Origin of the sequence: Ktedonobacter sp. SOSP1-85 (assembly GCF_016587415.1) — a bacterium.
GTDB lineage: Bacteria > Chloroflexota > Ktedonobacteria > Ktedonobacterales > Ktedonobacteraceae > Ktedonobacter.
Genome location: NZ_BNJI01000001.1, coordinates 3964087 through 4079429, shown reverse-complemented (window position 1 = coordinate 4079429; position 115343 = coordinate 3964087). Strand labels below are relative to the sequence as shown.

The window sequence follows — 115343 nt, the reverse complement described above, 5'->3', positions numbered from 1 at the left end:
GATATGTTGAAAATCAACGGGCACACCATGCTTACGCATCCGTTCAGCAATGCCACGCCTCAGGCTCTGTAAACCTTCGACCGGACAATACCCGAGCGCGTTCTGCCGCGCGGTGAGTAAATCATCCCGCACTATTTCGCGTAACAATTCAGCCGGAAGCAAACCCTCAGCAGGCGTGGCTGCCGCCAGAGAGATGACCTCTTGCTGATCTCCCAATGAGGTAATCTCGCTCATCAGGCGCGCATCATGTCCCAGAGCCAGTTCCTCTTCGGCGGAGAGACTAAACAACCAGGAGGGCATATGCTGTTCAAATGGCTCATCATCCAATTCTCGTGCCAAATAGGTGCGCTTCACCAGCGTTCCCCGACCAACATGCCCCTCGATCAAGCCCTCGCTCGCCAGTTCATTGTAGGCATTCATGACCGTTGTGCGATTGACATGCAGCTCTCGTGCCAGTGCGCGTTCGGTAGGGAGGCGCGTGCCCTCGGGAAGCTCACCACCCAGGATCGCATTGCGCAAGCGTTCGTAAATCTGGCGATAGAGTGGGACACCATTCGAGCGCTCAAGCTGAATCATTGCCGATACCGAAGCGGTAAACAGAGGCAACGGTGAATACTCCTGTGGTTGCTCAAATTTATGGGCCATACGTCTTTTCCCTTCATTGGTTGACACCAATCTCCCCTGTAAACAGACTATACACACCTGCTTTCTTTTAACTATACCAGCCAATCAGGAACAATGCATAGGCCAATATATCAAAAATAGAAGAGCCAATCTTTGGTGTAAGCAATACACAAAGGGAGCAGCAGTACTGCCGCTCCCTTTGTGTATCATAGTCATCTGGCTAAGACGATAGGAACCTTGTCTAGCCTTTAGAGATAACGCTACCTAATAGCTGGGCTGAGCGAATCTCACGTAGTTGCCAGAAGGTGGACGCTGCCCAAAGAGCAGGTAGAGGAACTGACCCACAAAGGGCAGCAGCCAGACGATTAGCAACCACACCAACTTTCCAGTTGGAGAGTGCTCATCTTCCAGAATCATCACGGTCTCGATAACATGTCCTAGCAGGGGCAACATTACCCTACTTTGACCATAGAGATAACCTTCGTGAAACGCTCCTCATTTTGCGCTCAATCAACCAGATTTCGGAAGGAGTCGCATAATGAGCAATCCACATCAGGCAACCATCGCCCAGCAGTTACAAGAGCTTGACGAACTCTATTATACCGCACCGCTCGCACTTTATGAAGCCACGCTACGCTTAGCAGTTGCTCAGCTTGAGCACATCTTACCCGGCTTTACCATCGCCTTCGCTGAAATCTACACCATCGGAAGCGAGCGCCAGGCACACGGCGGGATGTGCCATGTTTTCTTGCCGGTAGAAAGGAATGCCGAATGAGCGCTCAGGGTCAAGCCCCCATCAAAACCTTTGCTTCCCTGCACTGGTATGACGAAACAATCAAATTCATCTTTAACTTTGTGGCAAAGACCAGCGAGCTTTTATTAGCCGCAGGCGTCGTTGTCAGTTCCGCGAACTTTCTAACAGACGGCGATATCATGCAAGATCATACCCCGCTGTCAGTTGCGTGGGCCTGGGCGCAAGCGCTCGCCATTGATAGCAGCTTAGGGATCGTCTTTGTCAACGGTTTCCAGGCCGCACGCGAACGAGACAAGATCAAAGCGGGAATCTACTTTGCCTTAACCGCGATGCTTGCCTCTGTGGCCGGACTGCTGACCCACTTTGATGCGCTCGCTCACGCGACTGGCTTACCCGTTACCTCTCAAAGCATCTCAGGGATTATTCCTCTCTGGATGTTGACCGGATTACGCGCCGTGGCTGTTATCGGTTTCCTGCTTGTGAGTAGGCTCAAGAATGTTTCCTTCGGCATGCACCAGAATGAGATCCACGATCAGCAGCCTCAAGAGTCAAAGCCAACACTCGTGATTACGCCAGAATTACTGAACGAATTGCGGGCGCTCCTGTACCAGGCCGCCGTTTCCGAGGAACAGACAGGAACACCAGGAACACCGCAACTCACCGAAGTAGCCACGGCGAGCGACCAGCAGCAGAACCAGCCTGTATCCTTGCTCCCCACTATTACCCCTATTTCCGAGGAGGAGAGGAGCAAGGTCATTGACGCCTATCTTCAGGGCATTCCCAGGCGGGAGATCTGCTCATATCTTCGCTGGGGCAACGCGAAATACACCACTATTGTCAAACCTGTTCTCGACGCCTACAGGGAACAGGAACACCAAACGGGGAACGTTGAGGCACAAGCATAATGTTTCCGAGGAGCAAAGACATGCGAGTGGATACAAGTCCAGCCTGTATCCACTTCTTCTTGGGGCAACATCGACCACGAAAGACTATCTGCAACGTCCTGCTTTCTCTATCCGTATTCTCTATAGGCAAGAAAAAATTGCACATCGAAGCATACACAATGCTTAGAATACAAAATTGTTAGTAGCTGTATCAGCAACCTGCTATACGCTTAAAATGCCTTATAGTATGGAGGAGATAGAAAAAATGTCAGGCAACCGCGGATGTTTGTTCAATAGCTTATTGTTCCTCATTATAGTCTTTATACCTCTCGTCGGCCACGTAATAGAAACGGTCATGGTGCTGCAAGACGACCATTCGGCCCTTGGTATGCTGGGCTGGCTGCTCCTCATTTGGCTGATTCCTTTCGTTGGCCCGTTACTCTACCTGCTGTTTGGTCAACGACGTTCACGCGTCTACTTCGGCCAACCGAGCTACGTGCAGACCCCCTACCAACAGCAGAGATAGACCTACGAACACACACAAAAAGAGGAGATACCGCTTCGCCCTGTATCTCCTCTTTTTCTTTTTGTTGGCTCAGTGTAAATCAAGGCACCTGCTGGCTTCTTGATGCACACTGAGCCAATAAACCACACCCCAACGGTTTGGCCCACTTTGTGGGTAAGCAAGATAAAGTTCCTCAATATCTGGTGAGGAAGCTCTAGAAAACGTTACTGGCAAATCATGCATTGCTTTCATACCAAAAAGCAAAAAATGTAGCGAACAGGAAAAAGGCTCGACTCCAGCAAATCGCTTACGTATGCGACGGCAAGGATGTATTCTGTCCCTTCTTGCCATTGCCAAGCACGAACCATCTTTTTTGAAGCAGACTGGATGAAAAATTGGTAGCAAATATGAGTATCCATGCATATTTTCCTTATGCTATAGACTTCCAGCAAGGGATTCGTGAGTACCCTTGTCGTGCTGGCGCAGTTCGGCCTGGAGGTCTTCATCTCATAGGGAAAGCGTTAAGGGTGCAATTATTTGTTCTTTCCACTTTTGAGAACATTCCTCTGCTGCTCACGTTTGGTTTGCTCATATGCTTTGATAGATGCTTGAAGGTCCTTGTTTACCTCAGGAAGAGGAGCAGAGGGATTTTCTTGATAATCCAGCTGGTTGAGTTGCTGGGAGAATCGTTTGGCAAAGGTGAGCAAGTCGCATTCTATTTGCAAAACCGTCTCCCCTTGCTCATCGGAGCGACTCAGATACTCTTTAAACCAAAGAACGTGGATGAAGAGCTTGTCATCCTGGCGTAAAAAGAGCCAGCGATATTCTCCAGGATCTCCCCTCCAGGAACATCTGGACTCATTGGCTCCCCACAACAATATGCGCACTGGAAAGATCAAAGTCCAGAGGTCACCTTCAAAAGAAGCGGGGATGGTTGCTTCCTGAATCCCATCTGAAAGCGTGGCTACCCCCAGGAGGTCGTCGATTCCAAACGTGAATTTGAACTTCTTGGCAGACATGGGATAGCACCTCATATGAGAGCGTTTGAGAAGGCTACAGCGACGTTGTTCTTCTTGGAGGTTGTTAAGAACAGAAAAGAGAATAACTCATCCTATTTTTCATAACAACCTCTATGCTCAACAAGCAAGCCTATTTACAGCCATGGTCTCAATAAAGTGACTGCGCGCATAAGATTAACTCTATCTCTCTGAGTCTGTCAAGTATTTTATGTATGTGTTTTCGTCTATTGAGGGAAACGCTCCCCGAATTCGATGGCAAAACAGTTGAGCGCAGGCACCCAATGCGCGAATGGGCATGGTCCATTTCTTGGCAATGTTGTGCATGGCCAGGTAGACCACTTTGTAGACGGCCTCATCCGAAGGGAAAATGCGATGGTTGCGTGTCACTTTGCGTAAGGACATGTTGACGGACTCGATAGCATTGGTGGTGTAAATGACCTTGCGGATGTCTTCGGGAAAGGCAAACAAGGGGATCACATGGCTCCAGTGCCTCGCCCACAGCTTACTGATGCTTGGGTACTGCCGATCCCACTTCTCGGCAAAGAGGTCGAGATAGACCTGCGCTTCGCTTTCGGTCGCTGCTGAATAGATCAACTTCAGGTCGGCTGCCACCTCCTTGCGATGTTTGTACGAGACATATTTGAGCGAGTTGCGCACCATGTGGACCATACAGAGCTGGACGCGAGTGTGGGGGAGAGCGTTTCGATGGCTTCAGGTAAGCCTGTGAGCCCATCCACACAGGCAATAAAGATGTCTTTGAGTCCTCGATTGTGCAGTTCAGTGAAGACCGACAGCCAGAATTTGGCGCCTTCATTGTGTCCCAGCCACATCCCAAGCAATTCTTTTTGTCCTTCCATATCCACACCCAAGGCCGGGTAAAGAGCCCGATTGATGATACGCTGGTTCTCACGGACCTTGACCACCAGACAATCCACATAGACGATGGGATAGACGGCTTCCAGCGGGCGATGTTGCCACTGACGAACCTCTTCGAGGACAGCTTCGGTCACATTGGAAATGAAGGTGGGCGAGACCTCAACACCATAGAGGTCGTGAACCTGAGCCTGGATATCACGGGTCGTCATGCCACGTGCATAGAGGGCAAGAATCTTGTCTTCGAAGCCATCAAGCCGAGTCTGGTGCTTGGGAATGAGGGTAGGCTCGAAGTTGGCTTCACGCTCACGTGGCACGGCAATGCTGATCTCGCCTTGGGATCCCTTGAGGGTCTTGCGGCTGCTTCCATTGCGGGCGTTGCGCGTGGTGTCACTGCGTTTGGCATGCTTGGGATAGCCCAGGTGCTCCTCCATCTCCGTTTCCAAGCAGCGCTCTATCAGGGCCTTGGTCAGCTCTTTGAGCAAGCCTCCTTCGGCGAGAAGTTCTTTGGGATCGGTGCATTCTTTGAGCAGTTCATCAATCAATTCGCGTCGAATGGTCATCTGTTGTACTTCTTCCTCTCTTCATCCACTACGTTTTTTGTCGTCACATACACAAAACATTCTACACCCTCAATTTAGGAGGATCGTGTATAGTGCGCAGAAATATTCTTGGATATGCCTATTTCGTCGGCTTGGACAGTGCAGCCACCAGGAAAGGCAGAAATACTTCCCCTGGTGGCTATACTTCTTGTTTATGCTGCCCAGATCTTGCTGAGATGCTCCATTTGCTCAATAAGGGTGCTGATTTCCCTGGCTTGAGAATCGAGTGGATAGCCATGTTGGCGTAACAGGCGTTTAATGATGGTGCGCATCTTAGCGCGAGCACTCTCGCGAATGTTCCAGTCGATGGTAATATTCTGTCGAACAACTCGCACGAGCTCCTGCGCTATGGCACAGAGCTTTTCGTTGCTGAGGATCTGCTGTGCGTTCTCATTCGTCAGCAAGGCGTCATAAAATGCCAGTTCTTCATCATTGAGGCCAAGCTGCTCTCCACGGTTGCGTGCAGCTCATATATCCTTGGCAAGCTTGATGGCTTCAGCAATAACCTGTGCCGCCTCCAGGGATTGATTCTGATAGCGGCTGACGGTCTGCTCTAGGCGCTCCTCGAAGGAGCGGGCCTCTACAACATTACAGAGAACGTGGCGAGAAAGCCCTGGTCATTGATGCCAGGGATGAATCGCCACATCCGCTCTCGTGCGCGAATAGAACAGAGTATTTTTAAAAATAGAACTTGTGTTCTTCTGCTTGTTCTGGTAGAATAGGCATATCAGCACGATTCATCAATAGGAATGGAGAAAAGGAGCCGACATGCCTGGACAACGCCAGAGACAGCAGAAGCCAAAACATCCCAAGGAGAAGCGACCGGCAACGCCTACCTTTCTGCTCGAGCTGCCCCTCGTCGTCGACCCAGGACAAGCCACTCGCCTGCGCGCTCACCTGGAAGCCGCTCGCCAACTCTACAACGCCATCCTCTCCCAGGGACAGAAATGCCTGCGCCGCATGCGAGCTGACGCTGCCTGGCAAGCGGCTCGCGATCTTCCTCGCACGCAAAAGACCCAACGAGCAGTCACCTTCTCCGCCTTGCGCAAGCAGTACGGGTTCACCGAGGCAGCATTGCATGAAGCCGTCAAAGGCTTGCGCGTGGGATGGATTGCCGAGCACATCGATGCCGTGCTCGCCCAAACCCTGGCGACCCGTGCCTACCGCGCCCTCAACCGCGTCTGCCTGGGCCAGGCCACACGCGTGCGCTTCAAGAGCCGAGGGCGTGGTTTCTCCAGCATCGAGAACAAGCGCAATGATACCGGCCTGCGCTTTGTCCTGCAGCCACCCGAGAAGGGAAACGCAGGGTTCCTGCTCTGGAACGGAGATCAGCTTCCTGCCTTCATCGATTGGAAGGACGAGGTGGTGACCCATGGGCTCAGGCACCGCATCAAGTACGCCCGCCTCGTCCAACGTCCCGCGAGCAGCCCCAAAGCGGCCGGAGCCGATGCAGAGGGCTATCGCTACGTGGTGCAACTGGCCCTGGAGGGCAAGCCTCACCATAAGCCCAAACACAAAGTGGGGCAAGGGATCGTTGGGGGCGACCTGGGTCCCTCGACCCTGGCGCTCGTTCCCCAGGAAGGGGAGGCGCGTCTGGAGGTTTTCTGTGCGGAACTGGCGCCCGAGGCCCGTGCCATTCGCCGTTTGCAACGGCAGATGGATCGGCAGCGGCGAGCAGGCAATCCGGAGAACTACGACGAGAAGGGGCGCATCAAAAAGCAGGACCGGAAGAAGTTGCGGTGGAAGCAGAGCAAGCGCTACCAGGCCACCCGACGGCGCAAGGCGACCAAAGAGCGCAAGCTGGCGGCGCACCGCAAGAGCCTGCAGGGGCGCAAGGTGCACGAGATCGTCGCGCTGGGCAACACCATCATCATTGAAAAGATCTCCTACAAGGCATGGCAGAAGCAATTCGGCAAGAGTGTGGGACTGCGAGCACCAGGGATGTTTGTTGAACTGTTGAGACGCACCGTTGCAAGCACGGGCGGCACCCTGGTGGAAGTTCCCACACGAACGACGGCGCTGAGCCAATGGTGCCACGGCTGTGGCAAGAAGGTCAAGAAGCCGCTCTCCCAGCGCTGGCATCAGTGCGCCTGTGGCATAGGTCCCGTCCAACGCGACCTGTATTCGGCGTTTCTCGCCGCTTATCTCGATCCAGCACATCCCATTCCCTCGTGTGCCCGATACCAGCCGTATTGGGAAGGTGCGGAGGCGCGCCTGCGGGCAGCACACGAGCGTACCACACAACGTGCGAGAGAGGGGCAGGCGCTGCCCCGAAGCTTGGGTATGACTCGAGCCAGAGCGCGTCTGCCCGAAAGTCCAGGGGAACCACCACTAGAGCCTGCTCTTCTCCTTTGGCGTGAAGAACGGGAAGCGTGGGCCGAACTTCTGGAACCCCCGTTGCTTTAGCACGGGGAGCTCTCAGTATACGGACTACTCAACACCTTCGTTGCAGGGAGAAGCGGTAAACGCCAGGAGTTCATCATCGCAAAAAACGCTCCTGGCCATCCTTCTCTCTTCCTCTCGTTCTGGATTAGCCCCTGCATCCTCCCAAAGCCTTCCCCTTACGTTGAAGCGGTGCGCAATATGCAATGGAAGATCGACCCTCTGCCTTGCGCGCTCTCCACCCAGACCTTGCCGCCATGGAGCAGGATGATCTCGCGCACAATAGAAAGCCCCAGGCCATGCCCCTCAACGGTTGCCGGACCAGAGGGAAGACGCTTGTAGCGCTCAAAGACATGCTCAAGTTCCTCAGGAGGAATGCCAACGCCTTGATCACTCACGCTGATATGCACAAAGAGATCCTCCAGCTCGCTCACGACCGTAATGGCGCCTCCATCAGGCGAGTATTTGATCGCGTTATCCAATAAGTTGATCAGGGCGATCATGAGCTTCTCGCGATCCCCCCAGAGAATCGGGAGCGCCCTGGCAAGCTGGAGCCGGAAGGTATGCTTCTGCGTATGGTGACGCATTCGCGCAACCGCCTCATTAATAAGCGCGTTAAGATCAAGCCAGTTAAGGTGGAGCTGTATATGGTCCATCTCGAGGCGATCCAGGTCGAGCATATCATTGATGAGGCTTACCAGGCGTTGCGCGTCCTCGCGAATATCGGTCGCGTATTCTCTGACCTCAGAGAGATTTAGCTCATTATGCTGCAATATCTCACTAAATCCTTGGATGTCTGTTAAAGAGGTACGAAATTCGTGGCTCACAATAGAGACGAGATTGCTCTTCATGCGATTGGTCAACTCTAACCTGGCGTTGCTCTTTTGTAATTCGGCGACCGCGTGATCGCGCTCATACTGCGCCTGCTCACGTTCGACAAGGAGCGCCGCCAGCCGCGCGATACCCAGAATCAGCGCGTCATCTTCACCAGAGAGGAGCGGCTCTTGAGCGCCATAATCAATAAGTAGCACGCCCTTTAGCTTCTGATAGCGAGAGATGGGCGCGACCAATTTATAGGATGGCTGATCATAAAAGAGCGTTGTGGCTGGTTCAAGAGGTATGCCCTGGTAAAAACGCCGTATTTGCTCTTCGCCTCCCAGGAGGGCATGTAGCGACGCCCCCTCGAGCCGGTTACGCCAGAGTAGCTCCAGGTCAGGGGCGGGACTCAAGACGATGGCAGGGGATAACAGTTGCGTCTCCTCATTGAAGAGCAAGATAGCAACGCAGGAGCAATCCAACAAGCCAAGCGGGAGTTGCGCCAGGCCACGCTCAACCTCGGTTAAACGTTCCAGAGGCCGCGCCACGTTTGTGGTCTGGGCGATGAGCGTCCCCGTATCTTGCGGCTCTGTGACCATCGCCTCGGCCATGGTGAGCAAGGCTTGCAAGGCGCGTTGTGAGCAACGTTCAGCCCCCCGTTGATCCGTCACGTCAATACAAATCATGATCCCGCCCACAATGGCTCCCTGAATGTCGTGGATGGGTAAGCCAGACATGGTCACATGCATAGGATGCTGCTCGGGTTGATCCTTGGGGCGGATGCTAACCACGCGATTCTTTTGTATCTCGCCTCGCAACATACACATCATGGGCCACTGCTCCAGCGCAAGGACATGCCCCTCCTCATCCTCAAACTGAAACTGCTCACTTAAGGCCTGTAGCGTCTGCTGGCTCGCCTCCTCAGCCGAGAGCTGGAAGGCACGTTGGAGCGGAAAACTCAAGCGCTTAATATGTCCCTGCGGATCGTAAATGGAGATACAGCGGAAAACGGTTTCAAAAATAACCTCAAACTCTTGCAGGCGCTCTTTACTATCACCTTCGGTCAGACCAACCTGCCGCAACAGGGTATCGAACACGTAAGCATAGGGAGTAAAATCACTAAACATGGTAAAAATACGAGAGGGTGTCTGCGCACCGGGACGAATTTGTGGGATAGCACTCATCAAGAGCCAGCGATAGCTCTGCTCATACTCATTGAAGCAGCCAAGCATCATATCGCGCACAGGCTTGCCCTGTTGAAGTGCCAGTGCCGCTGGTTGTGCCTCCACAGGACAGGGGGTTCCATCCTCACGCAGCGCCTTACCCAACGGGTCAATCGTTGTCTGCCCTAACAGTTGCTCGCGCGTCATGCCTAACATGGTGAGGGCTGCCTCATTTACCATCAAGATACGTCCCTGCTCATCGGAGCAGAGCGCCCCTTGCTCCATGGTCTCAACGAGGAAGCGAGAGGCCTCATCTGTAAATGTAGGATGCTCTACAGCGGTAGTCAAAGAAGGCGCGACAGCGCTTTTCTTCTGGCTGCGGTTTCCACGCTCCCATTTTCTGCTTTGTGCCATCTGTCTCCCTTTCTGCATGCCTGCCCAGGCATAGGCTCATCCTATCGAGTAGTATCTATATTTCTAGTGTAAGCCCAACACAAATAAGGGAGAACAATGACCAGTATGAAGGGAGAGCGAATTTTTCATTAGCGGGGAGAGAGGCGACAGTGGTGTGTAAGTCACCACTACCGCCAGAAAGGGAAGGTATAGCCACGCCTCTGGAGCACATCGCGAAACCAGGTCACGGGATCCTGGTTCTTGGACTCGGTATGGCTATCGGCGAGAAAGAAGCGAGCATACAGGGGCAATGAGGAGCCAATGCGCTCCAATAGGAGATCGATCCGCTCCTCAGCGTGCTGCCACCGGCCTTTACGGGCGCCCAGGCGCCAGCTATTATACGCCTCATCGTGTAGTTCGATAATATCTAGCAAGGCAGGATCATGGATATAGCGCTCTGAGAACTTGCGCGCGATATAGGCATGATGATTGGTACCGATTTTAGGGCGTGATTCATCCACGCGATATTTAAAGGCATCATGGATCAATGCAATCAGACGAAGTGCACACCGCTCCCGCGAGGTTGGTGGAGGTTGTTGCCGCTCGATATTCGCAAGCACATCGGTGATATGAAATTTAACGGGTCCCTCAAGATGACCGGTTCGCGGTATCCCCCATTCCACACCAGTCTGCCACTCGGGGTCTTCAGCAATTTGGCGTTCCAGGGCAGTTTCCAGGGCAAAAGGTAGTGAAATCATGGCCCTCCCAGACTCATTGATGGGTACAAAATACATCAGAATTATCAGATAAATTGGCTGGCAAGCTTCATGGCCAGAGGATGATAATTATATTGGTAGCCTCCCACAAATTGTACAACACGTCCACCCCAACCGCGCTTGAAACGGTATACACCCGCCATTGTCTCTTCTTCATTGTCTGTGTCAGGAATACCCCAGAAATCATAGCTTACGGCTCCATGGGCCCTGGCCCAGCGAATCGCCTCCCACTGCAAGAGATAATTGGGCATGAGCTGACGCTTTTCATTGCTTGAAGCACCATACATGTAGATCCCTTCGCGCGCATACAGCGAGACAAAGATGCCTGCCAGGAGTTGCCCCTCATGCTCGGCCAGGAAGAGGCGCAGGTGCTCATCTGGATGAAAGCATTGCCAGGCTCGCTGGTAGTACCGCAACGTATGGATCCCAAAGCTGTCACGTTCACTGGTCGTCTGCATTAAGGCATACCAGGCATCTACATCTTCCAGTGTTTGCGCGACGCGCACCATCACGCCGCGCTTACGCGCCAGGCGTACATTATACCGCCACTTCTCCTTCATTTGCGCCAACAGCGTATCTTCTGAGGGCGTCACGTCCAGGGTAATCGTGCGCAAAGGCTGTACAGCGGGAACAGGCTCCATTCCGGTACGCGCAAAATAGCTCTGAGCCCAGGAACCTGCTGGCGAATCAGCCTCCAGGTTACACTCCACACGTAGCGCCATGGCCCCCTGTTGGCGCAGGAAGGCATGCAAATGTGTAAAAAAGGTCTCGCATAGTTCTGGCTGCGACCAATCGAGCACTGGACCGCGAGGGACATATGCCAGATGTCCCAGGCGTGCAGGCACATGCGAAACCGTGCGTTGCAGGACCTGCGCGGCCGCGACGATCCGCTGCTGCTCATCAAAAAGCGCCAGGCGCAGAGGGTGCCAGTTCGGAGACTTTTTCAACTCTCCCCAGTTCCAACTTTGCAGGAGATGACCATAGGTATGTTCGGCCACAAAGCGTTCCCATTGCCAACCTTCAGCGGACGCAAGGGGGCGCAAGGTATACCTTTGAACAAGAGATGACATGTTAAGCGTACCAACTTTCCAAACACAAAAACTCCAACTGTATTACCTATCATATCATGTTGAGCGAGGGAGTAGGCTTGTTATAGCAGGGCGCCCAGAGCTAAAGTTACTGTTCCTAATTCATGAGTCAAACCGGCCCAAGCGCATCAGTATCACGAGAAGTGAGCAGAAGCAGGCGGCAGTGGAAGCGGGGAGGCATTAAGTTCCCCTTCTTCTTTTTTCTTCTCAGGCATGAGCGTGCTCGTCCTCATGCCCGAAATGCTTTTTATCTCAGAAAGGCCCATACCATGGTTGAAAGGCGAGGAGATTTGTTTAGCGCGTTGACGCGCAAGAGAAGCGGGTGTACACTACACTACAGGGGAACGGGGAAGAGGATGGTCCTCTTTTCGCATGTTCAGCAGAGAAGGAGCCCGACATGCCAGAAAGTAAGGAACAGATCCAGCAAGAAGCCTATGTGCAAGGCCAACAGATGAAGCAATGGCACAACCAACAACAGCGCGTCCTCACGGAGGAGGCCCTTGCGATTCTGGCTGCTGATTTTGCCCAGATCTCTCTCTTTAAATCCAACCAACAGGTGAGCGTAGCCGCGACTCATGAACGCGCAGGGGTCTGCATAAGAGCGTTTCTGGAGGGCTACAGCTCTGGGCTTGCGTGAGCTCTCCCCAGAGAAAGAGCTGGCATCCTCTTCAAGGATGACGAAAAACAAGACAATAAAAGAAAGGTGGAAAGCATGGAACCAATCAGAGAACCCGAAGGAGCAGAACTGGAAACAGAGGACCTCACTATAGTGCAGATTATGCCTGCGCTGCCAGGCTGGGGTGCCGCCTGGGGCACGATAGAAGAGCCAGAACAAGGCGAACCAGGATACTTTACGGAGCCGGTCGTGTGCTGGGCTTTGGTGGAAGCAAGCGATGGGCACCGCTTTGTGGCGGCGATGGCACCAGATCTGGAAACCAGCAAGTTAAAACTCATGCTCGATAGCGGCAACTTTCTTGGGTATTCCACCCCTACCTATGCCCTCGATTGGATGAAACTTGCCTCTACCAAGCGAACGGAGAACCAGACATCCCCCCCCTAAGAGCTGACACTTACACACAAGTTTTGGCGTGCTGAAAAGAAAAGCGTGAAAAAGCCAAGGAGGAAGGCTCATGGAACAAGAACCTTTGCAGCATGCCGACGAATGGGCCGCCCAGACCTTCGGAGCAGCAGAATTGGGGGATCCACGACGCACAGATCGTTTGCTCAAGGTCTCCAGCGCGTTGGCAACAACCCCATCGGGTTCCTTGCCTCATGCGTTGCAGACCTGGGGCGAAACGCAGGGGGCCTATCGCCTGCTGAATCTGGACGCCATCACCTATCAGGATATCCTGGCTCCCCACTGGAGCCAGGTCTACGGCGAGGCAACCCAACACTTTTGCACCCTGCTGCTGGCAGACACGACCGAGTTTGACTTTTCGACCCATCATGCACTCAAAGGACGAGGGCCGATGGGCAACAGCAAAAAAGATATTGGCTTCAGTTTACACACCGTGCTTGCAATGAATCCGCACAACCAGCAGATCTTAGGATGTATGACGCTCTCACCCTTCATTCGTCAGCTTGCTCCCGTTGGGGAAACCAAGGCGGAGCGCAAAAAGAGAGAGCGAGAATCCCACGTCTGGGAAGAGAGCGTGCGGCAGATCGGGCGAGTGCCTGAGCATCATCAATGGGTCTATGTAAGCGATAGCGGCAGCGATGTCTACACGTTTTGGCAGACGTGTGAGGATCTAGAGTATGATTTTGTGTTGCGAGTGGCCCAGGATCGTAACGTGGAGATTTCCCAAGGGGATGCGCAAGCAAGGCTCGACGAAGGGCATCTCAAGGCCCTGGCTCGTGCCCTCCCTGGCGTAGATGCCCATCTGGTGCACATTCCTGCCCAGCATGCTCAGCCCAAGCGAGAAGCACTCTTACAGATGAATTTTCAAAAGGTGCGAGTCCAGCCACCTGTGAACGGAGCCTGTTTGCGCAAAACGGAGATTGTCGCCTGGGTCGTCCGGGTTTGGGAACCGTCCCCACCCGAAGGGCAAGAACCGTTAGAATGGATCGTGTTGACCACGCTGCCGATCACTTGCCCAAGCGAGGCATGGGAGGTGGTGCAATGGTATGGCTGGCGTTGGCTACTGGAGGACTTCCACAAGGCACTCAAAACTGGCTGTCGGATGGAGCAGCACAATCTGCAAAGCATGCAGGCCCAATGGAACCTGTTAGCCATCCTCACTCCCATTGCCTTGCGCCTGTTGCTGATACGACAAGCGGCACAGCAAGCCACCGAGATCCCTGCGGGGAATGTGGTTTCTCAAGAGGCTATCCAGGCCGTGATCTTGTTGGATCACCGTCACCGCAACATTGTGACGGCCGAGCACTTGTGGCGCGCAATTGCCCGTCTGGGAGGTTACCTCGACCGGAAGAGTGATGGACCACCAGGATGGCAGACCTTATGGAAAGGATGGATGCGGGTCATGGACGTCTTGGAGGGCGTTCATCTCGCCGCTCGTCTCCATCCTTCATGATTTGTGTGTAAGTGTCAGCCCTAAGAGCAGGGGACGCAAAAGGCGGGTATCCCATGGGCATACCCGCCTTCTTCTCACCCCTTCGCAAGGGAGACGTGGCTACGCTCTCTACTTTTTCCGTTCGTGCCGGGGGCCTCTCTGCCTCTTTCGTCTCTCTACCTGTCCTTCTTCCAGCAGGCCCATCCTCTTTTCAGGAGTGCATTTCTCACTAGCCGACGATTTGTAACTGAGTCACAATATGGGGAAAGCCATCATGGCAATTCACCAGATATCTTGCAACGCTTTCACTAGGGTACGCTTTGCCTGACATGTTTGGAGATCCCTTTGATACATACTTACGAAGCAGAGGATTTTTACCAGGAGAAAGGATGTAGCGGATTTCTCCGGTATATTGGCGTTCCCGCACCTGAATGGTGACCTTCTCCCCAAGCGGGTGCGTTCCTTCACCCATCGGCCCAAAAAGCTGGATGAGTTGTTCATCACTTCCGTCAAGCGTATAGAGTTCATAGACGCGACGCCCATTTTTAAGAGACTCAATGATGGAGACGCGCTCATCCGTTTCCATTGTCACAATCCAGAAACTGAAAAAGGTCTGTGGCTGTACAACCTCAACAGGGGTCCACATCAAGGCTTTCAGGTTTGGGTGTGCGTGAATAGCTTTGAGCGCTGCATGTTCAAAAAGCTTGATTTGGATTTGACGAAGAAGATTATCACTTGTACGCCGGCTAAGGGTCAAGAGCGAAGCAATCTCAATGCTATCCACTTTTACTGAAGCCTGCATGCCAAACTGTTGCCAGTCAATAGCATCGAGCGTGATATGAAATTGCTCGCAGATGGCTGTCATCTGCTCGGCTTTGTGGCAGGCTTCTTGGTGTTCCGTGCTCCTGTTTTGAGGTAAGTAGGTCATCGGCTATGGCTCCTCTCAAGGCAGATAGGAAACCTGCCTCTTCTGGGAAGAACATTCCACGATAAAAATGAGGGGAATGCGGCTCATGGATGTCTTGATTGGAATGATCACTCCTTGGATGACCACACGCTATCGGCTACGTGTATCATGCTCTCTACGAGAAGGCTTGCGGATGGTATGGGGATCGTCAAAGCACGTCATCACCAGCAATGAGTGAGCGCAGATGGGAAGTGAAGAAAATTCGCACGATGTTCTTCCCTTCCTAAGTAAGTCATCTTTGGCAAGCGATTGTAGTAAGTCATCTTTGGCAAGCGATTGTCAATGATAGTATACCCGAAACGGGTATTTTTTCAAAAATTGAGCGGAGCCGTCAAAGAAAAAAATAGAGTGCAAAAGGGCAAAACATCATTTTTGTCATTTTCCATTGTTTCCTTTTCGTCTGTGCTATACTAGAGCGGGAAATGGGGAGATCTACCCCCAGCAATTGACCATGAGGAGACACAACGGCTCTTATCCAACGCCCTCATAAAAGGCACCGTGCTGTTTTTGATGCGCACGATCGTGCCAGCGTGCTCTGGACCTCAACAGAGCATTCCCTACTCGTTGTGCTCACCTCATAGCTCGCCCTTCTGCTCTACACCCCACAAGATAAGGGATGCGGATGCGGTAAGAGGAGGCAAAGGCAGGCTCTGCCTCTTCCTTCTTCTCTATGAGAGCATGCCTATGCTCAAAGAAAGGAGCTCTCTTGTAACAGATGCGGAACATTGCTCAGAATCACGATAATGTTTCTTCTTTACCCCATGACCATCCTCGTGCTACGGACGCCTCTTTTGACAACTTTCTTCAACTTCAGGCACAGTTGCTCGAACGTGCCCATGATGCAATTCTCGTTCGTGATCCTCATGATGTGATTCTCTCCTGGAATCGAGGAGCACAAGAACTCTACGGCTGGAGTGCAGAGGATGCGGTGGGGAAAACGGCCCATATCCTGCTCAAGACACGCTTTCCTCATTCACTGGAAGAAGTAACGACTCTGCTCAGCCAGGAAGGCCAATGGGAGGGCACACTGATCCATACGTGTCGTGATGGACAAGAGGTGATCGTGGAAAGTCGTCAGGGACTGATTCAACATCCATCCTCAGGACGCATAACCGCTATTGTAGAGATAAACCATGATATTACCCAACGTGAGCGTCTTGCAGAAGAGCAGGCCATCTCTCACGCAACGGAACTGGTGCTCCGTGAAACGGTTCGGCGCATGGACGAGTTTATTGGCATTACCGGACATGAATTACAGACCCCCATGACCACCATTAAAGGGAATCTTCAGCTTGTGAGTCGACGCCTCGCGCAATTGAGCGAGAATGCCGCGCAGTATCCTGAGCTCCACACCACGATCAGTTCGATGCAAACCGCCCTTGAGCGAGTGGAGCGGCAGGTACGGGTGCAGGGTCGGCTGGTGAATGATCTTCTTGATATCTCACGTCTTCAAGTCAATGGCTTAGAACTTCATCTTGCTCCCTGCAACGTGATCACGATTGTACGCGAAGCAGTTGATGACCAACGTACCATTGCTCCAATGCGCACCATTTCCTTACAGACCAGAGAAGAAGATCTGCCAATCCATGCGGATGCGGATCGCATAGGGCAAGTCATTGCCAATTATCTCTCGAATGCACTCAAATATTCGATTGCCAGCCAACCTGTGGTGATTGCGGTCACGAAAGAAGGGCATCGGGTGCGCGTCGCTGTAACTGATAGGGGACAGGGGCTTACACCACAACAACAAAAACAGATCTGGGAACGCTTCTATCGTGCTGAAGGAATTACAGTCCAAAGTGGAACAGGTGTCAATCTTGGCCTGGGATTGTATATTTGCGGACAGCTTATTCAACGACAGGGAGGTGAAGTGGGGGTAGAGAGTTCCCCTGGACAAGGCTCCACGTTCTGGTTCACCCTTCCCCTAGTTGAGAGAGCGAACTCCTGACGTGATCCGATAGCATAGCTCTTCCCAGAGGAAAGGGAACGCTTCTCCCCTGGCGGCGGCTGAGACATGAGTTGGACTTTCAGCCGCTAGCCCCTTTCTCTCCCGCTCGAAGAAGCCCATTCGCCCTCGCCCTGCAACGACTTTCTTGCATCTGCATCCTCACCCATCTTCGCGGAAGTCAGGTAGAGCTGTATGCGTCGCAGAGATGAGCCAAAAAAGGGACGGGACCGAACGTTGACAGCAATCGTGCAGAAATGCTACACTTGCTCTATCCCTGCAGAGTATCAGTGCATGGGCTCTCTGTTTGGGATGCAAGACCTTGCTGCCGACAGACAATGGAGGTATTTCCTTGCTGCTCCTGAGAGAGAAGCACACAAGAAACACTTCCAGGCACGCAAGCAATTGCCAAAATCCATCTCTACGGAGGAAGGCAACACACGTGATGCAGAGATGGAAACGTGTGTGATGAACACAACAAAAGAACATCGGGCGCAAAACGCCTATTGTTTTTGGGTGGAGTGTTGCGTGTTTCCCAACAAAGCAACACTGCTGATAGGTCTCACTCGCATCTCTCGTTACTTGTATGCACAAAAGCGTTTGGTATGAATAACGACAGACACTCATCCCAATTCACACAGATCTCTCTGGTTTCCCACCCCTCGCTTTCCGCGCAGGACGACGTTCTCCTCATCAACGCTAGTCAACACCGCAATCAGGAGGCATTTGCACTCCTTGTGCGCAAATATCAACGCCCTATCTTCACGCTCGCTTTACATATCCTGCAAAACGATGAGGAAGCCGATAGCATCACGCAGGAAATGTTCCTGGCCGCATGGAAGGCGCTCCCCTCGTTCCCAAAAGACGCTCCATTTTCTCTCTGGCTCTCGCGTCTGACCTATCAACGGTGCATGCAACAGCGGAAACAGCAAACATCAGAAAAGAGGGGGCACGCAACGCTGCACGCTGTACCTCGACGGGAAAGACAGCATCAGCAGACCATGGTCGCAGGAGGAGATCTGTCCAAACTGCCGACCATTGCTCGCGTGGTTTTGATCCTGCGCTATCTTCAAGAATTGACCTATGAAGAAATGGCCCTGGTTCTCACCCTTCCAGTCCACACCATTAAGGGCCACCTATTTGGGGCGAGAAATCTCCTGAAAGAACAAGGTCAGGCTCGTCAACAAGGAGAGGATTGAAGCGGAGTCGAGAGCGATCAGAGCATCGAGCGTTACCACTCTAAGCAACGCATTGATGACGAATCCAGCGGACGGGGCATTGTCAAATGAGTGATTGAGTGAGAGCATAGGGCTGAGAAAAAGCTTGTCAGGTGAACAATTGCAGGTGAGAACTGAGGAAAGAGGCCCTGTTATGCAACCTTCTGTCCAATGGTGATCTCGCTGCAGATTTCAAATTGTCTCGCATGAGGGCGCGATAGTTCGAGGCCTTGAGACGATGCTTTTTGGATCGAAAATGATCCGAGATGGGTCCAAAGGCCGAGAAGAATCATTGCGCTACCAGGTAATGTGAATCGGCGCGTGGTTTGTTCGCGTTGTCGGGTGGGTTGATGCGAAGCTTCTGCTCTATTGTTGAGGTCTTTGTGTTGGCAATGCTCGACGCTGGGCATGATGTCTTTCTTGGCGGCAGCATAGCTGGCCAGTTTACTGGTGATGAGCACGTGTGAAACATGCTCCAGACCTTTGAGGAAAAGGGTGATGGCGACTTGCAACACCCCTGGATCTGAGAGGTAGAGAGGTAGCTACTCTCGCAGAAACGGAGAAAATGTGCTATACTAAACAGATACTGTATAGTGCTTTGTTGCTCCAAGTAAACTGACTGAGGTGATGGTGCGCAATACAGAAGTTTACCTATTCACTCCGCATAGCGGAGAATGAGAAAGAGAGTTCCTTTTGACTGACCAGATACTGTATTGTCGCGATTGCAACCAGGAGTTTACCTTCACCATAGGCGAGCAAGAATTTTATGCGAGCCGTGGACTGACGAATACCCCAAGCCGTTGCCCTGAGTGCCGGGCAGCCCGCAAACAAGCAAACGGAGGCTCACGTGGTGGCTTCCAGCAGCGCGAAGCACGCCAAATGTACACCGCTACCTGCGCGAGTTGTGGAAACGAAGCCACTGTTCCTTTCCAGCCACGAGATGACCGTCCCGTCTATTGCCGGGATTGTTATCAGCCCCGTGAAACGTCACATGCCACCAACAACCGATCGAGCTGGTAACGCCGATGTGCCAGATTATTGTCAACCCGGATAGACCATTTGAAGTTGCGGTGAAACAATTTAGCCGCAGCGTACAAAATGCGGGCATTCTGGCTGAGGCTCGCCGTCGTCGTCACTATGAGACACCCCAGGCTCGACGGAAGCGAAAAGCAGAGGCACAACGCCGAAGACAAAAACGATCTCGCTTCTAGCCACAAGTCGGTTGAACCCATAAAAACATCCTCAAAGATGGCGTGCTTCTCCATGTAAGCACACCATCTTTTCGAGAACAGGCGGGTGAGAATAGGCATATGAGGGTGGGATAGGCGTACTCAGTCTACTGTACTTTCTCCCTCGTTTTCTTCAGGAGAGGCTATGTGCCTATGAACAGAATACCAACAGGCCAACTCGTTTGGAGCCTCAGGCGATGTACCACCACCACTGGTGGAGAAGACTGGGATCGCGTCTGTGAGCAATGCAAACAGGTCATCCCTGTCTTCGAGCATGAACACCGGGATGAGCAAGGACGCCCTTCTTTCAGTTACCTTTGTGAGGGATGTGCGCAGAAAAAGCTGGCGGAATGGTTGCAATGTCAGCACAGCCCTGATTATGTAAGTTTCAGCACGGTGACGGACTTTGATCTGGCAACCGTCTATTACGAGCCAAAGAATGAAGGCGAGACCTTCACCCTGACTCGCTGGAGTCCAGAGCAACGCCGCAGAAGGTTACAATGAGAGGCATAACGTATCCTCTCCCTCTCTCTGGCGTTCATTGGAGTGGCCCCATTCGGTGGAAACCGAGAACAGAAGAGAGCCATGAGTGGAAAAACGATCTCTCTCGAACAGGGAAATATGCAGTTGTTCATCATACGATCTCTCTCAATGAGAGCGTGCATAGCCAGATACCACAAAAGAGGCTGAAGTAATGTAGTTTCGCTTCAGCCTCTTCCTCTTTGCTTTCCAGAATATGATTACAGGGTGGCCGCTATGCCCTTTTTCTCCAACAACCCATGGATGTCACTCAGTATGTCCTCTTACTCTATTAAGTTAGAGAGGCAAAAAGAAGAAGCCCTACAACTTACATCTTCCTCATTTCGCTCTAGAGGCCGATGAAATCTAAACCGTTTCTCCAAACTTATCAGTGCGGATGAGCCCATCAAAAGTGCGGATAAGCCCTATTTTCCAAAATTGAATACCCCTATAGACCAGCCCTAAAAGCGGGTCTATAGGGGTATATCATGACATTGATTGAAAGAATATTTGACAGCATCATTGACAACATAACCGGCGAATTATCACGAATTCAGGCGGGTAATTCGGACGTACCTGAACGGCTTTGCTAACTCAATGCTATCCTGCAAGCAGGTATGCTACAATACAAACTGGTTATCACCTACATCCCAAAAGCGGTCTCTGACCGACAGGAGGCATTCCGTGAAAATTGTCATCCTTGGCTGTGGACGCGTTGGCGCGACATTAGCCACGCAGCTTGACAAAGCAGGACACCATGTCGTAGTTATCGACAACAATAGCGACTCATTTCATCGTCTCAACAGCGACTTTCATGGCGAGACTATCATCGGAAGTGGTGTAGATGAAGATGTATTGCGCCGAGCTGGCCTGGCTGAGGCTGATGCCTTTGCAGCTGTTACCAACGGCGACAATCGCAACATCATGGCTAGCCAGATAGCCAAAGAGATTTTCCACGTACGTAAAGTGGTATGCCGTATTTATGATCCCATTCGCCAGAGCACATACAACGAACTGGGCATAGAGGCCATCTGCCCAACCATTGTTGGCGCAGATCTGATGTTCCACGCGCTCATGAATACCAAGTAAGCTCGTTTTCCAGGTATACCAACCGTCATAGGGCGAAATGCCTGTGGCATAAACAGAAGAAAAAGATAGAGGCTGAAGGACTATGTATATCATCGTTGGAGGTGGTGGCGATGTTGGCTACTACCTGACCCGAAACCTACTTAGCAGAGGGCACGAGGTGCTGCTCCTTGAGAAATCGTCGAACCGGGTGCAAACCCTTAGCGAGGAGTTAGGGCAATCCGTCATAAAAGGTGACGCCTGCGAGGCACGCATAATGGAGGAGGCCGGGGCCCAACGCGCGGATGTCGTCATCGCCGTCACTGGTGAGGATGAAGACAACCTGGTCATCTGTCAGATGGCGAAGAAACGCTTCAACGTCACCCGCACCATCGCCCGCCTCAACAACCCCAAGCACGAGGAGCTATTCCAGAAGTTGGGCATCGATGTCACTATCAGCCCAACCAAGGCCATTCTCTCACTTATCGAGAGCGAGCTTCCCGGACCACACTTCATTCCGCTGATGACACTGAAGAAAGCAGGACTGGAGATCGTGGCGCTTAACGTTCCCCCGCTCTCGCCAGTTTCCGGAAAAAAGCTCAGCCAGGTACATCTGCCGCGCAAAAGCACACTAGCCCTGATCATGCGCGGGAATGAGCCCCTCTTCCCCACCGCAGACACTGAGCTGCAAGAAAATGATGAAGTCTATGCCCTGCTCAGCAGCGAGGGTGAAGAAGAGCTACGCAAGATCTTTGGCAATTCGTAATCGCCCGGCTCTGGTCCTCTTTGGTCCTCTAAAAGGGGCCTTTCTGGATAGAAGCGTGATGGACCCTGGTTGCCTGCGGCAGCCAGGGTCCATCACGCTTCTATCCAGGCGGGCGCCGCAAGCGCCAAGAGTCAAACCTGGAATGTGTAAATGCGGTTAACGAGAGGAGGGCGGCGTCGTCTCTGGCCCTCTCTCAGGTGTCTTCTTCTTCTCCTCCTCCTGCTCAACCTCGTAGAGCAATTCCGAGTAGGAGATCTCACCTGAAGGCGACTCAGAGGTGACCTCCGGTCTTTCTCCACTACCACCGGGAGAACGCGTCTGCTGGGCAGACCGTTTGTGTAATAACTGCCCATTTGGGCGACGTATCGTCCAGGGGGCACGTTTGCGAGCCAGAATCTGGTCCGCGCTCTCGCCTCTGGCTGAGCGGTAAATGCTCGCCACTACCACCCAGAGCGCCGCAACGACAGGCGTTGCCAACAAGGCTCCAAAGACCCCAAAGAGCTGAGCACCAACCAGCAGCGAGAGAATAGCCGCCACTGGATGCAGGCCCACTGCATGACCCACAATACGCGGTCCCAGGATATTACTCTCAATGACCTGGAGCGCGATAAAGCACCCGGCAACAATTAATGTACGCGGGAAAGGATCTGGCAGCAGCAACGAGAGCAGCAGCGGCGTAATCGACGCCAGAGCAGGCCCCACCATGGGAATGGTCTCAAAGAGAAAGGCCAGCACACCACAGATCAGGGCATACTTCCCCAGCGGAGGATTGACGGCACAAATGACGCCAACCAGGATCCCAACGATAACGGCCAGCGTTAACTGTCCACGAATATAGTTGCCCACGACCCGCGAGAGTGCATCTTCAAAGAGCAACACATTAGGCAGAAAACGCTTAGGCGAGAGACTCACCAGGCTATCGCGAATGCGTTTCCCGTCAACCGTGAGATAGAAGCTCAAGACCACAATCAGAAAGATATTGATAAGTGCATTCACAAGCACAGTCACAAAACTCAGCGCGTTATTTGTCAGCGTAAACGCAAACTCGTTCGCCTTACTCTGTATGCTTGTGATGGTATCGTCAATATTTTTCTGCGGAATCTTGATATCATGGAGGTAATTAATGAAATTCTTATAATTCTCAGGTAGCGCGTTGGCATAATTCTTAATGGTATCTGAAAATGCCAACGATTGCACAATCAAATTAGCTGCGAGGAGATAGGTCAGGTAGCCCAAAGCCCCAAGTACAACTACATAGACAAGCAGCGTCGCCACCGCTCGTGGAACATGATACTTCACCAGGAAATTTACCAGCGGCGTTAATAAGAAGGCCACTGCCATTGAAAGTAAAAGAATAATAATCGCATCGACAAACTGGCCTAAGAGTGCCCAGGTCGTGCTAAAGATAAGGCCAACGCAGATAATACAGATGAGAATATCACGTGTGCGTTGCCAGTTAATTTGACCCATAGCCTTTTGTCTCCTCTAGTGCATATACATTCTCTATTAGTACGCAGGCACGCAGGTGTATTGTGACATGTTTCCTACCAGACAACAAGAGTTTGCCTATTAAATGCAGAAACAAGCAAAAGTAGCTTCTGTTTTCAGATTACCATGTTCTGGAGACGCAGAAAAGGGGGAAGGGAGGCTTTTTTTGTCTCCAGAATGAACAAATAGCCATTCTTTACCGATAAAGGCTAGGGAAAGAGTTCTATATGATTAGACGAAGCGGCATGTATGGCTTAGAATACAGGAGTGTTGTGTAAAATAAAAATAGGAACCATAACAGCACAGCTTGAAACTTTTGGCGCTTCCGTTTCGTCATACCCTTGAAGCAGTCCAGGAGAACCATCCCAAAGCCACAAGGGGATGCGAAGACCTAAAGCACAAAGTTTCAGCCATGTTCAGCTCGCTCATATATATCGGTTATCACAATAACAAGAGTTCGCTGCTGTTTTTCCCACAAAACAGCCTGGAGAAGGGGACGGATTAGTGGACGCAACAACCGCCATCACATCGATGAACGACACGACGCATATGTTGATGACCTGGACGCTTGTTGGGCTACTCTTAGCCTGGATGATCGTTTTTGCCTGCCTGGCTCTTCGTAGAGGTGCAAAGCAGGTCGAACATGCACCCATGCCTTCAACGACTATAACTCCCACACCAGTCTCCGTTGCACCAAAGAAGTTGCATGTTATAGCGGTCCAACCCGTGACCCCCAGGCCTGCCTACCAGGCCAGGGAGCAGAAAATAGCGCACACGCAAGCGGTGCTTTTTGAGCATACGAGTGCTGTACGCTAAGCGTCCAGGGTTCTCTATCAAGAACAATCGAGAAAAACTGTACAAGGCAGGCTATGGCAGCCTGCCTTTACTTTTACTGGCTATTTGGCTTGTAGGTTTTCATTGGGTCTTTGAGGGCGGAAAGCATCGTTCTCGTTAATAAAAATAATCTGCGTATCCTGAATATGGACAATCATATCGGGCTTGCCATCGCCATTCTCGTCCACAAAAGACAATGTGGCAGGGGTGAGATCCTGGTTAGGGCCAATTAAATCAGGGCCAATATAAATCTTTGCCTTCGAACAATCGCCCGCCGGACACTCAATAATCTCTATCTTACGGTTTATATTTAAGGCCATGAAATGACTGGGTTGTGCGCTTGAGTCATTATTATGTCCAACGACATAATCTATCTGAGACGTACGAGGGCGTCCATAATGCCAATCATCCTGCGTCACCTGCCACCAGTTGGATAAAAACGTTAAGGCAAACCACCCCAGAACCATAACAACCAGAAGAAGACCAATATATACAAGCAAATGGGGATGATGCCCTGATAGATGCTTTCCTCGGAGAAGAGGACCTTTCCCTGGTCCCAACACATCCTCTGTATCAACCACGTGCCGATGCCCAGTCGATACCGCTGGCGTACGCCCCTGGGTCACCGCCGTACGGCGCGGAGGAACCTTGCCCGTTGACGCAAGGCGCACGCTCTGGCTTGAGGCCTGTACATCTGCGGGGGCACGACCAGTCTCCGACTTGACATCGCTATGATAGCGGCGCACGCTCTTAGGCATACGACCGGGCAATTCATCATCATACTCATCATCAAAAAAATCGCGGCTTGCTACCTGCTGCTCACGAATATGCTGGGAACCTTTCGCTGACATGCGTCCACCACGCGCTGTGTAACTCTGTTCCACATTGGTACCGTCCTCTCCTAATGCTAGCGAAACGAACTTTTGTTCCAAAGCCTTATGGTCCACATAGTACACTAGAACAAAGGTACTTGTCAACTGACTTTCCTGCCCTTTTTTGCCACTTTCGCTATTTTATGTTTTTTTTAATGACTTCGCGTCGGCAATGCTTCAGAGAAGGGGTCCATAGGAAATAGGGTGGTGGCAATGCCGCATGCATTGCCACCACCCTATTTCCTATACAAGCAAGCTATGTTGTAGCAAGAAATTCTGAGTAATCATACCTGGTCTAGTCGTGACATTGGGCAAGGTAACACGCTAACAGAGGTGGACAAAACTCATAGTGAATAGCACCTCCCATACCATCTTCGGCCAGTAAGCCTGCCTGGAGTGATTCTTCCAGTATATCCAGGATCGCGTCCTCATCATACTCTGCCCCAAGCTGAAGCACCTGTTGCAAGGTAAAAGCACTTCCCAGGCGAGCGCACTTGCGCAAGAGCCGCTGGCTGCATAGGCTCAAGCGACAGAAACGCTGCTCAAGGATCGCTGCGATAGAGCGAGGCAAGATCACCTGGCTGTCTCCTGCACTTCTCTGTGACAGGTTCCTTACTTTCCTGCCTAGAGCAGCGGCAAGCTCCCAGGCCAGAAAAGGATTGCCGCCCACCTGCTTCTTAATGTCGGCAACCAGCGAGGATGGTACATGAGCCAGCAGATCTTCAATCTGTCCATCCCCGAGGGCTTGTAATGGCACAGGTTGTACTAATTGATCGCGACGCAAGTCCGCAATGAGTGTTTGCAATACTTGATTCCGCATTAACTCAGCAGTCAGACAGGTTACCATAACCGCGATAGGACGCTTACACAAACGTCGTACAAGGTAACACAACAACTCAATACTTTCACGATCAAACCAGTGAGCATCATCAAACACAATAAGTAAAGGTTTTTGACCACAACTAGCATCGAGCCATCTCAACAGGTCATCACGCAGAGAGAAACGCTCCTGCTCATGCAAGAGCGGCTCAACGGAGGCCAGGGTTACATACTCCCGTTGCCACCTGGACAACACTCGTGTCTGCGAATTTTTGTTTACTGTGTGCGTCTCGCTATGCTGGGGGAGAAGTTCGCTCTCGCGCAAGAGACGAAGCACATCTAGCCAGGCATGATAGGGAGTGGCACATTGCTCCTCCAATACTTTATTCCACAAAACCACCCAACCTAGTTCTTGCGCATACTGGCTCACCTCTTCGGCGAGATGTGTCTTGCCCATGCCCGCCTCGCCCGTTAACAGGAACATATGGGGAGTAAGAGACGGAGCTTGCTGAAGAGAATGGAGCGTACGACACAACTCCTCATACTCCTGCTCACGCCCCACCAGTTCTGGCCTGGATACACGATCTTTCAGGTTCCACGTTGTCCTGGCCGAAGATGGGGTCAGAGCAAGAAAAACATCCTCAGAAAAGACATGAGGAGCCGTACCAGAGTGCAGCGATGAGATAGGTTGAGCCAGCGTAGATAAGGGCGAAGAGAACGTAGTTGGGGCCTGCATCTTCTTGCAGACAAAGGCATAGAGTTGCCGCGTCTCGGCAAGTGGTTCGGTTCTGTAGAGTTTCGCCAACTTGGTGACCAGGCATTGATAAACATGCGCGGCCTCTGCGGGCCGTTCCAGGCGTACCAGAGTGTGCATAAGACGGCGCACGGCAGCCTCATGAGCAGGATCGACAGCAATCAAGCGTTCCAAGATCTTGATTTCTTCAGGCCATGCATTCCGTGCCTCGTAGACATCAGCGAGCATAAGCAAAAGACCAATCCATTTGCGCTGCAAGGTGCTACGCCGTGCCTGTGCCCACGAGAGAGTTCGCTCCTCCGCTAAAAATTCGCCCTTGTAGAGCTGTGCCGCCTGTAAGAGAAGATGCTCTCTGGACTGAGCGTCCTGCGCTGCGTATGCCAGGCGCAGCCACTCCTCAAACGCATCCGCGTCTACCCACACCTGGCGTTGCTGAGCAAGCATAAAAATATCATGTTCCAGGCGCAACAATTGTGAATTTGCGGGTCGCTCCAGTTCAGGTTCCAACACCTGGCGCAATCCATGCACGGCGGTGTTAAGGCGATTAGCAGAGATATCCACACTCTGTTCCGGCCAGAGCGCCTCCATCAGCTGCTCGCGCCCCATCATACGCGAGGTTTGACTTACCATACAAGCAAAGAGTGAGCGCACGCGTCTCTGTTGCCATCCCATCTCACTGACCGTTTCCCATCCCTGACTACGCCATCTTTCCAGGCGGCATGACCCAAGCAGATATATACGCACAAGTGGAACGTTCCTGTTAGCTGCATCCTTCATCACCTCTCACTGCCTTTCCAAACATAGGCACGGGGGAGATAGCGCGCCTATCCCTGCATGCAAAATACAGCACGATACGTCTACAGTACATGACAACCTGTCCTGCTAAAAGCCCAGCCTTTCTTCCGCTGTCAAAGATAAACTCAAGCTTGATATACTCTCGTATGTATCGTATTCAGAGGAGGGCTTTCTCATCTTTAAAAGTATAAATACATCCAAATAAATTCGCAAGGTGAAGTATGGCAGGTGTTTAATCTGCATAGTAAATGATGAAGTACCTATATGTCGCAGAAAAAGTGTTGAGAAGAAAGAATCTGGGGCGTGGCTGCTAAGCCTCGCCCCACAAATCACTCTGCACAGCTGGAGACGCGACACGTTTCCGACCAGCCTTCGCCCGAGTGGTATCAAGCTTGCGGCCGCTGCTCGTCTTCTTTCCACTAACAGGCACGCTCTCTGGCTCGGTAAGAGGCATAGCAGGCATCTCTATGTCCTCTCCAGATGCATGATTGGTATCGACCATGGGAGACTCTTGTGACAGGCTCTCAGTGGCTAGCTCGACCTGCGCCTCGAAGATTGAGTCCCGGCGAATATATATTTCCGGCCAGAGGGTAATGAGGGCTTCTATCGCGCTTTCATCACATGCCTGCAAGACGGGAGCAAGCTGCCTGGCACGCGCGGCAAAGGCGCCAAGCGTGAACGCGTTTTCAGCGCGCAGTGCTGCCAGCATCTCACGTCGCAGTTGCTCTTCCGCTTCGACACTATAGAGACCCAGGCCTGCGACATAGCGCGTTCGCTCATCAACCACCAGTTGCGTCGCCTGCCCCAGCTCTGAACGACGGTAGCACTTCAGCAGGGCATAACACTCTTGCTCCAGGAGGAACCCGCGCACCTGCACATGCGCACGTATTGACGCACTATCTAGCTGAGCCAGGCGCAAGGCAAAATCATCAAAATGCTGGCGTAACAGGTGTAAGACCTCGCTGGCCGAGAGTTGGCCTCGGTAGTAGACAATGGGGAAGGACGAGGCAATCGGGGCAAAGGCCTCCTTCGCGTCGAGAGGGATGGCCAGGATAAGATCCTTGCGCTGCGTCATTTGCAGCAATTTCTGTATCTTGCGTTCCCGATAGGCCGGGGTCCAGAAACCAAGGATCTCCATATAAATACGCTCGCGACCTCGTGAGAGCGCAAAATCGGGTATAAAAATACTCTGTGCCAGCAGTAACGGCTCTGGTTCGCGTTCCAGGTGCCACCCATCAGCACCCTGGCTGGCGGCTAAAGCAGTAAAGGCCTCGGCAAAGCCCTGCTCAATACTACTATCAAAGAGCGAGGTTGTAGGAACATAAGCTGTGTTCTCCTCCGCCACTTCGCTCCTGGCAGGCTGTGGCAACAATTGGAGTAGTTTGGCGTCCATCTGAAACTGGTAGCGGCGCTGCAAGAAATGCACGGTTGCCTCCGCTTCTACTAACGCAGCGGAAAAAGACTGCGAACGCCCTGGTTGCTTTTGATACCCCAACAACACCCGGCAGAGACGCGCCAGGCGCATCCCATATTGCTGTGGCGCACCGGTCACCTCTTGTGGACCATACAACAAGAGTTCGAGCGTGGTTGGACGCCCCGACAGTTCACTCACAAGGTCGGCCTCATAGGAAAGATCATAGTACACACCAAAGCGCCGCGCGAGAAAGCATAAACGCTTGATCACCGCGCCCAATCCCGGTTCAGTGCTGGGCATGGGAAAAAGCTCATCGGCAGATAATTCGTCGGATAAAGCCTGGCAGTCGAGTGAAAAATGGACATCGGAGGCGTTAAAAAGCGCGGCCTCAAACGCCCACTGATTATAGGTGGCGGCAACCTCAGGCGCTGTAGGAGGTTGTTCGCCAGTGCGTACCAGTACCGCCTCGTCCTCGCTATCTAACACCAACAGATAGGCTAGCTGGTCAGGCGTCAAGCGATAGGTGAGAGCAAACGCCTGTAAAGCCTCCTGGCGCTGATCATTAGCCAGAAATCCCTGGTAGTGTTCGTTGACAAAGTCGAAAAGAGCCAGGCGTAGCCGGGTCGGTGACGTTACGTCCTCCAAGGCCTCGCTCGCCTGCATCTCTTGCAGGACCTCGCTCCACTCCCGCGTACGCCATTGATACCAGTTACTCAAAGTCGCCAGCAAACAATTGGCCAGGCGATAATCGCCAATATAGGAACGGGCCTCGTCTTCAAGGAAAGCACGCTGTGGACGGTCAAGCATACTTTCATAATAGGCCACGAGTTGCTCTATTTCCTGGTACAGGACGCCAGGGCGTAAAAAATGCAGGGAGAGCCCGAGATCAGCCGCCTTCCCTGACCTGCCAGCACGCCGATGAACAGTCTTTTTGACATCTTGTAAGCTAAAACGCACGGATACCACCTTCCCAGGAAACCATAAGAGGCATACCTTGCCCCCATTATAGCAAAGATCTAGCGCAAAGATCTGGCGCCTTTTTCAGACCTTCGCACGCTCCTCTATTCTTATCGCGCTGGCACGAAACGGAGCAATAGGAGGCATATCCTATTGCAATTGAACATTTGTATACCCTATGCTATGGTTGGCATTGGGCTGTAAAGTTGTTATGCCGATTATTTAGAGCATCTACAACCAAGGCACCGTTTCAGCCACTGGAGGCGGCAATGAGCACAACCCCACGACGCCTGAGCAAATATGAGCTACACACTAAAATAGGTCGAGGCAGCATTGGCGAGGTATGGAAAGGACGGGATCTGCAACTCCAGCGCGACGTTGCTATCAAGCTCCTGCATACCGATTTGCAGCAGGCCAATCCTCACTTCTTCAATGACTTCACGACCGCGGGGACGGCCCTGAGTGCGCTTCACCAGGATCATCTCGTGCCTTTACGCGAAGTCAATGTCTATCGCGCCCCCGATGGAAATGAAACCGTTGCCTACATTGTGATGGATTACATTGAGGGACTAACATGTAATGATTACCTGAAAGTCACCTCGCATCGCGGTCAATTTCCCTCAATGCATAACATTATCTATCTCTACTCTTGCCTGGGAGATGCCTTAGATTATACTCACAGCAAGGGGATCATTCACGGAGATATTAAGCCCAAGAATATCCTGCTCCAGGCAAAAAATCGCGCCAATTTTGATGCTGGTGAGCCCTTACTCGTTGATGCCGGCTTCTGCCCTATGCTGGGTATCACGCCCAACGCCGACATGCCCTTTTATATTTCACCGGAACAAGCAGGTGGTGGCCACCCCAATACACGTAGCGATATTTATGCCCTCGGAGCCCTGCTCTATGAGATCTGCACCGGCGTTCCCCCCTTTCGTGGAGAAAGCCCCATCTCAATTATGATGCAGCATGTGAATGCGCTTCCAACGCCGCCTAATTTGATCAATCCGAATATTCCCGCGGCCCTCTCCGAGGTCATCCTACGCGCACTTGCGAAAGACCCTGTTGCCCGCTTTGCCAGTGCCTCACTCCTGGCAACTGCCATTGCAGAGGCCTGCTCCATGCGTCCAAGCCTGAAGTTACGTGCCATCCCGGCGCTCCCAGAGCCAGGCCATTCGGCCGCGCAAAGGGGACCGACCATTAACATTCTCGGGGTTCCACAGCCGTTTTCACCACAAACAGTGCAGCCACCACTCAATGCGTCTATTTCCCGGCCCTTGCCTGCGCTCCCTCCTGCCTCACAACCTTTGTCGTCAAATTCACGTCCCTTGCCAATTCCTCCCAAGGCCTCACAATCGTTACCAGGCATTGACCAGGCTCGACCGTCAAATTCACGTCCCTTGCCAACTCCTCCCGCGACTTCACAATCGTTACCAGGAATCTCACAGTCACCTATAGCACCGTCACAGCGCTCTTCGGGTCTCCTTTCTGGCTATCAAGTCCGTGATGCACACCCTGCCTCACCCCAGCCCATGCCAGTTGTAGGGCCTGTAAGGCCTCCAGAAATGCCTGCACGCGAACCGCAACAGGCAACTCATGTATACTCATCAGTAGCGACGCCACAATCTGCAATGGCGCCACAAACGCCACCTCTGGCGTTACCTCCGCGCCGCCAACGCCTTACCGATAAGCCTGCGTATATTTTCCTGATCGCGGTCGTGTTGCTACTCGTGCTCGGAGGTGCATTCCTGGGAACCTTCTGGCTCCAGCCCCATAACACTCAGCCCACGGCAACCATCACAAATACCGCACGCGTCTTCTTCCAGGATGATGCGCTTGGGCATAACGATGTGCTCCACCTACAGATAGACCACATAGACGCTCCCGCTCAAGGCAGGGCCTATTTTGCCTGGCTGGAAACTGAAACAAAGCCACTGCCCCTGGGCATACTACCGCTCCAGAATAATGCTATCATCTACACCTATCCTGGCGATACGCAACATACAGACCTACTAAACATCGCGACAGGGGTACTTATCACGTTAGAGCAAGCGAATACACAGCCCCAGGCTCCTGGTCAGCAACACATCTACCATGGAGTGCTCGATCCCAAAGTCGCGACCGCAGTCAAAAATATTCTCTCCTCGACTCCTGGCCTGGAGAATAACCAGAGCGTGATCGTGACGCTCTTTGAAACCATCAAATCGATGAACGATAAAACAGGCAGTATTGCTGATACCCTCCAAAACCATGTAAAAGATAAGGCCCTGGCTATGCGCCAGGCTATACGCGTGATCGAGATGCTCGATGGCAGCAGCAACGCCCGCCAGTCAGGAGATCTGCCACAAAATCTTCCCTCTCAGCTGAGTATAGCTCGAGGACTGCTCTCCTCACCCAGCCAGAAAGGCTATCTCGATATTCTGGATGAACAGGTGCAGCAGGTCAAGCAGGTCGCTGGCGGGAACAAAGAGCTGTTACAGCGCGTCCAAAATACCGAATATGCCATTCAAGATCTGCGAGACTGGCTCCAAAAAGTACGTGCTAACGACGTTCTTCTATTGAAGGCTGCTGACCTGGCTGATCCAGCGAACCTCAGTATAGCTCTCCAACTCAAACAGGCAGCAGCCGACTCTTACACCGGGCGCACGATTCCTCCGAATCAGAGTCCACAACCACTACCAAACTCCGCAGGCGCAAACCAGGCCTATATCGAATGCCAATACATGGCGGCCATTGACCTCCAAAAGCTCTGATTTGTAGGGTCCAAGCTGGCTTGGACTCCAAGGCTCGCAGGCCGACACCCTCCGTGTGGGAAGGTCGCTACGCTCAGAGTCCAAACCAGCTTGGACCCTACAACATGGTTAGCGACGCCGCTTCGCCACCGACTCCTCAGTGGTATCGGAGGTGACCAGTTCATAGAGCAGGGCCTCGCCCTCCTTGGGACGAAGCACGCGCCCCAGGCGCTGGATATACTCGCGTTTAGTGCTATTGCCACTCACGATAACCGCCACACGGCAGTCTGGCACATCGACGCCCTCGTTTAATACGCGCCCGGTAACCAGTTTTGTATACTGACCAGAGCGAAAACGTTCGAGGATGGTGCGCCGCTCCTCGGCAGGCGTTTTATAGGTGATGCTGGGGATACACAGGCGGCGACTGATCTCATCCACGACATAGTTGTACTCTGAGAAGAGGATGGCCTGGTCCTGGGCATGCTCGCGCAAGATACGCTCGATTTCAGCGTACTTGGCGGGCGCGTTCATGGCGATGTTGCGCGCCTCACGCCAGGCCAGCATAGCTTCGCGCGCCTCTGGATCGCGCGCGCTCATATAGATCACCTTCTGCTGAAAATCCTCGGGCGAGCGAATAATAATGCGCCGTCGCTGCAAAAATGCACGGTAGATCTGGCGCTGCTCGTTGTAGCGTGCTGCATCCTCCTCCGCCAGGGCAATAGGCACGACCACTTCACGATACTGGGCCAGGTAGCGACCCTCAGTTAACTCGGAGGGAGAGCGGCGATAGACCTCGGGTCCAATCAGCTCATCAAGCTCTGTATGCGCCATGTCGCTACGCTCGGGGGTCGCGCTCAGACCTAGGCGTAAGGGGGTAAAGGCCGACTCCGCGATCAGGCGATAGGTTGGTGCGGGGAGATGATGGCACTCGTCGAAGACTAGCAAGCCAAACTGGGCCAACTCGCGTGGATAGAGCGCCGCCGAGTCATAGGTAATCACAGTGATCGGCTTCAGGGTTTTCTCGCCGCCACCAAAGAGACCAATCTCACTACTCTCCAGGGAGAGATCGGTGGCCAGCGCATCCCGCCATTGCTGCAACAGGTCAATCGTGGGTACCACGATGAGGGTCCAGAGCCCCAACTGGTGCAGAGCTATGGCGGCGGTAAAGGTCTTACCAGCCCCGGTTGGCAGGACCACGACACCCGCGCTCCCCACCTCCAACCAGGCCTGTAGGGCCTCATGCTGATATGGGCGAGGTTCCTTCACCAGGTGCGTCGCGAAAGGGAGGGTGGGACGTTCCTCGAACGCGATCCGGAGAGGGATGTGCTGCTCCTGGAGCGCCACCTTCACAGCAGTAAAATAGTAAGGCTTGGTGCGCCAGAAGGCATGACGCTTATCCTGGGTCAGAGTCTCCGCCACAAAAGGCGAGAGGCGCTTCCCAAACAGCGCCGTGAGCTGCTCTTCAGGTGTCAAGTGACTATATTCTGCGGAAGGCGTGATTACCAAGTCACGTCCCCGCATTTCTAATACCGTTTCGGATGTCGCTTTTTTACTCACGCTTCTCTCGTTTCCGCGCCAACACTTTCTGCTCAGATACAAAATTGCTTTGATCCACTTACCTGTGCCTATTCTTGCGCGCCCTCACACAAACGGAACCGGCCTTTCACCGGAACATAAGCATAAAAAGCAGGCATCACACCTCTTTTCAGCGGGGATGTTGCCTGCTTTAATTATGTTCCGGGCCCCCAATCAGGGAGAATTATGCGCCGTTGAGGCCCACGCGGGCCTCTAACTCGCGTGCGACGGAGTAGGGATCGCGCTCACGCTTCGTGATATCGTCGATCAACTCATGCCATTCTTCCTCGCTGACGGCCTCGCGGAGCGATTTTGTGACAGCCTGGAGAATGAGAGCCTGGAGTTCGCTACGCACCTGGCGCTGGGCACGGCTCTGCATCATTCCGCTCTCCTGGAGGTAGGTGCGATGCTTCTGCGCGGCGTCAGCCAGTTCGGCAATACCCTGCTCTTTTACGGCCGAGGTCTTGATAATGGGGATACGCCACTCCGCCTGCTTGCGATTGGAGTCAAGGCTGAGCAGCATCGCCAGTTCGGCGACCGTCTGGTCGGCACCTGGCTTATCCATCTTACTTACTACGAAGATATCAGCGATCTCTAAGATACCTGCCTTGATGGCCTGGATGTCATCGCCCATGCCGGGCGCAACCACCACGAAGACCGTCTGGGCCGTGCGCATAACCTCGACCTCGGCCTGGCCTGTGCCCACGGTCTCAATAATGATCGGGTCATAGCCCGCGGCATCCATGGCACGCACGGCGTCGCGCGTCGAGGCGGAGAGACCGCCCAGGTTCCCTCGACTGGCCATGCTGCGAATGAAGATATTGGGATCGCCTGCCAGCTCCATCATGCGAATGCGATCACCTAAGATAGCCCCACCACTGAAGGGACTGGTCGGGTCCACCGCGATCACACCAACCTTGCACTCTCGCCTGCGATACTCACGCACCAGGCGCGCCACCAGCGTGCTCTTGCCCGCGCCGGGCGAGCCGGTCACGCCAATGATATGCGCGTTGCCAGAGTGGCGATGGAGTTCAGCCAGATACCGAGAAGCTGCCGGGGCCTCGTTTTCAATCAACGTGACCATCCGGGCCAGGGCACGCCGATCTCCTTGTAGTAAGCGTTCAATGATATTTTGCAAGGCTTATACCTCGGTCAGCAGGCGCTCAGACCGCACATTCTCCCGGACGAACTTGATGATCTCATCGGTCGAGGTCCCCGGTCCGAAACAGCCCTGGATACCCATGGCTTTGATTGTGGGAATGTCTTCGTCGGGCAAGATGCCGCCTGCCGCCACCAGCACATCATCAACTTCGTTCTGCTTGAGTAGTTCCATGACTTTGGGAAAGAGGGCCATATGTGCACCGGAGAGAATGCTCATCAAAATCGCGTCCACGTCCTCCTGGACCGCGGCTTCAACGATCATCTCCGGGGTTTGACGAATGCCAGTGTAGATTACTTCCATGCCCGCGTCGCGCAAGGCACGCGCAATCACTTTCGCGCCCCTGTCATGCCCATCCAGGCCAGGTTTGGCAACCAGGACGCGAATTTTACGTGTATCAGCCATAGGTGACTCCTTTGTCGGCGCTTCTTCGATCTAAGGGCGAACTGCTTGCTCGCCGTCCCTGGAGAGCTGATTCGTAGAGCGCGCAGATCGCTTGCTCTAGCTCCTCGTACATCTCCTTCTCCTTCAATTCTACTACGGGAGGTTTCGCGCTGCAAGCAGACTGTAGCTCTCTGGCCCGCTGAATGATGAAACGGTGCTCGGGGCCAGCCAGGGTGGGGACAGGCAGGTGCGCCAGGACATGCTGCTCGATCTGCGGCTGCACCCATTTATACGCGGTATGCAATACATAGGTATAGGCGCGCAGGAGACGCGAGTTGAGTAGAGCCAGCAGGAAAAACAGCTCGTCTTCCTGCTCCTGGGAGGTGCATAGGTCCTCACGCGTAAGGTTGAGTATATAGAGCGTCTGTAAGACAATGTGCCCCTCAAGGTCGAGCGAGGCCTGAAGCTGGCCTGTACTCTTGATGACCAGAATTTTGGGGGCGTGATAACGCGCCAGGGGCTTGTGAATATGCTCGCGTTGCATCCAGCGTATAGCTTGAGGGAAGCGATAGGGGTGAATATCGACGCCTCCCCGTAAGACGGGATACCACTCACCCTCATCCGGGCGCCAGGGTGAGAGGAGCGCGTGATCCTTACTCAGCTCCTCACCGCGCCGAACGGTAACCCAGTGCGAAAGCGGGGCCAGCAGGGACTTCCTACCCGCGTGGGCCTGGCTATGCAGATAGAGGCGTTCAATTAAGGTCCCCTGCATGCGCCCCCATAAGTAGCGTAACTCCGCTTCAGGTTGGCGTGCCAGGACCTCCTGCCTGATCATACTGGTATGCGCGTGTGCCTGTTCGGGCTTCTCGCGCCCTAGAATTGGCGTATGCAAAATCAACGATTCACTGCCGATGGAGATGGGCACCACCGTTCCACTAGGCAGGTGCCAGTGTCCACGTGTCCAGGTAACCTGGTGCGAACGCTTAGGCAAGCGCTTCTGTGCCACAATGACGACCGCGCCCACAAAGGCCGAGAAAACACCGGAGAGATGCCAGAGCTGGTGAATCGTCGTCTCTCGCAACAGTACCTGGCGCTCGCTTGCGGCATTGGTACGCGCGAGCACTGGATCTGGCAGCACCAGGCCAATCCAGCCGCCAGGGCGTACCAGGCGCAACGCCAGGTCGAGAAATAGCAGGTAGCTATCGCTCTGCCCCTGATGGCCACGTGCCTGGCGATAGGCGCTAAGATCCGTATTTTTGGCCGCCAGGTAAGGGGGATTCGCCAGAAAGAGATCGATATCGGCATGACGCTTTTCCGCCAGCGCCTGCCCCCAGGGAAATGTGAGCGCGTCGGCCTGATGGATATGGAGTGGCAGAGAACTGCGATACTGGGAAGATTGCAGGGTGTATGCAGCAAGTGCTTCGCGGAGGTGCATCTCAGCCATAAAACAGGCGACGGGATCGGGATCAAAACCCCAGATATTCTGCTGGATGCGGCTCAAGGTCTGACGCTGGCTCAAACCATTGGCCTCCGCCGAGAGGACCAGGCGATGTAAGACAGCCGTCAGGAAGTTGCCGCCACCACAGGCGGGATCGAGGACACGGAGCTGAGTGAGATTGCGCTCGGGCGAGAAACCACAGGCATCGAGAATCTGCTCCACCAAGCGTGGTGGTGTTGAGAAATGTCCCCGCGTCTTCCGCTCAGTCGGAGCGAGACTGGATTCGTACCAGTTGACGAGATCGTGAGCTGCCATCTCTCCCCTTCCAGCTTTCTTTTAAAGAACCAGAAGCATCTATTTGGTTACATTGCTTCATGCTTATCAAAGCTGAGGCTGCGATTCATCCTCTATATCAATGATTGGAGCTTTCCCGCGCTGTTTCTGTAGAGCCTCTAGCGCCTCGCGAGCCGCGAGCCGTCCGGCCTCTTTGATGCTGGAGGCCTTGCCCAGGCCTAGAAGCGTCTCCTGATCATAGACGCCGACCAGGAAGACACGATCATTATTATGCCCACTCTGCTCCAGGACGCGATAGCGTGGGAGACTTCCCGTGCGCTGCAAGATAATCTTTTGCAAACGCCCTTTAGGATTGGTGTCCGCCTGCACACTGACCTGCTCAACCATAGGCAGAATCGCTCGCGCCACAAAGTCGCGTGCGACCTCTGCCCCCTGATCGATATGGATCGCCCCCACCAGCGCCTCCAACACATCCGCACATAATGAGTCACGCGACCGCTCATTAAAGGTGCGCAGGTTCGCGATATCTACGCGAATAAAAGGGAACAGCCCAAGCTGCTGCCCAATAAGCGCAAAGACACGACGGCTTACCACCTCGGACTTGAGGGCCGTCATATCCCCTTCACTCGCGTTTGGGAAGCTGCGATAAATATACTCCACAACATGAGCGCTAATAATCGCATCGCCCAGGAATTCCAGGGTGTCATATGAGTCGCGTAGCGCCGTTTCGCTACAACACGAGTGGTGCGTAATCGCTCGTAGCAGCAGAGAACGGTCATGAAACGTCACCTGAAGCAATGCTTCTAATGCGAGCAGATTATCGATATTTTCTATGTCTCCCATGATACCATTATTATATAGCAGTATTCTATAGCACGTCGATGTTACCCATCGTTTATATCATGATATCATATCTACTGCGAGATAGGAGAAGCCTGTTTCAACAACGCTGCCAGGTATGCTACACTGTGGTCTGGCATCCCTCCACCGGGACATCACGTACAAAAGGTCGTTATCCGTATGCAAGCACAAAGATTTTTTCGGGCTACACCCCATATACATATATTTCTAACTATAGCTGCGTCTCTCGCCCTGCTCCTGCTGGTGATGACTCCCCTGCCAGGGCAGGCGTCTTCCATCCTCCTGCGCTCAGATCCCCCGGCAGATAAGCTCCTGCTCACCGCGCCATCCGAGGTCCATCTCTGGTTTAGCGAGGATCTCAATTCGGCGGCCAGTACGGTCATGGTCCAGAACGCCGAACACAGGCGAGTCGATTTACGCACCTATGCCAGCGGTCATGAGCTTGTCGTCCCATTGCAAAGTCCCTTGCCGCCAGGAGTCTATACCGTCTCCTGGCGCACACTGGCGAGCTACGATGGGCAGACGCTGACAGGGGCCTTTAGCTTCGGCATAACTGGACCAGATGGAGCCTTACCTCAAGGCGCAAACCTGGCGGGAGTAGATAATGCCTTTGGCGCCACGCCTCTTGCCTCCGGCCAACTCGATCTCGCCAGCGTGCTCTATGGGCTGATGCAAGCCCTTCTAGCGCTGGGTGCGACCTTCTGGGTTGGGACCTTATTCTCGCGCGCATTCATTACACGCAAACAGGCAAGCACCGAGCATCAAGCTATACGTGAGCGCGAAGAGCGGCTCTTTGAGCAGAAACTGGCGCAGCCGCTCTTGATCCTGCTCCTGTGCGCCAATGTTGGCTTGCTGTTCAGCAATAGCCTGGCACTGGCTCAGGTAGAGGGCACGCAGGTTATACCCAGCGCCATACAACTCCTTACCACGGGAGGATTTGGGACCTACTGGCTTTTGCAGCAGTTCCTGCTTATCGTCGCGCTCCTGCTGCCTGCACAGACTACGCCTGACGCCAACGATGCGCAATATTCGCGGTCATCGCTCCTGACCTGGGGAAGGCTGGCGCTGGGCTGCGTCCTCCTGCTCCTCTTCGCCCTGAGCGGACATGGCGCATCCACCACTATCAATGGCTCACCACTCCTGGGCCTTGGTAGCGACTGGCTTCACTGGCTGGGTACCGCTATGTGGGTCGGCGGCATGTTCTACGTCGCCTGGGTCTACCTGCCCGCCCTACGCGATCAGCCCCCGCTCACTCAGGGTAAGGCTCTGCTGAACACACTAGGCACTTTTTCTCCCCTGGCCCTGACCGGGTTGCTTCTCCTCCTGGTCACAGGACCCTTCAACTCCAGCCTGCACCTGCAATCCTGGGAGCAGTTGTTAAGCACCCCTTATGGCCGTACCCTCATTGTGAAATGCCTCCTGCTGGGAATACTGCTCTGCGTGGGAGCCGTACAAGATCTGCTCATTCGCCCGCGCCTTAACCGCGACTACAAGAAAATTGAGCGGATCCAGGTTGAGGCTGGCGAGGAGACAAAAGAACGCTTCGCCGCTGATGTCAGCAAGAAAATCGAGCGCCAGGTCGAACACGCTACACGCACGCTCCACACGCTTCTGCGCTGGGAGGCGCTGCTGGGTGTCACACTCCTGCTCGCAAGCAGCCTCATGAGCGTCTACGCGCCTACCACTGCGCCTGCTCAGCCTGCTAGTAGTACAGGCACCGCGACCAAAACAAATAAGCTTTTCCAGGGAAGCATGCGAACCGAGGATCAACAGTTCAACGTTCAACTTACCATCTCACCCAATCGCATTGGCCCTAACACCTTCACCGTCCATGTCCTGGATAAGCAGGGGCAGAACGCGAAAAACATTCAGGTTGGGCTGGCTGCGGATATGGTCGAGATGCGCATGGGCGCCACGCTACTCACCCTACAGCCTGACAACAAAGGAAATTTCAGCGGTACCGCCATTCTCCCCATGAGTGGACTATGGCAGATTGATGTCCACATCCGCACTACGGATACGACACAACATACCGCCAGTTTCCGCATTCAGACATCTTAAAAATGTTTATGTAGGAAAAATATTTTGAGGAGCAGATTATGAGCTGGGGCAACAGGCGTTTTCGACGCTGGCTACCATTGAGCTTATGTATACTTATGGCCCTGGTGCTCGCGAGTTGTAGCGGCACCGGGAACGATACCACAACAAGCAATGCCCAGACCGCTCAAAAGGTCAATGTCTTTGGCACAGCCGCAAACCACCCTCACTCCTTGCTGGCCTTTGCCAACCATACGCTCTTGCTCGCGACCCACTATGGCCTCTTCCGCACCACAGATGATGGCACAAGCTGGAAGATGGTCGCAGGAGGAGCAGGGCAGGCCATGGAGGGCTTAATGAGCTACTCCATGGTGAGCAGCCCCGTAGATCCTCAACGCGTCTACGTCCTGGCACAGCCCACCGACAAGTCATCGAAGGGTACGCCTGGCCTCTACACCAGTAGCGACCAGGGGCAGACCTGGCAGCTCAGCATCTCCGCCAAAAAGCTTACACCCAGCACGCTTTTCCTGGCCCAGGCTGGCACTACCTCTGCCAACGAGGTCTATGTCTATATCAACACCCTGGGCAGTCATGGGTTACTCGTGAGCCAGGACGGCGGAAAGAACTTTCAGGCCGCTGGCGAGCTTCCCTTTGGTAGCCTGAGCAGTCTGCTCGCCCTCCCAGGCGAGAAACATGTGCTCCTGGCCGGGAGCAGCGATGGCCTGGCGCGCAGCGAGGATGGCGGTCAACACTGGACAAAGCTACAGAACACAGGCGGTGTTTATGAAATGGCCACAGGCGGGAACGACGGCCCTATCTATGCCAGCGGCGATGATGGCGTGTATGCCTCTCAGGATCATGGCAAGACCTTTCAACAGGTCTATTCAGCCGCGGCCATTAACTCGCTGAGCGTCTCCTCACAACAACCTCTCACACTTTACGGGAAGACTGGCACGTCTCTCTATCGCAGCACCGATGGCGGCAAAAGCTGGAGCAAACTACCTCCCCTGCAAGGGAACTACTTCAATGTGGTTGCCCACCCGGGTAACGCAGGAGAGGTCTATATCTCGCTCTCCTACCCGGTTGCCATCTATCGCTTTGACCAGTCCAGCCAGCACTGGACCTCGCTGACACCGAAAAACTAGAAAAGGAGAAGTGACATCATGGTGCACAGTAGACGTCGCTTGCTCTATCCCGCCTTACTCTTGACACTTACTCTGATGGGCCTCCTACTCATGGGGAGCAGTCCTCGCCTGGCCTATGCCGATGGCGGCGCGCCCAACCTGGCCTATGTGGCAGGCGCCAGTCAGGGCCTGAGCATCATCGACATCGCCACGCAAAAGGTCACAAAAAACGTGGCACTGAAAGGCGACCCGCACACCGTCCTGCTCAGCGTCGATGGCGCGAACCTTTTTGTGACACTACCTCAGAGCAACCAGGTCGCGGTTCTCGATACACATGATGGGCACACGCTCTGTACGGCGAGCGTTCCCGGACAGCCCACACTTTTAGCCTACGACCTGAATACCAAGCTTATCTACAGTGGCGGCAATGGGACCAGTGGCGTACGTGAGATTGATCCCAAAAACTGCCAGGTCATACGCACGCTGGCAACAAATGGTCCCATCTACGGACTGGCCATGGCCTATGTCTCAGATCCCCAGTCAGATACGGTTGGCAATCAGCTCTGGATCTCTAGCGAACACGACGTCATTGTCTATGACCTGAAACAGCATAAGCGGCTTGCCAGCATTCCCGTTGACGGAGGCCCTCAATATCTCTCTAACCCACCTGGGACAACGGCCTATGTCACTACGCGTGCCGGGGACATTATGACTATTGACCTTGTCTCACACAAGGTCACAAAAATTCTCTCTGGCGGCTCTTATGGTCCCATGGACTTTGATGAAACTACAGGTGAGATGTATATTCCCGACCGAGGCAACAACCGACTGCTGGTGCTCAACCCGGTACATGGAGGCTTCGCCCTGCCCAAAGAGCCTAACCGGGTCATCTCCCTGGAGGATCATCCCCAATCAGTAGCTATTACCAGCGATGGGCAATTTGCTTTTATCGCGCTCGCAAGCGGCAAAGTCGTCATGTACGATGTTCCTGGACGCCAGCTCATCAATACCCTCACCGTAGGCGGAAACCCGCAATTTATCATCACAGGCCTCTATCCACCCGCCCTGGCCCAGGGCGCGAACGCATCGCCTGATAGCCTGCTCACAATTGTCAACATCGTCGCCTATGTGCTGATTGTGTGCCTGCTGCTTGGCCTCCTGTTCATCTTCCTGCGCTCACGCAAGAAGGCTGAGCCACACAAGAAGGGCTAAAGATAGCCAATACTGATACAACTGATGTGTAGAGCGCCCTGGTAGCCGCAGGCTACCAGGGCGCTCTACACATCCTACTCAAAGGCACAAAGGCAAGCTAGGCGCGTGTCACCACTGAGAGGATCTCTGGGCTGCGATTCAGCAGGCGAGGAGTCACAAGCGACGTTATACCGATATAGACAAGGACACCATAGACCAGCGAAAGCGGGACCGTCAGCGACCAGAGCCAGGTCATACCAAAGAAGAGCGGCGTGCCCAATGCCACCAGGACTGGCACCATCACCACGACCAGGACCGCGAGCGTCACCAGTGACATCACGGCCCGCATACAACCGGCCTCAGAGCTTGAACCCATCGACGTCTGGAAGCCACGCTGAATCTGCCGCCACTGCTGAGGGAAGAAGACCGAGGTCAGGTTACCCAGGCCCACGACCACAAAGATAGCAGAGAAGCCACCCGCCAGGACGGGAACGAGCAGATTCAAGCTATGCGAGAGGAACATCGCCACTGGCACCAGGATCACCAATTCCACAATCCCGATCGTGAAGGTGACCAGGTTCTTGCCCCATAGGATATGCCAGGGCTTGATCGGAAAGAGGAAGAGCGTACCCAGGCTCTGGCGCTCAAAGCCCAGGATATTATACGAGAAGCGATAGAGCGAGAGACAGACCATCAATGGCACCAGCAAGAGCGGGGACCAGCTAGAAAAGCCACTTGTGTGCGTACCACCGCCAGGTGTAGCATTAAACAGCGTTACAGCGACCACAAAGACGGGCGCAAGCACCGATTGCAGCAAGGCCCCGGTAATCTGCGGATCGCGCCGCATATATTTCAGGTCCTTGCCCAGCAGCGAAAGCGCTGGAGTTGGGAAGAGGCGCTCCAGAAGAGCAGGCCTGGCTCCGGATGCTGCTACAGGGGCTGCTGCCGCTGTGGAAGGTACCACAGCCTCACTTGTGGAGCGACGACGCACACGCCTGGCCGAGTTGTCGACCTCGGGACGTACCACCGCCCGCTCTACAACCATTTGCCAGAGGAAAAGCGCCACCACGCCGACCACCAGCAAGGCCAGCAGCCAGAGGAGCGCCTGGCCCCAGTTCCCCAACGAGGCCTGCTCAATGGCCCGCGCCGCCATACCGGGCGGGAGCCACTGGAGATAAGGCGAATACGGATGATTGCTCAGATTATTAATGAAGTTTTCGGTAAAGATTCCGCGCGAGACAAACTGGCAGAGATAGCCAGAAAAGGAGATAAGCACGATCAGGAAGACACCCAGGTCACGGAAGCGACGGCTCTGCAAGAAACTCATCAAGAGTGAGAGGATGAGCTGGCCGATACCAATCACCTGCACATAAAACACCAATACCGTTACAATGCTAAAGAGCACCAGGGGCAGCGAGAAGGCCCAACCTGCAATCAGGCCCGCGAAGACCAGTAACAGGCCCAGCGTCATCGTGTCCAGCAGGGTCGAGAGCACGAGACTAAGCATCTTCTCGCCCCGCGTAAGTGGGAAAAGCGCCAGCTTGGTCAGGTCCAGGCCTTCATTGGTATTAAATTCAAGCAGCGGCAGGACCAGCCAGAGCACATTCAGCGCCGTCAGGAGTAGCAGGGTCGCCTCAAAATTGGCAGGAGCAGGCAGAAAGCGGCCCGCCGCGAAGAAGAGAAAGGCCGCCCAGAAGCCTGCCCAGAGCAGCACCAGGATCAATACAATACGGCTAATGATGCGGCCAACCTTGCCCTTACCGGGACGGGTAAAGGCGCGCAGAAATGTCTTCCAGCGCAGCCAGAGCAGCCAGCGGATTTTATCGCGATGGATAAGCACACCGAACTCCTATTACTTCTGATCCGAAAACCTGAGCGCGCTTGTCCCCGAATGGGGGAAGCGCTCGTCACGTGAGTGACGTTGGGTTTCGGAATAACAATTCAGTCAAGCCAGCTCAGATTATGGTTCTCATTGCGCACACCAATGACATTGAGGAAGACATCCTCTAGCGAGGCATCTTTATCGTCGCCACTGGCCCGCTCACGCAGCTCTTGCAGCGTCCCCTCGGCCACAAGCACACCCTGATTGATAATGCCGACGCGCGTACACAAGCGCTCCACCACCTCCATGATATGCGAGGAGAAGAAGATCGTCGTTCCACGCTGGGTCAGTTCATGCAGAATGTCGCGAATCACACGTGAACTCACGGGATCGATCCCCTCAAACGGCTCATCCAGGAACAGCACCTGGGGGCGATGCAAGATGGCCGCGGCCAGCGCGACTTTCTTGCGCATACCTACTGAATAATCAACTATCATCTTATCCGCATCGTTTGCCAGGTCAAGGACACGTAGCAAATCCTCGGTGCGGCGCGTCACATCGGCATCGGGCACGCCATACATATGGCCCGCGAAGAGAATAAACTCACGCCCCGTCAGGCGCTCATAGAGATTCAGGTGCTCAGGAAGTACGCCCATCAGGGCACGCGCGCTGAGTGGATCTTTCCAGACATCCACGCCTCCCACCCAGACCGAGCCAGAGGTCGGGCGCAAGAGTCCCACCATCATTTTGATCGTTGTCGATTTGCCAGCGCCGTTGGGACCCAGAAAGCCAAAGAACTCACCCGGACGTACAGCAAGGTTCAGATGGTTTACAGCGACCTTCTGGCCGAAGGTTTGCAACAGGTCCTGCGTCAGAACTGCATATTGCTCAGCACTCTGCCCCGTTTGAGTAGATGAATATGCTTGTGGATAAGCCTGAGCTGCAGCTGGTTGAGGAAAAGGTGTATCTTGAGTCTGTGGAGGATTCTGCTCAGGAAAGGTATTCATTCAAAACATCCTTTTTTATTACTACGGTGTCTACCAATGATAGAAGTATAAGCGAGAGCGCCCAATCTCGCACCTATGGCACTCGCCCTGGTTAGGGATGTGGTAGCGGTTGACAGCCACTACCACATCCCTAACCAGAAATAACTTGCACATGGTGTCAGTAAGATAGACGTAGAAAGGGAGCGAAGATCTAAGGGGGCATAATCTCAGCCCCTCGCTAAAAACCCATACATATACCTGTACGCACGGTCACTGCGAAAGTTCCTACCATAACACACAAAAGGTGCCCCTTTGGAAAGGGGCACCTTAAGAAAGAGAGGCATGCACATGAGTACATAGATAAATACAGAGCATTACTTTTGGGTATGCGAGCAGGTATTGGGCGTCATACTCGACGTACCTGCAAGCGGCTCATTCTGCGATATGGTTCTCTGCGCCACTTGTTGTGCCGAAATAGTACAGGCGCGCTGATGAGGATATACAAGCGTATCAATATTATTAGCTGCGCTACTTACTGGTTGCATAACATGGGAACTGGCAGCAACGGCACTGACAAGCGCCTGGGAACTACAACCAATACTCAGGACCAGAAATGCCAGCGTCACAATGCGTATCTGCCAGGAGCTACAAGAGCGCACAAACTCAACGAACGCACTAAGGAATCGTCGTAACATTACTGGATCACCATCAATTTTCTACAGTATTTAATTCATCCACTCCCCAGGAGCCTTGCTCACCGTCCCCTTACCGCTCTTCATAGCCTTGCCATCTTCCCCAATCCGCTTGGGAAGATCAGAGAGGTTGACGCGATGCCAGAAGGCCGCCGGGAAGAGGCCGATACCAAAGGCCAGCGCCGCGCCAATTTCCAGGCGGTCAACGGGCAGGCCTGGTGGCAGATGGAACGGAACCTGAGAGATAACCCCGACTCGCAAGAGCAGGGCAAAGACAAAAATCGCCAGTTCGAGGACACAGATAGCCCAATAGGAGAATACCTCTCGCTTCGAACGACTTCGATACACGACCGCTAAGATGATATTCAGGATACACAGGAATGCACTGATCCACAGAGCAATGGAGATAACCTTCATCTGGCCATCGCTCACGCCAGCAAGGGCCATCCCCATCACAGAATGCAGAGATGTCTGTACGAACAACGTGTTCAAGCGTTACCTCGTTTCAATCCTCAGCAATTTATAGGAAATTGCCGCGACGTTTGCCTATGACCAGACGGACTGGCATCCGGATACAATACAGCGTGTCGTGGCACAACCAACGCCGCCCCTACATTTGTAGGGTCCAAGCTTGCTTGGGCTCCAAGCGCTGGAGAGTGCGGTTCTCCTCGGGTGGCCAGACCATGCCAGCACGGCCCCTACAACGCGACGGATGTACCCAACGATACATTATTAATTGCGGGTCAACGCCAGGTTGGAAAAGGCTACTTCAGTATCTTTGAGATACACCAGCATGCCTACCTGCCCACCCTTTAGCGAGTTATCGCTCTTGTTGCCGACCTGCTTGCCATTGACATAGAACGTAAATTTATCGTTCTGCACATCAATCTTGATGACATTTTGCTGGTTATGACCGCCCTTGTACTCACTCTTGATGTCGCCTTCCCAGAGCGGCTGCTTCCACGCTGCGCCATCATTTGTTCCACGGCTATCACTATACTTCCAGAACTGGTACTTGCGCCCATCCTTGGAGTTGCGCACATCAAAGAGGTAGAAGCTGCGCTTGCCCTTGCTATCCTTCTGATAGCGCAATATGATGCCATACTCATTGTAGGCCTTCAACTCACCGTTATCATTGTCTTTGATCACATTCATCGTGATCGTGCTGACAAAGGAATCGGGCAGCGAAAAATCCTGCAAAATGGCAGTACTGACATTATTCGACGTATTCTTGATATGATACGCCCCATCTTTAAAGGTATAACCATTACCAACAGGCCAGCTATGCGTATTACTATCGAGGGGATCCTCGAAATAGATGTTAGCCGCCTGGGCTGTTGCGGTCACACCCGCCTGGGCGGTGCTGGTCGCCTGGGCTTTCAGAAGCATTGTATCATGAGGGTTAGACTGTTGAGGGGTAGTATGCGAATTGACTAGCCAGAAGAGACTACCGCCAAAGATGATCAATGCAGCTGTAACAATCAAGATAGCCGATTTCAGGCGATTGCTCAACTTCTTCTGCTTTAGATTCTCCTCCTCTGCCTTCAGATCATCCTGCATCTCGGCGGGCAGTTGTGGCAGCATACCCGTCACGTACTGACCAGGCTTGCCCGCGACCGGAATCTTAAAGACCCGGGCAGGCTGGACCAGGCGCATCATGCTGGTTGTGTTTGAAGCGCCCGGCGTGCTCACCTCGCCAATTGGCGCCAGGAGACCCGTTTTTCCCTGCTCAGGATATTGGGCACCAAAATCAGCAAGCGTGCCAGTCTTGCCCTGACCAGGCTGTGGCCAGTTGGGCGCGAAGCCCTGTTGCTGTCCCCATCCATCCTGCTGAGGCTGCTGCATCATCCCCTGCTGCTCATTATTTATGCCGGTCTGTGCTGGCTCAACAGGCTGCTCAGCAGCGGGTTGTGCCGTCGCGGCATAATTTAGCAGGCCCGTAGGCTTAGACCCGTAGGAAAAGAGTGATGAAGAAGCGGGCTGGGCGTTCTGCTCTGCCTCTGGCGAGGAAGGCTGCGCCAGGTTGAATGAGGAGCCTCCGGGCTGAGGCGTCGCCTGGGGCTTCTCAGATGAGAACTGGCTTAATAGCCCGCCTGCACGAGGAGTGGACGGTGCGCCCCCTCCAAATGAGGACGGCGCCTGCGGAAAATCCTCCTGCGGGATCGCGGGCGATTGTTCCTGCCCCCAGGGTGGCGTGTACTGGTTAGGCACTTGGTTCTGGTTCTGCGCCAGAAATGTATTAGGCAGCCCAAAGGAGGCATCGCCAAAATTGGTATTTCCTGAAGAGAGGGCCGGGGCCACGGGCGTCGGACGAACCGGAGCAGCCTGCATCTCTGGAGGAAGGATGCCTGTAAAAGAGGGCATCGTCATACTCGTCCTGGCGATAAAATCATTGCGCACGGGCGGCTGTGCGGGTTGAGATGCCTGGGCGTTAGCGCCAGGAGCTGCCTGGCCTATGGGAGCAGGCATAGGTGGAAATGGTTGCTGCTGTTCAGAAGGCTCCTGAGGCGAGTTCTCGTCTTGTGAAAAATGATTTTGTTGCCACATAGGATCAAACAGACCTCGCTTGGTAAAAGAAGCATCACCCTGAGCGGCAGGCACTTTAAGGGTCTCGCCAATGGAGACACCAGCCGAGATCAGCGCCTCGCGAAAAGCGCCCGCGATCTCACTGGCATTGGCATAGCGATCCTCAGGCCGTTTCGCCAGGGTGCGCAGTATCACCTGCTCAGCCGCCACCGGAAGATCCGGACGCAGCAAGCGTGGTGAGGACGGCGGATTATTTAAATGCTGCATGGCCACCTGCATAGGGAGTGCCCCTTTAAAGGGCAGACTCCCTGTGACCATGTGATAGAGCACGCAGCCAAGCGAGTAAAGATCAGCACGTATATCGACTGGAGTGCCGATGACTTGCTCAGGCGACATATAGTCGGGCGTGCCCAGAGGGGCTCCAGCCCCGTCAAGCGCACTTGCGCGGATTGCCCATCAGAGAGGATTTTCACCAGACCAAAGTCGGTCAGGACCAGACGGCCCTCCTGTGTGAGCATCACATTCGCCGGCTTCAAATCGCGGTGAATGACACCTCTCCCATGAGCCACCTCTAGAGCGGCCGCGAGCTGTTCAAGATAGTTACTGGTTTGTGCCAGGGGCAGGCGTCCCTCGCGCTCAAGTACATCGCGGAGCGTGCCTCCGCTCAAGTAAGGCATAACCAGATAGGCCAGCCCATCCTGCTCGCCATATTCATGCACAGGCATGATATTTGGATGGACCAGGGAGGCCGCGGCATCCGTCTCGCGCCGGAAGCGTTCCAGGAACGCAGCCTTTTGACCGGGATTGAGCGGCGTAAAAGGGAAGAGCACCTTGACCGCAACCTGACGGCGTGGGCGAGACTGCTGAGCCAGAAAGACGGCTCCCATCCCACCCTGACCGATAAGTTGCTGCAAGGTGCACGTCCCAAGCGCCTTACCAATCAAATCCTCTGCGTTCATACGACGACCTGCCTCTTACATGTAGATGAATAGGAATGGACCAGTGATGCCCCAAAACTAGTGCGTAGGATTGTTTACCCCGCGCGTTACTAAAAGGTTTCTAAAGGCGACTTCCGAGTTTTTCAGGTTCACAATCATACCCACCACGCCGGTGGCATAGGAGTTATCAGTGGCATCCATCACCTTCTTCCCATTGACCCAGAAGGTAAATTTGTTGCCATCCATCGTCGCGGTGAGCGTGTTCGTCGCGTTCGCGTCCCGCCCAACCTTAAACTCATTCCCAAGATTGACGTTCTTCCCAATCTGCTGCCAAAACTTATTCTTATCGCCCGAGCTATCATCATACTTCCAGAAGCGGTAGTAGCCACCTTTTTTATTTAAGACCTCGAAGGTGTAAAAGTGGGTAACCTGCTTCTTGTTTTGCATAGACTGCGAGAAGCGGAAGATCAGGCCAAAGGTATTGACCTCTGAGTTATCGTCGCCAGCGATCTGGCGCATCGAGACTGCATACGTGATAGGGCCATTAAAGGGTGAGGTCTCCAGGAGACTGATACCGCTGGCATCGGTATGGTTCGTGATATGATAAGCCCCATCTTTAAAGGCATACATATCTGCTGGCGTTTCAGGCCAATCATGCGCGTTATGGTCCAGGGGATCTTGAATCAGGATATTGGAATCGGTTGGTGCCCCCGAGGTCTTCTGCGTACTCGTCACACTGCTATTGTTAGTATTATTTTGCGGAGCCTGGCTCGAACGATTATGCATAAACCAGAACATACCGGCCCCAACCAGTAGAATCAGCACAGTCGCCACCGAGATGGAGATAATTTTTACCCCTAACGAGACCCCCGAGCGCTCATTGGAGAGCCGATCATCAGCGGGAATCACAGGCAGAATGCCGGTAACATAGCGACCAGGCTGGCCCGCAACAGGCACCTTCACGACTTTTACCGGCCCGGTAAGCTTGACTGTTTCGTTATTGCCATTGGTAAGCGTCAGCGCGCCCGTGCCCTGCTGCTTGTTGATCGACATCAGCGAGCCTGTGTTTGTGCGCAGAGCGCCTGTGTTCTGTTGGCCCGAAGGCGCGATCAATGTACCCGTGTTGCGCTTTACCATACCCGCTGACTCAGGTTGAGGAGCCAGGGGCGTCGAGGGCAGCAGAGAAGCGGCGAACTGCGTACTAAAATCCTGCTGCGGCGCCTGTGTCATAGTAGAGAATTGCTCAGGCATCTGCTGCGCCATTTCGTCCTTTGGCGTACCATTCACCAGGGGAAATTTTCCCGTACGCGAGAGCAGGCCACCAGCAGGACGCGCGGTCTCTATCGGCAGAGGAGAGAGCGGATCAGCGGGCGCCACAGCCGGCGCGTCGGCAATACCCGGCGCACGTGCCAGCAGGCCGCCACCAACGGGGCTGACCTGGCCAAGCTTCTTCGAGGGCAGGACGCCGGGTCTAAACTGGCCCCTGGCGGCAGGAGCAGCCGGCTCAGCCTGTGGAGCAGGAGCGGTCGGTCCGGGGACTGTCTGGATACGCGCGCTATGCCGTGCAGGCTCAAGCATGCCTTTGGGAATAAAAATGCGCCCTGTATTGGAGGTAACACCATTCAGCAGTGGACTCACACCAAGCTGGACGCCTGAGCTCTGCAAGGCATTACGGAAAGAGATAGCGAAATCGACCGCAGTCATATAGCGATCAACCGGCTTTTTAGCCAGGGCCTTCAACAAGACCTGGGCTGCGGCCAGGGGCAAGTCTGGACGCAAAGCCTGGGGCGAGGGTGGTGGAACCTGCAACTGCTGCGCGGCAATCTGCATAGGCGTCTCTCCCTGGAAGGGAGTTGTTCCCGTGAGCATCTGAAATAGAATCACACCCAGGGAGTAGAGATCGGCGCGTTGATCAACATCGCTACCAATGACCTGCTCGGGTGCCATATAATCGGGCGTGCCAACTGGCACCCCTTCGCCAGTCAGGCGAACCTGGGGGGCATAGCCCTCGCCCACAATCTTCACCAGGCCAAAATCGGTCAATAAGAGACGCCCCTCGGGGGTCTGCAGAATATTGGCTGGCTTAATATCGCGGTGAATAACCCCGTGATCATGCGCGTGATCAAGAGCCGCGGCCAGTTGTTCGAGATAGTGCGTAGCTTTATCAAGCGGCAGGGGCCCAAAGCGCTCCAATTCGTCGCGGAGCGTACCACCACTGATGTAGGGCATAACCAGGTAGGCGATCCCATCCTGCTCACCATATTCATGGACGGGCGTAATGTTAGGGTGATCCAACGAGGCCGCGGCATCCGTCTCGCGGCGAAAACGCTCCAGGAACGCCGCTAGCTGATTAGGATTCAAGGGCGACATCGGCATCAGCACTTTTACGGCAACCTGGCGGCGCGGGCGTGACTGCTGCGCCTGGTAGACAGCGCCCATGCCTCCCTGACCGATGAGCCTCTGGAGCGTACAGGTCCCCAGCACTCTTCCTATCAAAGCTTCTGCGTTCATTCTAAAACCTACCCCTTTTCCTGCTCACAAATACAATCGCTAGCTAGTCTTCGTCCTTCGATCTATTGCGATCTGCGTGGGCAACGTGATCCATCACACCTGCATCCTCTACCCACCGCATCTCTATCAGCCACTAGAGATATTTGTACCTTTGTACATATTATTCAACTTGGCTGGTTCTGACAACTTCTAGGCCCTGTAGGCATGACCAAAGTAATGTTTCTTTTGGCGCTCAACCGACAAGAAACACTTTACGCTAAAGCTCACTCAAGGATGTATCTCGGTAGCGTATGTTATAACAGCGTTTGTTATGACATCCCAAAGCTCTCCGGTAGCGCGCACTATTATACTAAACGGGCGAGTAAGCAAAATGGTAGGAAATAGGGAAAAGAGGGCTAGTGACTGAATATGCATGAGACCCCCTTCACCACAAAATGGCGGAGGGGGTCTCATGCATATTCAGTCTACATTTCTTCGGCGAAGGTTTGGGAGTCGTGCAGTCCGGTTGAGTCACGATCCTCTTCCGCGTCGAGCGGAAGCACACTATCCTCGATCTGCACAGACATCGAGGGTACCATGCGACTCTGTATGATAATACCACGTAGCAGGGAAGAGGCAGCCTGCGCGAAGAGGGGGCGCAGGGCAGCCAGGCGCTCGCGTTGCTGTTGTAGTTCGGTCAATTGCGCTTGCGTATGTGAGGCCACATTCCGCTCGTTCATCACGCCATCCGTCATCAGCGGCACCACTTTGTCCCAGGCTTCTTTCATATCGGCCACCTGGCCAACTGCCGCCTGGACTTGCTGGAGCAGGTCAATGGTCTGATTGAGCAGCATCAGGATATCGCCCTCTGCCAGTTCGATCCGGTTGAGAAGCGCATTCAAGGACATGCCACGCGACCAGGCAAAGGCCACGCCGTGGAACTCTGGCTGGATACTCGGTGAAAAGTTAATCCCGGCCCGCTCCTCGATGCCATGGACATGTTGCAGTACCTGGTAGAGATCGCGCCGCACGCGCGCGAGGCGCGACGCCAGGACATTCCGATTATGTAGGCGCTTATCATTGCTGAAAGTGAACCAGCTACAGATCTCGGCGACCTCGTTGGGCGACATGTCATCAAAGATACCACGCATTATCATCTCGACCAGCATGATACCCGCAGGGTGGAAGATGCCGCGCAGGAGACGCCCCTTCAGCGTCAACTCATCGTTCTGGCCGATATGGCCAAGTGCCCGCAGGGCGAAGATCGTGCCATCCAGTTCGGCGGCGCCCGCCCGGCTGAGTGGGTAGGAGCCGATGCGCTGGCGACGCTTTTCTAGCGCCTCAAACGCGCCCTCAGAGGCCGCCCCTTTCTTCTTGCCCGACTTGCGCGCCTTCTGATAGCGCTTTTCCAGACGATGATACTCGTTCAGCTCCCATATGAGGTAGCGCTGGTACTCGCGCAGGCTGGAGGCGCAGATGCGACGCAGATGCTGCACATCTCCTGGCCGCCAGAGGTTGAGTACCGAGTTATAGCGAATGACAAATGAGCTAGTGACGGGTAGCATCTCGCCCGTGATGCGCTGAAATGCATCCTCGAAAGGCTCCCAGGGTGAGTAGGGGATAACTGCCGAGCCGCGCACATCCATGCCGCGACGTCCAGCACGCCCAGTCAACTGACGGTATTCATTGGGCGTGAGCAGGCGCATCTCCTGACCATCGAACTTGCTGAGGCTACCCACCACAACGGTACGCGCAGGCATGTTCACGCCCAGGGCCAGGGTATCGGTCGCGAAAACGGCGCGCAGGTGGCCCTGAGCAAAGAGCGTCTCCACCAGCACCTTCAGTCCTGGCAGCAGACCGGCATGATGGAAGGCGATTCCACGCGGAAGCATATTCGTCAGGGAGAGTACCTGTTGCAGGTTGCGGTCCTCGGGTGGTAGGCGATCAAGCCAGATCCCGATCTCTTCGCGGATAAAGGTCTCTTCCTCGGGGGTCGTAAAGCTATGGAGGGAGGCGCTCGTGGCGGCCTCTTCCACCACACGACGACCAGGCAAGAAGTAGAGACAGGGCAGCATATCGGCGTTGCGAAGCGCGGTCAATGTCTCACCTGGCTCGGGAGCCTTGAAGAACTGGCGCTGGCGTGGCCGTACGGGGCGCTCTTCCGTCTCACTGCCCTCTTCAGTACTGGGAGCAGCATGCGCCGGCGCTGTAGAGGAAGCAGACGAGTGCTGCTGCGCGCGCGAGGTGCCTGGTTTGCCACGGCGCTCGGCCCGGCGTCGCTGCTCGCGGTTGGGCACGCGACCCTTACGCCGATTCTCCTGCTTATCCCAAAACTCCTCGGTGACGGCCTCCTCGTCAACCTCGCCCTCTTCATCGTCATCATACACGTAGGTACGTCGGCGATTCATCATCTGCGCGATCTTGGCCTCGCCACCAACTCTGGGGAAATGATTGACGCGGTTCCCCTCGGCATCCTGCACCAGGTGAATCTTATCGCCATAGTAATAATAGTGCTCCAGCGGGACCGCGCGCTGCTCGTGAAAGACCAGCGAGATGGGGCGATGCACACGACTGATCCAGCTTGCCAGGTCTTCAGCGTTGCTAACCGTGGCGGAGAGACCCACCAGTTGCACATGTTTAGGCGAACAGATGATCGCCTCCTCCCAGACGGGGCCGCGATCAAAATCACTCAAGTAATGCAGTTCGTCAAAGACCACAAAGCCGACATCACGCAGCTCGCTGGCATCAAGACGCTCACCGTTGGCGAAGCGCTCGCCTCCATCTTCCAGCAGCATATTGCGATAGACCTCGGTCGTCATAATCACAATCGAGGCATGGCTATGCTCCACAATATCGCCAGTCACCAAGCCGACATTGTCATAGCCGTATAGCTCGCGCATATCACGATACTTCTGGTTCGAGAGGGCCTTAAGAGGGGTTGTATAAATGATACGTTGCCCACGCTTCTGTGCTAACCAGACAGCGAACTCAGCGACCAGGGTCTTACCAGTTCCGGTAGGAGCAGCCACCATAACAGAGCGCCCATCCAGCAGATGAGCCACAGCCTCTAGCTGAAAATCATCGATGGGAAAGGGATAGCGAGCAGCAAAATCTTCAATTGCGGCCTGGTTCACACGCCCGGCCTCCACGTATTCGTCCATGCGCCTTTTTCTTTACAGTTTCAAACGTTCGCAATATTGATCTCCATTGTAACATGCAGCGGGGGTCTGAACAAGCAGGACGATTGCCGAGGCAAGCTGGGCAAATATCCCACGAATGTGTAGGGCAAACACCCAGCATGGTTATCACCTTATGGAAGCGCCCATCGTATTGTGTATAGTAAGAGTTTTCTTGCCGGGTGGCTGGTGGTTTCGACGCAGAGATATTATTCGCTAGACAGCAGACAAGTATGTAGGAGGTACCGCATGGAGAAGCCTGAGAAGAAAGGTCCAGTAGGCAAAACCCTGGCTGTAGTTTATGGAGCGGTCGCGGCCTTCACAGCCATCTCGATCATCGTCCCCATCTGGATGGAGAAACTAGAGCAGCGCGCCAGTCGTCGCAAGAGGTAGGCGACCGCTTACCTCTTGCGACTAGCGGCACTTCTCACCACTACGTGGCTCGCCGGTGTGGGTGGGTGCGTGTTGTCGTAGACAACACGCACCCACCCACACCCTCACACCGGCCTATTTTTAACCAAAGGTGGGGGAGGGATTGAATCTTGGAGTCTGGGTGTTTATACTATAGGAAGACAATTAAGAGAAATACGCGCCAGCGTTGATAAAGAAGAGTAACTTGCGCGAGATACCAGCGAGCCGACGGAGGGTGCGAGGTCGGCAATCAACAGCAGGTGAAGGGCGCTTTGGAGCTGGCTTTGGATTCCATAAAGAGTGGCTTCACTGATTTGTGGTGAAGAAGCAGGGTGGAACCGCGCATGTCGCCAGAGCGTTGTAGTGGCCCCAGGCCCACACTGGCAACATTCGTCCCTGGGCGGAGAGAAGACGCCTGGGGATTTTTTTATGTGGAGGTTCACCACTCATGACACAAATCGAAGAGATGCAAGAAGAGATTCAGGGAACACCCCTGGTTCCCATCGACAAGATCGTCTCCCTGAGCAAACGGCGCGGGTTTGTCTATCCCAACTCCGAGATCTATGGCGGTATCGCGGGCTTCTATGACTTTGGCCCCCTCGGCGTCGAGCTGCGCAACAATATTCGCCGCTTCTGGTGGTGGTCCATGGTGCAGATGCACGACAACGTCGTGGGTATCGAGGGCGCGAACATCACCCATCCACGCGTCTGGGAGGCCAGTGGACATGTCGAGAACTTCGTCGATGTCCTGGTCGATTGTAAGAAGTGTAAGCGCCGCTTCCGCATCGACCACCTGGACCCCAAAAATGTTGAGCAGAACAAGTGCCCGGCCTGTGGCGGCGAATTCACCGAGCCGCGCCGGTTTAACCTGCTTATGGAGACCTACCTGGGCGTGGTTGAGGGCGACCGCATGAAGACCTACCTGCGCGGTGAGGCCTGCCAGAACATCTACCTGGACTATGATAACGTTGTGAAGTCCTCGCGCGTACAGATCCCCTTCGGTATCTGTCAGATTGGTAAGGCCTATCGCAACGAGGTCACGCCGGGTAACTTCCTCTTCCGCCAGCGCGAGTTCGAGCAGTGGGACCTGCAATTCTTCGTGCATCCCAGCGAGATGGACAAGTGGTTTGATTACTGGAAAGAGTATCGCTTCAAGTGGTACCAGACCATCATCAACCACAAGGATCGCCTGCGCTTCCATGAGCATGGCAAGGACGAGCTGGCACACTACGCAAAGAAGGCGTATGACATTGAGTACCGCACGATTCTGGGCTGGCAGGAGTGGGAAGGCATCCACTGGCGCCAGGATTGGGACCTCTCGCGCCATAGCCAGTATAGCGGCCAGGACCTGAGCTACACCGATCTCAACACCAAGGAACGTTATATTCCCTGGATCGTCGAGACCTCGGGCGGCGTGGATCGCACCTTCCTCAATCTGCTGCTCGACGCCTACGAGGAGCAGCCAGATCCCATGGGCAAGGGCAATGATCGCACAGTGCTGCACCTGCACCCCTGGCTGGCCCCAGTCAAGTGCGCGGTTCTTCCTTTGCAGAAAAATAAGGAAGAGCTGGTCGGCGTTGCCAAGGATATCCATAAGAACCTGCAACGCTTCATGGTCACCCAGTACGACGATATCCAGAATATTGGACGTCGCTATCGCCGCCAGGACGAGATTGGTACGCCCTACTGCGTCACCATCGACTTCCAGACCCTGGACGATCAGACCGTCACGCTGCGCGAGCGCGACAGCATGGAGCAGATCCGTATTCCGATCGCGGAACTGACCATGTACTTGCTCGACCGCGTCACCTGGAAATAAAAAATACTAAAAAAAGGAGGAGTGAGGCTCTGTGCAGCCGATGGTTGCACAGAGCCTCACTCCTCCTTTTTCGTATCGATAAACTTATAAATTGCTCCATTCGGGCGAAGATAAAGAGTGAGCGTAGCTTTGGTAGGGGTTACTTCGTTTTAATTGATGTATGCCATGATGACTCATATTGCTAAGATCTTATTCCGAAACCCAACCCCATTCGGGGGCAAGCGATGGCACCCCCATTCGGGGGCACAGCGGCCGCGCGCTCAGGGTTTTCGGATATGAAGTAAGAATATGAAGAAAGCTAGAGATAGATAAGAATATGACTCGTATTGTTTCGTTTAATATCCTGGCTGGCGGCTATAATGTGCGTGAGCAGGGCAGCAAGCGCACGCGAGAAATTTGTAGTATTCTGCAATCTGTTAAGCCAGATATTGTTGGCGTGGTAGAGGCGACGCATCCGCAGATCCAGGAGCAGCCACGCGTCATTGATGAAATTGCCAGAGAGATGGGAATGCAGTTGGTTATGGGCGGAGAACCAGCCTATCCCGGCGACTACCAGCTCGCCCTCCTGACACGCCTGCCCATCCTTGAGACAAAAATTCACCCACGCCCAGGGATTTTGAATAAGCCCCTGCTGGAAGTCAGCGTTGAGGAGGAGAGTGGGGAGCGCCTGACGGTCTTTGTGACGCACCTATGGGCCTCGTTCTTCAAGGGCCGGGGAGGTGGCTCGCTCAGGAAGCGCGAGGTGCGCGAGATCCTGCGCATCCTGGCTCCCATCCAAGAGGAGGGCAGATCCCATATCTTGATGGGTGACTTCAACTCCCTGGCACCCGGCGACACCTTTCAGGCTAGCGAACTGCTCCGCGCCCTCGTCTCCTTAGAACAGGAGAAACGGGGCAAGCATAAGTTCAAGAACTACGCGGACGGTGTACCCACGCTAAACTATGTTGTGCCACCGCCCCTCCGCTTCCTGATCCCCGTGCTGCGTATTATTCCGCGCAGCCAGGTGCTAAGCGGGCTGTTTAACCTGGCGGCATCGCTCTACGCACCACGCGCGAGTATCGGCCTCCTGCTGAAAGCAGGCTATGTCGATTGCTTCCGCAAGAAGGCCCCGCGCGATCCCGGCTTTACCTGCCCGTCCATAGCGCCAGCCGGGCGCATTGACTACATCTTCGCCGCCCCTGAACTGGCCCAACGCTTAGAGCAGTGTCAGCCCATCCTGATGGGCAATGGCGTCCTCGGTAGCGCCGCCAGCGACCACCTGGCGATGACGGCCAGCTTTACAGCCAAACCGGCCATAACTCCGAAAGCGCCCAGCGTTGAAGAATCTATTGTAGGCTAAAGAAGCAGCAAAAAAGAGAGGCTCAGTAGCCCGCTACTTGCGTACGCGGCTACTGAGCCTCTCTTTTTGTTCTAGCCTATTGGAAGACGTCTTTGGTTTTCTCGAAGAGGTCGCGGAAGATGTTCTTACCGTTCTGCTCATTCTGCTCACGCTCGATGCGGGCAAACTCTTCCAGCAGGGTTTTCTGCTCAGGCGTCAGGTTGGTTGGCGTCACGACCTTGACGATGACATGCTCGTCGCCACGGGCGCTGCTGTGGACCACGGGAATGCCCATGCCCTTGAGGCGGAAGGAGCGATTGCTCTGCGTGCCAGCGGGAATCTTGAGCATCGTGGTCTTCCCATCAACGGTGGGAACCTCGACCTCGTCGCCAAGGGCGGCCTGTGTGAAGCTAATGGGCAGTTCATAGAGCACGTCGTTGCCCTGGCGCTTGAAGAAGGGGTGTGGTTTGACAGTCAGGACGACATACAGGTTACCAGGCGTCCCTCCACGGGAGCTAACCTCGCCCTCGCCCGTCACACGCACGTTGATGCCGTCATCGACGCCGGCGGGAATGTTAACCACGACGCGGCGGTTATTGCGCACACGGCCCTGGCCACGGCACTTCTCGCAGGGAGTTGTAATGACGCGGCCCTCGCCACGACAGCGCTCGCACATCATGACATTGACAAACTGGCCAAAGATTGACTGCTGCACGCGGCGGATCTCGCCCGTCCCCTGACAGGCGGAACAGCGCGAGGTAGAGGTGCCAGGCTGGGCGCCGTTACCGTGACAGTTGCCACAGGTCTCCCAACGGGGCAGCTCAATTTCTTTCTGACAGCCAAATACCGCCTCTTCAAAGGTAATAGTTAATTCATAGCGGATGTCCGCGCCACGTTGCGTACCCGTACGGCGGGTTGTTCCCCCTGTAGACCCAGCGAAGAAGGTTTCGAAGAGATCATTAATGCTACCGAAGCCTTCAAATCCATTGAATCCGGCACCTGCGGCATTGGCACCAACACCAGCATGGCCGTAACGATCATAGGCGGCACGCTTCTGTGAATCGCTCAAGACCTCGTAGGCCTCGTTGATCTCGATAAAACGGGCTTCCGCTCCCTGCTCTTTATTAGCGTCGGGGTGATACTGTTTAGCGAGGCGGCGGAAGGCCTTTTTGACCTCGTCATCCGTCGCTGTGCGGGCCACCCCTAGAACTTCATAATAATCTCGTTTATTTGCGGCCATCTACCGGTCCTTTATCGTCAGAAACAGGGCGCGTTCTTTTCCGCGCTACTGGGTAACATCTATCAATAGAAGAAAGGCGAGTCAAGAAGAGATTGTACCAATTAACAAGCTTACACCATAGCCAGGAGATACGCAATGCTTGTAGTACCGGACAGGGTTTTGAAAAGGAATGCCTTTCCCTGCTTCTCGGCTCGCGAGCTTGCCTGTGGGTAGGAGGGATGGGCGTGTGGGGCGGACGTTTGCCCACCCCACACGCCCATCCCTCCTACCTCTAAGCGTCTGCGGCGCTGGCTGCTCACACGTTTGTTACATCTTACTATATGTATCGGTTAATGGGAAAGAAACTCAATGCAATTCCTAAGTTTGTAGCTTTGTGTGGGATGTGGTGGTGGGCTGGAAGGAAAGAGGGCAAGGGTACTACACGTGGTAGTACCCTTGCGTCATTATTACATTTCCTTGTATTCGCCCTCAATGGTGTCGTCACCAGTGTTGCCACCCTGTGACGCGCCCGGGTCAGCGGTCGCACCAGCACCTGCGCCAGCCTCGGCACCAGTGCGGTAGATCGATTCACTAATCTTGTAGAAGGACTGCTCAAGGGCCTCGCGCGCGGACTTCATGCGCTCGACGTCGTCGGTTGCCAAAGCGGCACGCACATCAGCGATCTTGGTCTCCAGCTCGCTCTTCTGCTCACCAGAGATGCGGTCGCCAAGCTCGGAGAGAGCCTTCTCGGAGCGATAGGCCGCACTATCGGCCTGGTTGCGCTCCTCAACCTCTTCCTTGCGGCGCTTGTCCTCGGCAGCATGAGCCTCAGCATCGTGAACCATGTTGTTGATTTGTTCCTTGCTCAGGCCGCTGGAGGGGTGAATGGTGATCTTCTGCTCACGATTGGTGCCCTTATCGCGCGCGGACACGTTCACGATACCATTGGCATCGATATCGAAGGTGACCTCGATCTGTGGCACACCGCGAGGAGCGGGTGGAATACCATCCAGGATGAAGCTACCAAGCGAGCGGTTATCCTTGGCGAACTCACGCTCACCCTGCAAGACGTTGACTTCCACGCTAGGCTGGTTGTCGCTAGCGGTGGAGAAGATCTGGCTCTTCTGCGTCGGGATAGTGGTGTTGCGCTCGATCAGGCGGGTGAAGACGCCACCATAGGTCTCGATACCCAGAGAGAGCGGCGTGACGTCGAGCAGGAGCACATCCTTCACGTCGCCGGTCAGCACACCAGCCTGAATGGCGGCGCCGATGGCCACGACCTCGTCGGGGTTCACACCACGGTTAGGCTCACGGTCGAAGATACGGCGGACCATGGTCTGTACGGCAGGCATACGAGTCTGACCGCCAACCAGAACGACCTCGTTGACATCACCAGGGCGCATTCCAGCATCGGAGAGTGACTGCATCACCGGCTTGCGGGACTTCTCGACCAGGTCCTCGGTCAACTGCTCCAGTTTGGAGCGGGAGAGGGTCATGGTCAAGTGCTTTGGCCCGCTGGCGTCGGCGGTAATGAAGGGCAGGTTCACTTCTGTCTGCATCGAGCTGGAGAGCTCTTTCTTGGCTTTCTCAGCGGCCTCTTTCAGGCGCTGGAGGGCCATGCGGTCCTGGCGCAGATCGATGCCCTGCTCCTTGCGGAACTCGTCGGCCAGCCAGTTGATGACGCGCTGGTCGAAGTCATCACCACCCAGGTGTGTATCACCATTGGTGCTCTTGACCTCGAAGACACCATCGCCCAGTTCCAGGATGGAGATATCGAAGGTACCGCCACCCAGGTCATAGACCGCGATGCGCTCATCTTTCTTCTTATCGAGACCATAGGACAGCGATGCAGCGGTTGGCTCGTTGATGATACGCAGGACCTCGAGGCCAGCGATGCGGCCGGAGTCGCGTGTCGCCTGGCGCTGAGCGTCGTTAAAGTAGGCGGGAACGGTGATGACAGCCTGAGTCACGCGCTCGCCCAGGTAGGCCTCGGCGTCGGTCTTCAACTTCTGTAGAATCATGGCCGAGATTTCTGGGGGGCTGTACTGTTTGCCCTGAACCTCAACCCAGGCATCGCCATTGCTGGCGCGCACGACCTTGAAGGGCACAATGCGCTTGTCGCGGTCGACTTCGGGATCTTCAAATTTGCGACCCATGAAGCGCTTGATGGAATACACCGTATTCTCGGGGTTGGTAATGGCCTGGCGCTTAGCAACCTCGCCAACAAGACGCTCGCCATTTTTATTGATAGCGACAATCGAAGGAGTGGTACGAGCGCCCTCAGCATTAGGAATAACGACAGGCTCGCCGCCTTCCATAACAGCAACACAAGAATTGGTGGTTCCCAGATCGATACCGATTACCTTTGGCACAGTTGCCTCCTAAAAAAAGAATCAAATCTATAAGCATTTGAATTTCTGCGAAACAGAAATTCCTGGTTGACGTTTTGTTGATGTTCTTTCTGCCGCCTGCGGCGGCAGGAAAAATGGGGGAAGGTGGGGGCACCCCACACCCCGCAAGGGGCGCTGCCCCTTGACCCCGTTCATGAGAGCCTACACAATGGGTTAATTAGCTGCCGCCGCTGCCGCCGTAAAGTTCGGAGAGGAGCTCGTTCATGACGTTTGCCATATAGCGAACAACGGCTATGGCGCGATCATACTGCATGCGTGTCGGACCGATCACGCCGAGCAGGCCACCAACACCACCCTCCTGACCATAGCGCGCGATTACCAGGCTCACATCCTTCATCTCTTCCCACTCATTCTCGCCCCCAATAATCACCTGCACACCATCGGATGGTTGATCTCGCAGGTGCGAGGCAAGCGCGGGAAGGAGACGATTCTGTTCAAGCACCTCAAGCACATTACGCACACGCTCGTTGCGAGCGGTTTCAGGACCGAGACGGCTATACTCTGGCTGCTCCAGAATATTGATCACGCCCTCGCGGTAGAACACATCGCCAAAGAGATCGCCATGCTGCTGCAAGATGCGACTAATGGTATGTGCGACAAGCTGTTCAACTGGAGATAAATCAACCTGTGAGGCGATCACATCGATCTCAGTGGCGGTTCTCTCCGCGAACAGCGAGTTCAGACGCGCCGACAGTGCACTAAGCTCATCCTGTCGAATAGGCCGATCCAGCAGCAGGCGTTGCTGCTTCACCGAGCCATCGGTGAGCACCAGCACCAAATGGGCAGACAGTTCAGTCACCGCCAGGATCTCAAAGTGCTTCAGACAGCCCTCGTTGGAGCGAGGAGGTGTCATGATCGCAGCGCTGTGTAGCAGGCGAGCCATAACCGAAGCCGTGAGGCGAACCCACTGATCCAGTTGGTCCTGCACCTGGTAAAATTGGTGACGAATAAGACGCTGCTCATCGAGTGACAGTGCTGACTCTCGCATGAGATGCTCAACAAAATAGCGATAGCCCAGGTCTGTTGGCATACGTCCAGCAGAGGTATGGGGCTGAAAGATGAGGTTCGACTCCTCCAGGCCAGCCAGTTCATGGCGAACGGTGGCGGAGCTATATTTCAGACCATACTTGCGCACAAGAGTCTCAGACGCAACAGGGGTCGCGGTATGGATATATTCTTCAACCAGAACCCGCAGGATCTGTTGCTTACGTTGACTCAATGGTGTCATCAAGACTGCCCTCGATTGTTGACGCACCAATCTGCAATATCACACACCCGTGACATGTACGATGATACAATGCTTGTCAACTCTGATTGCTAGCAGTCTCGACTTGAGACTGCAAATAAAGAATAGCACTCGACCGGGGGCATTGTCAAGAGGTGCGATGCTTTTGGTCATGAAACATGCTCAGGGGCCACGCTGGGGCGCCTGTGTGCTAGCTGCACGATGCTGCTGAAACACGCGTCTACATATGAGGTACGCCTGTTGCGGGGGCGCCGCGCTGCTGAAGCACGCGCTTACATATTATGCCGCCAGGTGCTACGGAGCAAGTTATCTTTTTTTAAAAGAGCATTGTCGTGATAGATTATGCGACGTGTTCATTTGGGACATTTTTGGCTTGCGCCGAACTGCCATAAATGGCGTTCGGACGCGCTAAAGCCCCCATTCGGGGACAGGCTGGTCCCTACCGACATTTCGTGCCTTTCGCAGATGCCTGTTCGGACAACCTACTAAAATGTGTCAGCGGAAGCGTAAACGGGGCGTCTATGGGTTCCAGATTGGGATCGGAAGTTCCATTTTGAGATTACATGGCATTGGGTTGGTTGGAATGGGGATTTCCGCTTTTGGGAGTTAGCAGTGTATAAGAATGAGGGGTGAGATTGTGAGTGATCCTGGTTTGGGATTCGAGGGTGGTAGGGGTTTGAGCGGAATTGGCAGAGTCGTTGGGAGAGAATTCAGCAGCATTGGAGGATTCGGGGGTAAGGGTATCTTCAGAGTCGGGGGAGAGGAGAATGTGAGCGATCTCGAATTTGGGTTGGCAGGGATGCTGGGCCAGGAGTTCGGGAACGAGAGGCTTGATGAAGGAATGGAGGGTGTAGTAGCCGTGGGAGATGGTGGTGAGCAGGTTGGCTTTGACCATTTTGCTGAGGAGCTGGCGCACGCAGGTATAGTCGAGGCCAAGCGCGGCTGTGATCTGGGCGGGTGAGAGGGGGTGTTCACAGGTATGGATAAGATGGAGGATCGCGAGGCGTTCGGGAGTGAGCGCTTTATGGGCGCTAAGTGTGCTCAGGGCAAGGCTCTCTGCGAGGGAGGCGTGACGAAAATGAATGTGAGAGGTTGGGCAATGCAGGGTGAGTGAGAAGGGAGCGAGCGAAGATCCAAGGACATCGAGATGATAGTAGTTGGAGACGGGGAGGCGTTTGAGATGGAGGTGATGATCGACAGAGGCAGTCAGGGATGAGGAGCGCTTGCAGGTGTGGAGAACAAGAATGCTGATATTATATTGCTCGGCGAGGCGGCGCAGGAGGGCGAGCAATTCGCGATCATTGCCCTTGAAGAGGGGACGCAGCGAGGCCAGATTATCAATCACGAGGAGGCGCGTATCGGGAGAGTTGGTAAGCCAGCTTTGAAGCTCATGCAGGCCCTCGGTGGGCGTGAGAGGGGTCCAGGTGTTAGAAAAGAAGAGATTGTTGGGTGGGGGAGTGCCGGGCTGGGCCGCTAGCAGGCGCGAACGGAGTTCGTGAAGGCGGAGCAGGGAGTGATCGAGGCCCAGGTAGAAGGCGCGACCACGAGCGGATGTGAAGGGTTGGGAGTCGTTGGAATCGGTGCTGGCAAAGGAACACATGCCCTGTGCGACATTGAGCATGAGTTGGAGGGCGAGAGAGGTTTTGCCGGAGCGTGATTCGCCGCTGAGGAGCGTCAGGCCAGTGGGAAGCAGGTTCTGAATGGGCCAGATGTTTGTGATGGGCGAGGTTGGAATGAGGTCATTCAGGCTGGTGAAGGGCATAAAGGGGCGAGCAAAGAGGTTAGCGTAGGCTTGCTGATCGAATTTTGTCATGTAAGCCTCCATAGGAAAAGTAGAGAGACGTTTTCGAGAGGTATACATATGGAAGGTGCAGAATGAGACATATTATGCGATATACATTTATAGTATGCCCAAGAGGCGGGGGTTTGTCAAGAAAAAGAGGAAATATTGAAGAAATTGAGTGAGTAGAGAGGTGAAGAGGAAGAGCAACGGAGACGACGTGGCGGGCGGAAGATATGTATGCCTACCCGTGCAGAGGGGACAAGATGACCGTGTACGCAAATGGCGGCACGCACGCCCGGCAGGAGGGGCAAGGTAGTGCCCCTCCTGCCGGGCGTGCTGCTGTTTGCATGTAACGTGTGAGAATCAAGAGATTGTTGTTCTAAGCCCCTCAGATAATCTCTATCATAGTGCCACGGTTGCTGCATAACGTTCTCTAAGAAGAGCATAGAAAGAAAGCAGGCTGGATAAAACCAGCCTGCTTTTGGATCTTACTTATGGCTTCGGGGTCGGAGTGGGTATCACATCCGGCAAGGAGGGAGGAGCCTCCGTAGGTGATGTTGGCCCCGCGTTTAGCCACGACGTTTCTTGCCGCCAGTTCCACCACCATTACCACCATTGCCTCCATTGGTCACAGTCGTCTTCCCAGCAAGGGTAGGCGCCTGTCCATCGATGACCCAGTCACATTTACCACCCGAACCCAGCAAGCCATCAACTGCTGACAAATTGCAATTAAGCGAGACTCCATCAGGCTTCGAGAACGTGGTAGGCCCGTTCAAACCATCAGAAGCTGGATTGAAACGTGCGACAGGGCAGGAGATCTTCACATTCATATCCGCATTGATATCGGCACAGGGGCGACCGGAGGCAAATTCCATCACCGCGTGCCAGATGGGGGCGGCACCTGTAATACCAACCACGCCATCTCTCATAGGCTCGCTATTAGCATTACCAGCCCAGACCGCGCCTACGACATTAGGCGTATAACCAACAGCCCAGTTATCGACAAAATTGTCGGTTGTGCCTGTTTTAGCGGCCACTTGATGAGTAGTACAGCTAGGATACGGGCGTCGGTCTGCACAATATCCACCCGGTTCCCAATCATAGAACGAGAGATCATGATCGTTTAAGAACTCTCCATAGCGTGAAGGCTCATCAGTTAGAACCGAGGTGGTCAGGTAATTCACCTGCGGAGAGAAGACTCGTGTTCCCTTCACCTGTGTGGGATCAAGGTGGAAGAGGTGGTTACCATAGCTATCCCAGATATCGAGGATATTCTGGTAAGGCACATGCACACCACCATTGGCAAAGGTCTGGTAAGCACTGGCCATCTCTAAAGGAGAAACTGGCGCAGTACCCAATACGACACTAACACCCGTGCATGAATTCCAATCGTGACAACTTTTCTGTTTCTCGATTGCCTTTAAATCAGCGTCGAGGGTGGTGATTCCCATGAGATGGGCGTTATTGATAACATTATCTAACCCGGTAAAGGTCAAAGCCTTAACAGCGGGAATATTAAAGGAGTCTGCAAGCGCGGTACGAATGGTTGTCGTTGGCAGCTTATTTGGCTTTCCACCGTAGTCATTTGGATGGTAAGTACTATCATTAAGTTGCCCGGCGGGATTCAAATTAGGAAAGTAGGTTGCGACATCAGGCAAGACAATGCCAGGATTCCAACCCATCTGGAAAGCGGTTGTATAGACGAAAGGCTTAAAAGTCGAACCCGGCTGACGATACTTAGAGAGCGCAATGTTGCTGTTGCCACCAACACGCTTGTCTCCGCTGTGATTATAATAATCGACACTCCCATTCATAGCCAGGACTTCGCCTGTCTTTGCGCTAACGATTACTACAGCGGCATCATTAACATTCAAATCTTTGTTCAAACGCAGATAGGTTCCCGCGCCCAGGCCAAATTTCTGCAATGTTGGTTGTGTAATGAAGTACCTTGAGGCGTCCTCTACATATTTCTGTAGGGTCATATCAATTGTAGTCTTAATATTAAAACCACCAGAGAGAAAGGCCTGGATGCCTGCCTGTCCTGTAGGATCACCATTGTTCAGCAATTGCTCTACTTGAAGTGTAATCCAATCGGTGAAGTGAGGCGCCTTGTGGACGGCGCTATAGGACTTAAACTGCCAGGAAGCTGTCAGTTTCTCGGCCTGCTGGATCATATCGGCATCGATGGGTTTGCCATCGAGAAGTTTGCCATCAGTCTGCATATTTTGCAACACAAGCTTCTGGCGATCAAGCGCAGCCTGGCGCGTGGTATCGCTGATGCTTGGATCGTAATAGTTTGGGTTATTGGGGATCCCTGCCAACAGCGAGGCACGAGCCAGGGCCACAATCGGATTGTGCTTGCCTGTCTTGGGATCAATATCCAGCTTTGTGATCGCAGGCTTACAAACAAAGTTCTTGTCACAATCAGGCTGTAAACCAAACAGGTCGCGAGCCGCAGATTCGACGCCGAGGTCCTGGATACCATAGGGAACGCTATTGAAGTACATCTCCAAGATCTTCCACTTGGGATACTGCTGCGTCATGCCCAGGGCTAGAGTGGCTTCTGCAAGCTTACGGTTAAGGTTGGCCTGATCGTTATGGGAGAGATTTTTAATCACCTGTTGGGTAATAGTACTACCACCACCATTGCCGGAAGAGGCGGCACGCAGGATACCCTGTGGGTCGATACCGGCATTGTCCCAGAAGGTGCGATCCTCAATAGACGTCTGTGCATCCTTTAAGACATCGGGAATATCTTTATATGAGATAGGCGTGGATCGGCCAGCACTTCCTTCGCCCTGATCATAGCGCTCATTGATTAGTTGATTGTTGCGGTCATAAATACGCGTCGTCTGCGCACTGGATTTGTTGGCGATGCTGGCGACCTGGGTGGACTCCTGCTGGTAGTAGTTATAGGCAAAGGCACCACCAGTCGCAGAGGCAATCACGGCGATGACCGCGAAGATGATGGCCGCGATACCGAGGATCTTACCAATGCCAAATTGTTGGCTCTGCCAGCGGTCACGACGGCGGCGCATCTTGTAGGCCACGCGTGTGCTCAGCGAGCGCTTCCAGGGCGTGACCTCCTCCAGGCGTGGTTGCTCCACAGGAACTGGCATCGCCTGGGGACGAGACCCATGGTAGCGCTCCATATAGGGCGCGGGCTGTCCGTAGCTGTTGCGTCCTATAGCTGTCACCTTGCCGGAGACCTGGCGCATAAAGTTCATGGCATTGGACATCCAGCCTTGTTGCTGAGGCTGGGCCGGCATTGGGCGCTGCTGCTGAGGCTGAGCAGGCATCATCTGACGCTGCTGCTGGGGCATCTGCGGTTGCGGTGCCTGCTGCGTCCTCCCGGGAAGGAACTGGGAGGAGGGATTGCGCCCATTTGTAGGCGAGAATTGTGTTGGTTGAGCGGGCTGAGGTGGCATTTGTCTGCCCATGGGAGCGCCCGCAGGCAACGCGGGCGACTGTTGCTCGGCAGGAGGCTGCTGTTGACGATAGCCACTTAACAGGCCCCCCGTTTTCTTGGGCAAGCCATCGCGCGACGCATCAGTCGGCATACCTGGCTGATTCCAGTTATTACTCATAGGTCCCCTTTCTCAGTCAGCAGCGCTTTGTTGCGGATGGTGCACACGGCATAAGCTAGATCTTTTGGCGTTTTTGTTAGATAGTGTTGGTAAAGGCTACACATTTCTCCACCTTTATAGGGTATGTATGTGCTGCGACTGTCTGTCTGCTTCGTGCATTTTCATAGCGATCACAAGAAAAAACGTCATCAACAAAGAGATTGCAGGAGAACCCACGATTTCCACTTCCAACCAATACCTCCTTATACGAAAACCAACGCCGCTCTCGCGGCTAGCGCTCACGCGCTCAGGTTTTCGGAGAGGCACTGCAATGTCCCGCATAGAGTAACATAAACATCCACATATCCGCCAATTAAATACTAAAACGGATCAATAACAAGCAAGTTAACACTCTAGCCCACTCGGGTACATGCAAAAGCAGCATTTCAAATATTGATCATGCTTAATATGATATATCGAAACGTGTGTATCAAGGTGTGTCGTAGGAGGATGGTACTAATCATGTAGGTATCAGCAAACCAAATACCCGTATTGTCTTCTATACACCAAAGTGGTAGAACGGTACTAAATGGCTATATTCCTAGCCCGTCTCCACCAGCTAAACCACTTGTAGCTGGCATTGTCGCGAAAGATGCCCGCCGCCCATACTGGAGGTGCCTGCCATCATCCAGCAAGCACGCCGCCCAGCATGGGGACGGAGGTAGGTGCTTCTAAAGGGCGCACCTACCTCCGTCCCCATGCTGGGCGGCTGCATTTCGCTGGTACGCCCCACACCCGGCAGGTGCAAAAGGTAGGTGCGCCCTTTAGAAGCACTGCCTTTTGCACCTGCATGGGCGTGGGGATCGTGCAATCACTCTTCACTGCATGCGTATGGAGTCCATGCCAGCATGGACCCTACACATTTTTTGTGGTAGGTGGTGGGAGGGGCATCAAATGATACATCTTGGAATAGCAAGAAAAGGGGAGAGAGTATACAGCAGCGGGGAGAATCGGGTACAATGCGGAATGATATATTTCCATTGTTGAGTCTATAGATCTTGAGAGGAGCCAGCAGGTTTATGCATCCTACGCCTCGTATGCATATATATAAGAACCGCTATGCTTTCGCTAAATTCTTTCTCTCTCTCGCCCTGAGCTTTACTTTATTATTAAGTATGACTTCGCTTATGCTGGCCAGGAGCGGGGTGGCACGAGATGCCATCACCATCACCTCTCAGACACAGCAGGTCCATTTCCCTGATAGCATCGATTTCTCGCTCACAGCAAATGACGCGGGTGGCAAGATTACGCAGGCTATTCTCTACATCCAGTCCCCTTCTCTTAATGGAGACGAGGTTCACGTAGTGACAGCCGCAAAGCCTGGCACGAGCGTCCATCTCTCCTGGCATGAAGATATGCAAAAAGCGGATGACTTCTTCTCTCCGGGCACACCCATCTCCTATCACTGGGAGATAGAGGACAACGCGGGCGCCGACCATACCGGTACTACACAGAAATTTGACGTCAACGACCAGCGTTTCGCCTGGCAGGAGACCGATGTCCAGCAGTTCCAGATCAAGTATTATAATAGCGATGACGCCGAGGTTCAGTCGTTGCGCGCCGGCGTGGATAAAGCCGTCAAACGTCTGACTAGCAATCTAGGGGGCGCACCGACCAAACCAATCACGCTCTGGATATACAAAGATACAAATGCATTTAAGAGCGCGCTTCCACCTGATACGTATGAATGGGTGGGTGGCATCGCCTTCCCCGATATTCGCCAGGGGATGTTCGTCGTCGAAGACGCTCAGGATAACACGCTTATCCGCGATATGCCACATGAGATGTCGCACCTGGTATTACATGAGCTGACAGATGGCGGCATCGATATTCCCCGCTGGCTCGACGAGGGGCTCGCGGTCTATAACCAGGAGTATCACGAGGGCGAGTTGTCCTATCAGCTACGCCAGGGTCTTAAAAACCACCAGATTCTACGCCTGAGCGAGATCGAGGACAACTTTCCCTCCGATAGCAATCAGGCCTACCTGGCCTATGCTCAGAGCTGGGACCTGGTCACCTATATGTACAACACCTTTGGGCAGGCAAAAATGCATACGCTTATCAAAGATATGGGCAATAGTAGCTATCCGAACTTTGATGAGGACTTGAAGGCAAGCCTGGGCATGGATGAGGCCCATCTCGAAAATGCCTGGCGTCTCTCTCAGCATCAATCGTCCATCCTCACTCCAGACCAGGAGAAACAAGATCCACAACCGACTAAGCAAGTTGTTACCCCCAACAGTAACAACCCGGTGCCCTATAGCACACTGCTCCTGGCCCTGGGCATATTCCTCCTGGCTTCGCCTGGCTTCGCCTTCGCAGGCTACTTCATCTACCGTAGACAGGTACGCATCCAGCAGGAACGAAAGCTGGCCATCGCCCAGGCACAACGTATTCTTGACGAGGCCCACTGGGGGCCTGGTCCGCAATCGTTCACGCCCATCGATCCTTACGCCCACTATACCAATCCTGGGCGTTATACACAGCCAGGCCCCCCGCCACCGGTCCAGCCGGGACAGGCAGGGAATGTGATGCCACCGCGTCCACGGCCCGGGGCGAGCGAGCAATTTACCTCTTTCATAGAGGAGGAGTGACAAAGCACGCTTTTTGGGTAGTACTCGGCGAGCCCGCCACCCATGCGGGGAAACGAAGGTAGTGCTTCTAAACCCCCATTCGGGGGCGCAGGGGCACAACCTACCTTCGTTTCCCCGCTGGGCGGCTGCATGCTGAGGATCAGGACGCACCACGACTGGCCGGAGGAACCCCATTCGGGAGCGCACAGCCAGCCTACTATGTGTGCCTGCTAGGCACGGGACGCTCCTCAGGTGAACACACAGCCCTAATGGACTAACCACTTAAAATAAGAAGAAGAAGAAGAAGAAGATAGAGGAAGAAGACGATGGAAGTGCATGAAGAAGTTCCACAGACGGCTAAGCATTATTACCCTCGGAGACGCTCCCATTGCAACAATTGATGCATTGGATTGCTTTTAGTCGCGTGATGGGTATTGGCGCGGTCCGCTTTCGCCTCCTTGAAGACTATTTTCAGGGCGATATGCAGGCTGCATGGCAAGCCGGGCTCGCGGAGCTATGCAGCGCAGGGCTGGATGAGAAAACCGCGGAGAAGTTCCTGCATCAGCGAACCAGCATCGTGCCAGAGCAGGAATTGGAGCGCCTGGAGAAACGCCGGATGCGCGTCATCACCTGGAGAGATGATGAGTATCCGCCGCTCCTGAGTAAATTTGAGTATGCCCCTCCTGTGCTCTATATCTATGGGCACTTGAACGAGGATGATCAGGAGTACGCCCTTGGTATCGTGGGCACGCGGCGCATGACCAGCTATGGCAGACAAGTCACAGAGAAATTGACCACTGAGCTCACCGGAGGACGCGTCACCATTGTGAGCGGGCTGGCCCTGGGCGTGGATACTGTCGCCCATACCACGGCTCTCGACGCCGGAGGAAGGACCATCGCCGTCCTCGCCAGTGGCCTGGACACCATCTACCCGCCAAGCAATCGCGCCCTGGCCAGGCGCATTGTTGAATCGGGGCAGGGCGCGCTAATCAGTGCTTTCCCGCTTGGGGTGCGCCCGGATGCAGGAAACTTTCCAGCGCGTAACCACCTCATCGCGGGTCTCTCCCTGGGCGTCCTTGTCACAGAAGCTCCAGCGCGAAGTGGGGCATTGATCACAGCTAGCTCAGCGCTGCAACAGGGGCGCGAGGTCTTTGGCGTGCCACATAGCATCTTCTCTCCCGGTGGCGAGGGCGTCAACAAGCTTATTCAGGATGGCGCACACCTGGTCACACGCGTCGAAGACATCATTGAGCGCCTCAACATCTACATGCTTCCCCAACATATCGAGGCCAAGAGAGAGCTGCCCGCCAACGCCGAGGAAGAGAGCCTGCTCGCACTCCTCAACCATGAATCCAAACATATCGACGAAATCACCCGCGAATCGGGGCTGCCTGCGTCGAGCGTTACTGCGACGCTGACAATGCTCCAATTAAAAGGTATGGTGAAGGATATGGGTGCCATGCATTATATTAAGGAGATGTAGGGGCATCTATGTTGAAAAAATAGCAGGCAGGGGGCGGGTAGAATAAAATAGGGGCGGGGCGAGGATGTAAAAAAGGAGGCGGGGGCGTTCCCCTTTGCGATGTTTCCACCAGTATTGGTGAAGAATAGATAGGTACTAGCAACGGAGGGTAGATGTGATACAGCTGGCATATTTATTGGCCGCCACACAAGGCAGACTTCAGAGTCCGGAGAAGCAGACGCGTTTTCAGGGCTTTAGTCATGATACTCGACAGATCCTGCCTGGGGAGATGTTTGTCGCGGTACGTGGAGAGCGTGGGGATGGTCATGACCATCTCTTTGATGCTATCGAGCGAGGGGCGACTGGCCTATTGGTGGAGGCACGCCACATCGAAAGTATGCCAGAGGCAGAGCAGGAGCGACTCAAACAAATCACGACCGTCATGGTTGAAAATACACGCCAGGCGCTACAGGCCTATGCCAGCGAGATTTTACAACGCTGGCAGCCAACCATTATCGCGGTCGCGGGCGGCGTAGGCAAAACAAGCACGAAGGAGGCCATCGCCAGCGTGCTCTCGCGTAACTATGCCACCTTTCGCAGTTGGAAGAACTACAATGACCTGCTGGGCATTCCCCTCTCGCTGGGGCGGCTGGAGCCACAACATGAGTACGCGGTCCTGGAGTTAGGTTGCGATCACCCCGGCGAGCTCCATGAGCTATGCCAGATGGTAAAGCCCCATATCGGCATCCTTACCAATGTAGCTCCCGTCCAGCTCCAATACTTTGGCTCACTTGAACACCTGGCGAAAGAGCTCAGCGAGCTGCTCTATAGCCTGCCAGCCGAGGGTTGCTTCTGGCTCAATGACGCGGATGAGAGATTGGTCAAGATCGTAGAACGCTACCAGCAGCAACGCGGTTCATCCACGCCAGATATTCGTCCACTCGGAATACGCGAGATCGATGAGACACAAATCCGAGTCGGCTGGGAAGGTCTCTCATTTCCCCTGGAGCAAGAGGGTGAGGCGGGAACGCTTACCCTGGCCTCGTGCCTGCTGGGACGTCAGCATATCGGCACCATGCTCGCAGCCTATAGAATTGGGCGCGCATGTGGCATGAGCGCGGAGGAGGTCAGTGAGGCTCTGGAGCAGCTCAGCCCCATTGAAGGCAGGCTCAATCCGCTTCCAGGCGTCTATGAGTCCAGGCTCCTGGATGACACACATAACGCCTCACCGGGTTCCGTCCTGGCGGGACTCGATGCCCTCGACGAGTTGACCAACGAAGGCGGCAAACGCGTCGCCATCCTGGGCGAGATGCTTAATCTCGGCTACTACCAGGATGACTGGTATGAGCAGATAGGCGAGCAGGCCGCTAGCAAGGTCGATTATCTTATCCTGCGCGGCGAGCGAATCGCTCTGATCGCAGAGGGCGCCAGGCGGGCCGGGCTGACGAGCGAGCAGATAAAGCTGGTCTCCACCCACGAGGACGCCGCGCAACTGGCACGGACTTATCTGGAACGTACCTGCCTGGAGCGCGAGGGCGAGGCAGGACGCAACGTCGTCCTGCTCAAGGGATCAGAGGCCACGCGTATGGAGCGCGTCACCGAGATGCTGATGGCCCAACCCGAGGAGGCACAGGAGAAGCTAGTACGCCAGACACCCGGTTGGAAGCAGATCCTGATCTTACAGACTGAGCGCCCAACCTGGGTGGAGATCGACCTGAGCGCCATCGGCAATAATGTGCGCAAAATACGCGAGATCGTGGGGCCAGGGGTCCAGATCCTGATCAGCTTAAAGGCCGATGCGTACGGGCATGGCGCGCTCAAGGTGGCGCGCACCGTCCTGCACAACGGCGCGAGCATGCTCGGGGTCGCCACGCTTAGCGAGGCCGCCGCCCTGCGTGAGGCTGGCATTGACGCGCCCATCCTGATCTTCGGCTACGTTCCCTACTGGCAGATGCGCGAGGCCGTGCGCCTGGACGTCACCATCACCCTCTATAGCAGCGAATCGGCCCAGGCCCTCGCCCGCGCGGCCCAGGCGCTACGCCAGTCTGTACGTGTCCATATAAAGGTCGATACTGGAATGGGTAGGCTCGGCATCCGTAGCGAGCAGGCAGAAGAGATTCTAGCCCTCGTACGCGAAGCAGGTGAGCTAAAGGGACTGGAAGTAGAGGGCATCTATACCCATTTTGCCAGCGCGGATGCCGATGATAAGACATACGCCCACACTCAGCTCGCGCGCTTCCAGCACATTCTGGAACTGCTTGAGCGGGAGGAAATATGCCCCCCAGTGGTACACGCGGCCAATAGCGCGGCAACGCTCAGCCTTCCCGAGGCGCACTTTACGATGGTGCGCCCCGGCATCGCGATTTATGGCCTGGACCCCTCGGAAGAGGTCAGGGTACCAGATGGCTTTAAAGCGGCACTCTCCTTTAAGACACAGATCGCCCAGGTGAAGATGATTCCCGCGGGCGAATGCATCAGTTATGGCTGCACCTATGTAACGGAGCGCCCCACACGTATTGCGGTCCTGCCCGTAGGCTACGCAGACGGTTTCCGCAGAGCGCCACGCAATTGGGAGAGCGTGCTAGTTCATGGGCAGGAGGCCCCCCTCATCGGGCGCGTATGCATGGATCAATGCATGATTGATGTCAGCGCCATTCCCCAGGTGCGTATGGGAGACGAAGTCGTGCTTATTGGTCGGCAGGGCAAGGCGGAGCTAACCGCCGAAGAGATTGCCAGAAGGCTCGGCACAATCAACTACGAGGTCGTCGCCGAGATCCTGGCCCGCGTCCCCCGCGTGAATTAGGATATGATGGAAAAGCGGGGCCGAGCAGCTCGCTGCTCGGCTCCGCTTTTCCATCATATGATACTGGTTATGCAAAACTAGAGGGCAAACAGGAACGTATTATCTACAAGGATTATCTTCAATGAAATACTTATGATAAAGAAGCTTTGCCATGACGCAAGGAAAGACATATATGCAACAACCACTACAATCAGCCTCCTCTAAGAAGAAATTTCAGCCCACAAGCGCGGTCTTGATCGCTAATCCCACCTCGGGCAGCTATGTCAACAATAAAAAACAGGTAGATGAGACGGTACAGTTTCTCCAGACACAGGGCTGGGACGCTCATCTGCGACTCACTCAGCAGCAGGGAGATGCGGGGCGCTTTGCCCATGAGGCGGTTAAGCAGAACATCGATGTAGTGGTCGCGATTGGCGGCGATGGCACGATCAATGAGGTCATTCAAGAGCTGGCGGGTAGCGAGACCGCGCTCGGCGTCTTACCAAACGGAACGGTCAACGTCTGGGCGCGCGAGGTGGGTATTCCACTGGAGAACGGCGCGGCGCGCGAGATCCTGCTCCAGGGGCAGCGGCGGCGCATCGACCTGGGAAAAGTCAATGAGCGTTACTTCCTATTGATGGCAGGCATTGGCCTGGATGCCGAGGTCACCCACGAGGTAGAACAGAGGCCAGCCAAGAAACTTGGTGTACTGGGCTACCTCCTGGTTGGCCTCTGGAAGACCCTGACCTTCAAAGGCTTTCGCGTCTCTCTTCACATTGATGGGAAAGAATTAATTAAGACACATGCTACACAGATCGTGATTGGCAACACCCAGCTCTACGGCGGGGCCATCAAGTACACCTGGCAGGCCAAGTGTAACGATGGGCTATTAGATGTCTGCATAGCGCGCAGTCAGAGCCTCATTAATACAGTTTTAATGGGCATAGACGTCCTTTTGCATCGACGCCAGAGGCGGCAATGGGTACGCTATGAGACATGCCAAGAGGTAGAGATTCGCACCAGGCATGCCATTGCCATCCAGGTCGATGGTGATCCCTTGGGCTTCACCAGCGAACGCGGCGCGCAGCCTACAATCTTTAAAATTGCGCCCCAGGCCCTAAACGTGATTGTACCTGAAGAAGTGCCCGCCTGCCTCTTTATTGATGAAGTCACTGAGTAAATTTGTAGGGTCCAATAGCTGGTAATGGCAAGCGGCGCGCCGCCCATGCAGGTGGACGAAGGTAGTGCTTCTAAAGGGCGCACCTACCTTCGTCCACCTGCCGGGCGGCTGCGTTTAGAGAGGAAGGGAAGAGTCCATGCAAGCATGGTCCCTACAGGTTTTATAGTCTCTCCGATTGTTTTATAGTCTTCCCTATAATGTACTCAGGAGCTATAGGCTAACCAACTCCTTGTAGGCGAGAGGATGGATGATAGATGGCAAAGGCAGCATTACACGAGCGGCAACAGGAATTATTACAGGCGGAGCGTCGCCTGGCGAGCGAGCTGCAAGAGTGCCTGAGCGGCTTCGCTGGAGCCGATGTGCAGACAGAAACGCTGCGCCAGGTCACGGCAACGCTGGAGAATCTGTTCCTGCTAGTCATTGTGGGCGAGTTCAACGCCGGAAAATCGGCGCTCATCAATGCACTCTTGCGCAGGGAGGTCATGGAAGAGGGCGTGCTTCCAACGACACACCAGATCGCAATCCTGCGCTATGATGAGCAGCACACAGTTCATGAACGTGAGAATCGCATCCTGGAGGTCAGCTATCCAGCCGACTTTCTCCAGAATATCAGCATCGTCGATACCCCTGGAGTCAATGCCGTGCTGCGCGAGCACGAACAGCTTACCGAAGACTTCATCCCGCGTAGCGACCTGATCATGTTTATTACCTCCGTCGACCGGCCCTTTACGCAGAGCGAAAAACTCTTCCTTGAGCGCATTCGCGCCTGGGGGAAGAAGGTCATCATTGTCTTAAATAAAATCGACCTCCTGCGCCACAAGGCAGACCTGGCCAAGCTGCTGCACTTCATTCATGACAACTGCAAGCATCTGCTGGGTTTTCAGCCAGAGGTCTTTCCTGTCTCGGCCCTCAAGGCCCGCCAGGCGCAGGAGGCAGCGGGAGAGCAGGCGATTGCTCTATGGGAAGAGAGCCGCTTCGGCAAGCTAGAAGAGTATATGTTCCAGACTCTGGACGCCGATGAGCGCATTCGCCTCAAGTTCCTCAGCCCTTTAGGCGTCATGCAGCGCATCCTGGGGCAGACCCAAAGCGCGGTAGAGAAGCGCAGCAAGCTCCTCGCGGAGGATGCGCGCACCGTCCACACCATTGAGGAACAACTCGAACTCTACCGAGAAGATATGGAGAGCAACTTCACACACCGCCTGGGCGAAATCGAGAACATTGTCCTGGATATGCATGTGCGCGGGAATAACTTCTTCGATGACACCATCCGCCTGGGACGCATCTTTGATCTGATCAAGAGTGACCGCATTCGCCAGGAGTTTGAGCATGAAGTCATCGGCGATAGCGCCACGCGCATCGATGCCGCGGTCCAGGAGTTGATCGACTGGATGGTCGAACAGGAACATAAACTCTGGCAGAACGTCATGGATTACCTTGAGCGCAGGCGACAAATGAGCGTGCGCAGCGACGAAGACATGATAGGTTCGGTCAGCCGCCAATTTGATTATAACCGCCGCGCCTTGCTGCAAGCCGTGGCACGCCAGGCGCATGGTGTCGTCCAGACCTATAACCGGCAAGCGGAGGCGGAAGAGCTCTCGCAAGATCTACGGTATGCCGTAACCCAGGCAGCCATAGCGGGCGCGGGCGGCATCGGCCTGGGCGCGGCCATTGTGGCCTTTGTCGGCACAGCGGCGGCGGATGTCAGCGGCATCCTGGCGGGCGCGGTCCTGCTCAGCCTGGGACTCTACATCATCCCGGCGCGGCGCAAGAAGGCCAAGCGTGACTTTGATCTCAAGATCGAGGCCCTGCGCAAGCGGCTGCATGGCGTGATGCAGGAACAGTTTCAACGCGAACTGCGCGGCTCCATGCAGCGCGTTCGTGAATCCATCGCTCCCTACACGCGCTTTGTGCGCACCGAACAGAAGCGCGTCGAGATGTCACAGGCCCGCCTCAATGAGATAGGCCAGGGCATTGCTGACCTGCGCACAGATATAGAGGGACCCAACGCAGCTAAGGAGATGCCAGAACAGGTAGAACAAGAAGAGGATATGGCCTATCACCACGCGGTAGTCAAGCCACAACATTACCAGGGTTTGTAAATAGTAGGTGGGAAATGATGTTGTGGCCGCGACTGGCGTATGCCAGTCGCGGCCACAACATCATTTCCCACCTACCTTGAGTTCTCTAATCGTTTCCTACAATCTCTTTCTCACTGAGAACCTCCTCGCGGACTACTCTAGCCAGGCGGCTATGGCGTACACCATAGAGGAAGTAGACAGCGATGCCCAACACCAGCCAGATCACAAAGCGGATCCAGGTAATCAATGGCAGATAGAGCATCAGACCGAGACAGACCAGCATAGCGAGGATAGGGACCACGGGCACTCCAGGCGTACGGAAGGAGCGCTGCATATTGGGCTGCGTTCTGCGCAGGATCAAGACACCAGCAGAGACCAGGATAAAGGCCAGAAGGGTACCAATATTGACCAGTTCTGCCAGATCACTGATGGGTGTAAAGGCCGCGATGAGAGCTACAATCACGCCAGTCACGATACTGATGCGATAGGGTGTACCAAAACTTGGATGCACCCGCGCGAACCAGGGCGGGAGCAAGTGATCACGACTCATGGCAAAGAAGACGCGGCTCTGTCCCATCATAAGTATAAGAATAACTGCCGTTAAGCCGCATATAGCGCCAACCGAGACCAGGCCCGCTGCCCAGGGCTTACCAATGACCTCGAAGGCGGTCGCCATGGGGGCCGCGGTATTCAACTGCTTGAGCGTTTTGTAAGAGACGACGCCCGTCAGGATTAGCGAGACCACAATATAGAGCACGGTACAGACGACCAGCGAACCGAGGATACCGATGGGCATATCACGCTGGGGCTTCTTCGTCTCTTCAGCCGTTGTCGCCACGATGTCGAAGCCAATGTAGGCGAAGAAGACGATAGCCGCGCCTGTCACCAGGCCACCCAGGCCATACGCCTGGGGCGGAAAACCCAGAATCAGTTGGAGAAAGGGCGATGCCAGCCCCCCTTTTCCAGCAATGCTTTGCGCAGGTGGGACGAATGGGGTCCAATTGGAGGGATGCACAAAGAAGATACCGAAGATGATAAAGAAGGTGACCACACATAGTTTGATAATAGTCACGACCAGGTTAAAGCGCGAACTGGTGCGCACGCCAATCACCAGCACACAGGTCAGGATCAGGGCAATCGCAGCCGCGGGGAGATTGAGATGCAGGCCCGGCAGCGCGGGAATAAGCGCGGCCTTCCCTGTCAAGGTAGCGGGAACCATGATCCCCAGGCTCCTGAGAATAGTTGTAAAGTATTCAGACCAGCCGACAGAGACGGTAGAGGCCCCAACCAGAAACTCTAGAATCAGGTCCCAACCAATAATCCAGGCAATAAACTCGCCCAGAGCAGCATATGAGTAGGTATAGGCGCTCCCCGCAACCGGAACAGAGCTGGCGAACTCTGCGTAACAGAGAGCGGCCAGGCCACAGGCCACGCCCGCGATCATAAAGGATATGGCGATACCCGGGCCAGCATAATTCGCGGCGGCGGTGCCAGTCAGGACAAAGATGCCTGTGCCAATGATGACGCCAATACCGAAGACAATAAGGTCAATCGGGCCAAGCGTCTTACGCAGACTATGTTCTGGCTCTTCGGTGTCGCGTATAGACTGCTCCACAGACTTGGTACGAAAGATATTCATGCGCGAAAACAACCTCCCATCCAATTTTGCATGCAAGTAGATACGTGTCCCCTCCAATTCCATCATACTCATACGACATAGTACTAATGCTCTGTTCAATTTCGTTTGAAAGGGATTCATACCGCCTGCGGCGGGAGGGGAAAAGGACGCAGAGGGGCTGACGCCCCTCTGCACTCCCCGCTTTTCCTTTGATAGGGATAGGGGAAAGGACGCAGAGGGGCGTCAGCCCCTCTGCACTCCCCGCTTTTCCTTTGATAGGGGAAACAAGAATGTCGGTTGCAAACGTGTGCGTTTGCAACCGACATTCTTGTTTCCCTTATCTAAGCGCCACAGGGCGAGGAGTTAGACCCACTGGTGCAGCAGGTCCTCCAGCGAGCCTCCAATCACGACGGTATGACCGGTGGGAAGCGAGGCATCCACTGCACTGGCGGCGATGATCTCCCCCATCTCTTCAGCGGTCGGAAGCGCGCCAATCGAGTTACGGCGGCCATCGGCCAGGCCAGGCGCGGCGCGCTCAAGAAGCTTGGGCGTGATCGTGCCTTCAATCAGGTCGCCCGTGACGACCACCAGGCGTATTCCACGAGCAGTCAGTTCCGCCAGGCGCGCGCGTAGCTCCTGCTCACCAGCATATTTGGAGGCGGCGACGGACTCATAGTTGGGAATCTGTTTCACGCGACCATACAGGTGCGCCCAGTGGCTGGTGACAAAGACGACAGCGCCCCCACGTGCCATATAGGGGAGCGCGCCTTCGAGCAGGGCCACCTGGGCGTCGCGGTTGATGACCATTGGATAATCTGGATTTGTGGTCAGGAGATCACGCTCCATGCCGCCAGAAGCATTGAGGACTAGCAGGTCAAGCGAGCCAAAGCGTTCTCCCAATGTGCTAAAGAGCCGGGCCAGGTCCTCGGCACGTGTGATATCACAGCTAAGCGCCTCGGCTCGCACTCCAAGCCCACGAGCGCTTGCCGCGACCTCTTCGGCACGCGCGGACTTATTGCGATAATTGAAGAGCACATTATAGCCGCGCGCGGCCAGAGCCAGGGTAGCAGCGGCTCCAATACCACGTGAGCCACCAGTGATCAAGGCGGTGCGAGAGATAGATGGTTCGCTTTGCATGCAGTGGTTTTCCTTTATTTTCTTTTTGTATGGCTCGCCGCCCATACATGGGGACGGAGGTAGTGCTTCTAAAGGGCGCACCTACCTCCGTCCCCATGCTGGACGGCTGCTCTTCCCTGGAGCGCCCTGCGCCCGGCAGGTGCGAAAGGTAGGTGCGCCCTTTAGAAGCACCGCCTTTCGCGGCTGCATGGGTAAGAGGATCAAGCAGGTGTATCCCTTAACTTAACGCCAATGGGGTAAGCGCCCCGGCAGGAGGGTCTCCCTCCTGTACCTCCCTTTTTAGCGAATACACCAATCAGGCGTCGAGGGCGACTTCGCGGCCTTGCTGGGCGGAGGTATAGCAGGCATCAATGACGCGTGCGCGGCGCAGGCCTTCGCTGCCATTGTGCAGTGACCAGTTTCCGCTATTGATATTCTCGATAAACTGGCGCGCCACGGCCTGGTGATACTCGCCACGCGAGACCCTGGGATTGATAGTGGCGGGAGCGCCAGCCACATCGGTGTAGATGCGTAGAGTATCTTCAGTTGAGTAGTTCTGGACCTTGATCTCAGCGCCGCCCTCGGTACCATAAAGAATAATACCATAGTCATCGCCAAAGCTGCTATGCGTAGCCCAGCTGGCCTCTAGAGTGAGCGTAGCCCCAGTTGAGAGGCGCATAAATGCCGTCGCCAGGTCCTCAACATTATAGTTATTCGATTTTTCGTGCTTGCCTGCATTCAGATTAAAACCCACACCCTTTGATCCAAGTTCGCTATAAGTGGTCGCGGAAAGCGTCTTGATCTCAGGCTCGTCGAGCAGATAGAGCGCCATGTCCAGCATATGCACGCCCAGGTCGATGAGAGGGCCGCCACCAGACTTCTCCTTATTGACAAACCAGGAACCAACCCCTGGAATACCCCGGCGGCGCATCCAGTAGGCCTTAGCATAATAAATCTTGCCCAGTTTCCCTTCATCGATATAGCGCTTGAGGACATGCACATCGCCGCGCTCACGATGATTAAAGACAACCTGTAAGACGCGGTTGGCCTTTGTGGCCGCCTCAACCATGGCCTCGGCATCCTTGAGTGTGTGCGCCAGGGGTTTCTCACAGAGAACATGTAGCCCCCGTTCCAGGGCCGCAAGCGCGATTGGCGCATGCAGAAAATTCGGCACACCGATACTGACCGCGTCGAGATCATCGCGTTCAAGCAATTCTTCATAGAAGCGATAGAGATGAGGAACCTGGTAGTTCTTGCCGAGTAGCTCAAGGCGGTCCTCCTCCAGACCTGCCAGGGCCACGACCTCTACCTGGGGCAGATTGCTATAAGCCCGCAGAATTGTCTCACCACCAAAACCTAAACCAATAACGCCTACTCGTACCTTATTTACTGGTTGCAGATCGACCATTAGAAATAGCCACCTCTCCTGATTGGTGTATACAAATGAAAAATAGAAAAACTTCTATTAAGCGATTATTATATGAGCCAGGAGGGTGCGAGAGCAAATTGTAGGGTCAGGCGTTTTTGTTTAGCATATGAATGGCGTGTCCCAGCGCCCCCTCTGCGCTTTCCAGCAATGTCTCGCTCAGGCCGGGATGCGCATAGAGAATTTCGCTGAGATCGGTGAGGGTTGCTCCCATCTCCAGTGCAAGGGCTACCTGGCCAATGAGATCGCCAGCCCTCGTCCCCACCAGCGTTGCGCCAAGCAATACCTCGTCATCGGCGCTGGCGATCACAAAGACGGCTCCATTGTCGGCGTTAAGCGTCAAGGCACGTCCATTCGCCGCGAGAGGAAAGCGGGCGCTCTTGACCTTGTAACCCGCCTGCGTCGCCTCTTCAAGCGTATAGCCAACGGAGGCAAATTCAGGCTGGGTATGGACCACGCGCGGAATGGCCAGGGGCGCGAACTGCACTCGCTGGCCAGAGAGCACCTCGGCGGCGACCTTCCCCTGCTTCATAGCCACACTGGCAAGCGGACTGGCGCCCGTACAATCGCCCACGGCATAGATGCGCTCGGTGCTGGTCTTGAGCATAGAATCTACAGCGATGCCTCCGTGTTCATTGAGACGCACTCCCGCCGCCTCCAGGTGGAGATCCTGCACACGGGGAGCAACGCCAGCTGCGAGTACCAGCGGGCGCTCAGTAATGGTTGTTGGGTCAACGCGACTCTTAACCTGAATGCTTTGCTTGCGCAGTCCCGCCTGGAGCAGGCGCAACAGCGCAGGCTCGGCGGAGGCAAGCAACTGCTCTCCTGGAGTATAGAGCGTCACATGTGTTCCCAGGCGTGCAAAGACTGTTGCCAGTTCGAGCGCGATATAGTCATCGCCTGAGATAGCCAGGCGCTCAGGCAGTTGGGGAAGAGCTAGCGCCTGCTCAGGCGACAAAATTTCGCGCCCATCATACTCCAGCCCTGCGACTGTCGCTGGCACAGCCCCGGTCGCGATGATGCAGTGGTCAAATTTGAAGCGGTGTGAGCCATGGACGCCCTCCACGCGCACCTCGCGCTCATTGATAAACCAGCCAGTACCGGTCACCATTTCCACGCGGTTGCCCGTGAGGAGCTGGCGCACGCCGTTAGAGAGCCGCGCCACTACACCCTCCTTCCAGCCCTGCATCGTAGACCAGTCAAAGGTCGTTGTCTCAACGTGTATGCCAAAGGGAGCCAGCTCGCTTGCCTGAGACTGGCTATAGCGCTCGCTGGCCGAGAGCAGAGCTTTAAGGGGAATACAACCGCGATTGAGGCAGGTGCCTCCGGCGGCGCCTGGATCTATCAGCGTCACATGATGACCACATTGGGCGGCGCGAATAGCGGCCACGTAGCCGCCGGGACCCGCGCCCAGCACCAGGACATCAACAGCGGTGGTTACATCACCTACAACCATACAGAGACCTCTTTCTAAGTTAGAGAAGCACGCACCAAATATGTAAATGACGCGCTGCTAACCCCCATTCGGGGACAAGCGCACGCGCCTACATATGAGGGGCAGGGGTGCCCTATGCCATGTCCAGCATGATTTGTTGTGGCTGCTCAATCAGGGCCTTTAAGCGGCCCAGGAAGCGGCCAGCCTGCGCGCCATCGATCAAGCGGTGATCAAAAGAGAGCGCCAGCGGCATGGTTGGACGCGCCTGAACCTGTCCATCCACCAGCACCAGCTTCTCCTGAATACGCCCCACGGCGAGAATGGCGGCCTCAGGATAGTTGATAATAGGTGTGCCGCTACTACCGCCAAACCCACCGACATTATTCAAGGTAAAGGTGCTGCCAGAGAGTTCTGGTAGAGACAGTTTGCGCTGCTTCGCTCCCTCGACCAGGTGCTCCAGGCGCTGCGCGATCTCTAGTAACGTCAGGTGGTCGGCATCGCGCAAGACAGGGACCAGCAAGCCCTCGGGCGAGTCGGTCGCGATGCCTATATGATAAACACGCTTGTAGACGATCTCGCGACTCTTCTCATCCAGGCTGGCATTAAAGATAGGAAACTCTTTCAGCACAGGGATCAGGAGCTTGATGAGGAGGGGCATATAGGTAAAACGCGCACCGCGCTGCTCCGCCGCAGGCTTGAGCGTCGAGCGCAGGGTCACCAGCGCGCTACAATCGACCTCGTCAAAGGCGGTCGCATGCGGAATTGTGCGCCAGGAGAGCTCCATACGCTCGGCGATGCGTTTGCGCAGGCCCGTCAGTGGCTGGCGCTCCTCCGCCGCTTCGCTGCCAGACACGATATGGACAGTCCCATTGCGGGAACTATTCGTGGCGGGGCGCGGGGCGGCCTCGGACCTGGTCTCCGGCTGTTGTCGTGGCTGCTTAAGGAAGGTCTCTAGATCCTGCATCGTCACGCGGCCATGCAAGGCCGAAGCCGGGACTTGTGCCAGGTCGATGTTCAGCTCAAAGGCGCGTTTGCGCACCGCGGGCGCGGCGAGAACGCGCAGCCTGCCAGCTTGAGGCGAGATATCGTGCGGCGCCTCTCGCTCTCGAACAGCGGTGGATGTTCCGCGCACGGGCTGCGTGGCCTGAGCGGTCTTGCTCTGAGAGGCGGTAGCGACAGAGGATGCAGGTGACGAAGGTTCAAAGGAGACCAGGCGCGCCCCTACCTTCGCGACCTCGCCCGCGGGCACGTAGATCTCCGCGACCTTGCCCGCCACGGGAGCGGGAATCTCCATCACGGCCTTGTCGCTCTCCACCTGCACCATTGGCTGGTCTAACTTGACTGTCTCACCAGGCTGTACCAGCCAGCGCACAACCTCGGCCTCCTCCATCCCCTCCCCCAGGTCGGGTAAAAGAAATTCTTCCATCGGTTCTCTCCGATTATTTTCTCTTCTCCCTGCTCGACGCCGCAGGCGTCGAGCAGGGAGGAATAAAAAGTGTTTTTTCGGGGACACCCCGAACCCCGGCAGGAGGGAGACCCTCCTGCACCTCCCTTTTTTGGGAGAAGGGGGGTTGTGGGAACTCTCCTGCGCTTCCCTTTTATTAGATTAAGGGGAGGATTTTGTGGGAATCCTCCTGCACCTCCCTTTTATCAGATTAAGGGGAGGAATTTGTGGGAATCCTCCTGCGCCTCCACATTCAGGCTTTATGGTTCGAGCACCCGTTTGAGAGCGTCAAAGACGCGGGCGGGAGTGGGGAGATAGTAATCCTCCTGGCCGGGCACAGGGAAGGGTGTATCATAGCCAGTCACGCGCTCGACAGGCTTGAGCAGGGAGTAGAGACATGAATCATTAATGATAGAGACAACCTCGGCACCGACTCCGCCAGCGCGCGGCGCCTCGTGTACCACTACGGCGCGCCCCGTTTTCTCGACAGACGAGACGATGGTCTCTTCATCAAGCGGCCAGATGGTACGGAGATCGATAATCTCGACGCTAGCACCCAGTTCTGCTTGTGCACGCCTGGCGGCCTCCTGCGCCACGGGAACCATCGCGCCATAGGCGATCAGGCTAACATCCTGGCCCTCCTGCACCACACCAGCCTTGCCCAGTGGGATGGTATAGTGTTCCTCAGGCGTCTCCTGGCGGAATGAGCGGTAGAGCTTGATGTTCTCCAGAAAGAGCACTGGATCGGGATCGGCCACGGCAGAGGCCAACAGGCCTTTCGCATCATAGGGATTGGAGGGGAGCACGACCTTGATGCCCGGCGTCTGCATAAAAATCCCCTCCAGGCTGTCGGAATGCAGTTCTGGAGTGCGCACACCTCCACCATAGGGGGCGCGAACCACCAGGGGGCAGGTGTAGACGCCAGCCGAGCGAAAACGCATACGCGCAGCCTGGGTGACAAGCTGGCTCATACAGAGATAGAGGAAACCGGCAAACTGGATTTCGGCAATCGGGCGCATCCCATACACCGCCATACCAACCGAGCTACCGATAATAGCCGACTCCGCGAGCGGTGTATCAAAGACGCGCTGCTCACCAAAGCGCCGCTGTAGGCCCTCCGTAACCCGGAAGACGCCCCCATTGGCACCAATATCCTGTCCCAACAACACAATCTGCCTATCCCGCTCTAGCTCCAGGGCCAGGGCACTATTCAAGGCCTCAATCATCGTCATCTGCATCGTGGCTTACTCCCTTCCATCCTGGTGCTGGCGCATATAGTGGAGAAGATCCTCGCGCTGGGCCTGCAAGCGTGGTGAAAGCCCCTCACCCATCCAGTCAAAAAAGGCCTCCGGCGCATTGGGCGGCATCGCCAGCGCCTCACTCGCCGCCTGGTTGATCTCATTCTCAAGCTCACGCTGCATCTCCTGGTCCTGGGCCTCGGTCAGTATCTCTTGTGAGAAGAGCAGGCGACGCAGGCGTGTGATGGGATCTTTCCCCTGCCAGGAGGCAACTTCTTGGGCGTCACGATAGCGCGTGGGATCATCGGCGGTCGTATGCGCACCGATGCGATAGGTCAGTGTCTCAATCAGTGTAGGGCCAGCTCCTGAGCGCGCTCGCTCAACGGCCTGCCGCATCACGTCGTAGACAGCAAGGATATCATTGCCATCCACCAGATGAGAAGGAATGCCGAAGCCGAGACCACGCGCGGCAAAGGAGGGCGCGGCAGACTGGCGATGGCGCGGCACGCTGATCGCCCAGCCATTGTTCTGCACTACCAGTACCACGGGTGCCTGAAAGACGCCCGCGAAGTTCAGCGCCTCGTTAAAATCGCCTTCAGAGGTCGCGCCGTCACCGCAGACGCCTACCGCGACTGCCGGGTCTCCTGACAGCTTCGCGCCCATGGCCAGCCCTACAGCATGCAGCATCTGCGTGCCAATGACGATCTGGATGGGGAGGCAGTGGGTCTCCCTGGGATAGCTCGGCGTAAAGCCACGGAAAGAGTAAATCAGGGTGGTGAGCGGCACACCTTTGACGATGTGCGAGGCAATCTCGCGGTAGGAGGTCGCGAGCCAATCCTGGGGCTGGAGCGGCACAGCCAGGCCCACAGCCGTTGCCTCCTGACCCAGTAGCGAACCGAATGTGGTAGCGCGCCCCTGGCGCTGGAGCGCGATTATCTTATTCGAGAAGATACGTGCCTGGCTCATCGCACGGTAAAAGCCCAGGAGGGTCTCCGAGGGCGAGGGTCCCAGGTCAGGCATAGGTCCAACAAGCTGGCCCTCCTCATTGAGGAGTTGATAGGGGACCAGGGAAGTATCTATCTGTTGCGTCGTCACGAGCGACTCCTTCTAGTGAAATAAGGGTGTGTAGGGTCTATGCTGGCATGGACTCCAAGCGCAGCGATCTTGCCTGCGCCAGGGTATCGACCATTGGGCAGGAGAGTCCATGCCAGCATGGACCCTACACAGTTGAGGTGCACGTCGTGTTAGTAATCAAGAGGCGGGCGCGGCGAAGAGCCAGGGGGCCTCCTCGCGCCTACGCTGTTCATAGTCCGAGATATCTGTGGTATGCGAAAGCGTCCAGCCAATATTGTCGAGGCCATTGAGCAGAGCATGCTTCTTAAAGGTATCGATCTCAAAGCGCAGGATGCCGCCATCAGGCTTCGTCACGGTCTGCGCCGCAAGGTCAACCTGCAAGGTATAGCCTTCCTGGGCCTCGACCTCGTTAAAAAGCTGGCGCACCGTGGCCTCATCTAGCGTGATGGGTAACATGCCATTGTTGAAGCAGTTGTTATAGAAAATATCGGCGAAGCTAGGCGCGATCAGGCAACGAAAACCATACTCCAGAATGGCCCAGGGAGCGTGCTCACGCGAAGAGCCACAGCCGAAATTATCGTCACTCAGCAGGATACTGGCCCCTTGATAGCGAGGCTGATTGAGCACAAATTCAGGGTTGGGTGTCTTATCATCGCCCTGGTAGCGCCAGTTGGCGAAGAGCGCGGACGCGAAGCCACTACGGCGAATGGTCTTGAGAAAGCGCGCTGGCGTAATCTCATCGGTATTGACATTGGTGCGGTCCAGGGGGGCAACCAGGCCCGTCAATGTGGTAAATGGTTCCATAGAATGTATCTCTCCTCTTAGTCCAGGGTTCGAATGTCGACGAAGTGGCCAGCGCAAGCAGCAGCCGCCGCCATGGCAGGACTGACCAGGTGCGTGCGTCCGCCGCGTCCCTGGCGACCCTCAAAGTTACGATTGGAGGTGCTGGCACAGCGCTCACCAGCGGAGAGGCGGTCGCCGTTCATGGCGATACACATGCTACACCCAGCCTCACGCCACTCAAAACCAGCCTCGCGGAAGATATCGGCAAGCCCCTCCTCTTCGGCCTGGCGGCGCACCTGCATAGATCCTGGCACGACCATCGCGCGCACCGTGGGAGCAACGTGCCTCCCCTTGATATACTGCGCAGCCAGGCGCAAGTCCTCCAGACGCGAGTTGGTACAGGAACCGATGAACACGGTATTGAGCTGGATATCCTCGATCCGCTGACCGGGCTGAAGATCCATATACGCCAGTGCACGCTCCATCGCCTGGCGCTTCACGGGATCTTGCTCCTGGGCTGGATCGGGCACCACGCCGCTCACATCGGCGACCATGCCTGGATTTGTGCCCCAGGTGACCTGGGGGGCCAGGCCCTCCACATGCACCTCGTACACGGCATCAAACGTCGCGCTGGGATCCGAGGGCAACAGCTTCCAGGTCGCAACCGCCTGCTCAAAGAGCTCACCCTGGGGAGCATAGGGACGTCCCTTGATGTAGGCAAAGGTGGTCTCGTCGGGAGCGACCATGCCCGCGCGCGCACCGGCCTCAATCGCCAGGTTACATAGCGTCATGCGTCCCTCCATCGAGAGAGCGCGCACGGTTGAACCACTAAACTCGATTACATGCCCGGTACCCACGCCGGTCCCCAGTTGGCCAATGACATAGAGCGCCACATCCTTCGCCGTCACGCCTGGCGAGAGCTGGCCCTCAATGCGAATATTCATGGTCTTCGGCCTGTTCTGCAAGAGACACTGCGTCGCCAGCACATGCTCGACCTCACTGGTGCCAATTCCAATGGCGAAGACGCCGAGCGCGCCGTGCGTCGAGGTATGCGAATCACCACAGACCAGGGTCATTCCAGGTAGCGTCAAGCCCAATTCGGGGCCAATGATATGTACGATTCCCTGGTGCGCGTCCTGCATATCAAAGAGTGTCAGGCCAAAGTCGCGCGCGTTCTGCTCCAGGGTCGTGATACAGAGAGCGCTCTCGTTATCGACGACATCGAGCATGCGGCGTCCAGTCACCGTGGGGACATTATGATCAAGCACGGCCACTGTGGCATCCGGGCGACGCACAGTACGGCCAGTTGTACGCAGACCAGCAAAGGCCTGGGGCGAGGTCGCTTCGTGGACGAGGTGGCGATCAATATAGAGCAGCGTCGACTCGCCCGACACGGCGCGAACCACGTGGGCATCCCAGATCTTATCGAACATTGTCTTTGGCATCATCACATCTCTCCATTGGTGATCGTATAAGATCTTATTCCGAAACCCATCCCCATTCGGGGACAAGCCTTCACTGGCGTGTCTAGCGCTTCGCGCTCAGGGTTTTCGGATAAGTAGTAAGTAGTTTAGAGCAAGAGGTGGCGAAGTAAATTGTAGGGTCCAAGCTGGCCTGGACTCCTCGCGCTGAGAGTGCTGAGAGTGCTAAGCTCGCCGGGACAAGGCCATGCAAGCATGGCCCCTACAATTACCATATATACAGCGACAGGCGCTCAGGCGATATTGGTTCGTCCTTGAGCTGTTTCGGCAATATAACGCATATCCAGTTCTTCGAGCGTCTTCTTTTTACCCAGCAAGAGCTTCGCCATCTGGAAGGCCTGATCCAGCTGCTCTCTCTCCAGGTCATAGCCAAGATCATGCATCTGTGCAGCAAGCGCGGCTCTGCCTGAGAGCTTGCCAACGAAGATGCGGCGATCAGCGGCGGAGAGGCCAATAGACTCGGGCGTCATAATCTCATAGGTGCGCGCATCTTTTAGCACACCGTCCTGGTGAATGCCACCGCCATGCGCGAAGGCGTTCTTGCCCACAATACTCTTCGTCCATTGAGGCTCCATGCCAGAATAGTGCGCGATCAGGCGGCTAGTCGAGGTAATCTTCGTCGTATCCACATGCACATCCAGGCCCAGTGCGGCGGAACGCGTGCGCACCGCCATGATCACCTCTTCGGTCGCGGCATTACCAGCTCGCTCACCCAGGCCATTGAAGCTTGTATCAACGCGCTCAGCACCGTTACGCAGGCCCTCCAGCGCGTTGGCAACGGCCAGCCCTAAGTCATCATGACAATGAGCAGAGATGCGGCACTGGGGGAATTCGCGTTTGACATCGGCGACGAGCTTGCCAAACTCCCAGGGCAAAGCAATGCCCACCGTATCGCAAAGGGTCACAAAGCGCACACCCTCTTTGATGATAACCTCACAGACCTCAAGAATAAAGTCGTATTCGGTACGTGTTGTATCTTCGAGGGCGAAATCTACATTTTCGGTATACTGGCGGGCATGGGCCACGGCGACACGCGCCATCTCCAGGACCTCGGCCCGCGTCTTGCCCATTTTGATCTCGCGATGCAAGGGAGAGACGCCAATAAAGGGTTGGATCGCGGGGCGGGCGGCGATCTTGACCGCATTCCAGGCAGTATCGATATCGGATATCTGCGCGCGCGCAATGGCACAGACATCCGCGTTCTCGACCTTAGAGGCAATCATGCGGACCGCCTCAAATTCACCGGGGGAAGAGACAGGGAAACCACAATCGAGGGTATCAAAGCCCATGTCGGCCAGAGCTTGCGCAATTGCAAGCTTCTCTTCAGGAAAGTAATTGACGCCTGGTGTTTGTTCACCATCGCGAAGTGTTGTTTCGTAAAACTTGATAACGCGTGGTTCTATAGCCATACCAAGTCACTCCTTTGTGCTGAGAGACGAACCATCAAACCAGAGCGGTACGCATAACAAGCTTGTAGATAAATATGCGGTAGGACAGCAGGTGAGAGGCACCTCTAGACGCTGTCCATCATTCTCACAAAACCGGTCTCTTGACTCCTACTTTCATTGTGACATAGACGCTAAGCATGAGGCGGAATGCGGGGATTGCCAGCAGGTGCAATGCATTGATAGTTATCGACCTTGACACCAGAATGCAGAACACGTGGCAGCCGTGGCTAGAAACCCCATCGTTTCGCCACACCACAACAACACTGAGAAACGTATTGAAACTTTTCTCCCGCCATTATACGCAAGAAAATCATTAAACTGCAAGCAGAAGCCTCAGGCCGCAAAGTGTTACCTATTTCGCCCTTTGACATTACACCTCGATGTACGTATTATCAACTAGCATACAAGTATATCGATCTAAAGGCACGTAGCGCTTTTTAGCAAGGAGAATCAATTCATATGTCGCATGAGCCAGAAGAGGGGAAGACACCAGATCATCCCCAGGAATCCTCGCCCAGGGAGTCAGAATATAGAGAATTTGGCGGGCAGAATATAAATGGAGCACCAGAACAGCCAGCTTATACCCAGCCAAGCGCTTACACGCAGCCGATACCTCCGTATCCTCCTCAGGGTGGCTATCCTCAACCTATATTTCCTTATCAGCAAGGCTATCCTCAGCCGATACCTCCGTATCCTTATTTGGGCGCTTATCCTCAGCCCGTGTATCCTTATCCTCCTCAGAGAGCAGATGCTAGATACTATCCGGAACCACCACCCACGCCACTTACGCTCAAAGAGGGATTGCGCCAACTGCCTCGCCAATGGTGGAAGGTTGTGAGCAAGCCATCCATACGCTCCTTTGCTGAGGAAAAAGGGAAGGCCAGTTGGAGCGTGATATTGATTCTATTGCTTATCTATGCCATCGTTCAGAGCGCCACTCTCATTCTTGAACCCTATATTCCTGGCACTTCCACAAACATTAGTAACACGCTCAATCAGAATCTGAGCCAGAGCACCTATTCAAGCACAAATGTATTCAACTTTGCTGATTTTACGCGCGCCATACTCCTGATAGAAGGACTCTTTGGTATCATCCTTTTCCCCCTCTCGTATCTCTTCGGTGAGGGCATCTACTTCTTGATCGCCAAACTCTTCAAGGGGAGAGGCAGCTATCTACAGCAAGTGTATGCAGACATGCTCTACATTATCCCCACCACTGTAGGCCTCTCTATTCTTTCATTGGTGCCTTTCCTTGGCGGAATACTACAACTAATCCTGAGCATGTTCATAGGTGTCTACTTCTATGTTCTGCGCATCTTTGCGACCCAGGCTGTGCATAGGCTGAGCATTGGGCGCGCGCTGGCAGTCGTCTTCATCCCCCTGGGCCTGGCATTCCTCTTGAGCTTTCTCATGATCATCATCTTTTTCTTTGTAATCATCGGCTTCATAGCATTTTTCATGCATTTACATAGTGCGCCCTAACCAGATACGATAGCAACCAGTAACACCGAGAGAGGATGAAGTGGCAGCGGGTGCAGGCACGCTGCCACTTCATCCTCTCTCGAATGTGCCTCTCACTACTGGCAAAGGGAGGTGAGAGTGAGTACAATAGGATGGATACATTTTCGTGCGAGGAGTTTCTGTTATGTCACAAGATCCCAGGACGGATTATCCCAGCTATGGAGGCCCAGGCCAGCGCCCCCCGCAGTATAATCCCTATCCACAGTCTGGTGGTCCCCAGGGCGGCTACAACTATGGACCGCAGGGCGATGGCTCCCAGATGCTAGAGGAGCCAGGCTCACTGAAAGATGATCTCTTACGCCTCCCCAAGGTGTACTGGCGCGTCTTAACGCATCCAGGCACACAGACCCTTGCGCAGGAGGCAACACGGGGTCAGTGGGACCTCGTCTGGGTCCAATTGCTCATTTATGCTATTGTTACCGGTATTATCTACTATATTAATCTGCTCCTCTCGGGCGGGCTGCCAAGCCTCAACGCCCAGGGGACCGGCACCATCTCACTCCCCTCGACCGCGCAACATGTGCTTGAGGTCGCGGCCTCCCTTGCTATTATCGCCTTTATTCCTTTAGCTTTTTTCATCTGGCAGAGCGTCGTCTTGATCTGTGCCAGAATGTTTGGGGGCCAGGGTCACTTTGTGCAACAGAGCCATGCCTTTCTGCTCTTCTGGGTTCCCCTTGGTATTATTAGCGGCCTGTTAGGCCTCGTACTCTCTTTCCTTGATACAGTACCGTTTCTCATCATCGCGGCCATCTTCGCCTGCTATCAGCTCGTGCTGGGCTTTTTCGCGCTGAAGGCCGTACACCGTCTCAACACAGGGAGGGCCATAGGCGCTATTCTGGCCCCTTCATTTATCCTCCTCCTCTTCGCGGCATGTGCCCTGGGCGCCCTGGGAGCACTCAGCAGCCTGGCGTAGGGGGATAGACAGACAGAAGCGACGGCATGCGCTATGAACGTGGCGTAGGGGGGACGACGCTACTAAAGTACGCGTCTACATATGGCAGGGGGACGACGCTACTAAAGTACGCGTCTACATATGAGGGTACCAGGCAGGCATCTTGCCCTATCATATATAGACGCGCACTTCACGTGCCTACTTTTGGTTAACATGCACGGGCCAGAGGCCCGTGCCCATCAGGCGGGGAAGCAGGCCGCTCAGGACGGGAAACCTGCCCATCAGACGCAGGGGCAGGGGAAGCGTAAAGGGGTGATCTTGATCTTGTGCCAGCGCTAGCGCGAAGACTCGGTTCTGTAAAAAGGTTTGTACAAGCTGAATAAACCTGGTAGGAATTTCACGTCTCCTCTGTACGGCGGCGAGATGCTTGAGCGGTAGCTGTCCACGTTGCAGATCAGGCGCCAGGATATTGGCGGTCGCGACCGCATCCTGGATCGCATAGTTAATGCCCACGCCGCCTACTGGGGACATGACATGCGCGGCATCGCCAATCAAGAGCAGGCCTGGGCGATACCATTGGGGGAGGCGGCTCGCCTCGACCGAGAGAACAGAAACTTGCTTCCAATCGCGTAGCTCCTGGGCGCGTTCAGCAAGCTCGGGCAATGTCTCGGCCACCACGGCCCGCAAATGCTCAAGGCCCGCCGCGCGCACCTGCTGATACTGCCCCTTGGGAATAACATAGCCAACTTGCCAGTAATCGAAACGGTTTAAGAGCACCAGGATGGCACGCGTGCCAAAACGGGCGAGGGTCTCGCTGCTATCCCCCGATTGGCGCGAGAGACGGAACCAGAGAATATCCATCGGTGGCGAGGCCTTGATAGGCTCCATACCCGCTAGTTTGCGCATACGCGAGAAGCGACCATCCGCCCCTACCGTGAGGGGGGCGCGCACCTCGTGCCAGCCATCCTTCCCCCGATAACGCACTCCACGGACCACACCATCTTCCTCGATTAAGCTATCCACCTGGGCATTAAACACAAGCTGAAAACAGGGATAGCGGCTCGCCTCGCGTGTAATAAAATTGAGGAAGTCGACCTGGGGTAAGAGCGCCACAAAGGGATATTTCGCTGTTTTTGCCAGGTGAGCAAAATTCGCGAGATGCACCTCTCCCTGTGAGGTCTGAAAGACCATCTCACGCATCTCCGTGTGCTGTAGCTGGAGAAAATCCTCGGCCAGGCCAAGCTCATCGAGAATTGTCATGACCGAGGGGTGAATCGTATCGCCGCGAAACTCGCGATCAAAATCGGCATGCGCCTCCAGGAGTATAACTGGAATGTCCTGCCGCGCCAGCAGCAGAGCCAGCATCACCCCGGCTGGTCCACCACCGACAATGCAGCACGAGGTCTCGACGCTATCAAGAATTTCATGGACGGTAGAAATGGTCTGATTCTGCATATGCTCTTCTCCTGTCCCCATAATCGATAAATTGTAGGGTCCATGCTGGCATGGACTTCTTGACTGGGAGACAAGTCCATGCCAGCATGGACCCTACAACCTCAATCTATTTGCCATGCACACATGACTAAGGGCTATACTCCAGGATACACACTACAAAAGAGCAGCCAGAAACAACAGGGCAAACACTCCTAAGCCACCTCGCGACGCATGGTAAGTGCGCTTAATCCCACCATGAGCAAGGCGAAGACCAGCAGCGCTCCAAGCTGCTGCCAGATCTGCGTGAATCCCATCCCCTTCAACATGACCGAGCGCAGGGCATCGTTGGCATACGTGAGCGGCAGGAGATAGGTGAAGGGTTGCAGCAGCGCAGGCAACTGCTTGATTGGCCAGAAAATGCCCGAGAGAAAAATCTGGACGCCCAGAATCAAAGGGATAAATTGCACGACCTGGAACTCGTTACGGGCGAAGGTCGAGAGAAAGATGCCCAGGTTGACGCTGCCAATAGTCAATAAGAGCGAGACAAGAAAGACCAGCGCCAGGTTGCCGCTATAATGCACCCGCAGGACAAAGACGACAAAGAGGAGAATCACCAGGGCCTGCACCAGGGCAAAGAGCGTAAAACCACATATGTACCCGGTTACCAGCTCCGCGCGCTTCAAGGGCGAGACCAGGACGCGCTCGATCGTCCCCTGCGAGCGCTCACGCAAAAACGATACCGAGGTCAAGAGAAAGACAAAGAAGAAGGAGAAGATTCCAATAAAGACTGGAGCCAGCGCATCCGTCGAGGTATAGTCAGAGCCACCATACAGGTAACGTGGCTCCGCAAGCGTGAATGGAAGCTGTTTAAGATCTGGCAATTGCCCCTGCACATCAGAAGCAGGGCGCGAGAGCGTCAGCAGGATGCCAACCTGGCGTGCGATGCCTTCCGCCTGCTGGCGCATCACACTCGCCACATTAGGATCAGAGCCTTCCAGTACGACCTGCACGCTCGGCTTCTGACCGCGCGTGAACTGGTCCATAAAGTCGGAGGGAAAGACTAATGCGGCATCGGCATCGCCATTCTTCAATATACTGTCGACCTGATTGGCAGCAATGGAGCGCGTCTTGAGCTTATCGTTCCCTGGAAGCGCCTGGTCAATCAAGGTGTTAATGCGCTCACTACCCACCCCTTCAGGGCGTACCAGGGCCAGAGTATACACCGTCGTCGTGTTGGAGAGTACCAGGTAGAGCAACGTCATCAGCACAATGGGAATCACAAAGATCAACGCGAGCGTGCGTCTATCGCGAATAATCTGGCGCATAATGCGCTGTGCGAGAGAGAAGATACGCGCCAAACTCATGATTGAACCTCCTGTTCATCCTGGGCAGACGTAGTATATCCTTGCTCTGCAGCACCAGAGGGCATATTTTGATGTGCAAAGAAGAGAAAGGCCTCTTCCATCGAATTCTTCCCCGAGCGCTCCAGGAGTTCGGTGGGAGCTCCTTGTGCCAGGAGTTCACCAGAGCGTAACAATCCAAGACGCGTGCAACGGCTAGCCTCATCGAGATGGTGAGTCGATACAATAATCGTCACCCCCTCGCGATTGAGCTGCGCGAAATACTGCCAGAAAGAGAAGCGCAGTTCAGGATCTACGCCTACGGTCGGCTCATCCAGCAGAATGACCTGGGGACGGTGCACCAGGGCACAGGCCAGTGAGAGTCGCTGCTTCATACCGCCGCTAAAATGAGCCACCAGGCTTGAAGCGCGTTCGGCCAGTTCCACACGCTCAAGCTCCTCATCGATACGCCTGCGGCGCTCCTCTCCGCGTAAGCCATAAATACTCGCGAAAAACTCCAGATTCTCACGTGCGGTCAGGTCATTATAGAGCGCGCTGGCCTGCGTCATATATCCGATGGCAGGGGCCACCGCCTGGGAAGGCACGCGCTTTCCCAGAATAGAAATAGTTCCTTGTGTGGGTCGCGATAAACCCACCAGCAAACGGATAAGCGTCGTCTTCCCAGAACCATTGGGGCCAATAAAGCCATATGTCTCGCCCGCGTTGATCATCAGCGAAAGGTCTTTTAGCGCATAGAGCGAACCAAAGCGCTTCGCTACATGCTCAAGCACAATTACAGGCTCGCCCACCCGTGACTGTTGCTCCATTGCTGCATCCCCAGCCTTACTCATGAAGAGCCGCCTTTCTTATTGATTGATCAGACAATTAATAGCAGAGCAAAAAAAGAGCTTGAGACTCAATCTGGTAAGAGTCCTTGAAGAAAAATATCAGCGATAGTGTTTGCAACTTGCTCCTGACTATAAGCAAGTGCTTGTGAATCGAGAAAGATCTGGCGCCGTAAGACAAAGCCAATCACACTCCCCATCAGTGTTTGTGCAGCCAGGCGACTATCCTCTACACGACGCAGCTTCCCCTGCTCCATTTGCTGGTCAAGGTAGGCTGCGAGCGTATTTACGGCTCGCTGAAGCACACTGGGAGCCACGGGTAAGATGCTGGGATTATGCACCAACTCTGGCAAAATGACGCGAATAATCTGCACAAATTGCTCACCTTCAACGATCTTGAGCACCCGTAACACAAGCGAAGGCAAGAACTGGGCTGGCGGCAACTCCATCACCTGCGCGGGAAGCGAACGCAGGAGGCTCAGAGGAGAGCGCTCCTCAAGTACCGCCTGCAACAAGGCCTCTTTACTCTCAAAGTAATGATAAATCAGGCCTGGAGTCACATCAGCCTCATGCGCAATATCCTTATTTGTTGCACGTGAAAAGCCCTTGCGCGCAAAGACGCGTATTGCCGCATCCAACAACTGTTCGCGCCGATCCTCAACGACCTTCGGGGTCCTGGCCATATATCTTCACTCCAAATTATTAACTAACTGATTAATTAATAGCATACACCAATACAGCATCAAAATCAAGCCCAATCTGAGGTAGGCCGGGGCTATTCAATTCTCGAAAATATGGGGTCCTTCGCGCCTGCGGCGCTCAGGGGTAAGGATGTCTGGGTTGAAAAAGGCGGAGCCTTTTTCAACCCAGACATCCTTACCCCGAGGTGAGCGTAGCGAACCGAGGCAAGAAGCAAAAGAGAATTAAATAGCCCTGTCTTGCTTGCATATGGGCTGGACAAACTTTCGCTGGTGTTGTAAACCTATGGAAGAGGAGTATGACTTTGAAGAGCCCATACACCGCGCCTGTGTCCTGTACAGAGACACATCGAGTTACAAAGTAAGAGGAGAGTAAGAATGGCACTCAATATTGAATTGCTGAAAAAAATCGCGGAAACACCAGGTATTTCAGGGCGTGAGGACCAGGTGCGCGCCCTGATCCTGGAAGAACTGCGCACACTTACCGACGAGGTCAGCGTTGATCGCATGGGCAACATCATCGCCTTGAAGCGAGGCAAAAGTGAGCGTCGTGTCATGCTGGCTGCACATATGGATGAAATCGGCTTCATCGTCAAGCATATTGATAACCAGGGATTCATCCGTATTCAGCCGGTGGGTGGTTTTGATGCCCGCGTGCTCTTTGCTCAGCGTGTCCTGGTCCACGGCTTTGCGGGCCAGACCCTACGGGGAGTCCTGATGCCAGCGAGCAAGCCTATTCACCTGTTAGGCAATGAGAAACCCGCGGCGGCGAAAATCGATGATCTCTTTATTGATCTCGGCTTGTCAAACGAACAGGTGCGTGCAAAAGTAGAAGTGGGCGATATGATCACGATGGATCGCACGCTGGAAGTTGTTGGCGATATGGTCGTCAGCAAGTCACTGGATGACCGCGCCAGCCTCTTTGTGATGCTCGAAGCCTTGCGCGCTTTGCGGAACCATGAGGTGACTATTTATGCCGTCGCCACGGTCCAGGAAGAGGTGGGTCTACGTGGCGCAACCACTGCCGCCTACCAGGTTCAACCGGATGTGAGTGTAGCGCTGGATATTACTCTGGCGGGGGATATCCCTGGTGGCGCTGATCAGGATGCGGTCACACGACTGGGCGAGGGCACCGCCATCAAAGTCTTCGACTCGTCGCATATCTCCAACCATAAGCTCGTGCGGCACTTCCGCGATTTGGCGAAGCGGCACAACATTCCCCATCAGCTTGAGGTGCTGCCACGGGGCGGGACAGATGCGGGAGCGATGCAGCGAACACGCGAAGGCTCACCCACGATCACACTCTCGACGCCTACCCGCTACGTCCATACGGTCAACGAAATGATCCACCAGGCCGATCTGGAAGCGAGTATTACCTTGCTGGCCCGTTATCTGGAAGATGCCCACAACGGCGACTATTCGCTCTAGAGGCATAGAACTCTTCACCCCTCCCACTCTCCATGAAGAGTGAGAGAGGGGTGGCATGTGCCCAGCAGAACCGTTTTTCGGGTCTTGGTCTGGAACATGACAATCTTCTGTTCTTTTGCTCCTTTTACGAGAGCCTCTTTTCATACACAGAGAAGTGCGGATTGAGCGGGCTTAGCCCGCTCAATCCGCACTTCTCTGTGTATTAGTGAGCGCCGTAGGCGCGAAAAGTCACATGCAACGAGAAAAGGAAAATATCTCATTCCTGCCGCGGGGGCAAAAGCGACAGCCCCTGCGCGGAAGAGCAAAAGAAGAATATATTATACCCAGGGCATCTAGAGAAGAAAACAGATGCCCTTCTGTGCGTTTCTCAGATTAGAGTCGAGACCTATATTCACACATATACATACAGAAATGCATGCACTGCGTGACGATTAAGAAACCAGTTCAAGCGCTGGAACACCCAGGACACGAGCTAGCATACGCAAATGGTATGGCTGAGCCTCAACACGCCCTGTCTCCAAAGAAGTAATAGTATCTCGACGAAGACCACTGAGATTAGCTAACTGGCTCAGGCTTATTCCCTGACGTTGACGTAGAATACGTAGATTGGTCAAGCCACGGGTCAAACCGCGAGCCTTCAAACTTTTGTCCTTAGCAGTTTTCATTGGCCTCTCCTTTGAGGTGGGAAGTAGCTCCGCTGCCGTCATTGCCAACGAAGCGTCCTCAACGTGGTTTTTTACACGCATCAGACGAATCCTCCAACTGGTAAAGCACCCTATAGCGAAAAGCTTTTTGCTTCTTGCATGCTCGCTCAGCGAGCTATCAGGCTTTGACAGGGATTACTCCCTGTGGGACTCTTCCAGCCCATAGATAGCATACCAGATGAAACACAGCATTGTCTAGAGGAACGCTCTGACAACCCATAATCTCAACCTGATACACAAAACAACCATTTCCATCAACACCGTTTGCTTTCTCTCAGCCATCTACAATACGGATGAGAGCGCAAAAAAGTTGCAGTGCTTAATGTTCCAGAATGGGCCAGTGGAGATTATGATATACCATTACTGTGCATTGCTATGCGAAGCATTTCTTCGCGGAGCTCCATACCCTATAGGGAACACAGCTAAGGCCGATTTTGTTCCTGCTGTGTTCCCTATCTCTACTATATACATCGCATAAGAAGACAAAATGAAACGCTTTTATCTACCAATTTTCGCTCTGACACAAAAATCACCATTTAAATCCTCCTCACTAGGAACTCAACCACCAGTCAGCGATATTCCAGGTATTCAAGGAGGGATTGGCATTCGGAAAGATATTATGCAGGTGGGCATCAACCGTCAGCAGATTCAGCTCGCAGTAAAGCGGCAGCATATAGACCTGGGCATTCAGGCGCGCGAGAAAACGCTGGTAAGCCTCATGGCGCGCGGAGAATGCGACCAGTGAGCGGCCTTGCTCCAAAGCCTGGTCAAGCTGGGCATCGCGCACGCGTCCATAGTTACTCCCGCCTGGTTGCTGCTCACCTGGCACTTGGGAGGAGTGAAAGACGCTGTAGGCCTCGTCAGGCTCGGGGCCATTAAAATAGGTGAACAGCGCCAGGTCAAATTTGCCCGTCGCCAGCACGCCTCCCCTGGTAGAAAGTCCAAAGAAACTGCTCAGATCATAGGTTGTGATCGTCAATTGAATGCCAATTGCACGCAGATCGCGCTCAAGTGCTTGTGCCACAGCCAGGCGCACTGGATCCTGCGATGTTGTCACCAGGCGTAATATAAATGGCTGTGAGTTTTTCTCTAAGATACCTGTGCGGTTGGTTTTCCAACCTGCCTGGGCCAGCAAACGGCGCGCCAGCGCGGGATTATATCTCGCAGACGGAAGCACCGCATCATAGTACAATGAGGGGGATGGCTCAACCTGGTTGACGCGTCGCTGACAACCAGAATCCTTCAGGACGTCGTGTAGCAATCCGCAGACATCGATTGCCGCTTGTAGTGCCTGGCGCACACGCAGGTCTTGCAGGAGTGGATGGTCGAGATTCAGATCCAGGTGGGCATATGAGGCGGTTGGAACACTCACCTGCTGCATCCGTCCCGGCAAGCTGCGCAGAAGTGGAAGATCTGGCTCTTGATAGCCTTGCGCGATTGTGGCTGTGCCCTGGCGGACGGCCTGAGACAGAGTCTGCACGGAGGGATACACCTGGTAAGTGATACCAGCCAGGTAGGGACCATGAAAAAGCGTTGAGTGATAGGCATGATTAGGCGTCAGCACATAGCGTTTTCCTGGCTCGAAGCGCTCGACTTGATAAGGGCCACTTGTCACCTGCGGGGCTTGATAAATGGAGACGATGTTCTGCAAATCAATTGGGCGCAGGTGCCCCCAGGCATGTTCAGGCGCGGCAAGCGGGAGATAAAAGAGATAGGGGCCAAAGGGGCGCTTCATATGTAGCACCACAGTCAAAGCATCAGGCGTTTCAATGGAGTCGATCTGATCATAGCCTGATCGAAGGATCGCCCCCGTCTGAGGGTCCTGGTTTAAGCGCCACCAGAAGCGAAAATCCGCGGCCTGTATAGGCTGATTATCCGACCAGCGGAGATCGGGGCGCAGGTGCATAGTAATCGTCTTGCCATCATCGCTCACCCCACCATTCTCAGGCAGGGGCACCTCGGTCAGTTCATCGGCGTGAGCCTGGAAGTGGTTATCAAAAACCACAGGCTGGCCCCAGAGCGCGCTATCGAGCGCCAGGTCGGCTGAAGTGCTGGCAAAGAGTGGATTGGGAGCGGAAGGCAGTGCCAGGTCGCCAAGCGTCAGCTGCCCGGAAACCTGCCTACCAGGATAGGGCGTCATGTTATACGTCCCCAGCAATGGAGAGTTTATCGTTGCCGGAGGAGCAGCTGTATTCAAACATCCTGAGAATATCAGTGGCAAACAAGCAAGTAGTAAAAAGAGAAAGAGGCGCCTCCTGGTTCTCTCCAGCGCGGCGCCTCTTTTTTTCACATACACTCTTTTTTTTCTTATGTCTGCCGCCTACGGCGGCAGGGGAATGAGACGCAGAGGGGCTGACGCCCCTCTGCACTCCCCACCTTCACTTTTCAGTTGGATGCAGAGGGGCTGACGCCCCTCTGCACTCCCCACCTTCACTTTTCAGTTGGATGCAGAGGGGTTGACGCCCCTCTGCACTCCCCACCTTCACTCTTCAGTTGGACGCAGAGGAACTGACGCCCCTCTGCACTCCCCGCGCTCACTCTTCAGTTGGACGCAGAAGGGCTGACGCCCCTCTGCACTCCCCGCGTTCACTTTTCAGTTGGATGCAGAGGAACTGACACCCCTCTGCACTCCCCACCTTCACTCTTCAACAGATCAAAAATTTATAGCATATCAGGGGGAGTTATCGACACCACGTTGATCTTTCGTTGGTGTAGACCCATCAGGCGGGAGCACCAGGAGCGAAGGACCATCGGGATTATCTTTATCCACGAGCAGCGTTCGCACCATCCAGGCAGGGTATTCTGTACTTTGCTGGAAACTATTCACATGCCCCATGGTCTGGAAGACGCGCTGTACATTAAACTGGTTTAACTGTGTAGCAATCTGGCTAAGTACATCTTGCGTGACTCCATCGTGTTGATCGCCCTGAATCCAAAAGATCACGCCATTGCGTTCATAGATCAACTCAATCTGACCATCATGAACCCACTCATGGGTACTATTATCCAAATTATACACCCAGTTGCCATCAACAGTGATAGCCGCCTGACCATCGGGACCAATCCGTAGCTCATGCGCCGAACCAAGCGAAACGTTTTGAATAACCTTGACTCGTGGCTTCAATTCCCAGATGGTAATTTTTCCCGAACCATGCGGTTTCAAACCAGGTGCTGAATAATGGCTCACTAATTGCAGGACGGGGCCATCCGTCCAGAACACACCCTGGTTCTGGATCAGGTAGGCCTCCTCCATCGTATAGTTCTCAGGCAGATAACTCGGCCAGTAGAGGGGGAATTGCAGGCGTGAAACGGTTTCCAGAAAGCTAATCTGCTTTGGTTCATTCTCAATATTTGCCCGCAACGGCTGGGGAGAGGTCTTTGCTGCATCCAACTCTTTGGGAAGCAAGCGTGTCTGTACCACGCCTGCATGCGGTCCCGCAACGAGATAGATGACTCCCGAGGCAAAGGCGTTGCCTGTGGCCATCATTGTAGCCAGCATAAATAAAAAGCAAGAAGAAGCCACAACAGCCAGAGGACGCTGTACCGGAGCCATTTGAGATACCCACTGCCAAAGCGAGAAGCGAAAAAGGTGGCGATGCAGGCGTAGGCGACGAAACACACGAGCGTATGTCCGCTGCTCTAGTCCTTGAGTAGCGGGCTGGAAACGACTATTCTCCGCGTCTAGCAGCGTTTGCACAAAGTAGGGAGGCAGCTCCTCATCCGCAGGTGAGAAGAGCCCCTGTAACTCATGGGCAAAGTCTAGATCTTCTTTCGAAAAGTCATCCGGTAGCCGTCCCTCTTTCTCCAGATAGAGTGCAGAGGGATCTTTATCTGGCTCCTGCAAGCGTCGATCAAATTCGCTCATACTCATGGGCGTGCTCCTTGAGCGTTTCTCGTAAGCTCTTTCGCGCCCGCCACAAACGGGTATCTACAGCGTGACGGGTCAGCCCAGTCTTCTTCGCCAGCTCTTCGGTGCTAGCAAACTTAAAATAGCGTTGGTAAATAAGGTAACGATCGAGCTCAGGCAGCGTCGCCAGGGCGAGACGCAGTTCCTCGCGTCTCTCACTTTGCTCTAACAGGTTCTCCATACTGGTCTCTGGATGAGGAGGAAGCGCTACACGCGCATCTGTCTCGCCCCAACCAGAAAATTTACGACTTCCACTACCATCTGAGGAATTCCACTGACGTGTTTCATCAGCGGATTGCAGGGTATGCGTTTGCCTACGACACAGCTGGCGCCTGCGATCCAAAGCAATATACTTCGCCCGCATGGTCAACCAGGTGCGCAATGTCCCTCGACTGGCGTCAAAGGTATCGATTTCCTGCCAGACAGCTACGAAAAGGTCGTTGACGCACTCCTCAGCGTCTTGAGCTACCCCAATGCCATCGAGGACGACACGGATAAAATAAAATACTTCACGAGAGTAGCGGGTGATGAGAGTTTCCAGCGCTTCTGGATCACGCTCATGCAACCGTCGGGCCAGGTCATCATCAGACCAATCATGTCGCACCATCTTTGCTCCTTGCAGACCTGTATATTCTCGCTCCTTGCAGGTAAACAAAAACAAGCCTGCTAACAACATACAAGGAGTGAAATACACTGATCAATGGTACAAGCCCTTTCACTGTAATAAGATATACGCTTCCTGGGAGAAGCTTCTCTCATAGTTTTGGGGCTTTTTACAATTTTGCGCAAAAGAGCGATAATTGTCAAGATGTTTTCTGATGAGATTGGCAGTTAAGCAGGCATAAATAAACAATCTGTAAGGCATAGCTATCCAAACACACACATGACTATCAGGCTAAACCGAAATTCGAATCTCCCAAATAAGGATAGCGGCAGGTGTTGCCTACGGGTGAATGCCAGCAGACAGCACATACAGCGATCTTATCCTAAAGCAAGCGAGCATATAGGCAGAACAGGATGGGCATGCTATAATGATCGCACTAATCCACGTTTCTGATGGAGGCAGCACATGACCTACTCGATAGTCGCAAGAGATCCAGAGCGCGGTGAGCTCGGCATAGCCGTACAATCCAAATTCCTCTCGGTAGGGGCGGTCGTCCCCTGGGCCAAAGCCAGCGTTGGCGCCATCGCCACCCAGGCCTTAGCCAACACCAGTTATGGAATCCAGGGACTCAAACACCTGGCGGCGGGACGCTCCGCCCAGGAAACCCTGGAGCAACTCCTGGCAGGCGACGAAGGGCGAGCAGATCGCCAGGTTGGCATCATTGGCATGACAGGCCAGCCAGTAAGCTTTACAGGCGAACGCTGCTTTCACTGGGCGGGTGGGCTCACAGGCAAGCATTATGCCTGTCAGGGGAATATCCTGGTCAGTGGAGACACCGTCGAGGCCATGGCACGAACCTTTGAGGAGACGGGCGGACTTCTCTGTGACCGTCTGCTGGCAGCCCTGGCTGCGGGCCAGGCCGCCGGTGGCGATGGTCGCGGACAGCAATCAGCGGCCCTACTTGTGGTAAAAGAGGGCGCGGGCTATGGTGGTTATACCGACCGCTTCATTGACCTGCGCGTCGATGACCATCCAACCCCTATCGATGAACTCAAACGCATTCTTGAACTTCACAAACTCTATCTCTTCCGCCCTGATCCCGCCGACATCTTGACTATCGATGCCTCCCTGGCTCAGGAGTTGCAAAAGCTCCTCACCATCACAGGCGATTATCAGAGCCCTATCACCAGCCGCTATGATGAACCTACATGCGAAGCCTTCCGCGCCTTTAGCGGCCGCGAGAACCTGGAAGAACGCTGGTTTGAAGACGCCCGTATCGACCGCGTCGTCCTCGAGTTTCTGCGCCAAAAAGTAGCAGACCACAAGGCGCACTAAGATCTTATTCCGAAATCCAACGTCACTATCGTGACTAGCGCTCCGCGCTCAGGATTTCGGATAAGTAGTAAACGCAGTTTTTTTGATAGATAGTGTGCTGTATGTGGAGAGTCTGCGGCTCTCCACATACAGCACACTATCTATCAAGGCGAGCACCACAGGTGCGAGGTGTTAACCAAACTGGATGTAATCGGGGGGTATCGGCTCAGCAAGCCAGACCATATCGTTACCCAGATAGAAACGGACGCCATTCGCCTCGGCCTTGCGCGCATGGACCTTGAGAATGATTGGATGGTTTGTGCGCCTGCGCGCGACGATCAGTGCCGTCTCTTCATCGGCAGAGAGGTGTACATACTGGCGCTTCATAGGACTCAGCCCCTGGCCTTTGATCAAATTGGCTGCCTGGGGCGTGGTGCCATGATAGAGGATCTCTGGAGGTGTTGCTGGCTGCTTCTCGACTTTTGTAGGTACGGAATGACCATAGTAGGCGCGAATCTTGCCATTGCGCACCTCAAAGCGCTGCTTCTCAGATTGCTCCAGTACTGCCAGCAGATCGGCCTCCTTCAGCGTGGCCCAGTAGCTTCGTTGTTGTCGCAGAGCGGACAGCAGATCTTTAAGCGAGACCCATCCCTCCGCGTCAAGAGTTAGCCCGTGGCTCTGTGGATCATGGCGCAGGACATACGCCATTGTCTTGCTCAGTTGTACGAGGTGTTTTTCCATCTTTACCTCTCATCAATAGAAATAATAAAAGCAATATATTTTTATCATTGTAAATAGGAAGAAAGCTTATGTCTACAGTTCACGCGACGTTGCCCGTGGCCGTTCATCTCTTTCTCGTTCAGGAGCAATCTATACTCCTTTTAAGGCGTTATAACACGGGCTACGAGGATGGCAACTATAGTGTTATCGCAGGCCACCTCGATGGCGGAGAAGAGGTCAAGCAGGCCATGATCCGCGAGGCATATGAAGAGGCGAACATTGAGATCAGTCCTGCGGATTTACAGGTCGTCGGCATCATGCATCGCCGAGCCGAAGACGAGCGTATTGACTTCTTCCTGGCGGCACAGCGCTGGCGCGGAGAGCTACGTAACAACGAACTACATAAATGCGATGAATTAGCCTGGTATCCGCTTACTAGCTTGCCAGAAAACGTCATTCCCTACGTGCGCCAGGCATTAGAGAATTACCGCGCGGGGCGCTGGTTCGATAGCTTTGGTTGGTAACTGACAAAAAGAGCGGGTGACTGGTTCTACATGCAGAACCAGTCACCCGCTCTTTTACTTCGTATTACTATACGTTAAGCATAGGAATCTTCGAGACGCTCCAGCGGCTGTTGGGGCTGGATACCTCGAACTGGACCATGCTGATGGCATCTGTCGGACAGCGCACGACGCAGAGACCACAACGGATGCACTTCTCCTCGTCGATGATCATGTCCGCGCCACCCTCCCAGGTGTTTGTGCCCTGGTGCATAGGATCGCCCTTCACTACGCGTGAGAGGCCCTCCATGCTGATGCAGTCATAAGGACAAATGTCGACACAGCCAGAACAGAGAATACAGATCGAGGGGTCGATCATAATATTCAACTGGCACTGGAGGCAGCGGCGCGCCTGTACGACGGCTTCCTGTGGAGAGTAGCCAGTCTCGGTCTCGCGTGTATGGCTATAGCGCTCGGACAGCGGCAGGGATGGAATCAACTGGTGAGGAATCGACTCATAGTTGTCGACCATACCACGGCGATAGTCAGGAAGCTCAATCTCTTCCGCGGGCTCCGCCGGAAAATCCTGGCCGCCCAGGTAGCGATTAATCGCACCAGCGGCATCGCGACCATCACCCACGGCCGAGATCAGGTTACGCGCGCCCTGAGTATAGTCACCGCCGGCAAAGAGGCCAGGGTGGCTCGTCATCCAGGTTTCAACGTCGATCAGCGGCACCCCCCACTTATTGACCTCCAGGCCAAGCTCCTCGGCCTGCAGCCAGGTCGTATCGCTATACTGACCAAAGCAAGGGATAACACTATCGACCTCGATCTCAAACTCGGTGCCAGGGACAGGAATCGGACGGCGGCGACCGCTGGCATCGGGATCACCCAGTTTATTGCGCACGAAGCGTACACCGCTCGCATGCACGCCATCCTTCGAGAGCACCTCGGTCTGTGAGACGAGGTACTGGAACTCTACGCCCTCGAACTTGGCCTCGTCGACTTCGTACTCGTCGGCAGGCTGCTCCTCTTCAGAGCGGCGATACATGACGTACACCTTCTCCGCACCAAAGCGGATCGCGGTACGACAGCAGTCCATCGCGGTAAAGCCCGCGCCGATGATCGCTACGCGTTTCCCAATGAAGGCAGGCTCACCGAAATTGGTTTTATCAAGGAGGCGGATACCATCCTCGACGCCATAGAGATCGGCGCCTTTGACCACCTTATTATCGGGGCCAGTCATCGGATTTGGAATGTAGCAGCCCGCGCCAATGTAGACGGCGTCATACTCCTTGAGGAGATCTGTAAGCTGCACGTCGCGACCGACACGTGTATTGTATTTGACCTCCACACCTAGATCGGCCATGTATTCATCGCACTCTTCGCGCGTGACATCGCGCGGCAGACGCCAGACGGGAATACCGTTGATCATCACGCCACCAGCGACAGGGTACTGCTCATACATAGTCACAGGATACCCCAGCTCACGCAGATCGCGTGCGCAGGCCAGGCCAGCCGAGCCACCACCAATAACCGCAACCTTTTTATCCTTCGTAACCGGAGGACGCTCAGCATGGTGGCGATACTCGCGATGGTCGGCAGAGGCGCGCTTCAGCCAGCAGATGGAGATCGGCTTGCCATCAACCTTATTACGGCGACAGACAGGCTCACACGGGCGCGCACAGGTACGACCCAGCACGCCTGGCACAATGTTAGCTTTGCGGTTGAGCAGATACGCCTCGTCGAAACGGGCTTGGGAAATGAGACCGATGTAGGTAGCCACGTCGGTGTGTGCCGGACAGCCCACCTGACAAGGGATATTGGTTTGATACCAGTCCGGAGTTGTGGTTACCGATTGGTATCGAGGTGACAATTCGCTATCGGGATCAAGCATTTTAAGGTCCTTTCCTGAGCATCCCACATACCAGCCCAATCCACACATATGGTGACTGGCGCAGGGAGCAGGGGAGACAGTATCGGCTTACGCCACGACGGGCGGCCCTTCATATAAACGCTAAACTTACTTCTTCTCCGAAAACCCTGAGCGCGCTTGTCCCCGAATGGGGGAAGCGCTAGACACGCCAGTGAAGGCTTGTCCCCGAATGGGGATGGGTTTCGGAATAAGATTTTTGAATCGTAGATAAGACGTGTAAATATGCACTGGCACCGGGCAGGCGCCCACAGCCTTCTATGATTGCAACTTCATGTACGTAATAAGCGCACAGAAAGGATACTTTTCTTCGTAAGATTATAGCATAAGGTAACAATTGCGAACAAGCAGAAGCGAGCAGTGCCAAGACGCGCCATGCCCCATAGTCACATCGCCAGGTGCCTGCTTGCATTTGACCTCGCTACTCTCTATTTGGTATATACTCAGTACAGATTCATTACCCCGAATTAAGGAAAGGAACGATACACATGCCAGATACAAACCCGGCAAAGAAGCCAGGTCTCGCGGGTCCCCGACCAGTGCGCGCACCACGAGGAACGAACCTCTCGTGCAAAGGTTGGCAGCAAGAGGCCGCAATGCGCATGTTAATGAATAACCTGGATCCCGAGGTTGCCGAGCGCCCAGATGACCTGGTCGTCTATGGAGGCTCGGGGCGCGCCGCACGCTCCTGGGCAGCCTTTGACGCGATTGTTCGCGCGCTGCGCGAACTGGAGAATGACGAGACGCTCCTCGTACAATCAGGCAAGCCCGTTGGTATATTTCGCACACATGCAGACGCTCCCCGCGTCCTGATCGCCAACTCAAATCTCGTGCCGCACTGGGGCAACTGGGATGAGTTTCGCCGCCTGGAGGCGCTGGGGCTGACCATGTATGGGCAGATGACAGCCGGCTCCTGGATCTATATTGGCTCACAGGGCATTGTCCAGGGTACCTATGAAACCTTTGCCGAGGCGGCACGCCAGCACTTTGGCGGGACCCTCAAAGGCAAATTTATCCTCACTGCTGGCCTGGGTGGTATGGGAGGTGCCCAGCCTCTGGCCGTCACAATGAACGAGGGCGTCTGCCTCGCGGTAGAGCCTGATGTCACCCGCATCCAGCGTCGCCTGGACACTCGCTATTGCGACGAGATCGCTAGCACGCTTGATGAGGCCCTTGACCAGGTGCGTGAGGCCTGTAGCCAGGGTCAGCCCCTCTCAATTGGCTTGCTAGGCAACGCGGCCGAGATCTATCCCGAACTGGTACGCCGTGGCATCATTCCCGATATGGTCACCGACCAGACCTCGGCCCATGATGCTCTCAATGGCTATATTCCAGCCGGGCTTAGTATGGAGGAGGCCGCCGAACTACGCGCACGCGATCCCCAGGAGTATATCAAGCGCTCAATGGACTCTATGGTTCTGCATGTTCAAGCCATGCTGGAGATGCAGCGCCAGGGCGCGGTCGTCTTCGATTATGGCAATAACCTGCGTGGACAGGCCCTGGCGGCAGGGGAACAGCACGCCCTCGACTTCCCAGGCTTCGTTCCAGCCTACATCCGCCCCCTCTTCTGCGAGGGCAAGGGGCCCTTCCGCTGGGTAGCCCTCTCAGGCGATCCAGAGGATATCTATCGCACCGATGAGGCCCTGCTCAACCTCTTCCCAGAAAACGAGTCTCTGAAACGCTGGATCACCCTGGCTCAGCAGAAAATCCAATTCCAGGGTCTGCCCGCGCGCATCTGCTGGCTTGGTTATGGTGAACGCGACAAAGCCGGATTACTCTTCAATGACCTGGTTGCCAAAGGTATTGTGAAGGCTCCTATCGTTATCGGGCGCGACCACCTGGATAGCGGTTCGGTGGCGTCACCCTATCGTGAGACCGAGTCTATGAAGGATGGTAGCGATGCCATCGCTGACTGGCCCCTGCTCAACGCCCTGGTCAATACGGCCTCTGGCGCGACCTGGGTCTCATTGCATCATGGGGGTGGGGTCGGCATTGGCTACTCGATGCATGCAGGACAGGTCATCGTCGCCGATGGAACACCAGAGGCCGCGCAGCGCCTGAGTCGCGTCCTGACTAATGATCCTGGCATGGGCGTTATTCGCCACGTGGACGCGGGCTACGATGAGGCCATCGACTGCGCCCAGGAAAAGGGTGTCAAAATTCCCATGCTCTAAGATCTTATTCCGAAACCCAACCCCCATTCGGGGGCGCGCGCCACTCACGCGCCTAGCGCTTCCCCCATTCGGGGACAAGCGCGCTCAGGGTTTTCGGATAAGAAGTAAGCATGCTGTGTTGCGAAATAAACAAGAGGCGCGCTGAGCAGTTTCTCAGCGCGCCTTTCCTCATCACCTACTATGTGCTTGCCGAACATCTTCAATTTTCCACTCATTATCCGCCTCCCGTTTTACAGTCACCACGTCGCGATTAATCCCCTGGGAGTCATGAACAAGATTCAAATTTACGCGAATCGGTGAGTTATTTTCATCGGCGACTCCATGCGTACACTTTACCACCCGATCCTGCGCCAGCAATACAATAAAGCGCGTGCGCGGCAATCTCGATTGTAAACCGGGTCCAAACTGCTCATATGCCTGGGGATATTGCTCATGCACGAGACTGTCACAAAAGGTGTCAAGCGTCTTCATCGCTGTAGGGCGATTTAAGTACGAGATCCCCTGCAATAGAACGATGGGTAGCGCAACCAGGAGGAGTACTAGCGTTCCCACTACCAACCAGAAGCGCGCAGGCTTGTGTGCCCAAAAGCTCTGGGGTGGCGAAGGCTCCGCCAGAGGTGGTGGATAATGATAGCTGGCATACTCGTGTTCAAATGATGGATGTAGTTCATCAATCAGAGGTGGTGGATAGCTATACTCCTGTGAGGATGGGGGGGTGGCCGATTCTGAAGAACGGGGAAGCTCATCGTACGCGTGGAGCGTTTCATAGGCAGGCGTCTCATAAATCTTGTCTGCCATGGTATCTGCCAGGACAACATCGCCTTCAGGCGGGGAGGTTGATGAGCTTGATATGATTGGCTCCTGTTTCTCAACAGTGGGTGGCCCCTGCACCTCATCCTCATGTATTGGAGGATGTGCGTGTCCGGACAACGGCACCGTTGACTTATCAGGAAGATGGCTCCTAGGATCTTGATCTTGCATGTTAGACTCCTTGCATGGTTTGCTGGAAGCAGCATGAGAGGCCTTATACATGGAAATTCTTCAACATTTCTAGTGTACGAGATAAAACCAAAGGACTTGCCACCAGCCACAAAAGCATGCATACTGTCAGCGGCGAGGGATGACGCCTGAAACCTGTGTAAACTCGTTTCAAGTTGAGGCAATGGAGCATATTCATCTTCGAGCAAGAAAGTGGGATATGAAAAGAAGCTTTTTCTCCAGAGGGAGCAACCGGTGAAGTATATTTCTCCTTCTTATGACAAAAATATTGTGATTAGCACCAATCGACTCACCAAGGCGTTTGGAAATCTGGTGGCGGTCAATGATCTACACCTACAAGTCATGCGCGGAGATGTATTTGGCTTCCTGGGTCCCAATGGCTCAGGAAAGACCACGACCATTCGTATGCTGTTGGGCCTGATTCGTCCAACAGCCGGCAGCGCGATCATTTTTGGGATGGATAACGCGCACCAACTGCCCCATATTCTGCAACGTGTAGGGGCGATTGTAGAGACGCCAGTATTCTACCCTTATCTCTCTGGACTCGATAACTTGCGCGTTGTAGCGGCAACCTCGGGCATGATGTCCGGGAAATCCAATGATCGCCGCCTGGCAGAGGTGCTTGAAATAGTTGAGTTGCGCTCCTACCAGAAGTTAAACTTCCGCCAGTATTCGCTTGGCATGAAACAGCGCCTGGGCATCGCCGCCGCGCTCCTGACCGATCCAGAGCTAGTCCTACTCGACGAACCAACCAATGGCCTGGATCCAGCCGGTATGATTGAGATTCGCAAGTTAATCAAGCGCCTCTCAGAGTTAGGTAAGACCATTTTCCTCTCCAGCCATCTGCTCCACGAGGTCCAACAGGTCTGTAACCGCGTCGCGATCATGCAAAAAGGGAACTTACTCAAGCAGGGTGAAGTCGCCACTCTACTCCAGACAAGCGAGATGATTGAAGTTCGACTAAATACGCCACAAGAAAGCGAGCGCGCCCTCGCTATCATACAGCAGCACCAGGAACACGCATCCACCTGGCTGCATGGAGTAAAGCTGGAGAACAAGCGGGACATGCAGCCAGTACTCTTGATCGAGGCGCCCATCACCCACTCATCCGAGGTCAATGCCCTGCTTGCGCACAATGACATCTTTGCCGCGGAGATCCGCCCGCGCGAGGGGAACCTGGAGGATGTCTTCCTTGAAGTTACCACAGGTGGAGCAGGCAGCCATACTGGCATGGAGGCACTGGCCGAGCATCTTGCGCACGCAAATGTCACCATACACGAAGGTGACCAGGTCCTGGAAGGGGAGGAAAAACATGGATAGCCAGGCCCAGCATGAACATCAAGCCAGCATTGCGACTTCCTCGCAGACCCTACCACGGCGTGACACTGTTGTCATGGGACGTCAGGACTACCTGAGTGTGATTATACGTCTGACCGGCGTAGAACTCTACAAGCTCCGCCGGCGTGGAATGTCTAAAGTGCTCCTCATTGTAGGCATGCTTTTGATGGTACTCTCTTTCGTGGGTATCGCCTTACCTGCACTCTTTCTGGCTGGCACCCCAACGCGCAACTGGCTTCCCCCTCACTGCACAACTCACGGGCAACTTAAGCCACCATATTGCCTCGACCGCCCGGCAAACGCGCAGGATCTGGCACGCGCCGAGGCTCAGAAGCAAGCACAATTGCAACAATATAACGGTGTGCTGGGCCTGCCTGATGCGATAAACACCATCACGCAACTTATACAATTTGGTGGGCTTATCCTCATCGTCATACTCGCTGGTACAATTGTGGGTGGTGAGTATAACGTGGGCACGGTACGCCTGATTTATACGCGTGGTCCGACACGCGCCCAATTTTTGTGCGCCAAGGTAGGAGCGATCCTTTTCTCAAGCATACTAGGTT

At 54.6% G+C, this 115343-nt stretch carries 86 protein-coding genes and 3 pseudogenes (2 of these 89 only partly in view); 36 read left to right on the top strand and 53 right to left on the bottom strand.

The window, feature by feature from the left end; translation table 11 throughout:
* A protein-coding gene (locus KTE_RS17120) for a PLP-dependent aminotransferase family protein (protein ID WP_201382896.1) crosses the window boundary here: on the bottom strand, positions 1-645 show its 5' portion. The gene continues 957 nt to the left of window position 1, outside the view; the window shows 645 of its 1602 coding nt (coding positions 1-645); the start codon lies at positions 643-645; the stop codon falls past the left edge of the window.
* Positions 646-888: 243 nt separating this feature from the next.
* Positions 889-1077 (bottom strand): PLDc N-terminal domain-containing protein, encoded by a 189-nt coding sequence (locus KTE_RS17115; protein ID WP_201382894.1) that lies wholly within the window; start codon positions 1075-1077, stop codon positions 889-891.
* A gap of 85 nt (positions 1078-1162) precedes the next feature.
* Between KTE_RS17115 and KTE_RS17110 the strand changes: the two genes are divergently transcribed.
* The 3 genes from KTE_RS17110 to KTE_RS17100 all read left to right on the top strand — a co-directional run bounded on the left by KTE_RS17110 (position 1163) and on the right by KTE_RS17100 (position 2788).
* Positions 1163-1399: a hypothetical protein gene (locus KTE_RS17110; protein ID WP_201382893.1), complete on the top strand. Its 237-nt coding sequence runs from the start codon at positions 1163-1165 to the stop codon at positions 1397-1399.
* Positions 1396-2283 (top strand): hypothetical protein, encoded by an 888-nt coding sequence (locus KTE_RS17105; protein ID WP_201382891.1) that lies wholly within the window; start codon positions 1396-1398, stop codon positions 2281-2283. Before KTE_RS17110 ends, KTE_RS17105 begins: the two co-directional genes overlap by 4 nt.
* A 244-nt stretch (positions 2284-2527) precedes the next feature.
* A complete protein-coding gene (locus tag KTE_RS17100) occupies positions 2528-2788 on the top strand; it encodes a PLDc N-terminal domain-containing protein (protein ID WP_201382889.1) in 261 nt (86 codons plus the stop codon).
* Positions 2789-3300: 512 nt separating this feature from the next.
* Here the strand turns inward: KTE_RS17100 and KTE_RS17095 are convergent.
* From KTE_RS17095 to KTE_RS17085, 3 genes and pseudogenes are all read right to left on the bottom strand, one after another.
* Complete coding sequence (locus KTE_RS17095) at positions 3301-3786, bottom strand: hypothetical protein (protein WP_201382887.1); 486 nt, start codon at positions 3784-3786, stop codon at positions 3301-3303.
* 224 nt (positions 3787-4010) lie between these two features.
* Positions 4011-5222, bottom strand: a pseudogene (locus KTE_RS17090) (IS256 family transposase).
* Between the two features lie 191 nt (positions 5223-5413).
* Positions 5414-5794: pseudogene (locus tag KTE_RS17085) on the bottom strand (type I restriction enzyme endonuclease domain-containing protein); the annotation flags it as partial.
* 235 nt (positions 5795-6029) lie between these two features.
* On the opposite strand from KTE_RS17085, the gene KTE_RS17075 reads away from it, so the two are divergent.
* Positions 6030-7667: an AAA family ATPase gene (locus tag KTE_RS17075; RefSeq protein ID WP_201382885.1), complete on the top strand. Its 1638-nt coding sequence runs from the start codon at positions 6030-6032 to the stop codon at positions 7665-7667.
* 155 nt (positions 7668-7822) lie between these two features.
* On the opposite strand, the gene KTE_RS17070 is transcribed toward KTE_RS17075, so the two are convergent.
* The 3 genes from KTE_RS17070 to KTE_RS17060 form a co-directional block, all read right to left on the bottom strand.
* Entirely contained in the window at positions 7823-10036 is a 2214-nt protein-coding gene (locus tag KTE_RS17070; RefSeq protein ID WP_201382883.1) for an ATP-binding protein, read from the bottom strand.
* Positions 10037-10203: 167 nt separating this feature from the next.
* Positions 10204-10773, bottom strand: a complete 570-nt coding sequence (locus KTE_RS17065) for a hypothetical protein (protein WP_201382881.1) — start codon at positions 10771-10773, stop codon at positions 10204-10206.
* A gap of 44 nt (positions 10774-10817) precedes the next feature.
* Positions 10818-11861: a peptidoglycan bridge formation glycyltransferase FemA/FemB family protein gene (locus tag KTE_RS17060; protein WP_201382879.1), complete on the bottom strand. Its 1044-nt coding sequence runs from the start codon at positions 11859-11861 to the stop codon at positions 10818-10820.
* 415 nt (positions 11862-12276) lie between these two features.
* Between KTE_RS17060 and KTE_RS17055 the strand changes: the two genes are divergently transcribed.
* From KTE_RS17055 to KTE_RS17045, 3 genes are all read left to right on the top strand, one after another.
* Positions 12277-12516 (top strand): hypothetical protein, encoded by a 240-nt coding sequence (locus KTE_RS17055; protein WP_201382870.1) that lies wholly within the window; start codon positions 12277-12279, stop codon positions 12514-12516.
* A 75-nt stretch (positions 12517-12591) separates the two neighbouring features.
* Positions 12592-12939 carry a hypothetical protein gene (locus tag KTE_RS17050; protein ID WP_201382869.1) on the top strand — a complete coding sequence of 116 codons (348 nt, stop codon included), beginning with the start codon at positions 12592-12594 and terminating at the stop codon, positions 12937-12939.
* Positions 12940-13009: 70 nt separating this feature from the next.
* On the top strand, positions 13010-14410 hold the full coding sequence (locus KTE_RS17045; protein WP_201378659.1) for an IS4 family transposase: 1401 nt from the start codon (positions 13010-13012) through the stop codon (positions 14408-14410).
* Between the two features lie 208 nt (positions 14411-14618).
* Here KTE_RS17045 and KTE_RS17040 read toward each other — a convergent pair whose 3' ends face one another.
* On the bottom strand, positions 14619-15317 hold the full coding sequence (locus KTE_RS17040; protein WP_201382867.1) for a hypothetical protein: 699 nt from the start codon (positions 15315-15317) through the stop codon (positions 14619-14621).
* Between the two features lie 754 nt (positions 15318-16071).
* On the opposite strand from KTE_RS17040, the gene KTE_RS17035 reads away from it, so the two are divergent.
* From KTE_RS17035 to KTE_RS17025, 3 genes are all read left to right on the top strand, one after another.
* Positions 16072-17304 (top strand): ATP-binding protein, encoded by a 1233-nt coding sequence (locus tag KTE_RS17035; RefSeq protein ID WP_201382865.1) that lies wholly within the window; start codon positions 16072-16074, stop codon positions 17302-17304.
* 234 nt (positions 17305-17538) lie between these two features.
* Positions 17539-17910 (top strand): hypothetical protein, encoded by a 372-nt coding sequence (locus KTE_RS17030; protein ID WP_201382863.1) that lies wholly within the window; start codon positions 17539-17541, stop codon positions 17908-17910.
* Positions 17907-18500 (top strand): RNA polymerase sigma factor, encoded by a 594-nt coding sequence (locus tag KTE_RS17025; protein ID WP_201382861.1) that lies wholly within the window; start codon positions 17907-17909, stop codon positions 18498-18500. Before KTE_RS17030 ends, KTE_RS17025 begins: the two co-directional genes overlap by 4 nt.
* Positions 18501-18670: 170 nt before the next feature.
* Here KTE_RS17025 and KTE_RS49615 read toward each other — a convergent pair.
* Positions 18671-19006, bottom strand: a pseudogene (locus KTE_RS49615) (DDE-type integrase/transposase/recombinase); the annotation flags it as partial.
* Between the two features lie 205 nt (positions 19007-19211).
* On the opposite strand from KTE_RS49615, the gene KTE_RS17015 reads away from it, so the two are divergent.
* The 5 genes from KTE_RS17015 to KTE_RS16995 all read left to right on the top strand — a co-directional run bounded on the left by KTE_RS17015 (position 19212) and on the right by KTE_RS16995 (position 22097).
* Positions 19212-19538 carry a zinc-ribbon domain containing protein gene (locus KTE_RS17015; protein ID WP_201382857.1) on the top strand — a complete coding sequence of 109 codons (327 nt, stop codon included), beginning with the start codon at positions 19212-19214 and terminating at the stop codon, positions 19536-19538.
* A gap of 5 nt (positions 19539-19543) precedes the next feature.
* Positions 19544-19729, top strand: a complete 186-nt coding sequence (gene rpsU, locus KTE_RS17010) for a 30S ribosomal protein S21 (protein WP_201382855.1) — start codon at positions 19544-19546, stop codon at positions 19727-19729.
* Positions 19730-19900: 171 nt separating this feature from the next.
* On the top strand, positions 19901-20251 hold the full coding sequence (locus KTE_RS17005; protein WP_201382853.1) for a hypothetical protein: 351 nt from the start codon (positions 19901-19903) through the stop codon (positions 20249-20251).
* Positions 20252-20950: 699 nt separating this feature from the next.
* Positions 20951-21355: a TrkA family potassium uptake protein gene (locus KTE_RS17000; RefSeq protein WP_201369568.1), complete on the top strand. Its 405-nt coding sequence runs from the start codon at positions 20951-20953 to the stop codon at positions 21353-21355.
* Positions 21356-21437: 82 nt separating this feature from the next.
* Complete coding sequence (locus tag KTE_RS16995) at positions 21438-22097, top strand: TrkA family potassium uptake protein (RefSeq protein ID WP_201369569.1); 660 nt, start codon at positions 21438-21440, stop codon at positions 22095-22097.
* Positions 22098-22253: 156 nt separating this feature from the next.
* Here KTE_RS16995 and KTE_RS16990 read toward each other — a convergent pair whose 3' ends face one another.
* On the bottom strand, positions 22254-23567 hold the full coding sequence (locus KTE_RS16990) for an AI-2E family transporter (protein WP_201382851.1): 1314 nt from the start codon (positions 23565-23567) through the stop codon (positions 22254-22256).
* Between the two features lie 522 nt (positions 23568-24089).
* Between KTE_RS16990 and KTE_RS16985 the strand changes: the two genes are divergently transcribed.
* On the top strand, positions 24090-24401 hold the full coding sequence (locus KTE_RS16985) for a hypothetical protein (protein ID WP_201369571.1): 312 nt from the start codon (positions 24090-24092) through the stop codon (positions 24399-24401).
* Between the two features lie 80 nt (positions 24402-24481).
* On the opposite strand, the gene KTE_RS16980 is transcribed toward KTE_RS16985, so the two are convergent.
* From KTE_RS16980 to KTE_RS16970, 3 genes are all read right to left on the bottom strand, one after another.
* Entirely contained in the window at positions 24482-25303 is an 822-nt protein-coding gene (locus tag KTE_RS16980; protein ID WP_201382849.1) for a hypothetical protein, read from the bottom strand.
* Positions 25304-25586: 283 nt separating this feature from the next.
* Complete coding sequence (locus tag KTE_RS16975) at positions 25587-27608, bottom strand: AAA family ATPase (protein WP_201382847.1); 2022 nt, start codon at positions 27606-27608, stop codon at positions 25587-25589.
* Between the two features lie 361 nt (positions 27609-27969).
* On the bottom strand, positions 27970-30030 hold the full coding sequence (locus tag KTE_RS16970) for a DUF790 family protein (RefSeq protein ID WP_201382845.1): 2061 nt from the start codon (positions 30028-30030) through the stop codon (positions 27970-27972).
* A gap of 269 nt (positions 30031-30299) precedes the next feature.
* On the opposite strand from KTE_RS16970, the gene KTE_RS16965 reads away from it, so the two are divergent.
* Positions 30300-32783 carry a serine/threonine-protein kinase gene (locus KTE_RS16965; protein ID WP_201382843.1) on the top strand — a complete coding sequence of 828 codons (2484 nt, stop codon included), beginning with the start codon at positions 30300-30302 and terminating at the stop codon, positions 32781-32783.
* Between the two features lie 108 nt (positions 32784-32891).
* Here the strand turns inward: KTE_RS16965 and KTE_RS16960 are convergent, their stop codons facing one another.
* From KTE_RS16960 to rnc, 5 genes are all read right to left on the bottom strand, one after another.
* On the bottom strand, positions 32892-34319 hold the full coding sequence (locus KTE_RS16960) for a DEAD/DEAH box helicase (protein WP_236600458.1): 1428 nt from the start codon (positions 34317-34319) through the stop codon (positions 32892-32894).
* A 202-nt stretch (positions 34320-34521) separates the two neighbouring features.
* Positions 34522-35475: a methylmalonyl Co-A mutase-associated GTPase MeaB gene (gene meaB / locus KTE_RS16955; RefSeq protein WP_201369576.1), complete on the bottom strand. Its 954-nt coding sequence runs from the start codon at positions 35473-35475 to the stop codon at positions 34522-34524.
* Positions 35476-35478: 3 nt separating this feature from the next.
* Positions 35479-35901, bottom strand: a complete 423-nt coding sequence (locus KTE_RS16950) for a cobalamin B12-binding domain-containing protein (protein ID WP_201382841.1) — start codon at positions 35899-35901, stop codon at positions 35479-35481.
* Positions 35894-37633, bottom strand: a complete 1740-nt coding sequence (locus KTE_RS16945) for an N-6 DNA methylase (RefSeq protein ID WP_201382839.1) — start codon at positions 37631-37633, stop codon at positions 35894-35896. The genes KTE_RS16950 and KTE_RS16945 overlap by 8 nt, the downstream gene beginning before the upstream one ends.
* Positions 37634-37699: 66 nt before the next feature.
* Positions 37700-38455: a ribonuclease III gene (gene rnc, locus KTE_RS16940; RefSeq protein ID WP_201382836.1), complete on the bottom strand. Its 756-nt coding sequence runs from the start codon at positions 38453-38455 to the stop codon at positions 37700-37702.
* 177 nt (positions 38456-38632) lie between these two features.
* Between rnc and KTE_RS16935 the strand changes: the two genes are divergently transcribed.
* From KTE_RS16935 to KTE_RS16925, 3 genes are read left to right on the top strand one after another with little or no spacing between them, the layout of a single operon-like run.
* Positions 38633-40534 carry a copper resistance protein CopC gene (locus tag KTE_RS16935; RefSeq protein ID WP_201382834.1) on the top strand — a complete coding sequence of 634 codons (1902 nt, stop codon included), beginning with the start codon at positions 38633-38635 and terminating at the stop codon, positions 40532-40534.
* Between the two features lie 38 nt (positions 40535-40572).
* The gene (locus KTE_RS16930; RefSeq protein WP_201382832.1) at positions 40573-41655 is read left to right on the top strand and encodes a hypothetical protein; all 1083 of its coding nucleotides are present in this window, start codon (positions 40573-40575) and stop codon (positions 41653-41655) included.
* A gap of 18 nt (positions 41656-41673) precedes the next feature.
* Positions 41674-42846: a YncE family protein gene (locus KTE_RS16925; protein WP_201382830.1), complete on the top strand. Its 1173-nt coding sequence runs from the start codon at positions 41674-41676 to the stop codon at positions 42844-42846.
* A 97-nt stretch (positions 42847-42943) separates the two neighbouring features.
* On the opposite strand, the gene KTE_RS16920 is transcribed toward KTE_RS16925, so the two are convergent.
* The 8 genes from KTE_RS16920 to KTE_RS16885 all read right to left on the bottom strand — a co-directional run bounded on the left by KTE_RS16920 (position 42944) and on the right by KTE_RS16885 (position 55440).
* Positions 42944-44665, bottom strand: a complete 1722-nt coding sequence (locus KTE_RS16920) for a hypothetical protein (protein ID WP_201382828.1) — start codon at positions 44663-44665, stop codon at positions 42944-42946.
* Positions 44666-44766: 101 nt separating this feature from the next.
* On the bottom strand, positions 44767-45654 hold the full coding sequence (locus KTE_RS16915) for an ABC transporter ATP-binding protein (RefSeq protein ID WP_201369584.1): 888 nt from the start codon (positions 45652-45654) through the stop codon (positions 44767-44769).
* Positions 45655-46007: 353 nt separating this feature from the next.
* Positions 46008-46328, bottom strand: a complete 321-nt coding sequence (locus KTE_RS16910; protein WP_201382826.1) for a hypothetical protein — start codon at positions 46326-46328, stop codon at positions 46008-46010.
* 30 nt (positions 46329-46358) lie between these two features.
* Positions 46359-46817: a hypothetical protein gene (locus tag KTE_RS16905; RefSeq protein ID WP_201382824.1), complete on the bottom strand. Its 459-nt coding sequence runs from the start codon at positions 46815-46817 to the stop codon at positions 46359-46361.
* 240 nt (positions 46818-47057) lie between these two features.
* Positions 47058-49211: a hypothetical protein gene (locus tag KTE_RS16900; protein WP_255552979.1), complete on the bottom strand. Its 2154-nt coding sequence runs from the start codon at positions 49209-49211 to the stop codon at positions 47058-47060.
* The gene (locus tag KTE_RS48870; RefSeq protein ID WP_201382822.1) at positions 49106-49810 is read right to left on the bottom strand and encodes a serine/threonine-protein kinase; all 705 of its coding nucleotides are present in this window, start codon (positions 49808-49810) and stop codon (positions 49106-49108) included. Before KTE_RS48870 ends, KTE_RS16900 begins: the two co-directional genes overlap by 106 nt.
* Positions 49811-49867: 57 nt before the next feature.
* Positions 49868-52300, bottom strand: a complete 2433-nt coding sequence (locus tag KTE_RS16890; protein ID WP_201382820.1) for a serine/threonine-protein kinase — start codon at positions 52298-52300, stop codon at positions 49868-49870.
* A gap of 464 nt (positions 52301-52764) precedes the next feature.
* Positions 52765-55440, bottom strand: coding sequence for an RNA helicase (locus tag KTE_RS16885; RefSeq protein WP_201382818.1), 2676 nt, complete (start codon positions 55438-55440; stop codon positions 52765-52767).
* 264 nt (positions 55441-55704) lie between these two features.
* Here KTE_RS16885 and KTE_RS16880 point away from each other — a divergent pair, with 264 nt between their 5' ends.
* From KTE_RS16880 to KTE_RS16870, 3 genes are all read left to right on the top strand, one after another.
* Positions 55705-55848: a hypothetical protein gene (locus KTE_RS16880; RefSeq protein WP_201382816.1), complete on the top strand. Its 144-nt coding sequence runs from the start codon at positions 55705-55707 to the stop codon at positions 55846-55848.
* Between the two features lie 466 nt (positions 55849-56314).
* Positions 56315-57685: a glycine--tRNA ligase gene (locus tag KTE_RS16875; RefSeq protein ID WP_236600456.1), complete on the top strand. Its 1371-nt coding sequence runs from the start codon at positions 56315-56317 to the stop codon at positions 57683-57685.
* 316 nt (positions 57686-58001) lie between these two features.
* Positions 58002-59024 carry an endonuclease/exonuclease/phosphatase family protein gene (locus KTE_RS16870; RefSeq protein WP_201382814.1) on the top strand — a complete coding sequence of 341 codons (1023 nt, stop codon included), beginning with the start codon at positions 58002-58004 and terminating at the stop codon, positions 59022-59024.
* A 76-nt stretch (positions 59025-59100) separates the two neighbouring features.
* Here KTE_RS16870 and dnaJ read toward each other — a convergent pair whose 3' ends face one another.
* The 5 genes from dnaJ to KTE_RS16845 form a co-directional block, all read right to left on the bottom strand.
* Positions 59101-60243 (bottom strand): molecular chaperone DnaJ, encoded by a 1143-nt coding sequence (gene dnaJ, locus KTE_RS16865; RefSeq protein WP_201369592.1) that lies wholly within the window; start codon positions 60241-60243, stop codon positions 59101-59103.
* A gap of 446 nt (positions 60244-60689) precedes the next feature.
* The gene (gene dnaK, locus KTE_RS16860) at positions 60690-62594 is read right to left on the bottom strand and encodes a molecular chaperone DnaK (protein WP_201382812.1); all 1905 of its coding nucleotides are present in this window, start codon (positions 62592-62594) and stop codon (positions 60690-60692) included.
* 196 nt (positions 62595-62790) lie between these two features.
* A complete protein-coding gene (gene hrcA, locus KTE_RS16855) occupies positions 62791-63861 on the bottom strand; it encodes a heat-inducible transcriptional repressor HrcA (RefSeq protein ID WP_201369594.1) in 1071 nt (356 codons plus the stop codon).
* Between the two features lie 577 nt (positions 63862-64438).
* Positions 64439-65692, bottom strand: a complete 1254-nt coding sequence (locus KTE_RS16850; protein ID WP_236600454.1) for an AAA family ATPase — start codon at positions 65690-65692, stop codon at positions 64439-64441.
* A gap of 539 nt (positions 65693-66231) precedes the next feature.
* Entirely contained in the window at positions 66232-69249 is a 3018-nt protein-coding gene (locus tag KTE_RS16845) for a transglycosylase domain-containing protein (RefSeq protein WP_201382803.1), read from the bottom strand.
* A gap of 1058 nt (positions 69250-70307) precedes the next feature.
* On the opposite strand from KTE_RS16845, the gene KTE_RS16840 reads away from it, so the two are divergent.
* The 5 genes from KTE_RS16840 (at position 70308) to KTE_RS16820 (ending at position 79384) form a co-directional block, all read left to right on the top strand.
* A complete protein-coding gene (locus KTE_RS16840; RefSeq protein ID WP_201382796.1) occupies positions 70308-71882 on the top strand; it encodes a peptidase MA family metallohydrolase in 1575 nt (524 codons plus the stop codon).
* A gap of 367 nt (positions 71883-72249) precedes the next feature.
* A complete protein-coding gene (gene dprA, locus KTE_RS16835; protein WP_201382794.1) occupies positions 72250-73344 on the top strand; it encodes a DNA-processing protein DprA in 1095 nt (364 codons plus the stop codon).
* 154 nt (positions 73345-73498) lie between these two features.
* Positions 73499-76126 (top strand): alanine racemase, encoded by a 2628-nt coding sequence (gene alr, locus KTE_RS16830; protein ID WP_201382787.1) that lies wholly within the window; start codon positions 73499-73501, stop codon positions 76124-76126.
* Between the two features lie 172 nt (positions 76127-76298).
* Entirely contained in the window at positions 76299-77285 is a 987-nt protein-coding gene (locus KTE_RS16825; RefSeq protein ID WP_201382785.1) for a diacylglycerol kinase family protein, read from the top strand.
* A gap of 254 nt (positions 77286-77539) precedes the next feature.
* Positions 77540-79384 carry a dynamin family protein gene (locus KTE_RS16820; protein WP_201382783.1) on the top strand — a complete coding sequence of 615 codons (1845 nt, stop codon included), beginning with the start codon at positions 77540-77542 and terminating at the stop codon, positions 79382-79384.
* A gap of 85 nt (positions 79385-79469) precedes the next feature.
* Here KTE_RS16820 and KTE_RS16815 read toward each other — a convergent pair whose 3' ends face one another.
* The 10 genes from KTE_RS16815 to KTE_RS16770 form a co-directional block, all read right to left on the bottom strand.
* A complete protein-coding gene (locus KTE_RS16815) occupies positions 79470-81002 on the bottom strand; it encodes an amino acid permease (protein ID WP_236600452.1) in 1533 nt (510 codons plus the stop codon).
* Between the two features lie 342 nt (positions 81003-81344).
* Positions 81345-82118, bottom strand: coding sequence for an SDR family oxidoreductase (locus KTE_RS16810; RefSeq protein WP_201382781.1), 774 nt, complete (start codon positions 82116-82118; stop codon positions 81345-81347).
* A 295-nt stretch (positions 82119-82413) separates the two neighbouring features.
* Complete coding sequence (locus tag KTE_RS16805) at positions 82414-83505, bottom strand: Gfo/Idh/MocA family protein (protein WP_201369604.1); 1092 nt, start codon at positions 83503-83505, stop codon at positions 82414-82416.
* Positions 83506-83611: 106 nt separating this feature from the next.
* On the bottom strand, positions 83612-84979 hold the full coding sequence (lpdA, locus tag KTE_RS16800; RefSeq protein WP_201382779.1) for a dihydrolipoyl dehydrogenase: 1368 nt from the start codon (positions 84977-84979) through the stop codon (positions 83612-83614).
* Positions 84980-85091: 112 nt separating this feature from the next.
* The gene (locus tag KTE_RS16795) at positions 85092-86384 is read right to left on the bottom strand and encodes a dihydrolipoamide acetyltransferase family protein (RefSeq protein WP_201382777.1); all 1293 of its coding nucleotides are present in this window, start codon (positions 86382-86384) and stop codon (positions 85092-85094) included.
* Between the two features lie 278 nt (positions 86385-86662).
* Complete coding sequence (locus tag KTE_RS16790; RefSeq protein ID WP_201382775.1) at positions 86663-87640, bottom strand: alpha-ketoacid dehydrogenase subunit beta; 978 nt, start codon at positions 87638-87640, stop codon at positions 86663-86665.
* A gap of 6 nt (positions 87641-87646) precedes the next feature.
* Complete coding sequence (gene pdhA / locus KTE_RS16785) at positions 87647-88735, bottom strand: pyruvate dehydrogenase (acetyl-transferring) E1 component subunit alpha (RefSeq protein WP_201382773.1); 1089 nt, start codon at positions 88733-88735, stop codon at positions 87647-87649.
* A gap of 156 nt (positions 88736-88891) precedes the next feature.
* Entirely contained in the window at positions 88892-89518 is a 627-nt protein-coding gene (gene leuD, locus KTE_RS16780; protein ID WP_201382771.1) for a 3-isopropylmalate dehydratase small subunit, read from the bottom strand.
* Positions 89519-89535: 17 nt separating this feature from the next.
* Positions 89536-90945 (bottom strand): 3-isopropylmalate dehydratase large subunit, encoded by a 1410-nt coding sequence (gene leuC / locus KTE_RS16775; RefSeq protein WP_236600446.1) that lies wholly within the window; start codon positions 90943-90945, stop codon positions 89536-89538.
* Between the two features lie 266 nt (positions 90946-91211).
* Positions 91212-92387 (bottom strand): 2-isopropylmalate synthase, encoded by a 1176-nt coding sequence (locus tag KTE_RS16770; protein WP_201369610.1) that lies wholly within the window; start codon positions 92385-92387, stop codon positions 91212-91214.
* Between the two features lie 498 nt (positions 92388-92885).
* Here KTE_RS16770 and KTE_RS16765 point away from each other — a divergent pair, with 498 nt between their 5' ends.
* Positions 92886-93908 (top strand): Yip1 family protein, encoded by a 1023-nt coding sequence (locus KTE_RS16765; RefSeq protein WP_201382769.1) that lies wholly within the window; start codon positions 92886-92888, stop codon positions 93906-93908.
* Between the two features lie 163 nt (positions 93909-94071).
* Positions 94072-94860, top strand: a complete 789-nt coding sequence (locus tag KTE_RS16760; protein ID WP_201382767.1) for a Yip1 family protein — start codon at positions 94072-94074, stop codon at positions 94858-94860.
* Between the two features lie 177 nt (positions 94861-95037).
* Here the strand turns inward: KTE_RS16760 and KTE_RS16755 are convergent, their stop codons facing one another.
* From KTE_RS16755 to KTE_RS16740, 4 genes are all read right to left on the bottom strand, one after another.
* Positions 95038-96294 carry an FAD-dependent oxidoreductase gene (locus tag KTE_RS16755; protein WP_201382765.1) on the bottom strand — a complete coding sequence of 419 codons (1257 nt, stop codon included), beginning with the start codon at positions 96292-96294 and terminating at the stop codon, positions 95038-95040.
* 191 nt (positions 96295-96485) lie between these two features.
* On the bottom strand, positions 96486-97637 hold the full coding sequence (locus KTE_RS16750; protein WP_201382763.1) for an ABC transporter permease: 1152 nt from the start codon (positions 97635-97637) through the stop codon (positions 96486-96488).
* The gene (locus KTE_RS16745) at positions 97634-98464 is read right to left on the bottom strand and encodes an ABC transporter ATP-binding protein (RefSeq protein WP_201382761.1); all 831 of its coding nucleotides are present in this window, start codon (positions 98462-98464) and stop codon (positions 97634-97636) included. The genes KTE_RS16750 and KTE_RS16745 overlap by 4 nt, the downstream gene beginning before the upstream one ends.
* 65 nt (positions 98465-98529) lie before the next feature.
* Positions 98530-99141, bottom strand: coding sequence for a TetR/AcrR family transcriptional regulator (locus KTE_RS16740; protein WP_201382759.1), 612 nt, complete (start codon positions 99139-99141; stop codon positions 98530-98532).
* Positions 99142-99534: 393 nt separating this feature from the next.
* Here KTE_RS16740 and KTE_RS16735 point away from each other — a divergent pair, with 393 nt between their 5' ends.
* Positions 99535-100584, top strand: coding sequence for a M42 family metallopeptidase (locus KTE_RS16735; RefSeq protein ID WP_201382757.1), 1050 nt, complete (start codon positions 99535-99537; stop codon positions 100582-100584).
* A gap of 431 nt (positions 100585-101015) precedes the next feature.
* On the opposite strand, the gene KTE_RS16730 is transcribed toward KTE_RS16735, so the two are convergent.
* The 4 genes from KTE_RS16730 to KTE_RS16715 all read right to left on the bottom strand — a co-directional run bounded on the left by KTE_RS16730 (position 101016) and on the right by KTE_RS16715 (position 105802).
* Positions 101016-101249, bottom strand: a complete 234-nt coding sequence (locus tag KTE_RS16730; protein WP_201369622.1) for a helix-turn-helix domain-containing protein — start codon at positions 101247-101249, stop codon at positions 101016-101018.
* 589 nt (positions 101250-101838) lie between these two features.
* On the bottom strand, positions 101839-103428 hold the full coding sequence (locus tag KTE_RS16725; protein WP_201382755.1) for a peptide ABC transporter substrate-binding protein: 1590 nt from the start codon (positions 103426-103428) through the stop codon (positions 101839-101841).
* A 531-nt stretch (positions 103429-103959) separates the two neighbouring features.
* Positions 103960-105159 (bottom strand): hypothetical protein, encoded by a 1200-nt coding sequence (locus KTE_RS16720; protein ID WP_201382753.1) that lies wholly within the window; start codon positions 105157-105159, stop codon positions 103960-103962.
* Positions 105140-105802, bottom strand: a complete 663-nt coding sequence (locus KTE_RS16715; protein ID WP_007911925.1) for a sigma-70 family RNA polymerase sigma factor — start codon at positions 105800-105802, stop codon at positions 105140-105142. Before KTE_RS16715 ends, KTE_RS16720 begins: the two co-directional genes overlap by 20 nt.
* Before the next feature lie 462 nt (positions 105803-106264).
* Here KTE_RS16715 and KTE_RS16710 point away from each other — a divergent pair, with 462 nt between their 5' ends.
* A complete protein-coding gene (locus KTE_RS16710) occupies positions 106265-107134 on the top strand; it encodes a DUF1028 domain-containing protein (RefSeq protein WP_201382751.1) in 870 nt (289 codons plus the stop codon).
* Positions 107135-107305: 171 nt separating this feature from the next.
* Here the strand turns inward: KTE_RS16710 and KTE_RS16705 are convergent, their stop codons facing one another.
* A complete protein-coding gene (locus KTE_RS16705) occupies positions 107306-107854 on the bottom strand; it encodes an RNA 2'-phosphotransferase (RefSeq protein ID WP_201382749.1) in 549 nt (182 codons plus the stop codon).
* A gap of 68 nt (positions 107855-107922) precedes the next feature.
* On the opposite strand from KTE_RS16705, the gene KTE_RS16700 reads away from it, so the two are divergent.
* Positions 107923-108357, top strand: a complete 435-nt coding sequence (locus KTE_RS16700) for an NUDIX domain-containing protein (RefSeq protein ID WP_201382747.1) — start codon at positions 107923-107925, stop codon at positions 108355-108357.
* Positions 108358-108424: 67 nt separating this feature from the next.
* Here the strand turns inward: KTE_RS16700 and KTE_RS16695 are convergent, their stop codons facing one another.
* A complete protein-coding gene (locus tag KTE_RS16695) occupies positions 108425-110230 on the bottom strand; it encodes an FAD-dependent oxidoreductase (RefSeq protein ID WP_201382745.1) in 1806 nt (601 codons plus the stop codon).
* A 524-nt stretch (positions 110231-110754) separates the two neighbouring features.
* Between KTE_RS16695 and hutU the strand changes: the two genes are divergently transcribed.
* Positions 110755-112440, top strand: coding sequence for a urocanate hydratase (gene hutU / locus KTE_RS16690; protein WP_201382743.1), 1686 nt, complete (start codon positions 110755-110757; stop codon positions 112438-112440).
* A gap of 171 nt (positions 112441-112611) precedes the next feature.
* On the opposite strand, the gene KTE_RS16685 is transcribed toward hutU, so the two are convergent.
* Positions 112612-113421: a hypothetical protein gene (locus KTE_RS16685; protein WP_201382740.1), complete on the bottom strand. Its 810-nt coding sequence runs from the start codon at positions 113419-113421 to the stop codon at positions 112612-112614.
* A gap of 252 nt (positions 113422-113673) precedes the next feature.
* Between KTE_RS16685 and KTE_RS16680 the strand changes: the two genes are divergently transcribed.
* Entirely contained in the window at positions 113674-114759 is a 1086-nt protein-coding gene (locus tag KTE_RS16680; protein ID WP_201382738.1) for an ABC transporter ATP-binding protein, read from the top strand.
* Positions 114752-115343, top strand: partial view of an ABC transporter permease gene (locus KTE_RS16675; protein WP_201382736.1) — the 5' portion only. 488 nt of this gene lie beyond the right edge of the window; the window shows 592 of its 1080 coding nt (coding positions 1-592); the start codon lies at positions 114752-114754; the stop codon falls past the right edge of the window. The genes KTE_RS16680 and KTE_RS16675 overlap by 8 nt, the downstream gene beginning before the upstream one ends.

Coding starts and splice junctions, on each gene's coding strand:
- KTE_RS16825 (WP_201382785.1), top strand. CDS start 76,299: ATGCAACAACCACTACAATCAGCCTCCTCTAAGAAGAAATTTCAGCCC.
- KTE_RS17025 (WP_201382861.1), top strand. CDS start 17,907: ATGAATAACGACAGACACTCATCCCAATTCACACAGATCTCTCTGGTT.
- KTE_RS17040 (WP_201382867.1), bottom strand. CDS start 15,317: ATGACCTACTTACCTCAAAACAGGAGCACGGAACACCAAGAAGCCTGC.
- KTE_RS17100 (WP_201382889.1), top strand. CDS start 2,528: ATGTCAGGCAACCGCGGATGTTTGTTCAATAGCTTATTGTTCCTCATT.
- KTE_RS17110 (WP_201382893.1), top strand. CDS start 1,163: ATGAGCAATCCACATCAGGCAACCATCGCCCAGCAGTTACAAGAGCTT.
- KTE_RS16770 (WP_201369610.1), bottom strand. CDS start 92,387: ATGGCTATAGAACCACGCGTTATCAAGTTTTACGAAACAACACTTCGC.
- KTE_RS16725 (WP_201382755.1), bottom strand. CDS start 103,428: ATGACGCCCTATCCTGGTAGGCAGGTTTCCGGGCAGCTGACGCTTGGC.
- KTE_RS16710 (WP_201382751.1), top strand. CDS start 106,265: ATGACCTACTCGATAGTCGCAAGAGATCCAGAGCGCGGTGAGCTCGGC.
- KTE_RS16760 (WP_201382767.1), top strand. CDS start 94,072: ATGTCACAAGATCCCAGGACGGATTATCCCAGCTATGGAGGCCCAGGC.
- KTE_RS16735 (WP_201382757.1), top strand. CDS start 99,535: ATGGCACTCAATATTGAATTGCTGAAAAAAATCGCGGAAACACCAGGT.
- KTE_RS17005 (WP_201382853.1), top strand. CDS start 19,901: ATGAACAGAATACCAACAGGCCAACTCGTTTGGAGCCTCAGGCGATGT.
- KTE_RS17060 (WP_201382879.1), bottom strand. CDS start 11,861: ATGTCATCTCTTGTTCAAAGGTATACCTTGCGCCCCCTTGCGTCCGCT.
- KTE_RS16685 (WP_201382740.1), bottom strand. CDS start 113,421: ATGCAAGATCAAGATCCTAGGAGCCATCTTCCTGATAAGTCAACGGTG.
- KTE_RS17095 (WP_201382887.1), bottom strand. CDS start 3,786: ATGTCTGCCAAGAAGTTCAAATTCACGTTTGGAATCGACGACCTCCTG.
- KTE_RS16745 (WP_201382761.1), bottom strand. CDS start 98,464: ATGAGTAAGGCTGGGGATGCAGCAATGGAGCAACAGTCACGGGTGGGC.
- KTE_RS16740 (WP_201382759.1), bottom strand. CDS start 99,141: ATGGCCAGGACCCCGAAGGTCGTTGAGGATCGGCGCGAACAGTTGTTG.
- KTE_RS17070 (WP_201382883.1), bottom strand. CDS start 10,036: ATGGCACAAAGCAGAAAATGGGAGCGTGGAAACCGCAGCCAGAAGAAA.
- KTE_RS16880 (WP_201382816.1), top strand. CDS start 55,705: ATGGAGAAGCCTGAGAAGAAAGGTCCAGTAGGCAAAACCCTGGCTGTA.
- KTE_RS16945 (WP_201382839.1), bottom strand. CDS start 37,633: ATGGCAGCTCACGATCTCGTCAACTGGTACGAATCCAGTCTCGCTCCG.
- KTE_RS16870 (WP_201382814.1), top strand. CDS start 58,002: ATGACTCGTATTGTTTCGTTTAATATCCTGGCTGGCGGCTATAATGTG.
- KTE_RS16935 (WP_201382834.1), top strand. CDS start 38,633: ATGCAAGCACAAAGATTTTTTCGGGCTACACCCCATATACATATATTT.
- leuD (WP_201382771.1), bottom strand. CDS start 89,518: ATGGAACCATTTACCACATTGACGGGCCTGGTTGCCCCCCTGGACCGC.
- KTE_RS16815 (WP_236600452.1), bottom strand. CDS start 81,002: ATGAATATCTTTCGTACCAAGTCTGTGGAGCAGTCTATACGCGACACC.
- KTE_RS16750 (WP_201382763.1), bottom strand. CDS start 97,637: ATGAGTTTGGCGCGTATCTTCTCTCTCGCACAGCGCATTATGCGCCAG.
- KTE_RS16995 (WP_201369569.1), top strand. CDS start 21,438: ATGTATATCATCGTTGGAGGTGGTGGCGATGTTGGCTACTACCTGACC.
- dnaJ (WP_201369592.1), bottom strand. CDS start 60,243: ATGGCCGCAAATAAACGAGATTATTATGAAGTTCTAGGGGTGGCCCGC.
- KTE_RS16810 (WP_201382781.1), bottom strand. CDS start 82,118: ATGCAAAGCGAACCATCTATCTCTCGCACCGCCTTGATCACTGGTGGC.
- KTE_RS16915 (WP_201369584.1), bottom strand. CDS start 45,654: ATGAATACCTTTCCTGAGCAGAATCCTCCACAGACTCAAGATACACCT.
- KTE_RS16910 (WP_201382826.1), bottom strand. CDS start 46,328: ATGTTACGACGATTCCTTAGTGCGTTCGTTGAGTTTGTGCGCTCTTGT.
- KTE_RS17035 (WP_201382865.1), top strand. CDS start 16,072: ATGCGGAACATTGCTCAGAATCACGATAATGTTTCTTCTTTACCCCAT.
- KTE_RS16790 (WP_201382775.1), bottom strand. CDS start 87,640: ATGCAGATGACGATGATTGAGGCCTTGAATAGTGCCCTGGCCCTGGAG.
- KTE_RS17115 (WP_201382894.1), bottom strand. CDS start 1,077: ATGTTGCCCCTGCTAGGACATGTTATCGAGACCGTGATGATTCTGGAA.
- KTE_RS16730 (WP_201369622.1), bottom strand. CDS start 101,249: ATGAAAACTGCTAAGGACAAAAGTTTGAAGGCTCGCGGTTTGACCCGT.
- KTE_RS16875 (WP_236600456.1), top strand. CDS start 56,315: ATGACACAAATCGAAGAGATGCAAGAAGAGATTCAGGGAACACCCCTG.
- KTE_RS16720 (WP_201382753.1), bottom strand. CDS start 105,159: ATGAGTATGAGCGAATTTGATCGACGCTTGCAGGAGCCAGATAAAGAT.
- KTE_RS16965 (WP_201382843.1), top strand. CDS start 30,300: ATGAGCACAACCCCACGACGCCTGAGCAAATATGAGCTACACACTAAA.
- KTE_RS17055 (WP_201382870.1), top strand. CDS start 12,277: ATGCCAGAAAGTAAGGAACAGATCCAGCAAGAAGCCTATGTGCAAGGC.
- KTE_RS16885 (WP_201382818.1), bottom strand. CDS start 55,440: ATGGACGAATACGTGGAGGCCGGGCGTGTGAACCAGGCCGCAATTGAA.
- KTE_RS16755 (WP_201382765.1), bottom strand. CDS start 96,294: ATGCAGAATCAGACCATTTCTACCGTCCATGAAATTCTTGATAGCGTC.
- rnc (WP_201382836.1), bottom strand. CDS start 38,455: ATGGGAGACATAGAAAATATCGATAATCTGCTCGCATTAGAAGCATTG.
- KTE_RS17105 (WP_201382891.1), top strand. CDS start 1,396: ATGAGCGCTCAGGGTCAAGCCCCCATCAAAACCTTTGCTTCCCTGCAC.
- KTE_RS16715 (WP_007911925.1), bottom strand. CDS start 105,802: ATGGTGCGACATGATTGGTCTGATGATGACCTGGCCCGACGGTTGCAT.
- KTE_RS16850 (WP_236600454.1), bottom strand. CDS start 65,692: ATGACAAAATTCGATCAGCAAGCCTACGCTAACCTCTTTGCTCGCCCC.
- KTE_RS16765 (WP_201382769.1), top strand. CDS start 92,886: ATGTCGCATGAGCCAGAAGAGGGGAAGACACCAGATCATCCCCAGGAA.
- KTE_RS16700 (WP_201382747.1), top strand. CDS start 107,923: ATGTCTACAGTTCACGCGACGTTGCCCGTGGCCGTTCATCTCTTTCTC.
- KTE_RS16845 (WP_201382803.1), bottom strand. CDS start 69,249: ATGAGTAATAACTGGAATCAGCCAGGTATGCCGACTGATGCGTCGCGC.
- KTE_RS16990 (WP_201382851.1), bottom strand. CDS start 23,567: ATGGGTCAAATTAACTGGCAACGCACACGTGATATTCTCATCTGTATT.
- KTE_RS17045 (WP_201378659.1), top strand. CDS start 13,010: ATGGAACAAGAACCTTTGCAGCATGCCGACGAATGGGCCGCCCAGACC.
- KTE_RS17050 (WP_201382869.1), top strand. CDS start 12,592: ATGGAACCAATCAGAGAACCCGAAGGAGCAGAACTGGAAACAGAGGAC.
- KTE_RS16705 (WP_201382749.1), bottom strand. CDS start 107,854: ATGGAAAAACACCTCGTACAACTGAGCAAGACAATGGCGTATGTCCTG.
- KTE_RS16795 (WP_201382777.1), bottom strand. CDS start 86,384: ATGGAAGAATTTCTTTTACCCGACCTGGGGGAGGGGATGGAGGAGGCC.
- hutU (WP_201382743.1), top strand. CDS start 110,755: ATGCCAGATACAAACCCGGCAAAGAAGCCAGGTCTCGCGGGTCCCCGA.
- KTE_RS48870 (WP_201382822.1), bottom strand. CDS start 49,810: ATGAACGCAGAGGATTTGATTGGTAAGGCGCTTGGGACGTGCACCTTG.
- KTE_RS17065 (WP_201382881.1), bottom strand. CDS start 10,773: ATGATTTCACTACCTTTTGCCCTGGAAACTGCCCTGGAACGCCAAATT.
- KTE_RS16950 (WP_201382841.1), bottom strand. CDS start 35,901: ATGGCTGATACACGTAAAATTCGCGTCCTGGTTGCCAAACCTGGCCTG.
- KTE_RS17075 (WP_201382885.1), top strand. CDS start 6,030: ATGCCTGGACAACGCCAGAGACAGCAGAAGCCAAAACATCCCAAGGAG.
- KTE_RS16930 (WP_201382832.1), top strand. CDS start 40,573: ATGAGCTGGGGCAACAGGCGTTTTCGACGCTGGCTACCATTGAGCTTA.
- KTE_RS16695 (WP_201382745.1), bottom strand. CDS start 110,230: ATGCTTGATCCCGATAGCGAATTGTCACCTCGATACCAATCGGTAACC.
- KTE_RS16890 (WP_201382820.1), bottom strand. CDS start 52,300: ATGAACGCAGAAGCTTTGATAGGAAGAGTGCTGGGGACCTGTACGCTC.
- KTE_RS16840 (WP_201382796.1), top strand. CDS start 70,308: ATGCATCCTACGCCTCGTATGCATATATATAAGAACCGCTATGCTTTC.
- KTE_RS16925 (WP_201382830.1), top strand. CDS start 41,674: ATGGTGCACAGTAGACGTCGCTTGCTCTATCCCGCCTTACTCTTGACA.
- rpsU (WP_201382855.1), top strand. CDS start 19,544: ATGTGCCAGATTATTGTCAACCCGGATAGACCATTTGAAGTTGCGGTG.
- hrcA (WP_201369594.1), bottom strand. CDS start 63,861: ATGACACCATTGAGTCAACGTAAGCAACAGATCCTGCGGGTTCTGGTT.
- leuC (WP_236600446.1), bottom strand. CDS start 90,945: ATGATGCCAAAGACAATGTTCGATAAGATCTGGGATGCCCACGTGGTT.
- KTE_RS16805 (WP_201369604.1), bottom strand. CDS start 83,505: ATGGTCGATCTGCAACCAGTAAATAAGGTACGAGTAGGCGTTATTGGT.
- KTE_RS16820 (WP_201382783.1), top strand. CDS start 77,540: ATGGCAAAGGCAGCATTACACGAGCGGCAACAGGAATTATTACAGGCG.
- lpdA (WP_201382779.1), bottom strand. CDS start 84,979: ATGGTTGTAGGTGATGTAACCACCGCTGTTGATGTCCTGGTGCTGGGC.